Origin of the sequence: Palleronia salina, assembly GCF_900141995.1 — a bacterium.
GTDB lineage: Bacteria > Pseudomonadota > Alphaproteobacteria > Rhodobacterales > Rhodobacteraceae > Palleronia > Palleronia salina.
Window position 1 is genome coordinate 1 of the sequence record NZ_FQZA01000005.1, and the last position, 107,462, is coordinate 107,462.

The 107,462-nt window shown below is 65.0% G+C and carries 123 protein-coding genes and 2 pseudogenes (1 of these 125 running past the window's edge); 78 read left to right on the forward strand and 47 right to left on the reverse strand.

What is annotated here, in order from left to right; genetic code table 11:
* The 5 genes from tuf to BUB76_RS08695 all read left to right on the forward strand — a co-directional run.
* Nucleotides 1-1,176, forward strand: a 1,176-nt coding sequence (gene tuf / locus BUB76_RS08675) for an elongation factor Tu (RefSeq protein ID WP_073127489.1), incomplete at its 5' end; no start/stop codon positions are given.
* Nucleotides 1,177-1,331: 155 nt separating this feature from the next.
* Nucleotides 1,332-1,652, forward strand: a complete 321-nt coding sequence (gene rpsJ, locus BUB76_RS08680) for a 30S ribosomal protein S10 (protein WP_036175718.1) — start codon at nucleotides 1,332-1,334, stop codon at nucleotides 1,650-1,652.
* A gap of 1 nt (nucleotide 1,653) precedes the next feature.
* On the forward strand, nucleotides 1,654-2,535 hold the full coding sequence (gene rplC, locus BUB76_RS08685) for a 50S ribosomal protein L3 (protein ID WP_073128385.1): 882 nt from the start codon (nucleotides 1,654-1,656) through the stop codon (nucleotides 2,533-2,535).
* Nucleotides 2,525-3,145, forward strand: coding sequence for a 50S ribosomal protein L4 (gene rplD / locus BUB76_RS08690; protein WP_073128386.1), 621 nt, complete (start codon nucleotides 2,525-2,527; stop codon nucleotides 3,143-3,145). Before rplC ends, rplD begins: the two co-directional genes overlap by 11 nt.
* On the forward strand, nucleotides 3,142-3,438 hold the full coding sequence (locus tag BUB76_RS08695; RefSeq protein WP_073128387.1) for a 50S ribosomal protein L23: 297 nt from the start codon (nucleotides 3,142-3,144) through the stop codon (nucleotides 3,436-3,438). Before rplD ends, BUB76_RS08695 begins: the two co-directional genes overlap by 4 nt.
* 69 nt (nucleotides 3,439-3,507) lie before the next feature.
* Here the strand turns inward: BUB76_RS08695 and BUB76_RS08700 are convergent, their stop codons facing one another.
* On the reverse strand, nucleotides 3,508-4,344 hold the full coding sequence (locus BUB76_RS08700) for a universal stress protein (protein ID WP_073128388.1): 837 nt from the start codon (nucleotides 4,342-4,344) through the stop codon (nucleotides 3,508-3,510).
* A gap of 226 nt (nucleotides 4,345-4,570) precedes the next feature.
* Between BUB76_RS08700 and BUB76_RS08705 the strand changes: the two genes are divergently transcribed.
* From BUB76_RS08705 to rplP, 9 genes are all read left to right on the forward strand, one after another.
* Nucleotides 4,571-5,698 (forward strand): ABC transporter permease, encoded by a 1,128-nt coding sequence (locus tag BUB76_RS08705; RefSeq protein WP_073128389.1) that lies wholly within the window; start codon nucleotides 4,571-4,573, stop codon nucleotides 5,696-5,698.
* Nucleotides 5,698-6,477: an ABC transporter ATP-binding protein gene (locus tag BUB76_RS08710; protein ID WP_073128390.1), complete on the forward strand. Its 780-nt coding sequence runs from the start codon at nucleotides 5,698-5,700 to the stop codon at nucleotides 6,475-6,477. The genes BUB76_RS08705 and BUB76_RS08710 overlap by 1 nt, the downstream gene beginning before the upstream one ends.
* Nucleotides 6,477-8,192 carry an MlaD family protein gene (locus tag BUB76_RS08715; protein WP_073128391.1) on the forward strand — a complete coding sequence of 572 codons (1,716 nt, stop codon included), beginning with the start codon at nucleotides 6,477-6,479 and terminating at the stop codon, nucleotides 8,190-8,192. The genes BUB76_RS08710 and BUB76_RS08715 overlap by 1 nt, the downstream gene beginning before the upstream one ends.
* A 4-nt stretch (nucleotides 8,193-8,196) precedes the next feature.
* On the forward strand, nucleotides 8,197-8,811 hold the full coding sequence (locus BUB76_RS08720; RefSeq protein ID WP_073128392.1) for an ABC-type transport auxiliary lipoprotein family protein: 615 nt from the start codon (nucleotides 8,197-8,199) through the stop codon (nucleotides 8,809-8,811).
* A 289-nt stretch (nucleotides 8,812-9,100) separates the two neighbouring features.
* A complete protein-coding gene (gene rplB, locus BUB76_RS08725; RefSeq protein ID WP_073128393.1) occupies nucleotides 9,101-9,943 on the forward strand; it encodes a 50S ribosomal protein L2 in 843 nt (280 codons plus the stop codon).
* Between the two features lie 3 nt (nucleotides 9,944-9,946).
* Entirely contained in the window at nucleotides 9,947-10,225 is a 279-nt protein-coding gene (gene rpsS / locus BUB76_RS08730) for a 30S ribosomal protein S19 (RefSeq protein WP_073128394.1), read from the forward strand.
* Nucleotides 10,222-10,602: a 50S ribosomal protein L22 gene (rplV, locus tag BUB76_RS08735; protein ID WP_073128395.1), complete on the forward strand. Its 381-nt coding sequence runs from the start codon at nucleotides 10,222-10,224 to the stop codon at nucleotides 10,600-10,602. Before rpsS ends, rplV begins: the two co-directional genes overlap by 4 nt.
* Nucleotides 10,602-11,309, forward strand: coding sequence for a 30S ribosomal protein S3 (gene rpsC / locus BUB76_RS08740; RefSeq protein ID WP_073128396.1), 708 nt, complete (start codon nucleotides 10,602-10,604; stop codon nucleotides 11,307-11,309). Before rplV ends, rpsC begins: the two co-directional genes overlap by 1 nt.
* A gap of 12 nt (nucleotides 11,310-11,321) precedes the next feature.
* Nucleotides 11,322-11,735, forward strand: coding sequence for a 50S ribosomal protein L16 (rplP, locus tag BUB76_RS08745; protein WP_073128397.1), 414 nt, complete (start codon nucleotides 11,322-11,324; stop codon nucleotides 11,733-11,735).
* Nucleotides 11,736-11,817: 82 nt separating this feature from the next.
* On the opposite strand, the gene BUB76_RS08750 is transcribed toward rplP, so the two are convergent.
* Nucleotides 11,818-12,207 (reverse strand): DUF4149 domain-containing protein, encoded by a 390-nt coding sequence (locus BUB76_RS08750; protein WP_073128398.1) that lies wholly within the window; start codon nucleotides 12,205-12,207, stop codon nucleotides 11,818-11,820.
* A gap of 90 nt (nucleotides 12,208-12,297) precedes the next feature.
* Between BUB76_RS08750 and BUB76_RS08755 the strand changes: the two genes are divergently transcribed.
* The 12 genes from BUB76_RS08755 (at nucleotide 12,298) to rpmD (ending at nucleotide 17,432) form a co-directional block, all read left to right on the forward strand.
* The gene (locus BUB76_RS08755; RefSeq protein WP_073128399.1) at nucleotides 12,298-12,918 is read left to right on the forward strand and encodes a TIGR02466 family protein; all 621 of its coding nucleotides are present in this window, start codon (nucleotides 12,298-12,300) and stop codon (nucleotides 12,916-12,918) included.
* Nucleotides 12,919-13,104: 186 nt separating this feature from the next.
* Nucleotides 13,105-13,320: a 50S ribosomal protein L29 gene (gene rpmC, locus BUB76_RS08760; RefSeq protein ID WP_073128400.1), complete on the forward strand. Its 216-nt coding sequence runs from the start codon at nucleotides 13,105-13,107 to the stop codon at nucleotides 13,318-13,320.
* A 3-nt stretch (nucleotides 13,321-13,323) separates the two neighbouring features.
* Nucleotides 13,324-13,554, forward strand: coding sequence for a 30S ribosomal protein S17 (gene rpsQ, locus BUB76_RS08765; protein ID WP_073128401.1), 231 nt, complete (start codon nucleotides 13,324-13,326; stop codon nucleotides 13,552-13,554).
* A 74-nt stretch (nucleotides 13,555-13,628) separates the two neighbouring features.
* The gene (rplN, locus tag BUB76_RS08770; RefSeq protein WP_005621870.1) at nucleotides 13,629-13,997 is read left to right on the forward strand and encodes a 50S ribosomal protein L14; all 369 of its coding nucleotides are present in this window, start codon (nucleotides 13,629-13,631) and stop codon (nucleotides 13,995-13,997) included.
* Entirely contained in the window at nucleotides 13,997-14,302 is a 306-nt protein-coding gene (rplX, locus tag BUB76_RS08775) for a 50S ribosomal protein L24 (protein ID WP_073128402.1), read from the forward strand. The genes rplN and rplX overlap by 1 nt, the downstream gene beginning before the upstream one ends.
* Nucleotides 14,302-14,865, forward strand: coding sequence for a 50S ribosomal protein L5 (gene rplE, locus BUB76_RS08780; RefSeq protein WP_073128403.1), 564 nt, complete (start codon nucleotides 14,302-14,304; stop codon nucleotides 14,863-14,865). The genes rplX and rplE overlap by 1 nt, the downstream gene beginning before the upstream one ends.
* 14 nt (nucleotides 14,866-14,879) lie before the next feature.
* Nucleotides 14,880-15,185: a 30S ribosomal protein S14 gene (gene rpsN, locus BUB76_RS08785; RefSeq protein ID WP_073128404.1), complete on the forward strand. Its 306-nt coding sequence runs from the start codon at nucleotides 14,880-14,882 to the stop codon at nucleotides 15,183-15,185.
* A 14-nt stretch (nucleotides 15,186-15,199) separates the two neighbouring features.
* Nucleotides 15,200-15,592 carry a 30S ribosomal protein S8 gene (rpsH, locus tag BUB76_RS08790; RefSeq protein WP_073128405.1) on the forward strand — a complete coding sequence of 131 codons (393 nt, stop codon included), beginning with the start codon at nucleotides 15,200-15,202 and terminating at the stop codon, nucleotides 15,590-15,592.
* A 12-nt stretch (nucleotides 15,593-15,604) separates the two neighbouring features.
* A complete protein-coding gene (rplF, locus tag BUB76_RS08795; RefSeq protein ID WP_073128406.1) occupies nucleotides 15,605-16,138 on the forward strand; it encodes a 50S ribosomal protein L6 in 534 nt (177 codons plus the stop codon).
* Nucleotides 16,139-16,149: 11 nt separating this feature from the next.
* Nucleotides 16,150-16,509, forward strand: a complete 360-nt coding sequence (gene rplR, locus BUB76_RS08800) for a 50S ribosomal protein L18 (protein WP_073128407.1) — start codon at nucleotides 16,150-16,152, stop codon at nucleotides 16,507-16,509.
* Between the two features lie 152 nt (nucleotides 16,510-16,661).
* A complete protein-coding gene (gene rpsE / locus BUB76_RS08805) occupies nucleotides 16,662-17,240 on the forward strand; it encodes a 30S ribosomal protein S5 (protein ID WP_073128408.1) in 579 nt (192 codons plus the stop codon).
* 3 nt (nucleotides 17,241-17,243) lie between these two features.
* Nucleotides 17,244-17,432 carry a 50S ribosomal protein L30 gene (rpmD, locus tag BUB76_RS08810; RefSeq protein WP_073128409.1) on the forward strand — a complete coding sequence of 63 codons (189 nt, stop codon included), beginning with the start codon at nucleotides 17,244-17,246 and terminating at the stop codon, nucleotides 17,430-17,432.
* 113 nt (nucleotides 17,433-17,545) lie between these two features.
* Here rpmD and BUB76_RS08815 read toward each other — a convergent pair whose 3' ends face one another.
* Nucleotides 17,546-18,553, reverse strand: coding sequence for a zinc-dependent alcohol dehydrogenase family protein (locus tag BUB76_RS08815; protein ID WP_073128410.1), 1,008 nt, complete (start codon nucleotides 18,551-18,553; stop codon nucleotides 17,546-17,548).
* 213 nt (nucleotides 18,554-18,766) lie between these two features.
* Nucleotides 18,767-19,621: a DUF4394 domain-containing protein gene (locus BUB76_RS08820; RefSeq protein ID WP_073128411.1), complete on the reverse strand. Its 855-nt coding sequence runs from the start codon at nucleotides 19,619-19,621 to the stop codon at nucleotides 18,767-18,769.
* A 251-nt stretch (nucleotides 19,622-19,872) separates the two neighbouring features.
* On the opposite strand from BUB76_RS08820, the gene rplO reads away from it, so the two are divergent.
* From rplO to BUB76_RS08915, 20 genes are all read left to right on the forward strand, one after another.
* Nucleotides 19,873-20,349: a 50S ribosomal protein L15 gene (rplO, locus tag BUB76_RS08825; RefSeq protein WP_073128412.1), complete on the forward strand. Its 477-nt coding sequence runs from the start codon at nucleotides 19,873-19,875 to the stop codon at nucleotides 20,347-20,349.
* Between the two features lie 110 nt (nucleotides 20,350-20,459).
* A complete protein-coding gene (gene secY / locus BUB76_RS08830) occupies nucleotides 20,460-21,827 on the forward strand; it encodes a preprotein translocase subunit SecY (protein WP_073128413.1) in 1,368 nt (455 codons plus the stop codon).
* The gene (locus BUB76_RS08835; protein WP_073128414.1) at nucleotides 21,824-22,465 is read left to right on the forward strand and encodes an adenylate kinase; all 642 of its coding nucleotides are present in this window, start codon (nucleotides 21,824-21,826) and stop codon (nucleotides 22,463-22,465) included. The genes secY and BUB76_RS08835 overlap by 4 nt, the downstream gene beginning before the upstream one ends.
* A 267-nt stretch (nucleotides 22,466-22,732) precedes the next feature.
* The gene (locus tag BUB76_RS18260) at nucleotides 22,733-22,867 is read left to right on the forward strand and encodes a hypothetical protein (RefSeq protein ID WP_269085820.1); all 135 of its coding nucleotides are present in this window, start codon (nucleotides 22,733-22,735) and stop codon (nucleotides 22,865-22,867) included.
* Nucleotides 22,868-23,121: 254 nt separating this feature from the next.
* A complete protein-coding gene (gene rpsM, locus BUB76_RS08840) occupies nucleotides 23,122-23,490 on the forward strand; it encodes a 30S ribosomal protein S13 (RefSeq protein WP_073128415.1) in 369 nt (122 codons plus the stop codon).
* A 12-nt stretch (nucleotides 23,491-23,502) separates the two neighbouring features.
* Nucleotides 23,503-23,889, forward strand: a complete 387-nt coding sequence (gene rpsK / locus BUB76_RS08845) for a 30S ribosomal protein S11 (protein ID WP_073128416.1) — start codon at nucleotides 23,503-23,505, stop codon at nucleotides 23,887-23,889.
* A 114-nt stretch (nucleotides 23,890-24,003) separates the two neighbouring features.
* A complete protein-coding gene (locus BUB76_RS08850) occupies nucleotides 24,004-25,020 on the forward strand; it encodes a DNA-directed RNA polymerase subunit alpha (RefSeq protein ID WP_073128417.1) in 1,017 nt (338 codons plus the stop codon).
* A gap of 144 nt (nucleotides 25,021-25,164) precedes the next feature.
* On the forward strand, nucleotides 25,165-25,578 hold the full coding sequence (gene rplQ, locus BUB76_RS08855; protein WP_073128418.1) for a 50S ribosomal protein L17: 414 nt from the start codon (nucleotides 25,165-25,167) through the stop codon (nucleotides 25,576-25,578).
* A gap of 138 nt (nucleotides 25,579-25,716) precedes the next feature.
* Entirely contained in the window at nucleotides 25,717-26,328 is a 612-nt protein-coding gene (locus BUB76_RS08860) for an autoinducer binding domain-containing protein (protein ID WP_073128419.1), read from the forward strand.
* A 96-nt stretch (nucleotides 26,329-26,424) separates the two neighbouring features.
* Nucleotides 26,425-27,015, forward strand: coding sequence for an acyl-homoserine-lactone synthase (locus tag BUB76_RS08865; RefSeq protein ID WP_073128420.1), 591 nt, complete (start codon nucleotides 26,425-26,427; stop codon nucleotides 27,013-27,015).
* Between the two features lie 91 nt (nucleotides 27,016-27,106).
* Nucleotides 27,107-28,435 carry a replication-associated recombination protein A gene (locus BUB76_RS08870; protein WP_073128421.1) on the forward strand — a complete coding sequence of 443 codons (1,329 nt, stop codon included), beginning with the start codon at nucleotides 27,107-27,109 and terminating at the stop codon, nucleotides 28,433-28,435.
* Between the two features lie 32 nt (nucleotides 28,436-28,467).
* Nucleotides 28,468-28,845, forward strand: coding sequence for a fluoride efflux transporter CrcB (gene crcB / locus BUB76_RS08875; protein WP_073128422.1), 378 nt, complete (start codon nucleotides 28,468-28,470; stop codon nucleotides 28,843-28,845).
* Nucleotides 28,842-29,888, forward strand: a complete 1,047-nt coding sequence (locus tag BUB76_RS08880) for an RluA family pseudouridine synthase (protein ID WP_073128423.1) — start codon at nucleotides 28,842-28,844, stop codon at nucleotides 29,886-29,888. Before crcB ends, BUB76_RS08880 begins: the two co-directional genes overlap by 4 nt.
* Nucleotides 29,885-30,562 (forward strand): HAD-IA family hydrolase, encoded by a 678-nt coding sequence (locus BUB76_RS08885; protein WP_073128424.1) that lies wholly within the window; start codon nucleotides 29,885-29,887, stop codon nucleotides 30,560-30,562. Before BUB76_RS08880 ends, BUB76_RS08885 begins: the two co-directional genes overlap by 4 nt.
* Nucleotides 30,559-31,272 (forward strand): ATP12 family chaperone protein, encoded by a 714-nt coding sequence (locus BUB76_RS08890; RefSeq protein ID WP_073128425.1) that lies wholly within the window; start codon nucleotides 30,559-30,561, stop codon nucleotides 31,270-31,272. Before BUB76_RS08885 ends, BUB76_RS08890 begins: the two co-directional genes overlap by 4 nt.
* Nucleotides 31,273-31,483: 211 nt before the next feature.
* The gene (locus BUB76_RS08895) at nucleotides 31,484-32,503 is read left to right on the forward strand and encodes an amino acid ABC transporter substrate-binding protein (RefSeq protein ID WP_073128426.1); all 1,020 of its coding nucleotides are present in this window, start codon (nucleotides 31,484-31,486) and stop codon (nucleotides 32,501-32,503) included.
* A 135-nt stretch (nucleotides 32,504-32,638) separates the two neighbouring features.
* On the forward strand, nucleotides 32,639-33,871 hold the full coding sequence (locus tag BUB76_RS08900; protein ID WP_073128427.1) for an amino acid ABC transporter permease: 1,233 nt from the start codon (nucleotides 32,639-32,641) through the stop codon (nucleotides 33,869-33,871).
* A 1-nt stretch (nucleotide 33,872) separates the two neighbouring features.
* Nucleotides 33,873-35,171 carry an amino acid ABC transporter permease gene (locus BUB76_RS08905; protein ID WP_073128428.1) on the forward strand — a complete coding sequence of 433 codons (1,299 nt, stop codon included), beginning with the start codon at nucleotides 33,873-33,875 and terminating at the stop codon, nucleotides 35,169-35,171.
* A 14-nt stretch (nucleotides 35,172-35,185) separates the two neighbouring features.
* Nucleotides 35,186-35,974 carry an amino acid ABC transporter ATP-binding protein gene (locus tag BUB76_RS08910; protein ID WP_308417672.1) on the forward strand — a complete coding sequence of 263 codons (789 nt, stop codon included), beginning with the start codon at nucleotides 35,186-35,188 and terminating at the stop codon, nucleotides 35,972-35,974.
* A gap of 59 nt (nucleotides 35,975-36,033) precedes the next feature.
* A complete protein-coding gene (locus BUB76_RS08915) occupies nucleotides 36,034-36,672 on the forward strand; it encodes an HhH-GDP family DNA glycosylase (RefSeq protein ID WP_073128429.1) in 639 nt (212 codons plus the stop codon).
* Here the strand turns inward: BUB76_RS08915 and BUB76_RS08920 are convergent.
* The 8 genes and pseudogenes from BUB76_RS08920 to BUB76_RS08955 form a co-directional block, all read right to left on the reverse strand.
* Nucleotides 36,669-37,172: a SixA phosphatase family protein gene (locus BUB76_RS08920; protein ID WP_073128430.1), complete on the reverse strand. Its 504-nt coding sequence runs from the start codon at nucleotides 37,170-37,172 to the stop codon at nucleotides 36,669-36,671. The genes BUB76_RS08915 and BUB76_RS08920 overlap by 4 nt on opposite strands.
* Entirely contained in the window at nucleotides 37,169-38,041 is an 873-nt protein-coding gene (argB, locus tag BUB76_RS08925; RefSeq protein WP_073128431.1) for an acetylglutamate kinase, read from the reverse strand. The genes BUB76_RS08920 and argB overlap by 4 nt, the downstream gene beginning before the upstream one ends.
* A gap of 86 nt (nucleotides 38,042-38,127) precedes the next feature.
* A complete protein-coding gene (gene yihA / locus BUB76_RS08930; protein WP_073128432.1) occupies nucleotides 38,128-38,772 on the reverse strand; it encodes a ribosome biogenesis GTP-binding protein YihA/YsxC in 645 nt (214 codons plus the stop codon).
* Between the two features lie 99 nt (nucleotides 38,773-38,871).
* Nucleotides 38,872-40,617, reverse strand: a complete 1,746-nt coding sequence (locus BUB76_RS08935) for a c-type cytochrome (RefSeq protein WP_175550288.1) — start codon at nucleotides 40,615-40,617, stop codon at nucleotides 38,872-38,874.
* 163 nt (nucleotides 40,618-40,780) lie between these two features.
* Nucleotides 40,781-42,604: a membrane protein insertase YidC gene (yidC, locus tag BUB76_RS08940; protein WP_073128434.1), complete on the reverse strand. Its 1,824-nt coding sequence runs from the start codon at nucleotides 42,602-42,604 to the stop codon at nucleotides 40,781-40,783.
* A gap of 88 nt (nucleotides 42,605-42,692) precedes the next feature.
* Nucleotides 42,693-43,733 carry an EAL domain-containing protein gene (locus BUB76_RS08945; RefSeq protein WP_139250825.1) on the reverse strand — a complete coding sequence of 347 codons (1,041 nt, stop codon included), beginning with the start codon at nucleotides 43,731-43,733 and terminating at the stop codon, nucleotides 42,693-42,695.
* A 570-nt stretch (nucleotides 43,734-44,303) separates the two neighbouring features.
* Nucleotides 44,304-44,975 (reverse strand): annotated as a pseudogene (gene ttcA, locus BUB76_RS08950) (tRNA 2-thiocytidine(32) synthetase TtcA); the annotation flags it as partial.
* Nucleotides 44,976-45,256: 281 nt separating this feature from the next.
* Nucleotides 45,257-45,526 (reverse strand): helix-turn-helix domain-containing protein, encoded by a 270-nt coding sequence (locus BUB76_RS08955; RefSeq protein ID WP_073128436.1) that lies wholly within the window; start codon nucleotides 45,524-45,526, stop codon nucleotides 45,257-45,259.
* Nucleotides 45,527-46,383: 857 nt separating this feature from the next.
* Between BUB76_RS08955 and BUB76_RS18335 the strand changes: the two genes are divergently transcribed.
* Nucleotides 46,384-46,656 carry an antitoxin Xre/MbcA/ParS toxin-binding domain-containing protein gene (locus BUB76_RS18335; protein ID WP_073128438.1) on the forward strand — a complete coding sequence of 91 codons (273 nt, stop codon included), beginning with the start codon at nucleotides 46,384-46,386 and terminating at the stop codon, nucleotides 46,654-46,656.
* A gap of 646 nt (nucleotides 46,657-47,302) precedes the next feature.
* Here the strand turns inward: BUB76_RS18335 and BUB76_RS08970 are convergent.
* From BUB76_RS08970 to BUB76_RS09010, 10 genes are all read right to left on the reverse strand, one after another.
* Nucleotides 47,303-49,894 carry a GIY-YIG nuclease family protein gene (locus tag BUB76_RS08970; RefSeq protein WP_073128439.1) on the reverse strand — a complete coding sequence of 864 codons (2,592 nt, stop codon included), beginning with the start codon at nucleotides 49,892-49,894 and terminating at the stop codon, nucleotides 47,303-47,305.
* Nucleotides 49,895-49,906: 12 nt separating this feature from the next.
* A complete protein-coding gene (locus BUB76_RS08975) occupies nucleotides 49,907-51,460 on the reverse strand; it encodes an Eco57I restriction-modification methylase domain-containing protein (RefSeq protein WP_073128440.1) in 1,554 nt (517 codons plus the stop codon).
* On the reverse strand, nucleotides 51,457-52,074 hold the full coding sequence (locus BUB76_RS08980) for a class I SAM-dependent methyltransferase (protein ID WP_073128441.1): 618 nt from the start codon (nucleotides 52,072-52,074) through the stop codon (nucleotides 51,457-51,459). Before BUB76_RS08980 ends, BUB76_RS08975 begins: the two co-directional genes overlap by 4 nt.
* Before the next feature lie 74 nt (nucleotides 52,075-52,148).
* On the reverse strand, nucleotides 52,149-52,592 hold the full coding sequence (locus BUB76_RS08985; protein WP_073128442.1) for a type II toxin-antitoxin system VapC family toxin: 444 nt from the start codon (nucleotides 52,590-52,592) through the stop codon (nucleotides 52,149-52,151).
* Entirely contained in the window at nucleotides 52,589-52,831 is a 243-nt protein-coding gene (locus BUB76_RS08990) for a FitA-like ribbon-helix-helix domain-containing protein (RefSeq protein WP_073128443.1), read from the reverse strand. Before BUB76_RS08990 ends, BUB76_RS08985 begins: the two co-directional genes overlap by 4 nt.
* Before the next feature lie 82 nt (nucleotides 52,832-52,913).
* Nucleotides 52,914-53,120: a hypothetical protein gene (locus BUB76_RS08995; protein WP_073128444.1), complete on the reverse strand. Its 207-nt coding sequence runs from the start codon at nucleotides 53,118-53,120 to the stop codon at nucleotides 52,914-52,916.
* Complete coding sequence (locus BUB76_RS09000; RefSeq protein ID WP_073128445.1) at nucleotides 53,117-53,656, reverse strand: 3'-5' exonuclease; 540 nt, start codon at nucleotides 53,654-53,656, stop codon at nucleotides 53,117-53,119. The genes BUB76_RS08995 and BUB76_RS09000 overlap by 4 nt, the downstream gene beginning before the upstream one ends.
* Nucleotides 53,657-53,660: 4 nt before the next feature.
* Entirely contained in the window at nucleotides 53,661-54,050 is a 390-nt protein-coding gene (locus tag BUB76_RS17625) for a hypothetical protein (protein ID WP_139250826.1), read from the reverse strand.
* 95 nt (nucleotides 54,051-54,145) lie between these two features.
* Nucleotides 54,146-54,316 carry a type II toxin-antitoxin system PrlF family antitoxin gene (locus tag BUB76_RS09005; RefSeq protein WP_084140605.1) on the reverse strand — a complete coding sequence of 57 codons (171 nt, stop codon included), beginning with the start codon at nucleotides 54,314-54,316 and terminating at the stop codon, nucleotides 54,146-54,148.
* 73 nt (nucleotides 54,317-54,389) lie between these two features.
* Nucleotides 54,390-54,692 carry a helix-turn-helix domain-containing protein gene (locus BUB76_RS09010; RefSeq protein WP_073128446.1) on the reverse strand — a complete coding sequence of 101 codons (303 nt, stop codon included), beginning with the start codon at nucleotides 54,690-54,692 and terminating at the stop codon, nucleotides 54,390-54,392.
* Between the two features lie 260 nt (nucleotides 54,693-54,952).
* On the opposite strand from BUB76_RS09010, the gene BUB76_RS09015 reads away from it, so the two are divergent.
* Nucleotides 54,953-55,405, forward strand: coding sequence for a hypothetical protein (locus BUB76_RS09015; protein ID WP_073128447.1), 453 nt, complete (start codon nucleotides 54,953-54,955; stop codon nucleotides 55,403-55,405).
* A gap of 10 nt (nucleotides 55,406-55,415) precedes the next feature.
* Here BUB76_RS09015 and BUB76_RS09020 read toward each other — a convergent pair whose 3' ends face one another.
* From BUB76_RS09020 to ttcA (BUB76_RS09030), 3 genes are all read right to left on the reverse strand, one after another.
* Nucleotides 55,416-55,898 (reverse strand): hypothetical protein, encoded by a 483-nt coding sequence (locus BUB76_RS09020; protein WP_073128448.1) that lies wholly within the window; start codon nucleotides 55,896-55,898, stop codon nucleotides 55,416-55,418.
* Nucleotides 55,898-56,812 carry a hypothetical protein gene (locus BUB76_RS09025; RefSeq protein ID WP_139250827.1) on the reverse strand — a complete coding sequence of 305 codons (915 nt, stop codon included), beginning with the start codon at nucleotides 56,810-56,812 and terminating at the stop codon, nucleotides 55,898-55,900. Before BUB76_RS09025 ends, BUB76_RS09020 begins: the two co-directional genes overlap by 1 nt.
* 622 nt (nucleotides 56,813-57,434) lie before the next feature.
* Nucleotides 57,435-58,361 (reverse strand): tRNA 2-thiocytidine(32) synthetase TtcA, encoded by a 927-nt coding sequence (gene ttcA, locus BUB76_RS09030; protein WP_175550289.1) that lies wholly within the window; start codon nucleotides 58,359-58,361, stop codon nucleotides 57,435-57,437.
* A gap of 220 nt (nucleotides 58,362-58,581) precedes the next feature.
* On the opposite strand from ttcA (BUB76_RS09030), the gene BUB76_RS09035 reads away from it, so the two are divergent.
* Nucleotides 58,582-59,598 carry a hypothetical protein gene (locus BUB76_RS09035; RefSeq protein WP_073128450.1) on the forward strand — a complete coding sequence of 339 codons (1,017 nt, stop codon included), beginning with the start codon at nucleotides 58,582-58,584 and terminating at the stop codon, nucleotides 59,596-59,598.
* A 12-nt stretch (nucleotides 59,599-59,610) separates the two neighbouring features.
* The gene (locus BUB76_RS17630) at nucleotides 59,611-60,333 is read left to right on the forward strand and encodes a hypothetical protein (protein WP_139250828.1); all 723 of its coding nucleotides are present in this window, start codon (nucleotides 59,611-59,613) and stop codon (nucleotides 60,331-60,333) included.
* Nucleotides 60,334-60,480: 147 nt separating this feature from the next.
* Here the strand turns inward: BUB76_RS17630 and BUB76_RS09045 are convergent, their stop codons facing one another.
* The 7 genes and pseudogenes from BUB76_RS09045 to BUB76_RS09075 form a co-directional block, all read right to left on the reverse strand.
* Nucleotides 60,481-62,427, reverse strand: coding sequence for an AAA family ATPase (locus BUB76_RS09045; RefSeq protein WP_073128452.1), 1,947 nt, complete (start codon nucleotides 62,425-62,427; stop codon nucleotides 60,481-60,483).
* Nucleotides 62,424-63,074, reverse strand: coding sequence for a hypothetical protein (locus tag BUB76_RS17635; RefSeq protein WP_139250829.1), 651 nt, complete (start codon nucleotides 63,072-63,074; stop codon nucleotides 62,424-62,426). The genes BUB76_RS09045 and BUB76_RS17635 overlap by 4 nt, the downstream gene beginning before the upstream one ends.
* A 1-nt stretch (nucleotide 63,075) precedes the next feature.
* On the reverse strand, nucleotides 63,076-63,495 hold the full coding sequence (locus tag BUB76_RS09050) for a hypothetical protein (RefSeq protein ID WP_073128453.1): 420 nt from the start codon (nucleotides 63,493-63,495) through the stop codon (nucleotides 63,076-63,078).
* Nucleotides 63,488-65,695, reverse strand: a complete 2,208-nt coding sequence (locus BUB76_RS17640; protein WP_139250830.1) for a hypothetical protein — start codon at nucleotides 65,693-65,695, stop codon at nucleotides 63,488-63,490. The genes BUB76_RS09050 and BUB76_RS17640 overlap by 8 nt, the downstream gene beginning before the upstream one ends.
* On the reverse strand, nucleotides 65,692-67,284 hold the full coding sequence (locus BUB76_RS17645; protein WP_139250831.1) for a site-specific integrase: 1,593 nt from the start codon (nucleotides 67,282-67,284) through the stop codon (nucleotides 65,692-65,694). The genes BUB76_RS17640 and BUB76_RS17645 overlap by 4 nt, the downstream gene beginning before the upstream one ends.
* The gene (locus BUB76_RS09070) at nucleotides 67,285-68,613 is read right to left on the reverse strand and encodes a tyrosine-type recombinase/integrase (RefSeq protein ID WP_139250832.1); all 1,329 of its coding nucleotides are present in this window, start codon (nucleotides 68,611-68,613) and stop codon (nucleotides 67,285-67,287) included.
* 136 nt (nucleotides 68,614-68,749) lie between these two features.
* Nucleotides 68,750-68,923: pseudogene (locus BUB76_RS09075) on the reverse strand (tRNA 2-thiocytidine(32) synthetase TtcA); the annotation flags it as partial.
* Nucleotides 68,924-68,970: 47 nt separating this feature from the next.
* Between BUB76_RS09075 and BUB76_RS09080 the strand changes: the two are divergent.
* The gene (locus tag BUB76_RS09080) at nucleotides 68,971-69,525 is read left to right on the forward strand and encodes a DUF1353 domain-containing protein (RefSeq protein ID WP_073128459.1); all 555 of its coding nucleotides are present in this window, start codon (nucleotides 68,971-68,973) and stop codon (nucleotides 69,523-69,525) included.
* Between the two features lie 6 nt (nucleotides 69,526-69,531).
* On the opposite strand, the gene yidD is transcribed toward BUB76_RS09080, so the two are convergent.
* The 3 genes from yidD to rpmH are packed head-to-tail and all read right to left on the reverse strand — an operon-like array spanning nucleotide 69,532 to nucleotide 70,288.
* Entirely contained in the window at nucleotides 69,532-69,750 is a 219-nt protein-coding gene (gene yidD / locus BUB76_RS09085; RefSeq protein ID WP_073128460.1) for a membrane protein insertion efficiency factor YidD, read from the reverse strand.
* The gene (gene rnpA, locus BUB76_RS09090) at nucleotides 69,747-70,142 is read right to left on the reverse strand and encodes a ribonuclease P protein component (protein WP_084140607.1); all 396 of its coding nucleotides are present in this window, start codon (nucleotides 70,140-70,142) and stop codon (nucleotides 69,747-69,749) included. The genes yidD and rnpA overlap by 4 nt, the downstream gene beginning before the upstream one ends.
* 11 nt (nucleotides 70,143-70,153) lie before the next feature.
* Entirely contained in the window at nucleotides 70,154-70,288 is a 135-nt protein-coding gene (rpmH, locus tag BUB76_RS09095; protein WP_073128462.1) for a 50S ribosomal protein L34, read from the reverse strand.
* A gap of 248 nt (nucleotides 70,289-70,536) precedes the next feature.
* Here rpmH and BUB76_RS09100 point away from each other — a divergent pair, with 248 nt between their 5' ends.
* The 5 genes from BUB76_RS09100 to BUB76_RS09120 all read left to right on the forward strand — a co-directional run bounded on the left by BUB76_RS09100 (nucleotide 70,537) and on the right by BUB76_RS09120 (nucleotide 76,285).
* Nucleotides 70,537-71,271, forward strand: a complete 735-nt coding sequence (locus BUB76_RS09100; protein ID WP_073128464.1) for a TVP38/TMEM64 family protein — start codon at nucleotides 70,537-70,539, stop codon at nucleotides 71,269-71,271.
* Nucleotides 71,272-71,274: 3 nt separating this feature from the next.
* Nucleotides 71,275-72,693: a dihydrolipoyl dehydrogenase family protein gene (locus tag BUB76_RS09105; RefSeq protein WP_073128465.1), complete on the forward strand. Its 1,419-nt coding sequence runs from the start codon at nucleotides 71,275-71,277 to the stop codon at nucleotides 72,691-72,693.
* 21 nt (nucleotides 72,694-72,714) lie between these two features.
* Entirely contained in the window at nucleotides 72,715-74,115 is a 1,401-nt protein-coding gene (locus BUB76_RS09110; protein WP_073128467.1) for a sensor histidine kinase, read from the forward strand.
* A gap of 81 nt (nucleotides 74,116-74,196) precedes the next feature.
* Complete coding sequence (locus tag BUB76_RS09115; protein WP_073128468.1) at nucleotides 74,197-75,429, forward strand: urate hydroxylase PuuD; 1,233 nt, start codon at nucleotides 74,197-74,199, stop codon at nucleotides 75,427-75,429.
* Nucleotides 75,430-75,433: 4 nt separating this feature from the next.
* Complete coding sequence (locus BUB76_RS09120) at nucleotides 75,434-76,285, forward strand: bifunctional allantoicase/(S)-ureidoglycine aminohydrolase (protein WP_073128470.1); 852 nt, start codon at nucleotides 75,434-75,436, stop codon at nucleotides 76,283-76,285.
* 225 nt (nucleotides 76,286-76,510) lie between these two features.
* Here BUB76_RS09120 and BUB76_RS09125 read toward each other — a convergent pair whose 3' ends face one another.
* On the reverse strand, nucleotides 76,511-76,996 hold the full coding sequence (locus tag BUB76_RS09125) for an ureidoglycolate lyase (protein ID WP_073128471.1): 486 nt from the start codon (nucleotides 76,994-76,996) through the stop codon (nucleotides 76,511-76,513).
* Between the two features lie 31 nt (nucleotides 76,997-77,027).
* Nucleotides 77,028-78,437, reverse strand: coding sequence for an allantoinase PuuE (puuE, locus tag BUB76_RS09130; RefSeq protein WP_073128472.1), 1,410 nt, complete (start codon nucleotides 78,435-78,437; stop codon nucleotides 77,028-77,030).
* Nucleotides 78,438-78,510: 73 nt separating this feature from the next.
* Here puuE and uraH point away from each other — a divergent pair, with 73 nt between their 5' ends.
* From uraH to BUB76_RS09210, 16 genes are all read left to right on the forward strand, one after another.
* Nucleotides 78,511-78,843 (forward strand): hydroxyisourate hydrolase, encoded by a 333-nt coding sequence (gene uraH, locus BUB76_RS09135; protein WP_073128473.1) that lies wholly within the window; start codon nucleotides 78,511-78,513, stop codon nucleotides 78,841-78,843.
* Nucleotides 78,844-79,677: an inositol monophosphatase family protein gene (locus BUB76_RS09140; protein WP_073128474.1), complete on the forward strand. Its 834-nt coding sequence runs from the start codon at nucleotides 78,844-78,846 to the stop codon at nucleotides 79,675-79,677.
* Between the two features lie 130 nt (nucleotides 79,678-79,807).
* Nucleotides 79,808-80,857 (forward strand): C4-dicarboxylate TRAP transporter substrate-binding protein, encoded by a 1,050-nt coding sequence (locus BUB76_RS09145; RefSeq protein WP_073128475.1) that lies wholly within the window; start codon nucleotides 79,808-79,810, stop codon nucleotides 80,855-80,857.
* A 124-nt stretch (nucleotides 80,858-80,981) separates the two neighbouring features.
* The gene (locus BUB76_RS09150) at nucleotides 80,982-81,497 is read left to right on the forward strand and encodes a TRAP transporter small permease (protein WP_073128476.1); all 516 of its coding nucleotides are present in this window, start codon (nucleotides 80,982-80,984) and stop codon (nucleotides 81,495-81,497) included.
* A gap of 3 nt (nucleotides 81,498-81,500) precedes the next feature.
* Complete coding sequence (locus BUB76_RS09155) at nucleotides 81,501-82,838, forward strand: TRAP transporter large permease (RefSeq protein ID WP_073128477.1); 1,338 nt, start codon at nucleotides 81,501-81,503, stop codon at nucleotides 82,836-82,838.
* Nucleotides 82,838-83,644 (forward strand): IclR family transcriptional regulator, encoded by an 807-nt coding sequence (locus BUB76_RS09160; protein ID WP_073128478.1) that lies wholly within the window; start codon nucleotides 82,838-82,840, stop codon nucleotides 83,642-83,644. Before BUB76_RS09155 ends, BUB76_RS09160 begins: the two co-directional genes overlap by 1 nt.
* A gap of 34 nt (nucleotides 83,645-83,678) precedes the next feature.
* Nucleotides 83,679-85,772, forward strand: a complete 2,094-nt coding sequence (locus BUB76_RS09165; protein WP_073128479.1) for a 3-hydroxyacyl-CoA dehydrogenase NAD-binding domain-containing protein — start codon at nucleotides 83,679-83,681, stop codon at nucleotides 85,770-85,772.
* The gene (locus BUB76_RS09170) at nucleotides 85,765-86,940 is read left to right on the forward strand and encodes an acetyl-CoA C-acyltransferase (protein ID WP_073128480.1); all 1,176 of its coding nucleotides are present in this window, start codon (nucleotides 85,765-85,767) and stop codon (nucleotides 86,938-86,940) included. The genes BUB76_RS09165 and BUB76_RS09170 overlap by 8 nt, the downstream gene beginning before the upstream one ends.
* 15 nt (nucleotides 86,941-86,955) lie before the next feature.
* Nucleotides 86,956-88,152: an acyl-CoA dehydrogenase family protein gene (locus BUB76_RS09175; RefSeq protein ID WP_073128481.1), complete on the forward strand. Its 1,197-nt coding sequence runs from the start codon at nucleotides 86,956-86,958 to the stop codon at nucleotides 88,150-88,152.
* 3 nt (nucleotides 88,153-88,155) lie between these two features.
* Nucleotides 88,156-89,280 (forward strand): acyl-CoA dehydrogenase family protein, encoded by a 1,125-nt coding sequence (locus BUB76_RS09180; protein WP_073128482.1) that lies wholly within the window; start codon nucleotides 88,156-88,158, stop codon nucleotides 89,278-89,280.
* Nucleotides 89,277-89,693 carry a PaaI family thioesterase gene (locus tag BUB76_RS09185; RefSeq protein WP_073128483.1) on the forward strand — a complete coding sequence of 139 codons (417 nt, stop codon included), beginning with the start codon at nucleotides 89,277-89,279 and terminating at the stop codon, nucleotides 89,691-89,693. The genes BUB76_RS09180 and BUB76_RS09185 overlap by 4 nt, the downstream gene beginning before the upstream one ends.
* On the forward strand, nucleotides 89,690-90,472 hold the full coding sequence (locus BUB76_RS09190; RefSeq protein ID WP_073128484.1) for an oxepin-CoA hydrolase, alternative type: 783 nt from the start codon (nucleotides 89,690-89,692) through the stop codon (nucleotides 90,470-90,472). Before BUB76_RS09185 ends, BUB76_RS09190 begins: the two co-directional genes overlap by 4 nt.
* The gene (locus tag BUB76_RS09195) at nucleotides 90,469-91,461 is read left to right on the forward strand and encodes an NAD(P)H-dependent flavin oxidoreductase (protein WP_073128485.1); all 993 of its coding nucleotides are present in this window, start codon (nucleotides 90,469-90,471) and stop codon (nucleotides 91,459-91,461) included. The genes BUB76_RS09190 and BUB76_RS09195 overlap by 4 nt, the downstream gene beginning before the upstream one ends.
* Nucleotides 91,458-92,957, forward strand: coding sequence for a class I adenylate-forming enzyme family protein (locus tag BUB76_RS09200; protein ID WP_073128486.1), 1,500 nt, complete (start codon nucleotides 91,458-91,460; stop codon nucleotides 92,955-92,957). The genes BUB76_RS09195 and BUB76_RS09200 overlap by 4 nt, the downstream gene beginning before the upstream one ends.
* Nucleotides 92,958-92,960: 3 nt before the next feature.
* Nucleotides 92,961-94,172 (forward strand): acyl-CoA dehydrogenase, encoded by a 1,212-nt coding sequence (locus BUB76_RS09205; protein WP_073128487.1) that lies wholly within the window; start codon nucleotides 92,961-92,963, stop codon nucleotides 94,170-94,172.
* Between the two features lie 4 nt (nucleotides 94,173-94,176).
* Nucleotides 94,177-94,611, forward strand: coding sequence for an acyl-CoA thioesterase (locus BUB76_RS09210; protein WP_073128488.1), 435 nt, complete (start codon nucleotides 94,177-94,179; stop codon nucleotides 94,609-94,611).
* A 70-nt stretch (nucleotides 94,612-94,681) separates the two neighbouring features.
* Here the strand turns inward: BUB76_RS09210 and BUB76_RS09215 are convergent, their stop codons facing one another.
* Together BUB76_RS09215 and BUB76_RS09220 are read right to left on the reverse strand one after the other, a co-directional pair.
* A complete protein-coding gene (locus BUB76_RS09215) occupies nucleotides 94,682-95,941 on the reverse strand; it encodes a DEAD/DEAH box helicase (protein ID WP_073128489.1) in 1,260 nt (419 codons plus the stop codon).
* A 260-nt stretch (nucleotides 95,942-96,201) separates the two neighbouring features.
* Entirely contained in the window at nucleotides 96,202-97,392 is a 1,191-nt protein-coding gene (locus tag BUB76_RS09220; protein WP_073128490.1) for a MalY/PatB family protein, read from the reverse strand.
* Nucleotides 97,393-97,510: 118 nt separating this feature from the next.
* Here BUB76_RS09220 and def (BUB76_RS09225) point away from each other — a divergent pair, with 118 nt between their 5' ends.
* The 3 genes from def (BUB76_RS09225) to fmt are packed head-to-tail and all read left to right on the forward strand — an operon-like array spanning nucleotide 97,511 to nucleotide 99,435.
* Nucleotides 97,511-98,029, forward strand: coding sequence for a peptide deformylase (gene def, locus BUB76_RS09225; RefSeq protein WP_373280049.1), 519 nt, complete (start codon nucleotides 97,511-97,513; stop codon nucleotides 98,027-98,029).
* Nucleotides 98,030-98,054: 25 nt separating this feature from the next.
* Nucleotides 98,055-98,531, forward strand: coding sequence for a peptide deformylase (gene def / locus BUB76_RS09230; protein WP_073128492.1), 477 nt, complete (start codon nucleotides 98,055-98,057; stop codon nucleotides 98,529-98,531).
* Between the two features lie 4 nt (nucleotides 98,532-98,535).
* Complete coding sequence (gene fmt / locus BUB76_RS09235) at nucleotides 98,536-99,435, forward strand: methionyl-tRNA formyltransferase (protein WP_073128493.1); 900 nt, start codon at nucleotides 98,536-98,538, stop codon at nucleotides 99,433-99,435.
* A 9-nt stretch (nucleotides 99,436-99,444) separates the two neighbouring features.
* Here fmt and BUB76_RS09240 read toward each other — a convergent pair whose 3' ends face one another.
* From BUB76_RS09240 to BUB76_RS09275, 8 genes are all read right to left on the reverse strand, one after another.
* Nucleotides 99,445-100,068, reverse strand: coding sequence for a trimeric intracellular cation channel family protein (locus tag BUB76_RS09240; RefSeq protein WP_073128494.1), 624 nt, complete (start codon nucleotides 100,066-100,068; stop codon nucleotides 99,445-99,447).
* The gene (rnhA, locus tag BUB76_RS09245; protein ID WP_073128495.1) at nucleotides 100,065-100,523 is read right to left on the reverse strand and encodes a ribonuclease HI; all 459 of its coding nucleotides are present in this window, start codon (nucleotides 100,521-100,523) and stop codon (nucleotides 100,065-100,067) included. Before rnhA ends, BUB76_RS09240 begins: the two co-directional genes overlap by 4 nt.
* A gap of 68 nt (nucleotides 100,524-100,591) precedes the next feature.
* Nucleotides 100,592-101,191: a class I SAM-dependent methyltransferase gene (locus tag BUB76_RS09250; protein ID WP_073128496.1), complete on the reverse strand. Its 600-nt coding sequence runs from the start codon at nucleotides 101,189-101,191 to the stop codon at nucleotides 100,592-100,594.
* On the reverse strand, nucleotides 101,188-101,634 hold the full coding sequence (locus BUB76_RS09255; RefSeq protein WP_073128497.1) for a DUF3429 domain-containing protein: 447 nt from the start codon (nucleotides 101,632-101,634) through the stop codon (nucleotides 101,188-101,190). Before BUB76_RS09255 ends, BUB76_RS09250 begins: the two co-directional genes overlap by 4 nt.
* A complete protein-coding gene (locus BUB76_RS09260; RefSeq protein ID WP_073128498.1) occupies nucleotides 101,631-102,242 on the reverse strand; it encodes a LysE family translocator in 612 nt (203 codons plus the stop codon). Before BUB76_RS09260 ends, BUB76_RS09255 begins: the two co-directional genes overlap by 4 nt.
* A 72-nt stretch (nucleotides 102,243-102,314) precedes the next feature.
* Nucleotides 102,315-103,265: a 4-hydroxy-3-methylbut-2-enyl diphosphate reductase gene (gene ispH, locus BUB76_RS09265; RefSeq protein WP_073128499.1), complete on the reverse strand. Its 951-nt coding sequence runs from the start codon at nucleotides 103,263-103,265 to the stop codon at nucleotides 102,315-102,317.
* 80 nt (nucleotides 103,266-103,345) lie between these two features.
* Complete coding sequence (locus BUB76_RS09270; protein WP_073128500.1) at nucleotides 103,346-104,083, reverse strand: helix-turn-helix transcriptional regulator; 738 nt, start codon at nucleotides 104,081-104,083, stop codon at nucleotides 103,346-103,348.
* Nucleotides 104,084-104,310: 227 nt separating this feature from the next.
* Nucleotides 104,311-104,865 (reverse strand): LabA-like NYN domain-containing protein, encoded by a 555-nt coding sequence (locus BUB76_RS09275; RefSeq protein ID WP_073128501.1) that lies wholly within the window; start codon nucleotides 104,863-104,865, stop codon nucleotides 104,311-104,313.
* A 57-nt stretch (nucleotides 104,866-104,922) separates the two neighbouring features.
* On the opposite strand from BUB76_RS09275, the gene folK reads away from it, so the two are divergent.
* From folK to BUB76_RS09290, 3 genes are all read left to right on the forward strand, one after another.
* The gene (gene folK, locus BUB76_RS09280; protein WP_236737890.1) at nucleotides 104,923-105,570 is read left to right on the forward strand and encodes a 2-amino-4-hydroxy-6-hydroxymethyldihydropteridine diphosphokinase; all 648 of its coding nucleotides are present in this window, start codon (nucleotides 104,923-104,925) and stop codon (nucleotides 105,568-105,570) included.
* 95 nt (nucleotides 105,571-105,665) lie between these two features.
* Nucleotides 105,666-106,022: a DNA-directed RNA polymerase subunit omega gene (gene rpoZ / locus BUB76_RS09285; RefSeq protein ID WP_073128503.1), complete on the forward strand. Its 357-nt coding sequence runs from the start codon at nucleotides 105,666-105,668 to the stop codon at nucleotides 106,020-106,022.
* A gap of 24 nt (nucleotides 106,023-106,046) precedes the next feature.
* Nucleotides 106,047-107,462 carry the 5' portion of a RelA/SpoT family protein gene (locus BUB76_RS09290; RefSeq protein WP_073128504.1) on the forward strand. It continues 705 nt past the right edge of the window, so 1,416 of the gene's 2,121 nt are visible here — the first part of the coding sequence; the start codon lies at nucleotides 106,047-106,049; the stop codon falls past the right edge of the window.

Consider the following 107,462-nt stretch of genomic DNA (forward strand, 5'->3'; position numbering starts at 1 on the left):
ATGGCGAAGGCAAAGTTCGAACGCAACAAACCGCACGTGAACATCGGGACCATCGGTCACGTTGACCACGGCAAGACGACGCTGACCGCGGCGATCACCAAGTATTTCGGCGACTTCCGCGCTTACGACCAGATCGACGGCGCGCCCGAGGAGAAGGCCCGCGGCATCACGATCTCGACCGCGCACGTGGAGTACGAGACCGAGGCCCGCCACTATGCCCACGTGGACTGCCCCGGCCACGCCGACTACGTGAAGAACATGATCACCGGCGCCGCGCAGATGGACGGCGCGATCCTGGTGGTGAACGCCGCCGACGGCCCCATGCCGCAGACGCGCGAGCACATCCTGCTGGGCCGCCAGGTCGGCATCCCCGCGATCGTGGTCTACATGAACAAGGTCGACCAGGTGGATGACGAGGAGCTGCTGGAGCTCGTCGAGATGGAAATCCGCGAGCTGCTGTCGTCCTACGAGTATCCCGGCGACGACATCCCGGTCATCCCGGGCTCGGCTCTGGCCGCGATGAACGGCGAGAACCCCGAGATCGGCGAAGAGTCGATCAAGAAGCTCATGGCCGCCGTGGACGAGTACATCCCGACGCCCGAGCGCGCCGTGGACCAGCCGTTCCTGATGCCGGTCGAGGACGTGTTCTCGATCTCGGGCCGCGGCACCGTGGTCACCGGCCGTGTGGAGCGTGGCGTGATCAACGTGGGCGACGAGATCGAGATCGTCGGCATCCGCGACACCAAGAAGACGACCTGCACCGGTGTCGAGATGTTCCGCAAGCTGCTGGACCGCGGCGAAGCCGGCGACAACATCGGCGCGCTGCTGCGCGGCGTGGACCGTGACGGCGTCGAGCGTGGCCAGGTGCTGTGCAAGCCCGGCTCGGTGAAGCCGCACACGAAGTTCGAGGCCGAGGCCTACATCCTGACCAAGGAAGAGGGCGGCCGCCACACGCCGTTCTTCGCGAACTACCGCCCGCAGTTCTACTTCCGCACGACGGACGTGACCGGCACGGTGCAGCTGAACGAAGGCACCGAGATGGTCATGCCGGGCGACAACGTGCAGTTCGGCGTCGAGCTGATCGCGCCGATCGCCATGGAAGAGAAACTGCGCTTCGCCATCCGCGAAGGCGGCCGCACCGTCGGCGCCGGCGTGGTGTCGAAGATCATCGAGTAATCGGAACGCATCCCGGCGCACCCCGCCGGGATGGCCGCTCCGTCGCGCCCCGGACCCGGTCCGGGGCGTGTGCTCAGGATACCGGTCCGATGTGGCGCGAGGGATGAGCCTCGCCCCACCTCTCGACTGAAACCCGTCAAGGGAAAGAGAAGAAAATGGCCGCCAGCCAGAACATTCGTATTCGCCTGAAGGCGTTCGATTACCGGGTGCTCGACTCCAGCACCCAGGAAATCGTCTCGACCGCCAAGCGCACCGGCGCGTCCGTCCGCGGGCCGATCCCGATGCCCAACAAGATCGAGAAATTCACCGTCCTTCGTGGCCCCCACGTGGACAAGAAATCCCGCGATCAGTTCGAAATCCGCACCCACAAGCGGATGCTCGACATCGTCGACCCGACCCCGCAGACCGTGGACGCGCTGATGAAGCTCGACCTGGCCGCCGGCGTGGCCGTCGACATCAAGGTTATGGGAGGCTGACATGCTGCGCTCTGGCGTTATCGCAAAGAAGGTGGGCATGACGCGCATCTTCCAGGAGGATGGTCGGCAGGTGCCGGTCACCGTCCTGCAACTCGACAAGCTGCAGGTGGTCGCACAGCGCACCCCCGAGCAGCACGGCTATGCCGCCGTGCAGCTGGGTGCCGGGACCGCCAAGCCCAAGAACACCTCGAAGGCCCTGCGCGGTCACTTCGCGGTGGCCAAGGTGGAACCCAAGCGCAAGATCGCCGAGTTCCGCGTGGCCCCCGAGAACATGATCGACGTGGGCGAGGAAATCATCGCCTCGCACTACTTCGAAGGTCAGTTCGTGGACGTGAGCGGCACCTCGATCGGTAAGGGCTTCGCCGGTGCCATGAAGCGGCACAACTTCGGCGGCCTGCGCGCCTCGCACGGCGTGTCGATCAGCCACCGTTCGCACGGCTCCACCGGCCAGTGCCAGGACCCCGGCAAGGTGTTCAAGGGCAAGAAGATGGCCGGCCACATGGGCGCCGCCCGCGTGACCACGCAGAACCTGCAGGTCATCAAGACCGACAGCGCCCGCGGCCTCATCATGGTCAAGGGTGCGGTTCCGGGCTCGAAAGGCGGCTGGGTCACCATCAAGGACGCGGTCAAGAAGGTCACGCCCGAGGGTGTCATCTATCCCGCCGCGCTGAAGTCCGCCGCGGACGAGGCCGAGCGTCTTGCCCAGCAGGCTGCCGAGGAAGCCGCCGCCGCCGAGGCCGCGGAAGCCGAGCGCCTGGCCAAGGAGCAGGCCGAGCAGGAAGCCGCCGCGCTGGCCGAAGCTGAGGCGCAGATCGAGTCCGAGAGCTCGGATGCCGACAACAGCGACGCCACCGAGAAGAAAGAGGGCGACGATGAAAACTGATGCCATCACACTGGACGGCGGCAAGGCCGGTTCGGTCGACCTGGACGAGGCCATCTTCGGCCTCGAGCCCCGGGTGGACATCCTGCACCGCGTGGTCCGCTGGCAGCGCAACAACGCGCAGCAGGGCACCCACAAGGTCAAGACCCGGTCCGAGACCAGCTACTCGACCAAGAAGATCTATCGCCAGAAGGGCACCGGCGGCGCACGCCACGGTGACCGCAACGCGCCGATCTTCCGCAAGGGCGGTATCTACAAGGGTCCCGTTCCGCGCAGCCACGGTCACGACCTGACCAAGAAGTTCCGCAAGCTGGGCCTGCGCCACGCGCTGAGCTCGAAGGCGCAAGCGGGCAACCTGGTCGTTCTGGACACGGCCGACCTGGGCGAAGCCAAGACCAAGACCCTGGCCAAGCAGGTCAAGGATCTGGGCTGGAAGCGCGCGCTGGTGATCGACGGGGCCGAGGTGAACCAGAACTTCGCCCGCGCCGCCGCCAACATCGACGGTCTGGACGTGCTGCCCTCGATGGGCGCCAACGTCTACGACATCCTGAAGCGCGATACCCTGGTCATCACCAAGGCCGGTATCGAAGCCCTGGAGGCCCGTTTGAAATGAGCACGAAGCCCGAGCACTACGACGTGATCCGCAAGCCGATCATCACCGAGAAGGCCACCATGGCGTCCGAGAACGGCGCGGTTGTCTTCGAAGTGTCCATGGATGCGGCGAAGCCGGCCATCAAGGAAGCGGTCGAGACCCTGTTCAATGTCAAGGTGAAGGCGGTCAACACCTCCATCACCAAGGGCAAGGTCAAGCGTTTCCGCGGTCAGCCCGGCCGCCGGCGCGACGTCAAGAAGGCCTATGTGACCCTGGAAGAGGGCAACACGATCGACGTGACCACCGGTCTCTGATCGTCGGACCTTCCGCGAGGACCAAAGAACCCCCGCCAGACCGGCGGGGGTTTTTCTTTTGGCGGCACGTCAGCGCGAGAACAGCACGGGCAACTGGCTGACCCGCAGCAGGTCGCGGGTGGCCGCGCCGATGACGAAGTCATAGGCGCGGGAATGGCCGAACGCGCCGATGGCGATCATGTCCGCGCCGGCTTGGAAGGCCTCGGCGTTCAGGGCCGCTGCCACGCCTTCGGCCTGCCAGTTCTTCTGGGTCACGGTGGCCTTGATCCCCTGCCGGTCGAACGCGGCGGCGAGGTCGGACGAGGTCGGGTCGCGGTCGTCGGTATCGTGCCCGTCGTTGACCCGCAGGATATGCGCCGCGTCCCCGTCGCCCAGCAGGGCCATGGCGTCGTGGGCGGCGCGCGCCGCCTCGCGCGAGCCGTTCCAGCCCACCAGGGCCGAATGGCCCAGGCTGTCACCGCTCCAGTCCCGCGGAACGACCAGCACCGGTCGGCCGGCGTTCCGGATCACCGTTTCGAGAACGGTGCCCTGGGTGCCGAAATCGTCCTCGGGCGCGGCGGGCATGACGACGAGGTCCGCGACGCGGCCGCTTTCGATGATCCGCTCCGACGCGGGTTCGGTCTTGCAATGCAGAAGCCGCCACTCGGCCACGAAATCCTCGGGCGCGGTCGCGGTCTCGAAGGTCTCCCTGATCGCCTCGGACACGTCGATCTGCGACTTTCCGTAGCGTTCGTAGACGGTGTCCGGGATGTGCATGGCGATGCCCGGATAGACCACCAGCGACTCGACCACGTGCAGGCCGATCAGGTGGGCGTTGTAGCGTCGCGCCAGCAGGCAGGCGGCGGCGGTGGTCGCCTTGGCGCTGTCACGATCGGTCAGGCAGACTAGGATGGTTTTCGGGGTCATGGTTCTGGCTCCTCTCCCGGAAGGACCGGGCGCACCCGGCCGACTGACGGATAGGATAAAGACGGTCGTGCGGGACCGCCTTGATCGGGATCAAGGTGTTGCGACAGGGCCGCTTTAGGGTCGGGCGAAAGAGATGCGCCCCCGGCGATGCGGCGATCGTCTTGCCATGCCATCACAGGATGCCGATGACTTGTCCTGAACCCCTCTTGCCGACCGGTCCACGCACGTGAGCGACACGCCCCCCGTTTCCGATCGCCCTTGCGACGTCATCCTCGACGGCGACCGGCTGCGGCTGGCCGGGCACCTGACCATCGATGCCTTGCAGACATTCGATCGGGCTGCTGCCGCGGAACTGGCCCGTCGCGCCGTTGTCATCGACATCACCGAAACCGACGCTGTCGATACCGCGGGGGCCTGGCTTCTGGTCGCGCTTGCGGGGCAGGGACAGGGGGGACGCGCCGATATCCACGGGGCCTCGTCCCACCAGTCGCAACTGATTGACACCGTGCGAGCCAACATGCCGCCGCCCGAGGCCGGTTCGGAGACGACGGGCGGCATGAACGACCGGCTGGCCCGGCTGGGTGGCCGCATCCACGGCGGCGCCGGCGCGGCGGTCGAGCTGGTGTCGTTCCTGGGGCAGGTGGTCGCCACAATCGGCGGGATCATCCTGCACCCGCGACGGCTGCGGCTGACCTCGGTGGTGCATCACTGCCAGGAGGTTGGATGGAACGCGGTGCCCATCGTCACGCTGATGTCGTTCCTGATCGGCGTCGTCCTGGCCTTCCAGGGGGCCGCGCAACTGAGCCAGTTCGGCGCCGAGGTCTTCGTGGTCGACCTGATCGCCATCTCGATCCTGCGCGAGCTGGGCATCCTGCTGACGGCGATCATCGTGGCGGGCCGGTCCGGCTCGGCCTTCACCGCCGCCATCGGCTCCATGAAGATGCGCGAGGAAATCGACGCCATGCGCACGCTGGGCCTCGATCCTGTCACCATCCTCGTGGTGCCGCGCGTGCTGGCGCTGATCGTGATGCTTCCGGCGCTGGGGCTGATCGCGGACGTGGCGGGCCTGCTGGGCGGGGCGGTGATGGCGTGGGTCGACCTGGGCGTGTCGCCCGCGGCCTTCCAGGCGCGGTTGGTCGGCAATACCGACCTGTGGCATTTCGGCGTCGGCATGATCAAGGCGCCGTTCTTCGCGCTGATCATCGGCATCATCGGCTGCTACGAAGGGATGAAAGTGGGTGGCAACGCCGAAAGCCTGGGGCGCCTGACCTCGACCTCGGTGGTGCTTTCGATCTTCATGGTGATCGTGATGGACGCGATGTTTTCGATCTTCTTCGCCGTGGTGGGGGTGTGATGGCCGACGCCCCCGTGATTCGCGTGCGCGGGCTGGTGACCCGCTTCGGTCGGCACGTCGTGCATGACGGGCTGGACCTGGACGTGCGTCGGGGCGAGGTGCTGGGCGTGGTCGGCGGCTCGGGCACTGGCAAGTCGGTCCTGCTGCGCGCCATCGTCGGACTCCTGCGCCCGGCCGAGGGGCAGATCGAGGTGCTGGGCCAGAGCGTGCGCGACACCCCGCCGGACGCCTACCGCCGCCTGCGCCGCCGCTGGGGGGTTATGTTCCAGGACGGCGCGCTGTTCTCGTCGCTGACCGTGCGCCAGAATGTCGAGGCGCCCATGCGCGAACAGCTGGATCTGCCGCCGGACGTGATGCGCACGCTGGCGGGGATCAAGGTGCGCATGGTGGGCCTGCCCGAGGACGCGCAGGGCAAGTACCCGTCCGAGCTGTCGGGCGGCATGCGCAAGCGCGCGGGGTTCGCCCGGGCCATTGCGCTGGACCCCGAGATCGTGTTCCTCGACGAACCCACCGCCGGGCTGGACCCGATCGGTGCGGCGGCGTTCGACCGGCTGATCCGGCAGTTGCGCGATGCGCTGGGGCTGACGGTATTCCTGGTGACCCACGACCTCGACAGCCTGCACGCAGTGTGCGACCGGGTCGCGGTGCTGGCCGACCGGCGCGTGCTGGCCATCGGCAGCATCGCCGACATGCTGGACGTCGATCACCCCTGGGTGCGCGAGTATTTCCACGGGCCGCGCGCCCGCGCCGCCAAGATCATGCCGCCGGAGCCCGCCTGATGGAGACCCGTGCGAATTTCATCCTGATCGGCGCCTTCACGCTGGCGGCCATCCTGGGGACGCTGGGCTTTTTCATCTGGCTGGCCTCGTTCCAGATCGACAGGCAATACCAGACCTACGGCATTTTGTTCGAGGATGTCTCGGGGCTCGATTCCTCGGGCGACGTCCTGTTCAACGGCATCCGCGTGGGCCGGGTCATCGATTTGCAGATCTACGACGAGGACCCCTCGCGCGTCTTCGCCACGGTGGAGGTCGACGCCGAGACGCCGGTGCGCGAGAACACGGTGGCCCGGCTCCAGTCGCAGGGGGTGACGGGGGTCTCCTACATCTCGCTCTCGGGTGGCACGCCGGGGGCCGAGATGCTGAGGCCCGACGGCGACGGCCTGCCGATCATCCCGTCGCAACGGTCCACCGTGCAAAGCCTGGTCGAGGATGCACCGGGGCTGGTCGTGTCGGCGGGCGAGCTTCTGGCGCAGCTGCGCGAGCTCGTGGGGCCCGAAAACCGCGCGCTGGTGAACAACATCCTGCGCAACCTCGATTCGGCCTCGGCGCAGATGGACCAGGCGCTGGCCGATTTCTCGGACGTGACGGGGTCGGTCAGCGACGCGACCCTTCAGATCGCGCGCTTCACCGACCGGCTGGACAGCATCGGCACCGCCGTCGAACAGACCCTGGCCCGGGCCGACACCGCGCTGGCCGCGGCCGAGCGGACCTTCGGCCGCGCGGACACCGCGCTCGACGCCTCGGTGCCCGCGCTCGAACGGGCCGAGGGCGCCTTCGCCGCGGCGGAAACGGTTTTGGCCGAGGACGTGCCCGCGCTGCTGGCCCAGCTGTCGCAGGCCGCCGAACAGGTGCAGACCGCCATCGCCGATCTGCAGGACCGGTCCGGGCGCACCATCGACGGCTTCGGGCAGACGGCGGTCCTGATGAACCTGCGGCTGGTCGAGCTCGAGCGTGCGATGCTGGGGGCGAACACGGCCTTCACCGCCGTGACCGAGGCCGCGGACAGCTTCGACATTCTGGTGGATGGCGACGGCACGCTGCTGGTGGCCGAGGCGCGCGACGTGCTGGCCGACGCCAAGCGGGCGCTGACGGTGATCGAGGACGTGGTCCTGACCGACGTGCCCCCGGTGGTCGCCGACATCCGCGAGGCCGTGGCCACGGCGAGCCGGGCCGTCGACCGGGTGGCGCAGGACATCACCGGTGCGACCGCGCGGCTGACACCCTTGGCCGATGATGCGTCCGACACCCTGCGCGCGGCCAGTGACACCTTCGCGCGGGCGGGCGGCACGCTCGCCGCGCTGGACCGGACGCTGGCCGGGGCGGATACGGCGCTGGGATCGGCGGCGGACGCCTTCGACACCGCGACCGGGCTGATGGAGACCGACATCGCCCCGGTGCTGGACGATATCCGCACCGCCTCAGGGCGGATCAGCGCGGCGGTCGAGGACGTGACCCGGGACGTGCCGGCCATCGCCGCCGACCTGCGGGCCCTGATCGCGCGGGCCGACAGCGTCGTCGGGCAGGTTCAGGGCGCGGTCGCCGGCACCGCGCCCGGCCTGACCGAGTTCGCGGACCGGGGCCTGCCCGCGCTGACCCGTCTGGGCGACGAGGCGCGGGCGCTGGTCAACACGTTGAACGGGCTGGCGCGGCGGATCGAGCGGGATCCGGGCCGCTTCCTGCTTGACAATCGCGTGCCGGAATACCGCAGATGACGCCATGAAATCCCTGGACCTGACCCGCCGCGCGACCCTTCTGGGGGGCATGGCCGCATTGGGCGGCTGCGGCGCCCTGGGCGCGCTGAACACCGCCGCGACGCCCTTGCCGATCTACGACCTGAGCGCGCGCAGCGGCGCCAGCGCGGGCCGCCGGACGAACCGCACGCTGGTGGTGGCCCGACCCGAAGCGCCCGCCACGCTGGACACCGACCGGATCATGGTCCGCCCCGACGCCGTGTCGGTCGCCTACATCCCCGCCGCGCGCTGGGGCGACGACCTGCCCGAGGTGGTGCAGTCGCTGCTGGTGCGCAGCCTGTCGGGCACCGGGCGCATCGGCTATGTTGGTCGCGCCGAGGGCGGGCCGGTGCCGGACCGCGCCCTTCTGACCCGCATCGACGCGTTCGAGGTCGTGGACACAGGCGAGAGCCTGACCGCGCGGGTGGCGATGTCGCTGACACTCATCGCCGACCGAAGCCAGCGGGTGATCGCCTCGCGCGAATTCGCGGGCCAGGCGGTGGCCGGGGACGAAACGCCGCGCGCGGTCGTGCAGGCGTTCCAGACCGTGCTGGACGCGGAACTGCCCGCCATGGCCGACTGGGTCGCCTCGCGCGCCTGAAGGCTGGTTCCGCGGCCCACGGCCTATTGGTCCGAAAGCCGACAGCGGGGCCTTGACCGTTCCGGCGACCTTTCCTACAAGCCCGCATCGGCGTAGCCCCGGATTCGTCCGGGGCTTGGCTTTTGGGCGGCATGCCGCCCGTCCCGGACATCGCTTCGGGGCCTCGATGGGCCAACGCGCCGCAGGGTTTTCCCCGGGCGCGGCGGACCGAACCAACCGGGGACCTGCCCAGCAGGGCCCTTAAACCGCGGAGCCGCAAGGCTTCGCCACACAACGGAAGACAGAAAGCATGGCACTCAAGTCGTACAAGCCGACGACGCCGGGCCAGCGCGGGCTGGTGCTGATCGACCGTTCGGAGCTGTGGAAAGGCCGTCCGGTCAAGTCCCTCACCGAAGGGTTGACCAAGAACGGTGGCCGCAACAACACCGGACGTATCACGATGCGCCGCAAGGGCGGTGGCGCGAAGCGTCTCTATCGCATCGTGGATTTCAAGCGCACCAAGCACGACATGGAAGCCGTCGTCGTTCGGATCGAATATGACCCGAACCGCACCGCCTTCATCGCGCTGATCCAGTACAACGACGGCGAACAGCGTTACATCCTCGCCCCCCAGCGCCTGGGCGTTGGCGACAAGATCGTTTCGGGCGACAAGGTCGACGTGAAGCCCGGCAACGCGATGCCGTTCCAGGGCATGCCCATCGGCACGATCGTCCACAACATCGAGCTGAAGCCCGGCAAGGGCGGCCAGATCGCGCGCGCCGCGGGCACCTATGCCCAGTTCGTCGGTCGCGACGGCGGCTACGCCCAGATCCGCCTCAGCTCGGGCGAGCTGCGGCTGGTGCGCCAGGAATGCATGGCCACCGTGGGCGCGGTGTCGAACCCCGACAACAGCAACCAGAACTTCGGTAAAGCGGGCCGCAACCGTCACAAGGGCATCCGTCCCAGCGTGCGCGGTGTCGTCATGAACCCGGTCGACCACCCGCATGGCGGTGGTGAAGGCCGGACGAGCGGAGGCCGCCACCCCGTGACCCCGTGGGGCAAGCCCACCAAGGGCGCGCGCACCCGTAACACGAACAAGGCTTCGCAACAGCTGATCATCCGCTCGCGCCACGCCAAGAAGAAAGGACGCTGATAGATGTCGCGTTCCGTCTGGAAGGGCCCTTTTGTCGACGCTTACGTCCTCAAGAAGGCCGAAAAATCCCGCGAGAGCGGTCGCAACGAGGTCATCAAGATCTGGTCGCGCCGTTCCACCATCCTGCCCCAGTTCGTGGGCCTCACCTTCGGCGTCTACAATGGCAAGAAGCATATCCCGGTCAGCGTGTCCGAGGAGATGATCGGCCAGAAGTTCGGTGAATACAGCCCGACCCGTACCTATTACGGTCACGCCGCCGACAAGAAGGCGAAGCGCAAATGAGCAAGGTAAAGAACCCCCGCCGCGTGGCCGATAACGAAGCCATGGCGAAGACCCGCATGCTGCGCACTAGCCCGCAGAAGCTGAACCTGGTCGCCGCCATGATCCGTGGCAAGAAGGTCGAAAAGGCCCTGCAGGACCTGACCTTCTCGAAGAAGCGCATCTCGGACGACGTCCGCAAGTGCCTTCAGTCGGCCATCGCCAACGCCGAGAACAACCACAACCTGGACGTCGACGAGCTGATCGTCGCCGAGGCCTATGTGGGCAAGAACCTGACGATGAAGCGTGGCCGTCCGCGGGCACGTGGCCGGTTCGGCCGCATCATCAAGCCGTTCTCGGAGATCACCATCAAGGTCCGCCAGGTCGAGGAGCAAGCCTAATGGGTAACAAGGTCAACCCCGTCGGAATGCGCCTGCAGGTCAACCGGACCTGGGACAGCCGCTGGTACGCCGACACCAAGGATTACGGTGATCTTCTGCTGGAAGACATCAAGATCCGCGAGTTCATCAAGGAAGAGTGCAAGGCCGCCGGCATCAGCCGTGTGATCATCGAACGTCCGCACAAGAAGTGCCGCGTCACGATCCACACCGCCCGCCCCGGCGTCATCATCGGCAAGAAGGGCGCGGACATCGAAACCCTGCGCCGCAAGCTTGCGTCGATGACCGACAGCGAACTGCACCTGAACGTGGTCGAAGTGCGCAAGCCCGAGCTCGACGCCGCGCTGGTGGGTGAATCCATCGCCCAGCAGCTCGAGCGCCGGGTCAGCTTCCGCCGCGCCATGAAGCGCGCGGTGCAGAACGCCATGCGCATGGGTGCGCTCGGCATCCGCGTGAACCTCGCCGGCCGCCTCGGCGGCGCCGAGATCGCCCGGACCGAATGGTATCGCGAAGGCCGCGTGCCGCTTCACACCCTGCGTGCGGATATCGATTTCGCCCGCGTGGAAGCCAAGACCGCCTACGGCGTGATCGGCATCCAGGTGTGGATCTTCAAGGGTGAGATCCTCGAGCACGATCCGGCTGCCCGTGATCGCCGTGCCCAGGAACTTCAGGATGGTCCCACGCCGCGCGGCGCTGGCGGCCGTCGTTAAGGAGGCATCGATATGCTGCAACCGAAGCGCACAAAATTCCGCAAGATGCACAAGGGCCGCATCCGCGGCGAAGCCAAGGGCGGATCGAACCTGAACTTCGGCACCTTCGGCCTGAAGGCGATGGAGCCCGAGCGGGTCACCGCGCGTCAGATCGAGGCCGCCCGTCGTGCCATGACGCGTCACATGAAGCGTCAGGGCCGCGTCTGGATCCGGATCTTCCCCGACACCCCCGTCACCTCGAAGCCTGTCGAAGTGCGTATGGGTAAGGGCAAGGGCTCGGTCGATTTCTGGGCCGCCAAGGTCAAGCCCGGCCGCGTCATGTTCGAGATCGACGGCGTCGGCGAAGACGTCGCGCGCGAGGCCCTGCGCCTGGCCGCCATGAAGCTGCCCTGCAAGTCGCGCACCGTGATGCGCGAAGACTGGTAATCCGGTCGTCTTCTCATCGAGAAGGCCATGCCAGACAGAAAAGCCCCCGCCGTCGCGGGGGCTTTTTCATTTGCGGGGCCTCTCACGCCAACCGCACCAGCGCCCAGCCCGCCACCGCGATCTGACCCAATTGCAGGACCACCGACGCGCCGTGCAGCCGCCCGAAGCCCCGCCGGTCGCCCCGGTCGGTCGCGGCGTTGATCTGCCCCATCAGCACCTGCCGCGCGTAGATCGTCGTGACGCAGATCGCCGCCAGCAACAGCGCGGCCTGCGCATCCACCAGCGTCGCGGCCATGGCGGCCAGCAGCGACAGGAAGATCACCGACAAATAGTAGTAGGGAAACGTCCCGCGCAGCAGCGGCCTGGCACGGTCCTCGGGCAGTTGCGCGAACAGCACCGGGGCGAACCCCGCGCTGAAGAAGGTCATGCCGCCGAACAGCAGCGCGCTCAGCAGCAGGGCAGGGATGGTCATGGCGTCCTCCGGATCCGTGTTTTGGGATGACCTAACGCGATGGGCCAGCCCGACCTTGCGCGGATCGCCGCAGCGCCGTAACGCTGGGCCATGTCCAGAACCACGCCCCTTTTCGTCACGCCGCTCTACCGCGCGCGTCTTGCCGACCACGCCCCTGCCGTCGATGCCGACGAGCTTGCCGCGTCCTGCTTCTCGATCGCCGAGGATGACGAGGCGGGCCAGCAATGGTGCGAGGATAACGACTTTCCCGGCTACACCTCCTACGCCTCGCTGACCGATCTGCCGTGGCGGTTCTCGATCTTCGCCGACGTGGTCAAGGCGCTCGACGCCCACGTCGCCGCCTTCGCCGAGGACCTGGCCTTCGACCTGGGCGACAAGAAGTTGCGGCTCGAGGATATCTGGATCAACATCCTGCCCGAGGGCGGCATCCACACGAGCCACCTGCACCCCCATTCGGTGATCTCGGGCACGACCTATGTGGCGATGCCGGCGGATACGTCGGCCATCCGCTTCGAGGATCCGCGCCTGCCGATGATGATGGCCGCGCCCGGCCGCCTGAAGGACGCGCCCGACTCCTTGCGCAACTTCGTCTACGCCAAACCGCAGGTGGGCGACGTGCTGCTGTGGGAATCATGGCTGCGCCACGAGGTGCCCATGAACATGAGCGAGGACGAGCGGGTCAGCGTGAGCTTCAACTACGCGTGGGGCTAGGCCGCCCGGGGGGATTGACCCGGGTGAAGCCGGCAGGGCCCTTCTGAACGGTGCGCTTTGCCCGACTCGAAGGAAGGGTGTTGCCAAGCACCCGCAACACTCCTATACGGCCCCCTCATCCACCTCCACCGGGAATCAGGGTGACGTGCTCGCACGGCCTTCCGGTGATGTTGCAAGGAGCATACCATGGCGCTTGACGCCCAAGACCTTCGGGGCAAGACCCCCGACGAGCTGCGCGACCAGCTGGCCGCCCTGAAGAAAGAAGCCTTCAACCTGCGCTTCCAGGCCGCCACCAACCAGCTTGAGAACACCGCACGCATGCGCACCGTCCGCCGCGACGTGGCCCGCGTGAAGACCATCCTGAACCAGAAAGCCGCCGAAGCGGCCAACGCGGAGGCCTGATCCATGCCCAAACGCATCCTGCAAGGCACCGTGACCTCGAACCAGAACGAGCAGACCGTCACCGTTTCGGTCGAGCGTCGTTTCACGCACCCGGTTCTGAAGAAGACCATCCGTAAGTCCAAGAAGTACCGGGCTCACGATGAGAACAACCAGTTCAACGTCGGCGACTCGGTCCGTATCCAGGAATGTGCGCCGAAGTCGAAGACCAAACGCTGGGAGGTGATCGCCCAGTAACGGGCGTCGCCACCCATAATCGAAACCCTGGGGAGTAACGGGCAGAGCCCACCCCAAAGGTCGGGAGTAACCTCATGATCCAGATGCAGACCAATCTGGATGTCGCTGACAACTCCGGCGCACGCCGGGTTCAGTGCATCAAGGTCCTCGGCGGCTCGAAGCGGAAATACGCGTCCGTGGGCGACATCATCGTGGTGTCGGTCAAGGAAGCCATTCCGCGCGGCCGTGTGAAGAAGGGCGACGTCCGCAAGGCCGTCGTCGTGCGCACCGCCAAGGAAGTCCGCCGCGAAGACGGCACCGCGATCCGCTTCGATCGCAACGCCGCCGTCATCCTCAACAACAACAACGAGCCGGTCGGCACCCGTATCTTCGGGCCGGTGGTTCGCGAGCTGCGCGCGAAGAACTTCATGAAGATCATCTCGCTCGCTCCGGAGGTGCTGTGATGGCTGCCAAACTGAAAAAGGGTGACAAGGTCGTCGTCCTGGCCGGCAAGGACAAGGGCAAGCAGGGCGAGATCACGTCCGTGAACCCCAGCGCCGGCAAGGCCGTGGTCGACGGCATCAACATCGCCATCCGCCACGTGAAGCAGAGCCAGACCAGCCAGGGCGGCCGCACGCCGCAGCCGATGCCCATCGACCTGTCGAACCTCGCGCTGCTGGACAAGAACGGCAAGGCGACCCGCGTCGGTTTCAAGATGGAAGACGGCAAGAAGGTCCGCTTTGCCAAGACGACCGGAGACGTGATCTGATGCTCGATAACGCCAACTACACCCCGCGTCTTGAGCAGCTGTACGTGGACGAGATCCGCGGCAAGCTGAAAGAAGACTTCGGCTTCACCAACCCGATGCAGATCCCGCGCCTGGACAAGATCGTCCTGAACATCGGCGCCGGCGCCGAGGCGGTGAAGGACAGCAAGAAGGCCAAGTCGGCCGCCGACGACCTGACCGCCATCGCCGGTCAGAAGGCTGTCGTCACCAAGGCGAAGAAGTCGATCGCCGGCTTCCGCGTCCGTGAAGACATGCCGCTGGGGGCCAAGGTCACCCTGCGTGGCGACCGGATGTACGAATTCCTCGACCGCCTGATCACCATCGCGCTGCCCCGTGTCCGCGACTTCCGCGGCCTGAACGGCAAATCCTTCGATGGCCGCGGCAACTATGCCATGGGCATCAAGGAGCACATCGTGTTCCCCGAGATCAACTTCGACAAGGTCGATGAGGTCTGGGGCCTGGATGTCGTGATCTGCACCACCGCGTCCGACGACGCCCAAGCCAAAGCGCTGTTGAAGCATTTCAACATGCCCTTCAACAGCTGAGAGGATCTGAACTCATGGCGAAGAAAGCAATGATCGAGCGCGAGAAGAAGCGTCAGGCCCTGGTCGAGCGTTATGCCGCCAAGCGTGCCGAGCTGAAGGAAATCGCGCGTGACGAAAGCAAGCCCATGGAAGAGCGGTTCAAGGCCCAGCTGAAGCTGGCCAAGCTGCCGCGCAATTCCTCGGCCACCCGTCTGCACAACCGCTGCCAGCTGACCGGGCGTCCCCACGCCTATTATCGCAAGCTGAAAATGTCGCGTATCGCGCTGCGTGATCTTGGCTCCGACGGCCAGATCCCCGGCATGGTCAAGTCGAGCTGGTAAGGAGGGTTTGAAAAATGAACGATCCTATCGGTGATATGCTGACCCGGATCCGCAACGCCCAGCTGCGCGGCAAGACGACGGTCATCACGCCCGCGTCGAAGATCCGCGGCTGGATCCTGGATGTGCTGGCCGACGAAGGCTACATCCGCGGCCACGAGAACATCACGGGTCCTGACGGCCACCCGGCCATCGAGATCAGCCTGAAGTACTACGAAGGCGCCCCCGTGATCAAAGAGCTCAAGCGCGTCTCGACCCCCGGTCGCCGCGTGTATGCCGGCGTCAACGACATCCCGTCGGTGCGCCAGGGCCTGGGCGTCTCCATCGTCTCCACCCCCAAGGGCGTCATGACCGACGCTTCGGCCCGCTCGGCCAACGTGGGTGGGGAAGTGCTCTGCACGGTATTCTAAGGAGGGATTGGTATGTCTCGTATCGGTAAACGACCCGTTGAGCTGCCCTCCGGCGTGGAGGCCACGGTCAGCGGCCAGAAAGTCGAAGTGAAGGGCCCCAAGGGCACCCGCAGCTTCACGGCCACGGATGACGTCACGGTCGCGATGGAAGACGGTGCGATCACCGTCACCCCGCGCGGCAAGTCCAAGCGGGCGCGCCAGCAGTGGGGCATGAGCCGCACCATGGTGCAGAACCTGGTGACCGGCGTGACCACCGGCTTCAAGAAAGAGCTCGAGATCCAGGGCGTGGGTTACCGCGCGCAGATGCAGGGCAACGTCCTGAAGCTGAACCTGGGCCTCAGCCACGACGTGGATTTCGAAGTGCCCCAGGGCGTGACCGTCACGACCCCCAAGCAGACCGAGATCGCCGTCGAAGGCATCGACGAGCAGGTGGTGGGGCAAGTGGCCTCGAACATTCGCGACTGGCGTCGTCCCGAGCCCTACAAGGGCAAGGGCATCCGCTATAAGGGCGAGTTCATCTTCCGCAAGGAAGGCAAGAAGAAGTAAGGAACGCAAAGATGGCAAACAGCAAGAGAGATCTGTTTCTGAAGCGCCGCCTGCGCGTTCGGAACAAGCTTCGCAAGGTCAACGCCGGGCGCCCGCGCCTGAGCGTGCACCGCTCGAACAAGAACATCAGCGTGCAGCTGATCGACGACGTGCAGGGCGTGACGCTGGCTTCGGCCTCGTCGCTGGAAAAGGACCTGGGCATCGTCGGCAAGAACAACAAGGACGCGGCGGCCAAGGTCGGCGCGGCGATCGCCGAGCGCGCCAAGAAGGCGGGCGTGGAAGAAGCCTATTTCGACCGCGGCGGTTTCCTGTTCCACGGCAAGGTGAAGGCCCTGGCCGACGCCGCGCGTGAAGCCGGGCTGAAGCTGTAATCGGTGCGGGCGGGGTGATCCCGCCCGTTTCCTTCCGGGTGATGCTTTCCACCCCTTTGCAGGCGGCGCCGCCGCCTCGATGACCGGGGCCTTCGGGCACTGCGGTTGGACCAAGAGACGCCCGGCACACGGGCGAAAAGACAGGAGCCATCATGGCCAGAGACGACAATCGCGGCGGACGCCGCAACCAGCGGGACGAAACGCCCGAATTCGCCGATCGCCTTGTGGCGATCAACCGTGTGTCGAAGACCGTGAAAGGCGGCAAGCGCTTCGGCTTCGCCGCGCTCGTGGTCGTCGGCGACCAGCGCGGCCGCGTCGGCTTCGGCAAGGGCAAGGCCAAGGAGGTCCCCGAGGCCATCCGCAAGGCCACCGAGTCCGCCAAGCGCAACATGATCCGCGTGCCCCTGCGCGACGGCCGCACCCTGCACCACGACGTGCACGGCCGCCACGGCGCCGGCAAGGTCATCATGCGTACCGCCCCGCAGGGTACCGGCATCATCGCCGGCGGCCCGATGCGTGCGGTGTTCGAGATGCTGGGTGTGCAGGACGTGGTCGCCAAGTCGAACGGCAGCCAGAACCCCTACGCCATGATCCGCGCCACGCTGAACGGCCTGATCAACGAATCGTCGCCCCGTTCGGTCGCGCAGCGTCGCGGCAAGAAGGTCGCCGACATCCTGCCCAAGCGTGACGAGGCGCCCGAGGCGTCCGCGCAAGTCTCCGAGGAGGCCTGATCCATGGCCAAGACCATCGTCGTCAAGCAGACCGGCAGCCCCATCCGTCGCCCCGCCATCCAGCGCGCGACCCTGAAGGGCCTGGGCCTGAACAAAATGCACCGCGTGCGCGAGCTGGAGGACACCCCCTCCATCCGCGGCATGATCGCCAAGATCCCGCACCTGGTGGAAATCGTCGAAGAGCGCGGCTGACGCGCCCCGGAGATTTCACCTCCGAACAATGAAAAAGGCGGTCCCTCAGGGCCGCCTTTTTTGTTTGAGCATCTTGGGCGGAAGGGGCCGGACCAAGCGTCCGGCCCGAAAGGTCAGATCGACAGGGTGATCTTGCCGAAATGCGCGCCGTCGGCCTCGTGCTGGAACGCGTCGGCGATCCGGTCCAAGGGGAAGCTTCGGTCGATCACCGGCTTGATCCCGGTGGTCTCCAGCGCACGCACGAAATCGCGTTGGTGGGCGTGGCTGCCGACGATCAGCCCCTGAAGCTTCTGATGCTTGGCCATCATCTTCGCGGTCGCGACCTCGCCCGACCGGCCGGTCAGAACGCCGATCAGTGCCATGTGGCCGCCGATCCGGCATGCATCGATCGAGTTGCTGAGCGTCGCGGGGCCGCCGACCTCGACCACGTGGTCCACGCCGCGCCCGCCGGTCATTTCGGCGATCGTCGCGCCCCAGTTCTCGTCGGTCTTGTAGTTCACGACGCCGGCCGCGCCCATCTCGGTCAGCCGCGCGAGCTTCTCGTCCGACGACGACGTGGCGAAGACGCGGGCCCCCATGGCACGGGCGATCTGGAGCGCGTAGATCGACACGCCGCCGGTGCCCAGGACCAGCACGTCGTCCCCGGCCTTCAGCCCCCCGTCGACCACCAGGGCGCGCCAGGCGGTCAGGCCCGCGGTGGTGATCGTCGCCGCCTCCTCGTGGCTCCAGCCGTCGGGCGCCTTGGTGAAGGCGCTGGCCGCGGCGAGCACCGCCTCGCGGGCGTAGCCGTCGATGCCGTCGCCGGGCGTGCCGGAGAAATCCGCAACCGGCGGCGGGCCGTCCTGCCATTGCGGAAAGAACACCGATACGACGTGATCGCCGGTGGCGAACGCGGTCACGCCGTCGCCCACCGCCTCGACCACGCCGGCGCCGTCGGACATGGGAATCCGGCCGTCTTCGGTGGGCATGTTGCCTGACACGACGCCGAAATCGTGGAAGTTCAGGGAGCTGGCTTTCAGCCGCACCTTGATCTGGCCGGGGCCGGGCGTGCCCGGCGCGTCGATATCCACCAGCGTCAGCTTGTCCAGCCCGCCGGGCTTGGCCACTCGAATGGCTTTCATGGGGTTTCCTTTTCGATGCGAGGGCAGGGATAGCCCTGCGGTTGCCCCACAGGTAGGCCCGTGCCCGGGCGGTCAAGGATCCCGGCCTCCGCCGCTGGCGACCAGCGCGATGCCATTCGCGTTCGGACAAACGAAAAAGGGCGCCCGGATCCCACCCGATCCGGACGCCCGATGCCTTGCGACGGCGCCGGGACAAGCCCGCGCCGGCCCGGATTACATCCCGGGGGACACGGCGAAGCCCGAGAAGCCGCCCATGCCCAGATCGCTCAGCATCGTCGCGGTGCCGTCGTCCAGGTTGATGGCGTAGAGACCGGCGGTCTCGGCGCCTTCCATCTGAAGCACGGCGTAGGCCTGGTTCTCGCCCTCGCTGGGCGACAGGATGTCGAAGCCGCCCATGGCCGACAGGTCGACCGCTTCGCCATCGACCATGATCGGCGCCACGATCTCGAGCGTGCCGTCGTTGTTGGCGACGCTGACCAGCGCGTCGGTTTCGGCGTCCAGCGCGTATTGGAACGTGCTGCCGGCCGTCTCGCCCGCGATGGCGTTGGTATAGGCGTTGGCGAAAACCATCGGGGTGGTGCCCGCGTTGTCGTCGCCCTCGGCATAGGCCAGGTCGGTCACGCGGATCACGCTGTTGGCGCGGTCGTCGCCGTCGCCGAAGCCCTCGGGGAAATAGACCAGGTTGTCGCCGGCCGAGGTGATGGCGCGCACCGCGTCGATGGCGTTGTTGAAATCGAACGCCACGACCGAGCCGTCGGCCACCTGCGCGCCGTCGTTGAAGGTCGCGCCCACGTCGGTCAGCGTGCCGTCGGCGGTGTTGATCGTGTAGATCGCATCGTTGGTGTAGCCCAGCAGGTCACCGGTGACGGGGCGGAACGCGATGGCGTCCAGCGCGGTGTCCAGCTCGAAGGTCTGCGCCTCGCCCGGGGCGGCGATGTCGGCCATGGTCACGAGGGTCGCGCCGTCATCGGCAAGGGCATAGCCCATGGTGCCGGCGTGGCCTGCGGCGTGGGCCTGGGTGGCGAGAAGGGCGGCGGCAGCGGCGCTGCTCAGAATTGCGGTCTTCATGTCGTGTCTCCCGTTGATGGACAGAACAGCCGCCTTCGGTGGCGGCGATACGGGAGGCACGGCAGGTCACGGGGGGAAGTTTCGGGGCGCGCGCGAAATTTTCACGGGGCGCCCCGTGGCGGGTCCGAAAGGCTTGCGGAAAATCCGGCGATCTTCTATCAGGCGGCCTTCCCGCAAGGGATCACGCAACGCCGTGTCCGCACCGCTCCCGTCGCTGGGGGTGCGCGTCCGGCAAGGAAAGGAAGCGACACATGGTTAAACTGAACGAACTGCGCGACAACGCGGGTGCCGCCAAGAAGCGGATGCGCGTCGGCCGTGGCCCGGGCTCGGGCAAGGGCAAGACCGCCGGCCGCGGCATCAAGGGCCAGAAGTCCCGCTCGGGTGTGGCCATCAACGGCTACGAAGGCGGCCAGATGCCGCTCTACCAGCGTCTGCCCAAGCGCGGTTTCAACAACATCAATGCCAAGCATTACGCCGTCGTGAACCTGGGCCTGATCCAGAAGTTCATCGACGCCGGCAAGCTGGGCCAGGAGATCACCGAGACCGAGCTTCTCGATTCGGGCCTGGTGCGCCGCAAGAAGGACGGCATCCGCGTCCTGTCGAAGGGCGAGATCACGTCGAAGGTCACGATCACCGTCACCGGTGCGTCGAAATCGGCCATCGAGGCCGTGGAAAAGGCCGGCGGCACCCTGACCGTCACCGGCCGCGCGGCCAGCGCGGCCGAGTAATTGGTTGTGAGCGCCCGACGGGGCGCTTACATACCCATTCAGGTTTTCATCACGCCGCGCGAGCCCCGAAAACCGGGTCGCGCGGCGTTTCCGTTTGAAAGAGACCCGACATGGCATCAGCAGCCGAACAAATGGCCGCGAACATGAGCTGGGGGGCCTTTGGAAAGGCCACCGAGCTCAGGTCGCGGATCCTATTCACCCTGGGCCTGCTCTGCGTCTATCGCCTTGGCACCTACATCCCGGTGCCGGGCATCGACGGCGGCGCACTGCGCGACTTCATGGAGCAGGCGGCCACCGGCATCGGCGGCATCCTGAACATGTTCACCGGCGGCGCGATCAGCCGCATGGGCATCTTCGCCCTGGGGATCATGCCCTATATCAGCGCGTCGATCATCGTGCAGCTGATGACGGCGATGGTTCCGCAGCTGGAGCAGCTGAAGAAAGAGGGTGAGCAGGGGCGCAAGAAGATCAACCAATACACCCGCTACGGCACGGTGTTGCTGGCGACCTTCCAGGCCTACGGTCTTGCCGTGTCGCTGGAGGCGGGCGACCTGGTCACCGACCCCGGCCTGTTCTTCCGCGCGGCCTGCGTCATCACGCTTGTGGGCGGCACGATGTTCCTGATGTGGCTGGGTGAGCAGATCACCCAGCGCGGTATCGGCAACGGCATCTCGCTGATCATCTTCGTCGGCATCATCGCCGAGGTCCCCGCGGCGCTGGCGCAGTTCTTCGCAAGCGGCCGGTCGGGCGCCATCAGCCCCGCCGTCATCATCGGCGTGATCCTGATGGTCGTGGCCGTGATCGCCTTCGTGGTGTTCATGGAGCGCTCGCTGCGCAAGATCCACATCCAGTATCCCCGCCGCCAGGTGGGCATGAAGGTCTATGACGGCGGGTCGTCGCATCTGCCGATCAAGGTGAACCCGGCGGGCGTCATCCCCGCGATCTTCGCCTCGTCGCTGCTGCTTCTGCCGACCACGCTGGCCACGTTCAGCGGCGGCCAGAGCGGCCCGGTCATGTCGACGATCCTGGCGTATTTCGGACCCGGACAGCCGCTCTACCTGCTGTTCTTCGGGGGCATGATCGTCTTCTTCACGTATTTCTACACCGCGAACGTGGCGTTCAAATCCGAGGACGTGGCCGAGAACCTGAAGAACCAGAACGGCTTCATCCCGGGCATCCGTCCCGGCAAGCGGACCGAGGAATACCTGGACTACGTGGTCGCGCGGATCCTTGTCCTGGGCTCGGCCTACCTGACCGCCGTGTGCCTGCTGCCCGAGATCGTGCGCGCCCAGTTCGCCATCCCGTTCTACTTCGGCGGCACATCGGTCCTGATTGTCGTTTCGGTGACGATGGACACGATCCAGCAGGTGCAAAGCCACATGCTGGCCCATCAATACGAAGGACTTATCGAAAAATCGCAGTTGCGTGGTAAGAAGCGCGGTGGGAAGAAACCCGCGCGGGGAGGAAATCGTCGATGAACATCATACTTCTTGGACCTCCGGGGGCCGGCAAGGGCACGCAAGCCCGCCGCCTGGTGGATGAGCACAACATGATCCAGCTCAGCACCGGGGACATGCTGCGGGACGCCCGCAGCTCGGGCACCGAGATGGGCCAGAAGGTGGCCGCGATCATGGACCGCGGCGAATTGGTGACCGACGATATCGTCATCGGCCTGATCGAGGAGAAGCTCGAAGGCGACAAGGGCGGGGGGCTGATCTTCGACGGCTTCCCGCGTACTCTGGGCCAGGCCGATGCCCTGGGGGACCTGCTGAAGCGCCACGGCGAGGACCTGGGCGCCGTGATCGAGATGCAGGTCAACGACGAGGCCCTGATCGAGCGCATCACCGCCCGGTCCACCTGCGCCTCGTGCGGCGAGGTCTACAACGACATCTCGCGGCCGATCCCCGAGGACGGCAAATGCGCCAACTGCGGCGGGACCGAGTTCAAGCGCCGGGCCGACGACAACGAGGAAAGCCTCAAGCAGCGGCTCATGGAATACTACAAGAAGACCTCGCCGCTGATCGGCTACTACTACGCCAAGGGCGACCTGAAGCGCGTGGACGGCCTTGCCGACATCGAGCAGGTGGGCCAGGCGATCGAACAGATCATCGACTGAACCGCGCCTCGGCGACGGAATGACGGAAGGGCGGCGACCGGGACACGGTCGCCGCCTTTTTCGATCCGTATCCGCCGGACGCCCGCTTTTTTCCTTCCCCTACATTCTGCGGTGACCCGCGGGGCCAAGGCACCTTCTAGTCCGCCCGTCGCGCGGGTGGCGCAGAAGCGCCCATTTACGGTTTCGTGACCGGCGCATGGTTTGGTGCGGCGCAAGCGCACTGCTAGATTTGGCGGACAACAACAAAAGACGACACGAGGCAGAGCAATGAATGATATCGTGACGATCATCGTCGCCATAAGCGGCGTGGGGTTCGCCTTCGGGCTGTGCGGCCTGGGCATCCTCAGCGTGGTTCAGCGGATGGACCGGCGGGACGCCGGCAGCGGGGCAGAAGGCGGCTGAGCCGACCCCGAAACGCTTGTTTTTCGCGTCGCGCGCGCCCGGCCACGGTCCGGGCGCGCGTGTTCGTGCGCGGGGCTTGACCACCGGGCGATTCGGCACTATTGCGCACCATCCCAAAGGGAATCGTCAAGTTGTGGGGTCGCACCCCGCCTCGACTCATCGGAATTCGACTGCGGCCCGTGGGGATACCCTCGGGCTTCCGTTGTGAAAAAAGGGCCTGGAACCACGGGCCCGCAACGAAAGGAAAGTACGCTTTGGCACGTATTGCAGGGGTCAACCTCCCCACCGCCAAACGGGTCCCCGTGGCCCTGACCTACATCACCGGCATCGGCCCCAGCTCGGCCGCGACCATCTGCGATGCCGTCGGCATCGACAAGACCGCGCGCCTGAACGAGCTGAGCGACACCGACGTCGTGAAGATCCGCGAATACATCGACGAGAACTTCACCGTCGAGGGTGACCTGCGCCGCGAAACGCAGATGAACATCAAGCGCCTGATGGACCTGGGCTGCTACCGTGGCCTGCGCCACCGCCGCAACCTGCCGGTCCGCGGCCAGCGCACCCACACCAACGCCCGCACCCGCAAAGGCCCCGCGAAGGCCATTGCCGGCAAGAAGAAATAAGGAGACTGACCAATGGCACGTGATCGTCGCGTCAAGAAGAAGGTTTCCAAGAACATCGCCGCCGGCGTTGCGCATGTGAACTCTTCGTTCAACAACACCAAGATCCTGATCTCGGACGTGCAGGGGAACGCCATCTCGTGGTCGTCCGCCGGCACGATGGGCTTCAAGGGCTCGCGTAAATCCACCCCCTACGCCGCGCAGATGGCCGCCGAAGATGCCGGCCGCAAGGCGCAGGAGCACGGTGTGCGCACCCTCGAGGTCGAGGTGCAGGGCCCCGGCTCGGGCCGCGAATCCGCGCTGCGCGCCCTGGCCGCCGCGGGCTTCAACATCACGTCGATCCGCGACGTGACGCCCATGGCCCACAACGGCTGCCGGCCGCCCAAGCGCCGCCGCGTCTGATCGGACTTCTTTGCTAGAGCGGGGTCGCGCATGCGCGCGGCCTCGTGCCGTCATTTTCAACCTCGGGGGTCGGCCGCATTGCATGAGCGGGCTGGCAAGAATTGAGGAGACACCATGCTTCATAAAAACTGGCAGGAGCTGATCAAGCCCACGCAGCTTGAGGTCAAGCCCGGCAACGACCGCACGCGCCAGGCCACCGTCGTGGCCGAGCCGCTCGAGCGTGGCTTCGGCCTGACGCTGGGCAACGCGCTGCGCCGCGTTCTGATGTCATCGCTGCAGGGCGCCGCCATCACCAGCGTCCAGATCGACAACGTCCTGCACGAGTTCAGCTCGATCGCGGGTGTCCGCGAAGATGTGACCGACGTGGTCCTGAACCTCAAGGGCGTCGCGATCAAGATGGAAGTCGAAGGCCCCAAACGGGTGTCGATCTCGGCCAAGGGCCCCATGGTCGTGACCGCCGGCGACATCTCGGTCAGCCAGGGCATCACCGTCCTGAACAAGGACCACGTGATCTGCCACCTGGACGACGGTGCCGACCTGTTCATGGAACTGACCGTGAGCACCGGCAAGGGCTATGTCAGCGCCGACAAGAACCGCCCCGAGGATGCACCGATCGGCCTGATGCCCATCGACGCGATCTACTCGCCGGTGCGCAAGGTCAGCTACGACGTGCAGCCCACCCGCGAGGGTCAGGTGTTGGACTATGACAAGCTGACCATGAAGGTCGAGACCGACGGTTCGGTCGCGCCCGACGATGCCGTGGCCTTCGCCGCCCGCATCCTGCAGGACCAGCTGTCGATCTTCGTCAACTTCGACGAGCCGGAATCGGCCAACCGCCAGGACGATGACGACGGGCTCGAGTTCAACCCGCTTCTCCTGAAGAAGGTGGACGAGCTGGAACTGTCGGTGCGTTCGGCGAACTGCCTGAAGAACGACAACATCGTCTATATCGGCGACCTGATCCAGAAGACCGAAGCCGAGATGCTGCGCACCCCGAACTTCGGCCGCAAGTCCTTGAACGAAATCAAGGAAGTGCTGTCGGGCATGGGCCTGCACCTGGGCATGGATGTCGAGGAATGGCCCCCCGAGAACATCGAGGACCTGGCCAAGAAGTTCGAAGACAACTTCTGAGCCGAAACGGCGCGCCCCGCCAGACGGACGGGGCGGCCGACGACCGGTGACGCCGCGGATCCCTCCGCGGCCGACCCCAAGGAGAGCCGGTGAAACGCAACACCGGCCTGACAAAGCAAAACACGTATCGAAGGAAACCAAACCATGCGTCACGCCCGCGGATACCGCCGCCTGAACCGTACCCATGAACACCGCAAGGCCATGTTCGCCAACATGGCGGGATCGCTGATCGAGCACGAGCAGATCAAGACGACCCTGCCCAAGGCGAAAGAGCTGAAGCGCATCATCGACAAGCTGGTCACGCTCGGCAAGCGCGGCGACCTGCACGCCCGCCGCCAGGCCGCCAGCCGCCTGAAGCAGGACAGCCACGTCGCCAAGCTGTTCGACGTGCTGGGCCCCCGCTACGCCGAGCGCCAGGGCGGCTATGTCCGCGTCCTGAAAGCCGGCTTCCGCTACGGCGACATGGCCCCGATGGCGATCATCGAGTTCGTCGATCGCGACCGCGACGCCAAGGGCGCCGCCGACCGCGCCCGGCTTGAAGCTGAAGACGCCGAATAAACCTTTGCGGCGCCAATATGGCACAGTGAACCGCCGTCCCGTCCGGGGCGGCGGTTTCACGTTGACCAAACGTCACCTTGCGGTCCCAATCGCCCTGAAGTTGTTGCCGGAAACAATGGAATAGGCGAATATAATTTCATGTTTGACCGTACCAGTTTCGATGGCGAGCTCAGTCGGCTCGATCCCTACGCAGAGAAGGGCTACTTCGCCGCTCTGCACATCCGCTTCACGTCCCCGCTCATGCTGTTCACGACCTACTCGCCCGAGTGGACGGAGCACTACACGCAGCAGGGCTACGTTCTGCGTGACCCCATGACCGCCTGGTCCTTCGCGTCGACCGGCGCGACCCGGTGGTCCAATCCGAAGATCCCGGACCCCTTCCATGTCTTCGACGAGGCCCGGAAGTTCGGATTGAATTACGGCGTCACCGTCTCGGCCGGACCGATTACGTCGCGCACCGTTATCAGTGTCGCGCGTGGCGACCGGGAATTGCGGGACGAGGAGATGATCGCAATCGAGGAGATCGCGAAGAATCTGCACGGCATGGCCGACCCGAATATCCGCCTCACGCGCGCGCAGCTCGAGGCGTTGAAATGCGTCGCCGACGGCCATCGCCATTCGGCGGCTGCGGCCATGCTCGGCGTGTCGGAAAGCGCTTTGAAGCTGCGCCTGACCGGTGTTCGCGAAAAGCTCATGGCGCGAACAACGGCCGAGGCGATTCAGCGCGCGAAAGACTACAATCTGATTTAATTTCGGTAACTGTGTAAGAAGGCTCGCATATTTCTCTCCTTCAGATAACTTTCAGATTGGGGGAATCCCCCAATAATTGTATCAAGGAGTCTTCTGATGCAGACGACAACGCTTTCTTTCGAAAACATGCACCAGCACGGCGAGCTCTTTGCGAACATGCTCCGGGCCCGTCACGAATGGTTCATCCGGCATAACCACTGGGACCTGCCCCAGGCCATGGGCATGGAGTACGATCAGTACGACAACCCGGCCAGCCGCTGGGTCGTCGTCCACGACGAGAACGGTCGTGTGCTGGCCGGCAATCGCCTGACGCCCACCACGGCGAAGTGCGGGATCTACACCTACATGATTCGCGACGCACAGCGGGGCCTGCTGGATACCATCCCCGCCGACCTGCTGTACGACGAGGCGCCCGTCGCGGCCGATGTCTGGGAAAGCTCGCGCCTGTTCGTGTCGCATCACGTCCCCGCGGCCGAGCGTCGCCGTGTCCACGCGCAACTGGTCATGCAACTCGGGACCGCCGCCCGGGCCGTGGGCGCCACGTCCTGCCTGACGCTTCTGGCCGCGAACTGGCCGCGTTGGGCCAAGCGGGTGAAGGTCGACATGACCGCCATGGGGCCCGTGATGGAGATCGAGGGTGTCATGAACCAGGTCGTGTCGATGAACTTTGAAAGTGCCATGCAGTAAAAGCGGCCCGCAGGATCCAATCGCTGCCTTGATCGGATCCTGATGCCCGCCTGCTGGTGCCACGCCGCGCGCCATCCTACATAGACAGGCGATGGCAGACCTATTCGATTCCGGCCCGCAGAATGCGGCCTCTCCGACACCGACTGATACCGGGCACCGACCGTTGGCCGACAGGCTACGGCCGCGTTCGCTCGCACAGGTGGTGGGACAAACCGACGTCCTGGGCCCGGATGGCCCCCTGGGCGTCATGCTGGCCTCGGGGGCGTTGTCGTCGCTGGTGTTCTGGGGCCCGCCCGGCGTGGGCAAGACCACCATCGCCCGGTTGCTGGCGCAGGAAACCGACCTCCATTTCGTCCAGATCAGCGCGATCTTCACCGGGGTGCCGGACCTGCGGAAAGTGTTCGACGCGGCCCGTCACCGCCGGGCCAACGGGCAGGGCACGCTGCTGTTCGTCGACGAGATCCACCGCTTCAACAAGGCGCAGCAGGATGGCTTCCTGCCCCACATGGAGGACGGCACGATCCTTCTCGTCGGTGCGACCACCGAGAATCCCAGCTTCGAGCTCAACGCGGCCCTTCTGAGCCGGGCACAGGTCCTGGTGCTGTCGCGCCTCGACGCCGATGACCTGGGCCGCCTGATCGACCGGGCCGAGGACGAGCTGGGCCGCACGCTGCCCCTGACCGACGCGGCCCGGGCCAGCCTGGTCGAAATGGCCGACGGTGACGGGCGCGCCATGCTGAACCTGGTCGAGCAGGTGGCGTCTTGGCGCGTGACCGACCCGCTGGGTCCCGACGCGCTGGTCACCCGGCTGATGCGGCGGGCGGCGCAATACGACAAGTCGGGCGACGCCCATTACAACCTGATTTCGGCGCTGCACAAATCGGTGCGCGGCAGCGATCCCGATGCCGCGCTCTACTGGCTGGCCCGGATGCTCGAAGGGGGCGAGGACCCGCGATACCTCGCCCGGCGGATCACCCGCATGGCGATCGAGGATATCGGGCTGGCCGATCCGCAGGCGCAGCGCGTATGCCTCGATGCCTGGGAAACCTTCGAGCGGTTGGGCAGCCCCGAGGGGGAACTGGCGCTGGCGCAGTCGGTGATCTACCTGGCGCTCGCCCCGAAATCCAACGCGGGATACGTGGCCTACAAGGCGTCGCGGAAATCGGCCAGGAAGACGGGGTCGAACCCGCCGCCCAAGCATATCCTGAACGCGCCGACATCACTGATGAAGGACCAGGGTTACGGCGACGGCTATGCCTACGACCACGACGCCGAGGACGGCTTCTCGGGGCAGAACTATTTCCCCGACGGGATGGCGCGACCGGAGTTCTACGCGCCGCCGGAACGCGGGTTCGAGCGGGACCTGAAGAAGCGGCTCGACTATTTCGGCCGGCTGCGCGCCAAGCGGTCGGGCGATTGACAAGCCTGACCGCGCGGGGGAAAGGGGCGATCATGCTGGCAACTCTTCTACAGGTGATGGCGGGCGGCGCCCTGGGCGCCGGCCTGCGCTGGGGCTGGGGCCTCGGGATCAGCCGGATGGTCGGTCCCGGCTTTCCGTTGCCGATCCTGACCGCGAACGTCTTCGGCTCGTTCCTCATGGGGCTGTTTGTCGTGATGGCCGCCAACCGCGGCCTTGGGCACTTCGGGCCGTTCGTCCAGGTGGGGCTGCTGGGCGGGTTCACGACCTTCTCCAGCTTCTCGCTCGAGGCCGTCACGCTGATGGAGCGGGGCGAGGCGGGGCAGGCCGCGGCCTATATCCTGTTGTCGGTGGGTGCATCCATCGGCGGGTTGTTCCTGGGCCTGACGCTGGGACGGGGGATCTTCGCATGAGCGGCGTACAGACAGTGACCGTGGCCGAGGATGAGGGCGATCAGCGGCTGGACCGGTGGTTCCGCAAGCGGTTTCCGCACATCCCGCAGGGCCGCATCGACAAGATGTGCCGCAAGGGCGAGATCCGCGTCGATGGCGGCCGGGTCAAGGGCAACACGCGGGTCGAGGCCGGCCAGGAGGTTCGCGTGCCGCCGCTGCCCGACAGCGAAGCGCCCGCCCCGCGCGACAGCGTGACCCGGATTAGCGACGCGGACGCGAAGATGATCCAGTCTGCCGTCCTTTACCGCGACGACCACGTAATCGCGCTGAACAAGCCGGCGGCCCTGGCCACCCAGGGCGGCAGCAAGACCGCGCGCCACGTGGACCAGCTGAGCGAGGCGCTGCGCTTCGGGCTCGAGGATCGGCCCAAGCTGGTGCACCGGCTGGACAAGGACACATCGGGCGTCCTGCTGCTGGCGCGCACGCGGCAGGCGGCCAGGGGCCTGTCCGAGGCGATGCGCCACAAGTACACGCGCAAGATCTACTGGGCCGCCGTCGCGGGCGTGCCGCAGCCCAAGCACGGTGTCATCAAGTTCGGCCTGATGAAGGCGCCCGGCCACGGCGCGCGGGGGCAGGGCGAAAAGATGATCTGCCTGCACCCCGACGACGTGGCCGGGACCGAGGGCGCCAAGCGCGCCGAGACGCGGTTCTCGACCCTGTCGGGGCTGGGCAGCCGCGTGAGCTGGTGCGCGCTGGAGCCCGTGACGGGCCGCACCCACCAGCTGCGCGCGCATATGGCCGAGCTGGGGCACCCCATCGTCGGTGACGGCAAGTACGGCGGGTCGAGCCAGGAGAACATGGGCGACGGCTGGGGCGCGGGACTGGGGGCCGAGATCGGGCGCAAGCTGCACCTGCACGCGCGGTCGATGACGCTGCGCCATCCCGTGACGGGGGCCGACCTGCATATCGTGGCGCCCCTGCCGCCGCACATGCGCCATACCTGGGATTTCCTGGGATGGGAGCGGGACGAGGCGCCGGACGACCCCTTCGAGGACATGGTTTGACCGACCTGCGCTGCGTGATCTTCGATGTCGACGGCACGCTGGTCGACAGCCAGGCCGATATCGTCGCTTCCATGAACGCGGCCTTTGCGGCGGTGGACCTTCCCGCGCCGCCCCGGGCCGATATCCTGTCGCATGTGGGCCTGTCGTTGGGCCTGATCTTCCCCCGCATGGTGCCCGATCTCGACGCGACCGCGCACCGCGCGATGGAAGCGGCCTACAAGGATCGCTATGCCGCGCTGCGGGCCGCCGGCGGCGCCAGCGGCGGCGCGCCGCTTTACCCCGGCGCGGCCGAGGCATTGTCGCGGCTGTCCGCGCAGCCCGAAACCCTGCTGGCTTTGGCCACCGGCAAGTCGAACCGCGGGCTTGACCACCTGATCGAGGCGCATGGCTGGCACGGGCTTTTCGTGTCGCGCCAGTCCGCCGACGATCATCCGTCGAAGCCCCATCCGTCGATGATCGCGCAGGTCTTGCGTGACACCGGCGTCGACGCGCGACGGGCTGTGATGGTGGGCGACACCAGCTACGACATGGACATGGCGCGGGCCGCCGGCATCCGCGCGGTCGGTGTCGCGTGGGGTTATCACCCGGCCCATAACCTGCAGGCCGACGCTCGGGTCGAAAGCTTCGACGCGCTTCCCGCGGCCATCGACGATTTGCTGGAGGACGCCGCATGAGCGAATGGAGCCCCAAACGGTTCTGGAAGGACACGCGCGTGGCCGACGAGGGCGGCCGTTTCACCGTGCTTCTGGACGACAAGCCGATCCGCACGCCCGCCAAGGCCGCGCTGCACATGCCGACCCGCGCCATGGCCGAGGCCGTCGCCGCCGAGTGGGAAGCCCAGGGCGAGCGGATCGTGCCGGACAGCATGCCGGTGACGCGCAGCGCCAATTCGGCGATCGACAAGGTGATGGTGCAGAAGCCCGAGGTCGTGGCGATGCTGGCCGAGTACGGCGGCACCGACCTGCTCAGCTATCGCGCCGACGGCCCCGAGGAACTGGTCCAGCGCCAGGCCGCGGCCTGGGATCCCTATCTCGACTGGGCCGCCGACCGCTTCGACGCGCGGCTGGCGGTCACGGGCGGCGTGATGCCCGTGGCGCAGGACAACGCGGCGCTGGAACGGCTGGCGGCGCCGCTTGGTGAACTCGACGCGTTCGAGTTGACGGCTGCCCATGACCTGATCGCCATGTCGGGGTCTCTGGTGCTGGGCCTCGCGGTCATCGAGGGCCGCGCCGCCGCCGCCCCGATCTGGGATATCAGCCGCGTGGACGAGCTGTGGCAGGCTGAAGTGTGGGGCCGCGACGAGGAAGCGGAAGAGACCGCCGCCCGCAAACGCGGTGATTTCCTGCACGCCGAAAGGTTCCTTCAGCTCGCGCGGAACGCGTGAGCAAAACGCGTTGTTTGCCGTCGAAGTGGTAAAAAACCCGTAAACCTGCACAGTTTTTCATCACGGCCCGTGCTGATCGCCTTGACCTGCGGTGATGAATACATCCAAACTTGCGGGCGATTGGAACAATGCGTTCCATGCCACCAACCGGCCACAGGGCTGGATCGCAAAACCGCCCGACACGGGGCGGGCAACTCAGGAAGAGGTAAACATGAAGAAGACCGTATTTCTCGGCGCTCTTGCCGCTACCGGCCTTATGGCCGGCGCCGCTGCTGCACAGACGCTGGAAGACGTGCAGTCGCGCGGCACCCTTAACTGTGGTGTGACCACCGGCCTGGTGGGCTTCGCCGCGCCGAACGCGAACGGTGAATGGGAAGGGTTCGACGTCGCGCTCTGCCGTGCCGTCGCCGCCGCCGTTCTGGGCGACCCCACCGCCGTCGAATTCGTCCCCACCACGGGCAAGACGCGCTTCACCGCGCTGGCCTCGGGCGAGATCGACATGCTGGCCCGCAACACCACCTGGACCTTCAGCCGTGACAACGACCTGAAGTTCGAATTCACCGGCATCAACTACTACGACGGCCAGGGCTTCATGGTCCCCAAGGGCCTGGGCGTGACCTCGGCCAAGGACCTGGACGGCGCGACCGTCTGCGTGCAGACCGGCACCACCACCGAGCTGAACCTCGCGGACTTCTTCCGCAAGAACAACATCAGCTACGAGCCGGTCCCGATCGAAACCAACGCCGAGGCGCAGCAGCAGTACCTTGCCGGTGCCTGTGACGCTTACACCACCGACGCGTCGGGCCTGGCCGCGACCCGCGCCACCTTCGAGGCGCCCGCCGATCACGTGATCCTGCCGGAAATCATCTCGAAAGAGCCGCTGGGCCCGCTGGTCCGCCACGGCGACAACGAGTGGGGCGACATCGTTCGCTGGACGCTGAACGCCCTGATCGCCGCCGAAGAGCTGGGCGTGAGCTCGGCCAACGTGTCCGACATGGCCTCGGCCGCTGGCGACAGCCCCGAGATCAACCGCCTGCTGGGCACCGAGGGCAACCTGGGCGAGATGATCGGCCTCGAGTCCGACTGGGCCGTGCAGGCCATCTCGGCCGGCGGCAACTACGGCGAACTGTTCGAGAAGAACATCGGCGAAAACACCCCGATCGGCCTGGCGCGCGGCCTGAACGCGCAGTGGACCGAGGGTGGGCTGCTGTACTCGCCGCCCTTCCGCTAAGTTCATAAAATGGGAAGGGCGCGGTCAATCCGCGCCCTTCTCGTATCCGGACCTCACACGACACGACCGCGCGGCACGCACCGCGGGCCGAATGGCCCCGGCTACGCTTCGCCGTTACAGGATGGGACCCAGGTGATGGCCAGTATTTCGGATCCGCAGAGCCAGCAGGACAGCTTCCGCCTATCGATGCTGTTGAACGACACCCGCTATCGCGGGCTCACGTTCCAGTTCATCGCGCTGATCCTTATCATCTTCGTCATGGCCTATCTGGGCATGAACCTCGTCAGCAACCTGGCGACCGCCGGCCTGACATTCTCCTACGATTTCCTCGGCGATCCCGCCGGGTACGACATCAACCAGGCACTGATCTCCTACACGAGCCAGTCCACGCACCTGCGGGCGGCCTTCGTCGGCGTCATCAACACGCTTCTCGTCGCGCTGTTCGGCTGCATCACGGCAACGATCATCGGCGTGACGGCGGGCGTGCTGCGCCTGTCCAAGAACTGGCTGGTGGCCAAGCTGATGGCCGTCTATGTCGAGGCCTTCCGCAACGTGCCGGTGCTGATCTGGATCCTGATCATCGGCACCATCGTCACGATCTCGGGCGCCAACCCCCGCGCCTTCCTGACCCGCGGTGGCAGCGTCGAGCCCGAAAGCGAGATGCTGTTCGGCGCCTTCGCCTTCACCAACCGCGGCTTCTACAGCCCGGCGGTGAACTTCGGCCCGGGCTGGATCATCGTGCTGCTGGCGCTGATCGCGGGGATCGTCGGCGCGTTCCTCTGGCGCCGCCACATGCGCAAGACGCTCTATGCCTCGGGCAAGCTGCTGCCGGGCTGGCCCACCTGGATCATCCTGATCGCCCCCGTGGTGATCGCCCAGCTGGTGTTGGGCTCGCTGTCGCTGTCCATGCCCGATGTCGAAAGCAACAACTTCAATATCCAGGGCGGCACGGTGATCGGCAAACCGTTCATCGCGCTGTGGCTGGCGCTGTCGGTCTATACCGGTGCCTTCATCGCCGAGAACGTGCGCGCCGGCATCATGGCCGTCAGCAAGGGTCAGACCGAGGCGGCCGCCGCGCTGGGCCTGCGCCCGCGCCGGGTGATGAACCTGGTGATCCTGCCGCAGGCGCTGCGCGTCATCATCCCGCCGCTGATCTCGCAATACCTGAACCTGACCAAGAACAGCTCGCTCGCCATCGCGGTGGGCTATGCCGACATCACCGCGACGCTGGGGGGCATCACGCTGAACCAGACCGGCAAGGCGCTGGAATGCGTGCTGCTGCTGATGCTGTTCTACCTGGTCATCAGCCTGGCGATCTCGGCGATCATGAACGTCTACAACGCCTCGGTCGCGTTGAAGGAGCGGTGATATGAGCGATACCCACGCCGAATCCGTCGCCTACGTGCGCGAAACCTTCGTCGGAGAGCAGCCGCCCCCCGCCCAGGAAACCGGCGCGCTGATCTGGCTGCGCAAGAACCTGTTCTCGAACTGGTTCTACAGCATCCTGACGCTGCTGGCGCTTTACGTGATCTACGTCCTTCTGTCGGGCTTCCTGCCATGGCTGCTGGGCGGCGTGTGGGAGGCATCCAGTATCCGCGAATGCCGCGAGATCGCGGGCGAAGGCGCGGCGGGCGGCTGTTTCGCCGTGCTGAGCGAACGCTGGAACCAGCTTCTCTTCGGGTTCTCCTACCCGTCCGAGGCCTACTGGCGCCCGACCCTGGCCCTGGTCCTGCTGGCCGTTGCCGCGGCGCCGGTGCTGTTTCCCAAGGTCCCGCGCGCGCTGTTGATCGTCACGCTGATCTATCCTTTCGCCGCCTACTACCTGATCTGGGGCGGCACGATCCTGATCGCGGTGATGGCGCTTCTGGGCGTGATCGTGGGCTACATCGTCTATTCCAGGCTGGTCGATCGCGGCTTCGCGCTGGGGTTCTTCGCGGGCGTCGCCGCGGCGATCATCGTCTGGCAGATCGGCGGCTTCATCACCGCGGCCGCGCCGAACGTCCTCGCCCTGACGGAGATCCAGTCCCGCGACATGGGCGGCTTCATGTTGAACCTGATCCTGGGCGTGGTCTGCGTGTCGCTGTCGCTGCCCATCGGGATCGTGCTGGCGCTGGGCCGCCAGTCCAGCCTGCCGATCATCAAGTGGATCTGCGTGGTCTTCATCGAGTTCATCCGCGGCGTGCCGCTGATCACGCTGCTCTTCGTGGCGAACGTGGTGCTGGCCTACTTCCTGCCGCCGGGCACCAATTTCGACCTGATCCTGCGCGTGATCATCATGATCACCATGTTCGCCTCGGCCTATATCGCCGAGGTCATCCGGGGCGGCCTGGCGGCCTTGCCGCGCGGGCAGTACGAGGGCGCCGAGAGCCTGGGGCTGGATTACGCGCAATCCATGCGGCTGATCATCCTGCCGCAGGCGCTGAAGATCTCGATCCCGGGGATCGTCAACGTGGCCGTGGGGCTCTTCAAGGACACCACGCTGGTCTCGATCATCTCGATGTTCGACCTGGTGGGGATGATCCGCGGCCCGATCCTGGCCTCGCAGGACTGGAACGGCGTCTACTGGGAGCTTTACGGCTTCGCCGCCTTCCTGTTCTTCATCGTCTGCTACGGCATCTCGCAATATTCCCAGTGGCTCGAGCGTCAGCTGGCCACCGATCACCGCTAACAGGGGGCGCTTCCATGTCCATGACCGAAGAAATGCAGGTCGACACCTCGAAGATGAAGATCAGCGACGAGGTCGCGATCCGGATCGAGGGGATGAACAAGTGGTACGGCCAGTTCCACGTGCTGCGCGACATCGACCTGACCGTCTATCGCGGCGAACGGATCGTCATCTGCGGGCCTTCGGGGTCGGGCAAGTCGACGCTGATCCGCTGCATCAACGCGCTGGAAGAACACCAGAAGGGCAAGATCGAGGTCGATGGCACGGTCCTGTCGTCGGACCTGAAGCAGATCGACAAGATTCGGTCCGAGGTCGGGATGTGCTTCCAGCACTTCAACCTGTTCCCGCACCTGACCATTCTCGAGAACTGCACGCTGGCCCCGATCTGGGTGCGCAAGACCCCCAAGCGCGACGCCGAAAAGACCGCGATGCACTTCCTCGAAAAGGTGAAGATCCCGGACCAGGCCCACAAGTACCCGGGTCAGTTGTCGGGCGGCCAGCAACAGCGCGTGGCCATCGCCCGCAGCCTGTGCATGCGCCCGCGGATCATGCTGTTCGACGAACCGACCTCGGCGCTCGACCCCGAGATGATCAAGGAAGTGCTCGACACCATGATCGAGCTCGCAGAAGAGGGCATGACCATGCTCTGCGTCACCCACGAGATGGGCTTTGCCCGGCAGGTGGCGAACCGCGTGATCTTCATGGACCAGGGCCAGATCGTCGAGCAGAACGAGCCCGAGGAGTTCTTCAAGAACCCGAAATCCGAGCGGACCAAGCTGTTCCTCAGCCAGATCCTGGGACACTAGGCCGCGGACCCGCACGGGGCGGCACGGCATTGCCTCTCGAATGACCGAGAAGATCTACCATGTCGCAGCAAGATAGTGTCGACGCCCTGATCCGCGATCAGGGCGTTCTTTTTTCGGAAGGGATGGGCGCGACCATCGCGCGCAATACCCCGCAGGAGCTGTTTCACTGGCTCTGCGGCAGCGTCCTCCTGGCCGCCCGGATCTCGTCCGACCTGGCCGTTCAGGCGGCGCAGGGCCTGCGCAGCAAGGGGCTGCACACGGTCGATGCCCTTGTCGCCGCGGACGAGGCCACGATCATGCGATGCCTGGGCGAGAACGGCTACAAGCGCTACGACGGCGTCGGTACCGACTATCTCAAGGCCACGGCCCGCCTGGTGCAGGACCACTATAACAGCGACCTGCGCAACATGCTGGACGACGATCCCGACGCGGTGCTCGGGCGCCTGAAAGAGGCCAAGGGCCTGGGCGATACCGGCGCAGGCATTTTCGCGCGCGAGGCGCAGCTGGTCTGGGATGTCTTCTATCCCCGGCTGGACGGGCCCGCGATCCGCGCCGCCGAGACCCTGAGCCTGACCACCGATCACGGGGCGCTCGTCTCCATGGCGGGCTCGCGCGAACGGTTCGTGCGGTTGGCCGCGGCCCTGACCCGTGCCGACCTTGGCGCGCCCTCTGAAGCCGTCCGACAGACCGTCGTTTAGTCAGTCAGGTCGCGCGGCACCACGAAATCGACGACCCGCGCGCAGGCGGGCCCCAGGGCGGTCCAGTCGTCGCCCGGGATATCCAGGACCAGCGTCGCGCAGGTGGGAAAGCGGTGGAACTCCACACGGTCGGGAGTCTGGGCGACCAGGTATTGCGCCAAAGCCGCCAGTCCGGGGTTGTGGGCGATGACCAGGACATCGCCCGGCGGATGGGCCTCAACGCAGTCGAGGATGGTCTCGGGCGTGGCGTGGTACAGCCGCTCCAGCCGCTGGGGCGCCGCATCGGGAAGGGTCGGGGCGATGCCGTCCCAGGTCTCGGCCACCCGGAGCGCAGTGGACAAAAGCACCGTCGTGGGGCGCACGTTCCGGTCCTGTAGCCAGCCGCCGATGGCCCGGGCCGAGCGGTGGCCGCGCGCGTTCAGCGGCCTGTCGTGATCCGGCAGCCCGGGATCGCCCCAATCCGACTTCGCGTGCCGCATCAGGGTCAGACGCAGGCTCACCTGGGCGTCCGGATCAGGCTACCCGCGCCCTGGGCCGTGTAGAGCTCCAGGATGCAGGCATGGGGCGCGCGCCCGTCGAGGATGACCACCGCGCGCACGCCGCCGTCGATGGCGTCCAGCGCGGTCTGGGTCTTGGGGATCATGCCGCCCTTGATGACGCCGTCGGCGGTCAACTGGCGGATGGCCTCGGGCGTCATCTCGCTGACCACGTCGCCGCTGGCATCCTTCAGCCCCGCGACGTCGGTCAGCAGCAACAGGCGATCGGCCTTCAGCGCGGCGGCGATGGCGCCCGCGGCCGTGTCGCCGTTCACGTTGAAAGTCTCGCCGTTGCGGCCCGCGCCGATCGGGGCGATGACCGGGATCGTCTTGGTGTCGCGCAGCGATTGCAGGAACTGCGGGTTGCATTCGACGGGCGTGCCGACGAAACCCAGCTTGGGGTCTGTCTGCTCGCAGATCATCAGGTTCGCGTCCTTGCCGCTGATCCCGATGGCGCGGCCGCCCTCGGCGTTGATGGCCTGCACGATGCGCTTGCCCACGAAACCGGACAGCACCATCTCGACCACCTCGATGGTGGCGGCGTCGGTGACGCGCTTGCCATCGACGAATTCGCTGACAACGCCCTGTTGTTCCAGCGTGGCGTTGATCATCGGGCCGCCACCATGAACGATCACCGGGTTCACGCCCACGTGGCTCATCAACACGATGTCGCGGGCAAAGCTGCGCATGGCCTCGTCCGAGCCCATGGCGTGGCCGCCCAGCTTGATGACGACGGTGGCGCCGGCATAGCGCTGGAACAGGGGCAGGGCCTGGCTCAGCGTGCGGGCGGTGGCCACCCAGTCGGCATCGGTAGGCGCGGTGTCGGCGGTCATGCGTGTCCTCTCAGGCAGTGCCCTTTGGTAAGCCGGGCAGGCGGGGCGCTCAAGCCGATTGCGCGGGCTGGCGCGGAAGGACGGGGTCAGTCGATGCCGGCGATGATGGCGCGAAGGTTGGCGATCCCCTCGCCTTTCTCGGACGAGGTCAGCACCAGCTCGGGGAAGGCGGCCGGGTGCTGGGCCAGTGTCGCGCGCGTGCGCTCCAGCGCGCGGTCCAGGTCGCCGCGCTTGAGCTTGTCGACCTTGGTCAGCACGGCCTGGAACGGCACCGCGGCCCGGTCGAGCAGACCCATGATCTCGTCGTCCACGGGCTTGGTGCCGTGGCGGGCGTCGATCAGCAGGAACGCCCGGCGCAGGTTGGCGCGTCCCGACAGGTAGTTCTTCATCAGGGCCTGCCAGCGCTCGACCACCGCCACCGGCGCGTTGGCAAAGCCGTAGCCGGGCAGGTCGACGATGTAGAAATCCGCAAGGGTGAAGAAGTTGATTTCTTGCGTGCGGCCCGGCGTGTTCGATGCCCGGGCCAGCCCCTTGCGCCCGGTCAGCGCGTTGATCAGGCTGGATTTCCCGACGTTCGACCGGCCGGCGAAGCAGATCTCGACCCGGTCGTCGGGGGGCAGGCCGTCCATGGCCACGACACCCTTCAGGAAGGTCGTCTCGCCCGCGAAAACGCGCCGCCCGTGTTCGAGCGCGTCGTCGTCCGGGGTCGCTGTGGGAAAGGGAAGCTGCATCGCCGGGTCCTTGCCTTGGCCCCGCGGGGCACCGTCGCAATCACCGGCGGGAGGAAACAGCCCCGCCCGCTTTTGTCAAGCGGGCGGGGCCGGGCCGGGTCACTTGGCGACCGGCTCCTGGCTGGCGAACCAGGCCGCCGCGGCGTTCAGCTGCTCGGTCGTCATCTTCTGCGCGATGTCCCACATCGGGCTGTAGTCGGTGATCTCTTCGTCTTCCGCAGTCTTGAAGTGGTCCAGCCGCGCGGCGAGATAGTTCGCGTTCTGGCCGTGCAGGTTCGGGATTTGCGGCAGGTTCTCGGTGTTTTCGCGCGCGTGGCAGGTCAGGCAGGCCCGCACGTCTTCCGTCGGAAGGCCGCGCCGCACGATCTGTTCACCCAGCGTCAGGTCGGTCGAGACCGGCTCCGCGGGCTGGCGCACCAGCGGCTCCATCCCGTCGAGATAAATGGCCAGCGCGTCGATCTGCTCGTCATCCAGGCGGATCGCGGTCTGGTGCATCCGCGAATTGTCACGACGGTTCGACCGGAAATCGTAGAGCTGCCGCTCGATGTAATCGACGTTCTGAATGGTGAGGTTCGGGGTTTCGCCCGACGGCGCGCCGGCCATGTCCTCCTTGTGGCACTCGCTGCAGACCTGCGTGATCTGGGTCTCGGCGGTCTCGACCTGGGCAGGCGTCGCGGGCGGTGTTTCGTCCTGCTGCGGCGCGGGCTCCATCGGCGACAGCCCGGCAAAGTAGGCGGACACGCCGGCGATGTCGGCATCGGTCAGGTTGTGCGCAACGCCGGTCATGGGCGACCAGATCGACGTGTGACCGCGGCCACCGCTGCGGAACTGCCGCAGCTGGCGCGCCATGTAGACCTGCGATTGACCCGCGAGGCGGGGCACCAGGACGCCGTCCGCGTTGGCCGTGCCATCGCGACCGTGACAGTCAAGGCAGGCCGAGATGCCGTCCTCGGGCCGGCCGACCATGGCCAGCGTTTCGCCCTGTGCGACGACCTCGGCATCGGGCGCTTCGTCCATGACGGTTGCCTTGGTCTCCAGCGTGTCGCCGTAGTAATTGGCCAGCGCGTCGATCTGGCTATCCGACAATTGCGAGGCTACGACCTGCATGTAGCCCGAATGACGGTCGCCCGCCGCGTAGGATTGCAGGGCGGCCGACAGGTAATCGGGGCTTTGGATCGTCAGGTTGGGCGCCTCGCCCGTGGTGGGCGCGCCGTCACCTTCGGCACCGTGGCAGGTCGCGCATTGCGCAACCGGAACGCCGGCCAACGCATAGTCGGCGAACCCGCCGGTGGGCGCGGCATACAGGTGCTCTTCCATGGGATAGCGGGTGAGGTAGAAATCCATCGGCTCCGCCTCGACCAGCGGACCGAACTCCATCTCGGGCGCGTCTGATGCCTCGGGCGAGACCATGTCGACGTAAGTGGCCGCGTCCATGTCGCCCAACTGGCGGATGAAGGCGACGGTGGACCAGATCTCGTCGGCGCGGTCGGGCGCGGGCCAGGCCGGCATGGCCGACATCATCACGCCCTTTTCCAAGATCACGTAAAGCTCGGCATCGGTGAATTGGTCGATGACCGAGGGAAGGTGCTGCGGCGTGGGCTTCATAGCCAGGACCATGGGATTCTGGCCGATCCCGGGCGCGCCGTGGCAGCGCACGCAGTTCTGCGCGAAATGCTGGGCGCCGAGCGCGATGCGACCCTCGTCTTCCAGGTCCTCGGGAGGCTCGATGCCGTATGCCTCGACCGCGACCCAGCGTTTGAAGGTCCCGTGGACGAGATTATAGAACCATTTCGGGTCCGAGGTGTTCGCGGCCAGATTGATGGCGCCTGTGAAAATCAGGGTCATGGCAAGGATGGCGCCCAGAATGCCAAGTGCCGCTGCCGTCAGGATAAATTTGACGATGAAATTGCGATTGAGAATGCCTGAAAGCATCGGCTGTCCCTCCTAGAGTCGTGATCCAACTCAAAGAGAGACAGTCCGTTCCGATAACATCGTGCGTCAGGACGCCTCAGTCGTCTTTCTTGTTCCGTGCAAAGCTCGACCGGATATTGCCGAAGACATCCGGCTTGTAGCCTTGGCTGCGCATGATCGCGTATTGCTGCATGAACGTGATCGTGTTGTTCGCGATCCAGTACAGCACAAGCCCGCTGGCGAAGCTGCCCAGCATGAACATGAACACCCACGGCATCCAGGCGAAGATCATCGCCTGCGTCGGGTCGGTGGGGGCCGGGTTCAGCTTCTGCTGCATCCACATCGAGATGCCCAGCAGGATCGGCAGGATGCCGAGGCTGAAGATGAAGAAGATCGATCCGGCCTCGGGCGTGCCCCAGGGCAGCAGGCCGAAGAGATTCAGTATCGAGCTGGGGTCCGGCGCGCTGAGGTCGCGGATCCAGCCCACCCAGGGCGCGTGGCGCAGCTCGAGCGTGACGAAGATCACCTTGTAGAGCGAGAAGAAGATCGGGATCTGGAGGAGGATCGGCAGGCAGCCCGAGGCCGGGTTCACCTTTTCCTTCTTGTAGAGCTCCATCATCCCCTGCTGGAGCTTCTGGCGGTCGTCGCCGGCCCGCTCTTTCAGCTTCTCCATCTCGGGCTGGAGTTCCTTCATCTTCGCCATCGAGACGTAGGACTTGTAGGCCAGCGGCAGGAGGATCGCCTTGATCAGCAGCGTCAGCGCGATGATCGCCCAGCCCATGTTGCCGATCATCAGGTTCAGCCAGTGCAGAACGGCGAAGATCGGCTTGGTCAGGAAGAAGAACCAGCCCCAGTCGATGCTGTCGATGAAGCCGTCGATGCCGTCGGCCTCGTACTCGCGGATGGTTTCCCACTCCTTGGCGCCCGCGAACATCTGCATCGAGATCTCGACGCTGTCGCCGGCGGCGATCTCGACCGTCGGCAGGCGCACCTCGGTCTGGTAGATATCCGCGTTGTCCACGTATTTCGCGACCGAGGTGAAGGGCGTTCCCGGCGTCGGGATCAGTGTGGTCATCCAGTACTTGTCGGTGAACCCGATCCAGCCGTCCTGCGCCACGTCGATCACGTCGGCCCGGGCGGCTTCACGTTCGACCAGGTCCAGGTCGGGCAGGTCGTCGTAGTCCAGCTCCTGCAGCTCGCCGTCGGACATGCGCACGACGCCCTCGTGCAGGATGAAGAAGTTCGACAGGTCCTGCGGCTCGCCATGCCGGGCGACGGTGCCATAGGGCGCGAGGCGCTGTGCGGTATCGCCATTGTTGGTGACGCGCTGCCGGATGGTGAACATGTAGTCGTCGTCGATCGTGATCTCGCGCTCGAAGACCAGCCCCGCGGGGCTTTCCCATTCCAGGGTCAGCGGCGTCTCGGGCGTCAGGCGCTCGGCCTCGCTGGTGACCTGCCACTCGGTATTCGCGCCCGGCACGTCGTCGTAGTCCAGCGCCGCGCCCGGCGCCCAGCCGAACAGGGCGTAATAGGCATCGGGGCCGCCTACGGGCGACAGCAATTCGACGATCGGGGCGTCGGGGTCGATGGTCTCGCGGTAGCGCTTCATGGCCAGCGCGTCGATCCGTCCGCCCTGGAGCGATATCGACCCCGACAGCGCGGGCGTGTCGATATCGATGCGCGGCGCGTCCTCGGCGGGCGCTTCGGCGGCGGCGGGGGCCTGGGTGCCGTCGGCCGTTACCGAGGGCGGGGCCGACGCGGTGTCGGGCAGCGCCGTGTCGGTGCCATCCTCGGTCGCGGTGACGGCGGGCGCGTTGGGGTCGACCGGCGTCTCCTCGGGCGGGAACAGCACGAACCAAATGAGGATCACGAGGAAGCTCAGAACCGTCGCAAGAATCAGGTTCTTGTTCTGATCGTCCATGAGGGACCTACGCCTGTCGCTGGAAAAAGGGTCAGCGGGCTTTCAACAGGGCAGGGCCAGAAAGGTCAAGCCGTTTTGCGCCATGCGCTCAGTGGCCGCGGGCCGCGCCGGGGGCGCTGCCGAAGCCTGTGGACAGCTGCCGGAGCGAGGCGGGCAGGGGCGTGTGCAGCACCTGGTGACCGTGTCGCAGCAACCAGCCGGGCAGGGCGTCCGCGTTCATGGGCCGGGCGATCCCGTAGCCCTGGACGTGGCCGCAGCCCAGCTCGGCCACGCGGCTGTGTTCGCCGGCGGTCTCGATCCCTTCGGCCATCACCTCGAGCTTCAGCTGGTCGGCCAGGGTCACGATCGCGGCAACCATGGCTTGCCGTTCCGGGTCACGGTCCAGCCCGCGAATGAAGGTGCGGTCGATCTTGATCCGCTTGGCCGAGAAGCGGCGGATGGCGTTGATCGAGGCCTGCCCGGTACCGAAATCGTCCAGGTCGATCCGGCAGCCCATGCGCGCGAGCTGGGTCAGGACACGTGGCACCGTGTCGTCCTGGTCGATCGAGACCACGGTCTCGAGCACCTCGATCCCCAGCCGATTCTCCTCCAGCCCCGCCGCGTCCAATGCCCAGGCGAGCCGCGTCGGCAGTTCGGGGTCGGACAGATCGGCCTGGGGAAAGTTGATCGACACGGTGGGCAGGTCCAGCCCGGCGGCGTCCCAGTCGGACAGGTGCGACAGGACGGCCCCGACCATGTGGTCGGTCAGGCGCGTCATCTGGCCAGCGGCATCGATCGTCGGCATGAATTCGTGGGGCGCCAGTGTGCCGAGGTCGGGGTGGCGCCATCGCGCCAGTGCCTCGGCCCCGCTGACCAGGCCGGTATCCGTCGAGACCTGGGGCTGGAAGAAAGGCTGGATCTGCCCGCTTTCGAAGGCGTGGTCCAGATCGGCGGCAAGGCGCAGTTCGGGCGGCGCCATGTCGTCCCGCGCGCCGCGGGCGATGCGGATTGTGCCGCCCGGCGCGGCATGGGCGGCGGCAAGGGCCCGCTCGGCCCCGACCAGCGCATCGTGATGTCCCGCTTTTTCGGGGCATTCGGGGGCGTGCACACCGATGCGCATGTCCGGGCAGGCCGGCGCATGGGCCAGCACCTGCCGCGCGCGGTGGACCAGAGCCGCGGTGTGCGTCTGCGCGCCGCGGGAAGCGCGACGGCGTGGCGTCGGCAGGGGAGGGTCGACACGATCGCACCCGCTCCGAAAAGACGCTGCAGGGTGCCTTCATCCAAGGCGCCCGGTGCGTGCCTGCCCCGCCGGGGTGGACCGTGGTCGATGAGGAAGAGGGCCGCCGGACCATCGCATTCAACAGTGCCCGGGGCCTTGCGATGGGTAGCAATCGGCCAGTCTGGCACCACGACAGGAGGGTGGTGTGAAGCCGCTTGCCGAAGGGACCATGCCCAGGTGCCGGCAACCGTGCCCATGAGCGCTGCAGCCGCACAGCAGGCCACGATCGCCCCGATGGTAAGGCTGGAGGTCGCCCATGCCGCGAGCCCGGGGACCACGCCGATACAGAGCCCGACGGCAAGACATCGCGGAAGCGGTCTGGCAAGCGACAGGAACGACACCGTGCGACGCATCATGATTGTCCTCAGAGGCTCGAACTTGCCTCACGGTAATCACCGGTCGTGGCCGAAGGGTTAACCGATTGGAAAAATCGTTCTCGGTTTAGTCCAAATTTGATTCGATTTCGAGATTTGCGAAATCGAACAGGTTGGGATCCAGCAGATGCGACGGGCGCGCGTTCATCAGCGCGCGAAACATCACCTGCCGTCGGCCGGGGCTGTTCTTCTCCCATCCATCGAGGATCTGCTTCACCTGCTGGCGCTGAAGCCCGTCCTGGCTGCCGCACAGGTCGCAGGGGATGATGGGATAATTGAGGGCGCGCGCGAACCGGTCGCAATCGGCCTCGGCCACGTGGGCCAGCGGACGCAGGACGAACAAGTCGCCCTCTTCGTTCACCAGCTTCGGGGGCATGGTCGCCAGCCGTCCGCCGTGGAAGAGGTTCATGAAGAATGTCTCGAGGATGTCGTCGCGGTGGTGGCCCAGCACCACGGCGCTGCATCCTTCCTCGCGCGCGATGCGATAGAGGTTGCCGCGCCGCAGCCGCGAGCACAGCGCGCAGAAGGTCCGGCCCTCGGGCACCTTGTCCATGACGATGGAATAGGTGTCCTGGTACTCGATCCGGTGCGGCACGCCCATCCGCTCGAGGAACTCGGGCAGGACCGTCGCCGGGAAGCCGGGCTGTCCCTGGTCGAGGTTGCAGGCCAGGATCTCGACCGGCAGCAGCCCGCGCCACTGCAACTCGGTCAGCACGGCCAGCAGGGTGTAGCGCGTCTTATGCTGAGTCTGCATCTTTGTGACTGAACGAAAGGGAGCAAAATCAGACCATTACAATTGATTTTCGTGCATGTATTTTTGATGCATGCTGCATCGTGCGCGAAAATGGTCAACTTCACCAGGAACTCGTGCACATATTCACTATTCTTCCAAGCTGCGGCCCTGTGGATTTGCTGCCGTCTGTAACCTGCTTGCCAGCGCGATGGCAGGCTGTGCGTGGCTCGCTTGCTTTCGCTGGTTCTGCTCATAGGCTTGCTTGTGGCGGTGGGTAAGGCGGCCAGTTATCCCTCCCCCTGAATCTTGTGATCTTGCGGTGTCGCCGCATCGACTACGCTTAGGAGGTCGACCGCCGAAACGCCTAACAAGCGAGAGATGACGACAAGCTCCACCACGTCAACTCGACGTAACCCCTTCTCAAGTTTCGCAATGAAGGACTGCCTGAGACCGGTGTTGCGTGCCAACTCGCGCTGAGACCAACCCCTCGTCGTCCGGTACTCAACGAGCGCATTGCCGAGAGCAAGTAGGCCCGAACTTCGTATGGATTTAGTCATGTTGCCCGCCTGAGGTTGCTTGACAACGGCGTAGCGGCAAGATGAATTGAACCTAAATTGGGTTCAGGAGAGTGGTGCGAACATGAACAGTGGCGATACGATTGAGATGCTGATCCGGACTGATCGGTCCGTTCACGAAGCGAAGCGAGCAGTGTTGCGAGAGTTTATCACGGATGCCGTAGGGCGGCGGTTGATCAGGCGCTTGCTTGATAGCCCAGCCGTCCGACCTCTCATGGAACTCAAGTTGAATGGGTGCACTTCCTATCGGGCTGCGAGGTATCTTGCCGCAGAGGAACTGGTGAGAATTGAGGAGTTTAAGGCTCGTCCTGCTCCATTTAGGAGGCGTGAGTGCGAGGCAATTGAAATCTCTTCGCTTGGAGAGGTTCTCTTGGCGGAAGAGCAAGAGGGACTTGACGAAAATCGGTGGATGTCGATCTTGCGAAGCTCGATTGTTGCCTATTCCTGCATTGACGACGGAACTGGAGTTTGTGGAACCCGTGCATTCATCGAGACATCTCTCGAACTTCCTGATCCAGACATATTGAAGCGCTTGGTTAGGGTGTGGGGCGGAGATCGACAGTTTCCGGAAGCGGCCACTATCAGCCACAAAATCGACGATGAGCAAAGAGCCGGCGCCGCCCATTGGTGGTCCGATGTGCCCAAGTTGAAAAGAAGCGGGCGAATAGTAGAGCTATGCTATCCGGATTAAACAGCGTGCCCATCACGATGCAGCCGACCATTGCAAGCATCAGCGACAGGTAGATGGAGCCTCCGGAGAGCGACAGGAGAGAGCCCGCGAACTTCAGCGCAAGTTTAGAGTCCGCATCCGCCGCGAGAAAGTTGGGTAGCATGTTCCCATGACAGAAGCTGACGACGCATACCACCTACCTAAGGACGTAGCGACACGGATATCTGGGCTCGGCATCACCGGCGTGGCCCACCGGGAGACAGTCAAGATTTTGTATGCGGTGCGGACGTGGACCGGAGACACAGACGCGGCGTTCGAGTGGTTCTCTGAACGGCCTCTGCCGTCGTTTGGCGGCCGGACCGCGGCCGACCTCGCGCGGGAGGGACGCACGAATGCAGTGAAAGCCTATGTCGAACGTGTCGGAGCGGGAGGGTTCGCATGACCGATATCGCTGATGACGTGATGGCGGCGAGGAACTGAGCGTGGCTTGTGATGAGGGAGACGATCACGATAGCCGGCGGAACGTCGATGCTGAAGGCGTGCTCGGAAACCGGAAAAAGCTGATCCCGTCGAAAGTTTGAGATTTCGATCTTCGTGACTTCAGAAAAACCACGCAATCTGTAACGCCCGGCTTTTCGTGGAGATCATAGGCGATGTGCCTTGATTGGTCGCGCCACTCTTCGGCATTGTCAGGATAATCTCTTGCCAAATGGAAGGCTACCACAAGAACGCGACTTTCGATCTGCGCTCGCGAAGATAAGGTATTGCCTTTTTCTGTTCGCCACCGCTCCGCCAACGCCGAAGTCGACGTGCGATCCCCTCCAATGAACCTGGGTTTTGGTTGAGGAGAGTGATTAAGATGTCAAAGCGATGGCGGTCAGAGCATGTCCTCGAGACGCGCGAGGGCGCCTCTCAGGAGGCGCCGCGCAGACCGTTTTTTTCGTGTGTGGAAAGCTGCTTACAGGATGACCCGTGAGGGCTTTGAGTAGCCCTATGCAGGTCTCAGGGGAGTTGAGGTGACCGAATCAGCTCATCCAACGCTTATCGGATGACAGCGTTTCGTTGCGTTTGGGGCTGGTCAGGCACCCCTACGATATTGTTTCTGTCACTTCGTGAAGCTCCGTTCGGCCGATGATGGCATCGAAGCCGCCTACTCTCTCTGGGAGATCCTGTCCTCCAGCATAGATCAAACTTGCTTCCTCAAATCGCTTGAAAGCGAAGATGGCTGCATTCATCACTTGGCTGTTGAAGACGCCGATCTCGCACAGGGTGCGGAAGTCCTTGACCTGGAGTCCTGTCACCCGCGTGAAGAGCTGGGGTTCGATGTTCTGGATGACATCGACAAGAGTCGCTTCCCGATGATCCGTGAGATACATGAAGACGGGAACGCGCGTCACAAACTTCAGCAGCTTCTCCCTTAGTTCCTTTTTGAACCCTCTGTTCTTCTTGTCCTCGTCCTTCGTCTCCTTCGTGTCGAGCTTGCCCTTTTCCTTCTTCACCTGGTTCAGGGCTTTCTCGGACGAAATCACCTTGGTAAGATCCTTCCCGAGGGACCGGAAGGCTTCGATCCTCTCCAAGGACGCCAGCAGGGTAGCGTTGTTCAGGATGCGCTCGAGAGCATCGTTGTCTACGTTGACCATCCTTGCAGACTGCCAGCGCTTTGCCAGCATCGTCGAGGCAATACCCGAAACTGCGTAGTCCAGAAGCTGCTCCGCGTTCAGCGGATGCATGTGAAACCCGTCGTAGCAGAGCACGGGGAGGAAGTGGATGAAGTCCGAAACCTTCTTTTCCACGCTCGCTTCCGTTGAGCCGATGTCGATGCGGCTGTTGTATTCCGCGATCAGGTTCAGGGCCCGCGACGGCGCGAAATCGAAGATGTAGCACTTGTGCTTGAGGATCTCTTTCCGCTTCGGGTCCAGCCCATCTCGGTTAGTAAGGGACCAAGGCGTCTGGACGCGGAACGCCGCTTGGAAATAGCTCTCCGGACTGGAGGTACTTCTGAGCATAAAAATACCAGACCATGGCGCCACAGAGACGCCCGTCGTCAGCTTGCCGCAGCTCAGCGTGATCGTCTTCGTGTCGACACCCTTCCCGATTGCGTCTCTTACGGGCTTGATCGCCTCGAGGCCCATTCCGGCATCCGATCCGGCGGCGACGATCACTCTGTAGTCATGGAAGAACACATTCTGCTCCTGCCCGAGAAGGAGCTTCATGGCCCGGCAGGACGCAACTGAGGGCATGAACCAGAAGGTGTGGGTCAGATGTCGCTGGAGGCGAACATCCTCGAACGGCACCGGCGGCTTCACATGGTCTTCGCCTGCGACGAGGTTCGCAGGCATGTATTTGCCGCGAATGAGGTGCAGCCAGTCCTGCACGGCATTCTCATGGATGAACCGGTATGTCTCGATTCCATCCTCAGCCTCTTCGGCGGGAACCTTCTCGGCACGGAAGAATTCGTTGAGATCGAATTCGTTCTGTTCTCCCTTCAACGCGACTTCGCGGATCGCGTCAGGCATCTGGTAGGTCATGAGAACCATCTGCGGGAGCTCGGCGTAGGGGTTCGGGCCGCGCTTGTTCTCGTCCCAGGCCTCCTTCGCGCGCTGCTCATCGGCGTAGGTCCAGTTGTAGATCTGATCCTCAAGAAACTCCCCGGACCCGAGAGCCCGGAAAGGTGTGCCCGACAGATAGAGGAAGTGCGCGACCGAGAGGGGAAAGGTCTCCTCGGAAAACGCCTGGGCGGCATCTTCGTCCTTTTTCGCTGCGTCGGATTCCAAGTCGCTTTCCGCCAGATCGGCGTCGTAAAGATCCTTTGCTGCGTCGCGCCATGCTCCGAAGTGGTATTCGTCAAGTATGACACAATCCCAGTCGATCAGGTGCGCTGCCTCGAACCTCGGCTTGATCTTGCCGTCGGCAGTGCGCCCGAGAATGTCCTGGAAAGATGCGAACCAGACAATCGGCCGGTTATCGTCCATGTCCTCATAGTTCTCATCTCGGCTCAGAAACTGCCATCCATCGAAGTCGACGTGGCTCTCCAGATCTTCCCGCCAGGCGTCTGCAACGGCCGGCTTGTAGGTGAGCACCAGGACCCGCTTCCATCCCATCTCCTTGGCGAGCTGGTAGGATGTGAAAGTCTTGCCGAACCGCATCTTGGCGTTCCAGAGGAAATGAGAAGCACGCCGATCGCCGGCGCCGTTCTTGCTCTCGCTCTGTGCCCTGAAGTATCGAGCCGTAGCTGAGACGGCAGCTCTTTGCTCGGGTCGCATGTCGAAATCTTGATGCCGCCCTGACGTGGTTGTCCGCTGGCCAGTCTTGATCTCGATCAGTGCCTCCTTGACGTCCTCTACGGTGCACTCGAACCACTCACCATTGACGCGCCGGACGCCCTTCTTCTCGAGCAGCTTGTGAACAGATCCGTCGCGAAAGAAGCCTCGATCATCCGTGACTGCTTGGTCTTCAAGGAGGATGGTAAACGGTTGCTTCTCAGGGGTTGCAGTTGGGAACTGCTGCCAAATTCGATCGACGACCTCCTTTTCGGTGTAGCCGACCTTCAACAGGCCAGTCCCCTCTCGAGATCCTGTCCATGGTGTGTCGCTGTAGTGCGGCGTCGTATAGGCGTAAATCTTCGGCACGCCGATCCGGCCGAAGTACCTGCTCTCCTCCACCCTGGAATCTCCGTCCATCACCTTTACCCCTTAACTGACTTGTGCCGTGACCGGCTCGCGTGGCGGCATCTCGTGCACGGTATACTCGATGAAGGCGATCTCCTCCTCGTTCAGTCCGTAGCGTTCATATAGGTCTTCGTCCGTCCAGGATCGGTCGAGCGGAACCATTGGGATGAACGCATACACATCTTTCGATGCGTGCTGCGCCGGTTTCCGTAGAGAGACAAGGAAGCGCGCGAAGCGCGTTCTCAGAAGGCTTGCGCAGTTCTCTGCAGTTTCTCGGTCGGGAAAGACCCCGGCCACGATGTATGTCTCACTGCAGGCTTCCCCGGGCCCAGAGATTATCGGATTGCTTAGAAACTTTGTCTCGATGGCCGCGCTCGTCCCTTGAACGGCCGACATCAAGACCTTCCACTGATCGATCGCGGGTCGATTTTGCGTGATTTCGTCTCGCTCAACCCAGGTGGTCCGCTTTGAGCCATAGAAGCGGACAGGGTCGTTGAGGCCGTCTGCTTTCGCTTTACCATGGAAGTTCGTTCTCAAGCCGAACGGTTTCGAGCTCAGAACCATGGTATCGAACGTGCCTTCGGCTTCTCCCCCGACACGATAGGCCTTAACTTTCTCCAGAACTGATACGGCTTCGTTGCGCCGTATCAGGACATCATACTGATCGAGATAGCGGGACCGGGCATCGCCGACCTGCTCTCCGTCCCAGAGGGTCCGCACGGTGCATGCCCCATCATACTCGCGGTCCCACAGGAAATAGCACACACCACCCCTGATCTTCACTCCCGGGAAGGCGTCGAAAAGCTTCGGCATGTCGACAAGTTCGCGCATCCGGTGATCCTTCAGCATGGACGCACGGAAGCCGTCGAGGCCCTTCCCACCGGAATACCAGCGTGCGGGGATGATCATCGACAAATATCGGGGTTTGAGGGCCTTCGCACGTTCAACGAAAAGGTGGTAGATCGGCGACGCGCTCGCTCCGTATCCATCATCCTTGAGCTGATAGGGCGGGTTGCCGATCACGACGTCGAATTTCATTGCTTTCACCTTTTTCAGCGGGAGGTGGATGAATTGGTAGGCGTGGTTTTCGAGGTGCTCACCTCGGTCAAGACTTCCTTCCGGCGCTCCGCAGTGAATGCACCGGCCGGATCTGTATTCGTGGGTTCCCCGTTGAAACTGAATGTTTCCTTGAGGATTATTGAAGGGGACGATCGACCACTCAGTTGTAGCGTCCTTCGTATAGTAGACGCTTCGCCTCGAGATCATCGCGGTGAGCTCTGTGATGGCAATGCCGAACAACATGTTTCGAAAGACATGTTCGCGTCGAGCGTCTTCGTCTGGTATTGCCTCGGAAAGGCCGGCCATCAAGCGCTTGGCAGCTTCGCGAAGGAACACCCCCGACTTCGAGCAGGGGTCAAGGATCTTGATCTCCGGATTACTCCAGAGCGAGTCTGGAAGCAGATCCAAAACTTGGTTTGCCAGAGCAGGCGGCGTAAAAACTTCGTCCGAGCTCAGGTTGGCGATGCAATCCAGAATATCGGGTTGACGCAAGGGCGCCAAGATACCGTCTGCTATCATCTACCCAGCTCCCAGTAATTTTTCATAGGAGTTTCTTCGATCGATGGAGGACCCCGCCAATCGAATCTCTCCGATTCCATCATGTCCGACAGCCTGAAGGTGCGCTGCTGGAACTTATTGATCTTCGGAGATGAGAACTCCACGAAGGTTATGGAATCTGCACCGTTAAGCATATCGCCGACGCAAATGTTGCGCTGCAGAATATATTCGATCGCATTACCGAAGCCCTCGGTCTGCCGCGCAGTATTCAGGTGCGTGGAGTAGAAATCGACCATGACCATCTTCATGCGCTCTCGGGCGTCTCGTATGTTATGGCCATCGATATCTACGCCGTAAATCGATGAAAGTGCCTTGAGACTATTGAATTCGAACGGCTTAGTCTTTTTGTGACGACGAAATACGGTTCTCAGTTTTCTCTGCAAAATGGCAACAAGGAAGTTTCCGTTGCCGCAGCTGGGCTCAAAGAATCTGGCCTCGATACTCGAGGCACTATCAGCCACCAGATCAAGCATGGCCTCGACCTCACGCTCTGCAGTGAAGACCTCTGCGAGGTCTCGAACGCGGTCCCGTCCTCGGGTCTCGAGAACGGGCAGGTGGGCAAACTCGTCGTTCATTTATTTTCTTCTCGTCTTGTGCGCGGGCGTCTTACGAGAAGATTGGTCCTTCTCGATGATCCCGAAGAAACTTTTCACGTGGTTGGATGCCCGCCAAGGTGGCTGAGGTCGATCACTCGTTGGGCATAAGGGGTCTTGGAAAGGATGTTAAGGAACCGACGGTCTGCGGTGACGAGCTGGCGATCCATGCGCTCGGCAAGCGCAAGGTAGACGCAATCGTAGATCGGGTGATCGATCTCCAAGGCGAGTTCCAGGGCACGTCGCTCCAGAAGCTCGTCGGCGTCGATGATCGTCACCGGTGCCGTCTGCAGAAACAGGAAGAGATCGATCGCGCGCTCGTCCGGCGGGATTTGCTTCGCGGCGAGGGTTCGAAGGACGTTGCCGGCCTCGATCCGGAAGAGGGCGGGCGCGACCATGTCAGCCCCCTGGAGGAGTTCTGCCTTGTCGCTTCCCTCTTCGTCCACGATCCACTTGATTGCGACGGAGGTGTCGACAACGAAGCTCTCACCCGCTGTCATGACGCTTCGTCGCGATCACGATCCGCGCGGAGGATCTCCGTCGTGGTCGGAGCCCCTGGGGCCAGCTTCACGCGTCTGGCGCGCGCCTCGGCGAAGAAGTCGGCCCTGTGGCCGGGGCGGAGGGCTTCCTCGAGGATCCTGCGATGCTCCGCCTCTGCGGATCGCCCCGCTTTCGCCGCCCGCTCCTTCAGGGCCGCGGCGATCGCATCGTCGACATTTCGAACGGTGAGTTGTGCCATGACGCATCCTGATTGCGAAATGATGGCACTATGAAGGCAAGCCGCGGATCTGACAAGCTTCGTTATGACGGCCGGTTTGCCATCATTGGTTCGGACATGCGCCTTCAACCTTGATCCCGGTGCCCTCAAGAAGATGGTAGGGGGCATTCCGGACCACGGCTTCAATATCGACCTTTGGTCGATCATCCTTTGGTTCTCGCATCATGAGGAAGCCCATGATCGTCACCAGCAGACTGTTCCCGACGATGGTGCCGGTGAGAATGACTTCGGTGCTGAATATCTCGGTCATGCGATCTTGTTTTCCGTTTGGAGGGATGCCTGATGCTCGGCCGCCCTCAGCCAGCCGCGAGCGAGACGCGCTGTGTCCAGGCCCGCGCGATGAGGGGCAGGGCGTCGCTCAACAGTCTCGTAGAGCATATCAAGGGCGTAGCCCGAGAACACAGCGAACGAGACAGCGTCGAAATCCTCGATCAAAGGGATCTCCACGCGGCCGGGAGCTTGCAGCAAGCGCGAGAGCCAGCGCACCTCGAACTCAGGGGCATCGGAGGCAAGTCTGCGGCGCCCGACGACATCAAAAAAGACTTCCGCCACTTCCGCGGCAGGAGGTGCATCCTCGAGTTCTGAAAGAGGGATGCCGTGGACCTCGGCGCTTTGTGGGGACCAGTCGTCGAGATCCCATGCTGGATCCGGGCGGATGAGGGATGACCAAGTCTGCACATGACCGTTCTCAATCCAGCTGAGCCCGACCTCGATCGGCCAACTCTCCTGGGAGAGGCTGGACGCCTCGAAGTCGAGGATGGCGAAATTCTCTATGGCCGCATCCATGCTCTCACCCTTGGCGGGCCGTTGCAGGACAATGGCTGGATATCGTGGTGCCCGCCTGCTTCACCGCTCGACGAACGCGGGCGATATCTGCCAGGCGGGCATGGGCGGATTGCGCTTGAGACGGGCGATGGAAGGTTGAGCGGACATCGCGCCCTTCTGGCTTGATGGACCATCCGAGTGCTGTGAGCGCCTTTTCCGCGGCATCGCGGGCTTCATGCCGCCGGGGGCGATCCGTCACCCGTGGTTCAACATGGGCTATCTCGTTGTCCTCACAGCCATGGTGTCGCTGCACCTCCATGCTGAGGACCAGCCCCGGGAATTCTGCATCAAGCCAGCACACGACGGCGCGTGCATCATCATCAAGCCGCCGTGCGGCCTCGCGGGTCCGCTTCATCGCCAGCAGGTCCTCAGACGACCTCTGGACCGGCGATATCATAGCTGCTTCGCTGTCGCCCGGCATGATCGGATCTCCGGTTAGTTCACCTCTGTTCAGTCTTCTTCCAGTGGTGCGTGAAGGTCGATTTCAACGCCATCAACCAAGTCGGCGGCGCGCTGGACGATGTGCCCGCCGAAAGGCTGCAGGCGTTGCGGGTCGGACGGGGCTTCCTGCTCGAGAAAGACCAGGAAGGCCTGGGCCTCTGGATCTATTGCCGATGTCATCCTCCTGACCTCCTCCGGTTTCGAGGCCTCTGTCGGCGGACCTCATGATGGCGGGCGGCTTTCTGACCCCAGCTCAGATGATGGCCTCGATGCCTTTCCTATCGATGACATCGAGCAGCCTCGCCGAGGAACCGCCCGGGGATTTCTTGCCCTGTTCCCACTGAGCCACCGTCGTCGCGCCGACATTGAGAAATTGGGCAAAAACGGGCTGGCTCATACGGCTCTTGGCCCTGATCTTCTTGATCCTGGCTGGCGTGAAGGAGGGTTTCTCCGGAACGCAGATCCGATCCATGACGCGCATGGTGATGTCGTTCATGGCGCCGACCTCGTGTAGGTCCTTCGCCATGTCGTGGGCCATATCCAGAATGTCACTCATGCCACAAGATGCCCCTGCGCTCGCTTGATATAGATCATAAGCCTATCACGTAGTGATAGGGCGGGTCTATTACATAACGGCTTACCAGATCGGCGCAGACATCCGTTGCTGCCGAGCCAGCGGTTCTGCGTGTTATCCATGCGAGGAAGATCACGCCCCGCCGCGAGCTCCGCTCCCTGAAATCACTCTTTTTACTCTTTTTACTTGATATAAAGCGTTAAGAGGGATAAGAGTTTTTCATCTCAGGTCAGGAGCACATCATGAAAACACGCGCCATCGACATCGACATCGACGTCCACAAGGCCATAGAGGCGGCGAGGAAGGATTTCTCGGAGCCGGACAACTCAGTCCTTCGGCGGTTGCTCGGCATCGACGCTACGCCGCAGGCGCAGTTGCGGAGCGTCGGAAAAGGGCGTCCTTGGATCGGGAAGGGCCACTCCACCGGTCTCAACCTGCCGCATGGGACCCAGCTGCGCCTCCATTACAACACGACTAACCTCGATGGCATCGTCGATGACGGTCGTCTGGTTTTCGGAGGTCAGGCGTATGGAACGCCGTCAGCGGCCGCGAATGAACTGTGCCTGACGAAGAAGGGCACGAAGACCCAGCTGAACGGGAAGACCGTGATGCACGGCCGGCTTCCCGGAGAAACCGATTGGGTGCTGCTTGCTGACCTGCAGAAACGTATGCTGAAGGAGGCAAAGGCAGCCTGACCTGGCGAGGTCAGGATCTCTTGTTGCGGCGGGCGTCGATCTCTTGGCGGAGGCGCTCGATTTGGATGTTCTTGATCTCGAATGGCAACCACACCGACAAGATGAAGGCCACGAGGGACAGGTATCCGAAGATGTCATGGACGAAATACCACGCCTCGAGCCCTTTCGCCTCGATCACTTCGCTGGCGACGAGAAGAGCCAGCACGATCAAGTATAGGATGAAGAGGTAAGTCAGTCGCATCAGGCGCAGCTGAACGTCCTTCGCCTGCTCCCACGACGCGCGCCATGTGCCCGGGAGCAGCATGCCAGGATCGCCCACGATCGAGACGATTGCGAACAGCGAAGCGGCGAGAATGGAATAGACCACTCCGATATATTCGGCGGGCTTTTCCGAAACCCTTAGCGCCTCCCCAAGCCCCAGATACGCAGGGATCAATGGCAACCCAAAGGTCAGCAGCAGACCGACCGCCTTGTATGGGTTGAAACGACGCATCAGCGTTCAAAAATCCCGAGTTCGTCGAAGTGATCGAAGGCGTCCGATAGCGCGGTCCGAACCTGGACAGTATCGATCACGCGGCGGTTGCCGTCGACGCGGAAATCGTCGCGCACCCGAACTGAGTCCCGCGTGATCCTCACCCCTGACTTGGTCACAATGGCAAAGCCCTCGTCATGTCCTTCGTCCAGGACCTCCTCTGCCATTTCCAGCATGAGCTCCCGGACTTGAGGTTGATCCCACGCCCTGCCTGGACGGAGCGTGAGGCGCCCCATGATACGCTCTGCCGCTTCGAGTTCTTCGGGTGTCGCATCGTCTGACACCAAGCTCTTCAGCATCGAGAAAAGTCCGGCATTAGGGATCTGCCCTTGGTTCGAGAGATACTCGAGGGTTGACCGATAGCCTCCCACGTCGAGGTCGATCTCCTCGATGCCGTCCTGCATCATCGCCCGGTAACGCCGTTCATCCAGCGTGGCGGTGAGAAGATACGTCGCCTCGTCGGGGCAGAAGGCTTCCAGGAGCTTGTTGAGCAGAACGCTGATCGAGCTGTCGCGGACAGGGGAATTGTGGGTTGTGAAGACAACATCGTCACCTCGGCACACCAAGTATACCTGTGATTGGATGAATTGCTTCTCACGAGGCGCGGGTTCTTCTGCCACTCCGGCACGACGGATCGTCTGGATTACTGCCGCGCCAGCACCTTCCTCGAACGTCACGAGGTGCAGGTAGTCTCGCCCTTGACGATCCCGATCATGGGACGCGACAATGGCGTCAACGCCATTCTTGAAGGGGAACACCGGGTATGCTTCGGCCGGGTATTGATCGCGGCAGAGGTCGAGAGCGTTCTGCAGCGCAGCCCCCTCTCCAATCGATTGGCTGGCTCGGCGATAGTGCGCCGTTTTCTTGAAACTCAAACCGTCCCCCAGAAGATAATTTCCGGCACCGTAGCCAGAATGGCGCCTTGAGATAAAGAAAAAAGCCCTCTCCGAGGATGGGGCAGTTCAACAGGTCACCCGGGTTGCCGGCCTGGCCGGGATCTTGTTTATCCACGAAGGGCCGTCAGCTCTCCCAGCGCTGTCATGAGCTTCTCACCGGGATCCGGCAGTCTGCCGCCAGCGTCCATTATCGCATCACGGACGTAGTCAGGAAAATCGCATACCGTGCCAGCGGAGGATATATGGCAGTTCATCCCGAAAGACCGTTTCTCGGATACCTGCGACGACAGCCCGATGCCACAGCGTGGCAAAAATTCATTGCTCCGGATGGGTTCGGTCACGGGCGCGAACCGAAGACGGGCGACCTACTCAAGCTCAGGGTCGGCGGGCGTCCCATGCGCAGATCGCTGCGCGATCTGTCCCGGCGACAGGGCTACGGATCGAGCCGCGGGTCTCGATCCGCTATACGCCCTGCCGCCGCGCCTGTGAGCCTCTCTCCCGCCTTGACGGCGTCGAGACCGGCTCGGCCTGCGGCCGACGTCGCCGGGTCTGCGACCCGCCGACATCGTCAGCATCCGCCGGTCCCGTCGCCGTCAACCCATCACTGCCAATCGATTTGTGCTTCAGGGCCGCTCGAGGGCCCTTTCTCTACAGCGACGTCTCTTTCTCTGAGGATAGGCGCCCCCGCCGATGCCCCGTCCATCTTCAGCGCCAGCCCCGCAAAGTCCCAAAGCTTCGGATCGAGAAGATGCGACGGCCGCGCGTTCATCAGCGCGCGGAACATCACCTGGCGGCGCCCGGGGGAGTTCTTCTCCCACTGATCGAGGATCTGCTTGACCTGCTGGCGTTGCAGCCCGTCCTGGCTGCCGCAGAGATCGCAGGGGATGATGGGGTAATTCATGGCCTTGGCGAACTTTTCGCAATCGGCTTCGGCCACGTGGGCCAGAGGGCGGTAGAGAAATAGGTCGCCTTCCTCGTTCACCAGCTTTGGCGGCATGGTCGCAAGGCGCCCACCATGAAAGAGGTTCATGAAAAAGGTTTCGAGGATGTCGTCGCGGTGATGACCCAGCACGACGGCGTTGCAGCCTTCCTCGCGCGCAATGCGGTAGAGGTTGCCGCGCCGCAGCCGCGAGCAGAGTGCGCAGTAGGTCCGCCCCTGCGGGACCTTGTCTACGACGATGGAATAGGTGTCCTGGTACTCGATTCGGTGCGGCACGCCCATCCGTTCGAGGAACTTGGGCAGCACCGTCGCCGGGAAGCCGGGCTGCCCCTGGTCGAGGTTGCAGGCGAGAAGGTCTACCGGCAAAAGGCCACGCCACTTCAACTCGATAAGGATCGCCAAAAGCGTGTAACTGTCTTTTCCGCCAGACAAGCAAACAAGCCAGCGCGCACTGCTGCCTTCCACCATGCTGTATTGTTGAACTGCTTCGCGAACGTTGCGAACTATCCGCTTGCGCAGCTTTCGGAACTCCGTCGTCTGCGGAGCACCCTGGAAGATGGGATGTATGTCATCGAGATCATCGGTCATAACCAGCGGTATACGGCAGAGTCTCTTCCGGCGGAAACCCCTTCTCGCCGACAGATGCTGTCCGAGCAATAACACCGACTGTGAGGAGGTGACCGCCCTTCTGCGTGGATGATCGGGATTTGGAACCAGCGGGGGGTATTCGCAGCCCGAGGAGTTGTAAGTCGACCTCGACGTTCTCGTTGGCATGGCGCCGCGCCGGGAAGCGGAATAACGTGAACTTATGTTGAGATTCCTTGCGCATACGCTCGAGCAACTTGATCTGGCCCTTGAGCACGTTCTGAAGGGCGATGCCAACAGCGCGCGCTTTGCGGTGATGCTGACGGACAATGCCTTAGAACTCGTGCTGCATCAGCTTGCCAAGGATGAGCGACGTGAGAGATCTGCATCGTGGAAGCGCGATAAGGTCTATAAAGATGCCTCAGCTTTGGAGGCCGCCCTTGGACGGCATTTCGATGCCAAGCTGCGTTTTGCCAAACCCAGACTGCCCATCTCCGATGAGGAAGCCGGGACTATTTCAATCTGTCATGATCTGCGCAATGACGTCTATCACATTGGACTGCAGCATGAGGCTGTGCTGCCTGCCATTGCAGCACTGTATTTCGATTGCGCGGTCGGAGTTCTTGCGCGCTACAAGCCCAATTTCCTGAGTTATAGCCCGGACATGATGCTCCCCGAGCGCTCAAGAAAATACTTCGGACAACAACCGTACGGTTTCCGGGCGCGCGAAGACTTCCAAGAGGGATGCCGTGCTCTGGCAGCGCAGGCGGACTTTGACGCCGGGCCTTTCGTAGATGCGCTGGCGGATCATCTCGCCCAGCTCGTTGAAGAGCAGGACGGCGTCATCGATATTATAGCAACCGGCGGACCGCACCAGATGAGTCGGGATCAGGCCGTAATCGAAACCGAAGCCTGGCACATCATGTTTGATCCGAAAGCTGCCCGTGAGGCTAAGAAACGTCTCAATGGCAAGGCCGCCTTGCCGGGGAAATCTATCGCGGAAATCCAGAGCTGGCTGGTTGCAAACGGGGCCTTGCGTTACTCAAGGGATCCAGTGCCCGGCTGGCGGAAGCGGGAGGCATCCCTGAGACGGGAAAAGAATCCACACAAGGCTTTGAAGAAATACCGTGATTTCATCCTTCAGACTGCCGATATCCGGGAGCTCTTACTCGAGGCCTGCGGTCAGGTTGAGCAGTGGATTGACGGGCAAATCGAGCAAATGCGTTTGGAAAATAAGTGAGCAACTTAGACCATGGGAAATCCGCAGCACTATTCTATTGAACTGCCAAGCCGTTGCCTTGATCTCATCAATGGCCTCTGGTCAGCAGCTTCCAACCTGTATGGTGGCGCGCATCCCGATCTCGGCCCGCTAACATCGACCTTTTTGGTTTCCATGTCCATGCCAATCCTAAACATACCGTTGGAGCGCATCGAGCGTCAGATTGACAAGAACGACGGTGAAGCCTACGCCGATGACAGGCATCTAAACCCTGAAGCCGTCGAGGCGTTTATGAAGGTAATTCGTAAGGGCAAGCTTGGCGATGCCCCTTTCTACAAGGACGGGACTTGGCGCTTTCATCCTCTTCGCGATGGGCCATTTCCAAATATTTCTGATGGCCTGCCAGATAGCTTGGCTGAGGCGCTCGAAAGCGAAGATGCAATAAAGGCGGCGCGTGTTATGCCCGCATCGCAATGGGTCAGCCTCCTTCGCAATGCGATGGCTCATGGAGGTATCGCCTATCTTGACGAGAATGGCCGCAGCAGGCACGGCACACCAGTGAAGATGTTTGCTTTCGTCAGCGGCAAATACGGCAAACCGAAGTGCGAGTTTGCGGACGCGGCTTGCAGGTTTGGCATGGGTAAGCTGGACGGCCTTAACTTCCTGCGTATCAGCGAGGACGACTACAGGAGTTTCCTGGGAGATTGGGTGGCCTGGCTTGTGGCCTCGAAGATTGCAAAACAGGCGGCCGCCTGACCACGAGCTCGCAGGTTATTAGGGCTTGAGTGTTCTACGTTTAGCTCCGCCCCGGGGCACTGCTCGAACTTTGACTCTCTGGCAAGACTCGTATGGAGTAGAGTCTTGCGTGGCGACACATTGGGGTCACCCTGCGAACCCTTACGATTAAAGTTGGGCGGCGATCCGGTTGTCTCGCTGGCCATTGTCTGACTTGGCGCGCGTGAGTGTAAGCCAGTCTCCGAAGCCAACCTCGCGTCGCTCGGCCGCTGGCGGACGGCGCACTGCGACGTCAAGTGCCCGCCGGTCGCCAAGGAAAATCACCTGTTCCTGGGCGCGCGTCAAAGCTGTGTAAATCATTGAGCGGTCGAGAATTCGACTCGCGAACACTGGCACGATCACCCGCTGCCATTGTGAGCCTTGGGCCTTATGGACGGACACCGCATAGGCGAGCTGAAGGAAAGAGCCATCTATCGGCGCGAGTTCATGCACGTTTCCGTCGAGATTTGCCGTGATGCTGTCGGACCTGACGCGTAGAATTCGACCCATAGAACCGTTCGTCAGTCCGCGATCAGCATCGTTTCTTGTCCAAATAACTGGTTCGCCCTCGGCCACGTGGGCCGTCCTTGGCCATGCGACCGGTCGACGTTGCATCGCAAGACGGTGGAAATAGCCGTTTATTGCCGCGATGTCGCGGTTCGTCGGCGCGATAATCTGGACATCGTCACGCCCCATCCCGGATTCGGCAAGAACTCGGCCAATAGCGTGGATCGCGGCGGTCAGCTTGTTCTTTTCACAAGGCGTAAAGGTGACGCCGCTTTGCGCTCCCTCGAAGGTGGAGAGAGTTTTCAGTGTGCCATTGCGTACGCCTTCGGCGAGCGCCGGGATGCCGGTGGTCTCGTCTTGGCGGTGCACGCGATCAAGGATCACACGGGCTACTTCATGGTCGGTTGCGAGTTGATGGAACACGATGCCTGGGGTGACAGGGGGCAGCTGCGCGGGGTCGCCGCACAGGAGGAGCGAAGCGTCTCCGATACGCCGTAGGATGCGCCAGAGTTCCACGAGACCCAGCATCGACGCCTCGTCTGCTATCAGTGCCGTGTTCGCGCTGAGTGGGCGGTCAGCCTCAAGCAGGAATCGCGTGACCGTGATCGCTCTCCGGGATGTCGCCTCAGCAGCACGCTTAGCGGCACGTCCAGATAGGGTCACAATGAGGGGCCTGCGCCCAACTGCCTCCATAGTTTCGCAGACTCCACGCAACACGGTCGTCTTGCCGGATCCGGCGTAGCCCGCCAGAACCATAAGCCGGTGTCGGTGGGACATCCGAACTGCCTCGCGCTGCGCTTTTGTCAATGGGAACGGCTGGCCCGCTTCATAGGCTGCAAGCAAGGTGTTTAACGTGGCGGACGGCGTGACACCCAAAACCGGCCGAGCCGATGAGAGGCGCGTGAGCTTGAGGGCGCATTCGGCTTCCATATGTGCCGTCCCTGGGGGTTGAAGCGTGTCAGCAAACCGAGCAGCCCCGCCTGAAGCCACGGCCGCCTGGGCCGCTCCGGCCGCGGCTGGGCGACCCAACAGGTGCGCTGCGGCGCAGAGAACTCGTTGCACGGTCAAGCGTGTTGAGCCCACACCAAGACACGCATCGCCTGTTAGCACAGCCTCTACGGCTGCCGCGTCTCGGCGCGTGTCACTGTCATCTATTCCGAGCGAACGCGCTATCGCGTCGACGGCCTTCCAACTGGTCACCGACAGCAGGAGGTAGGGATTCTGACGCACCGCTTCGATTCCCTGCGGTCCCCACGCCCGGGCGAGCCGGATTGCATTGGCGGTGGGTATTTGGGCGCCAATATCGTCAAGCCAAGAAAGGAGAGCAACTTCAGATTGTCGCGCTTCCATTGCCGCTGCCGCTTCTATGGCAGGTTCTTCGCCGACGATCTCTATTACGCGCTTGTCGAGTGCGAGGATTGCTGCCTGTAGGTCGTCCCCTAAAGCTTCGGCGAGAGCAGCGGCACGCCGGGGCCCGATGCCCCGGAAGGTCCGGTCGCTTGCTATATACGTTGCGAGCAGGCTGGTCTCGCTGGGCAGGCCCGTCGCAACCAAGTCAACTTGCTTCATGAGCGACCCTTTGGAGAAACTCTGGCGCCCATGGCGATCAGCTCGGCAACCTCGTCGCCACGCATCAATTGCGCTCGCAGTTTTGCGTTCTCTGCGCGCAGCTCGGCCAAGCGACGCTCGGCTTTCGACAGCCGAAGTTGCGCTTCACGCAGCCGCGAAGCTGGAACCATTTCCGTCGGATCAGGTGACGACGGCGTTATGTCCTCTTCGAGTGCCACTGTGCCGGCGCTCCCCATCGCCACTCCATGCTTTTCGGCATAGGAAGAGAGGACGGCCCGCACGTCCTTTCGAGCCATCTCAGTGTAGTGGAGGCCTGCAAGATCCGCGATCTCGCGCAGAACCAGGGCGCCCTCGAGCACGGGAAGTGGGTCTCCAGCGGAACGACGCTCGGCGATAAGCGCGGAGACGCGCTCAGCCGGCGTTAATTTGCCGTCGCCCCAGGTAGCATCGAGGCGTGCTGCAAGAGCTTTTAGACCCGGGTTGGTTTGCCAAGCGGACCGCGAAAAGTCGAGACGCTCCGCCACAAGACTCCTATTGAGAGCGCCTGCACGCACAAATTCATCCGTGCGGCCAGATTCCTCGATTTCGGCGGCCCAGTTCTCAGCTCTGCGTGCAGTTTCACGACCCTTTTCGATGTTCGATGTCATTTCAAATCTTCTTTGGGGGTTTTAGGGGGCGGTTGATTTCGCCGAGCTCGATGTTCTCGCGTCGACACCGTTGCGTCAGGAACGCGAGTTCAAGATTCCTCTGCTGAAGTTCCGCCTCAAGCTCCGTGATGCGACGCTGATTTTTTTCCACCAACTCCATGAGATCGCTCTCCGAGCGTGGGAGGCCAACTCGAGCCCTTCGCTCGGCGTGGACTGCGCGCCGAATTCGGACAGTTTCCAGTTTTTCGTCATAGGCCGCCTTGATCCGCTTTTGATTCTGCAAGGCGCGTTTCTGGAAGGGCAGGCCAGCTTCCTTCACCCTATCGGTGATGGCGTCCCATGTCGGCTTCTTGCGGAAAGACTTGATGATGCCGATAACCGTATCGATGTCATCCTTCTGAATCGTGCGGCGCTCAGCCATTTTTAATTGGCCCTTTCAACTCTGGGATCTCACCTTGCTCTGTAGCGAAAAGCCTGATGCGATCAGTGAAGCCCGCCTTGATAGCGCCACGCTTATTCTTTCTGGCGATTATCGTGCCATCCTCGATATGTGGGTCGTTCAGGGCCATCAGCATGTCCTCTGCGCCGGCAATCTGGGCCTCGAGGTGCGGCAGGACTTTGTCGTTCTTGATGCGTTTCCCGCCTCCCTCGACGTGGCTGCGGAGCAGATCACGCTGATTCTTGAGCTTGCGAATCTTGTCCTCAAAGAGCGTCTTTGCCTTAGCCGCGCCCTTGCAGACAACGAGGCGGGCACAGCTAAGGCAGTTCATCGCGTGCGGACACGGCTCGGATTTAAGGTCCCCGACGCAGAACCCAAACTGCGTAATTGAGATCATCAGGCGGCGGTTCAAATCGCGCACAGACGCTTCCAAGTCCGATAGAATCTCGATGGAAGGTAGGGCTATGTTGCCTTGAAAAGCTTGGCCGACCTGTCGTGTCAGCAAATCGTCCACTTGCGCCTCGTCGTAGTCGGAGACGTGGTAGCCGTGCGCTCGAAGACGCTCGGCGTCGGTCCTGTGATCATAGACGGAGTTCTGAGCTATGCTGCGTCGTCCACTCCACATGGCGATTATCGGCTCGGGTATACCAGCACGCTGCGCCATGGTGTTCAGGAAATGCCGCAGGTCGTGAGTTTGAATCGATGGACAGCTGCCATCTGGAAGGCAGATATCAAGACGTTCAAATAGCGTTTCTTGAGAGGAATTTTTCACAAGCAGCTTATGAATATTTTTGTCTGTTGGTGTAACTAAAAATAGCTTGTTTCGATAATTGAACCTCGGATCAATTTGCCCCTCGAATATTATCAGCAGTGCGCGGTCAGCCTCAAGCTTGTAAGTTTCACTATTTACTGCATATGGCCAATCTGCGCCGAACGTATTTTTCCACTTTTCTTGAAAGAGATGCCACCACTCTGCCTCCAATGTTCGGAAGCAATAGTGATTCTCGCGTTTGCTTTCACCTCCGCGCCCACTCTGCCGACGAGTCGCCATTGTAAGTGGAAAGTTGGTCCACCATTGTTTGTGTGTGCTGATGTGCTTGTCGTCGGGTAGGCCGAAGAGGTCTTTCAACTCCTCCGAGGAAATAATACCCGTATCACGGCAAATGCGAAGGTGCGCAACTTCTTCTGCAATTGGCATCGACCCGGGGTTATCCATGATCCAGCGCGCAATCTCTCGAGCCTCTTTGCCGTACTCGTATAAAATGTCAATGCAATCCCGCGCGACCTCCTGCATAGCCAACGGAATGGGCTTAACGATTGGTCGCCCCCCCTTGACAGGATGCCACACGAGCCCGAGTTTGAAGTCGAGATCTTGGGCGCTGTCTTCAGGAATGCTATCTCCAAGTTGTTCAAGAGGATTCGTTAAAACAACGATATCGGCTGCTGTGCGCCACAACTCTGAGATCCGGGATGGTGCGCAAACGAGCAGCGAGGCGAGCATCGTGTAATAACGGAGGTAGTCGAAATCGTTGCGCTTCGCGTCCGGGCTCTCGTTTGATCTGAGCCTCTGGTAGGCGCAGCCAAGCGCGACGATTTCATTCCAGGATGACGCCTGAACATTGCTTGGCCCATTTTTTTTCTTGCGACTTCCCTTGACATTTATACTGGAAAACTGCGGGGCCACGCCGCGTGCGACCAGACGGGCAATAATCCCCTTAGCAGTGTAAATTGCGCCGGTGTTGGCGTCCTCCATGAGCCCGGTCAGATAACTTTCGACCACGACTGGGGAGGCCTCTGTGATGTCCGCCGCTGACCCCTCGGCGATTAGATAGTCGATGAGGCGACGCGCACCTTTAATTAAATCTACAAGAGTGCCGGATTTCCATTTCTCTCCGATCTCATGCTTCTCTTCGAGAAGCCACACGATCAGCATGCATAGTAAATCTGCCCAGGCGTCCTCGTAGCGCTCTTTGGAGCCAAGAGGCGCAATAGTGGCGATCGGCTTCGTATCCGCTGGGCTGGTCCGTTCCGTCAGATCCGTGAAATTCCACTGAAGTTCGTACCAAGCGATTTTCGCGTTCGTGAGGATCGACGAGGCCTTGGCCTCCTCGATCCTTGCTGCCAACGTGGCTTGGGCGCTGTAGATCTCTGTCGATGTCGCAAGCTGGATTGGGCGGGTCAACAGACCTCTCCTTGCGCAACTGCGTTACGCTCCGCCTCGACCTCCTGTCGTCGCCTCTCGGCGCCGATGAGCAGGGCTTCGTATCGATCGAATTGCGCACGGATGTCCGGGTCGAAACGGGTGTTCCAGCTACCGTCCTCATTTTGCATATAGATTTGTCTTTCTTGGAGGACGTCCCATAGGGGCTGCAGGTCGGCATCCTCGTAGAGCTGGAATTTGGGGCAACTAAGGCAGGGCCACGGCTCGCCAGTTGTGGCGTCGCCCGCAAACATACAGTTTCCGCACGCCCCGCCTCCAATCAAGGCAACTTTTGCTTCCGTCGTCGCCTCGAGCGAGATGATTGGCGTGAGGTCTTTTTCAATTTCCGCATGAGAGACGACGGGATTCGTGAATACTGAACCTACGTCGTCCATCATATGTAAGAACTTAGAATTGCGCATCTGCATGGCCATGCGTGCGAGATCGACATAGGCTGCGCAGCTTTCGGAGCTCTTGTGGCCAAGACGCAAGGCGATCTGAGGGGCCGAGTAACCTTTTAGAGCGAGGCGTGTTCCAACCGTATGGCGCTCCCGGTATGGGTTGAAGGTCATGGGTTCGGGCTTGCCGCTGCGGTGCGTCAGAAGACCGAGAGACGTCATGGTGTTTGTAAAGCGTGCTGCCACGCGGGCACTCATCGGGTGCCCCTCATACCCAGGCTCCCGATTGGGTTTCGGCTGTTTTGACCCTCGCCAGACGCCCGGAAGACCCTCCGGCGTGAAGAGGGGCAGCCTCTCTTGTTCGCTCAGTGGGATGCCATCAAGGCGCAAATCAAGGTAGGCTTCCAACGCTGGCAGCAGTGCGCCGCCGAGTGGCCACCACGGTGCCTGCGCAGCCGAAAGGTCATTCTTGGCGAATGGCCATCGAATCTCGGCTTTCGCATGGCCTGTATGGCGACACCGTACATCCGCTATCTTCATGTTCGCGACTTGCTCGGGGCGTATGCCGTAGAAACGAAAGAGTTGAACCAGAACGTATTTTTCTACGTGCCATGCTCCACTCGTGTAGGCTTGCTCGATAGCACGATCTTGATCCAGCACCTCGCGCTCGAGCCATGGCCCCTTTTTCGGGTCGAGCGATAAGATGTGCTGGACCTCCTTTTGCGGCCTCTTCAGCGTCCTCATCACCTTGTTCGTCACGTTTGGGAAGGCTTTCGGATCGCGGGCACGGACAGCGATGATGAGCGACTTTAGTGTGTACGGATAGCCGCGTCCTGACGCTTCGTCGCGCCATTCCGATATCATTGCGCTGCTTAGAGCATTCACCTTCACGCCTGTCCCGCGGAAAGAAAAATGAATGCAGTCTTTGAGTGCTATAAAAAAGGCTTGAAAGGACGAATCTGCATGCTGACGAGTCTGCATCACGGTCGCGAACTGATGCTTGATTTCTTTCAGAAAGCCTTCTGTAACCGCGTCGGCAAGAAGTCCATAATCGATCTGCCGTCCGCGCAACTCCCAAATGTCCGATTCAACTTGATTAACGTATCCTGATTGTGATTGCACAGTTGTCGGACGGGCGACGATCTCAAAGAAACTCTTCTTATTCGCGACCATTTACATCTCTTCGCAAAATCGTGCGTCTGTGAGCATATCCGCGTAAATCGCAGCATGGTCTTCGTTGGCAGTGTAGTAGGATGGCATGTTGCTGGTCGTGGACCAACGAAAGAATTCGCGCATGCCCTTCTCGATGGCATCCGCGGGTTCATTTCTTTGACGTTGGCGGCGGACATATCTCATAGCTGATAGGTGACGGAGCGCATGTGAAGTGAGTTCGCCCTTAGCGATTCCGCAGCTCAAGCAAAGCTTCTGACTGGCGGCATTGAATCCGGAGAGGCTAAGGGGGGATCCAAATAGGTCAGGGCGTCGCATCGTTGTAGTTACGAAGACGAATGTATGGTCCATGTTACTCTCGACGCCGATCTCCTCGGCGAGGTCGTAGATATCGTCCCAAGCCTCTCGCCATGCCTCATCAAGCTGACGAAAGACCTCGTTCGGAACTGTAACTACGCCGGAGCCGGTCTTTGCCTCTGGCTTGCGCTTTCTGGGGTCTTCAGGATCGTTACGGCGGGCGGCGACACTAATCTCCGGAGGATAGTTTGTGCCACGGCCAGGCTTGATGTCCTCCCATTTTAGCGCAAGCACCTCTGAGCGCCTCAAGCCACCATAGAATTGCAGAGCGAACATTGTGGAGTTCCGGAGCGCTGTTAGGCCATCTTTCCAAATGGCCCTCGGATCATAGGTTCCCATGTGCTCTTCAAGCCTGCTGAGTGCGTATCCCGAAAAAGCATTGCGCTTGGTCCGCCCTGGCTTCGTCGGTTTCGTAATGCACTGCCTGATTGACTCGAAAGCTTGACGACGCAACCGGATGTCGCTGTCGGGCACAACGTATCGACTCAGAACGCCATCGCCTGTTCTCATCAACCACTCAAGATAGTCGATGACATAAGTGGCCCGGAGGTGGTGCGTCGTGGCTGCGGCGGGTTTGAGTTTGGAAAGGGCGAGCTCCAGATTTATGAAGTCAATTCCTTTTTTCTTCTCTTCCACAAGGTCGCTCAGAACTGCATGAGTGTGCCGGATCAGCAGGTCGATCGCGCGGAGTTCTGGCTCGGTTAGGCCTGTTTCGTAGCTGAGGCGGTGCTCAGGCCGTTGGATGTCGCCCACGATTGCTGCCAACCGTAAAATAGCCAGCGACTGAAACCGCGCATCGCGAGTGTTCACTGGTTCCTCGTGATGGGCGGCCAAGTATGCTGTCCCGAAAAGGTCTGCCTTGTAATCAGGGGTAATTGGTATTTTGACCGTATTCCCTCCCGACTGAATTTTCCTGAGTTGGAGAGGTTCCAGAGAGGGCGTCCCGTTCGGCGTCACTTGTGCATCATTGTCCATGACTGCCAATAATAAGTTTCAAACACGACGATGTCGAGAACTTTCATTCGGCATAAAATGTCGCTATGGGATTATTTTATATTTTAATAATAATGACTTATCTTATTTTTCCGTGCGCAACAGTCTGAGAGTGCACATAACTGTCCTTGCCGCCCGACAGGCAGACCAGCCACCGCTCGCCCTTGCGCGCCATGCCGTATTGCTCGACCGCCTCGCGGGTCTGGCGCACGATGCGCTTGCGCAGCTTGCGGAACTCGGTGCTGTCGGGGGCACCGTGGAACAGCGGGTGAATGTCGTTATGGTCGAGCATGGGCGCCGATTATCCCATTTCTGTCCGCCCGCCCAGAGGAGATCGCCATGCAGCTTCGTGCCGCCCCGCCGCGTCCCGTCGATCCGTATCCGGCCGATTGGCACCGCGTCAGCGATTTCGAGTACCTGTCGCCGCTGAGCCTGATCCGGCCCGTCGCGAACCTGATCGACCGGCTGGGCGAGGATGGCGACTACGTGCTGCAGCATGATTTCGACTGCGCCGTCCGCGTGGATGGCCGGCGCCACGTGATGACCGCGCCGCACGGGCTGGTGACCGACCTGACATCGGTGCCGCCGGGGTTGCGTTGGCTGGTGGGCCGAGTGGGGCCGTGGCTGGAGGCGGCGATCATCCACGACTACCTTTATGTCGCCTGGTCCTTCTTGCCGGGACGCGTGCCGCAAGAGCGCGACAGGCTGTTCGCGGACGAGGTCATGCGCCTGGCGATGGAGGCGGCGCGGGTGCGCGCCTGGCGGCGCTGGGCGATCTACCTGGGGCTCAGGGCGTTCGGCGCGCGCGCCTATGCCCGGGCGGATCCGGACCGGGCCTTCGCCGACCTTGGCGATCACGCGTTGCGGACGCCGCTGGTCGTGCCGGACCGCTGAGCCCTTCTAGGGCACGTTGTCGATGCCTGAGCCGCCAAACGGGTGGCACCGGGCGATGCGCCGCAGCGCCAGCCAGCCGCCGCGAAGGCCGCCGTGCTTTTCCAGCGCCTCGAGCGCGTAGGCCGAGCAGGTCGGGTGATAGCGGCAGTTGAAGCCGACCCAGGACGAGAATGTCGCGCGATAGGCCAGCACCGGCCAGGAGAGCACGCGCGCCAGCGGGGTCATCGGTGCAGCTTGTCCATCGCGCGGGCGAGGTCGCTGCGCATCCGGTCGAAATCGGCCCCGGCGGTGACGTCGCGCCGACCGATCAGGACGTAATCCCAGCCCGGCCGGCCGTGGTCCGGCAGGGTGAGGCGCGCGATCTCGCGCAGGCGCCGCTTGGCCCGGTTGCGGGCCACGGCGTTGCCGACCTTCTTGGAGCAGGTGAACCCGACGCGAATCGCCGCGTCGCCGTCATCGCGCCGCCGGGCTTGGAGCATGAAGGCCGGGAGCCGCACCACCTGCGCCCGCGCGGCGCGCAGGAAATCGGCGCGGGTCTTCAGGCGGGTGATCTCGGGTGTGTCCAAAGCATCCAACCCGCCTGCGGAGGGATCCGAGGCGGGCGGAAAGGCTGTCACGGCGAAAGAGCTCAGGCGCTGAGCGACTTGCGGCCCTTGGCGCGGCGCGCGTTCAGGATCTTGCGGCCGGCCTTGGTGGCCATGCGCGCACGGAAACCGTGGCGGTGCTTGCGAACCAGGTTCGAAGGCTGGAAGGTGCGTTTCATCGCGTCTCTCCATCAGGTGCGGTGCGGCAGGATTCTGCGCGCGAACATCTCGAAGCCCGCCGTTTAAGCGCCGTCCCACCGCCTGTCAACCGGCGGGCATGTTACAATCCGCCACTCCAATGTTTCAGAACGCGGTCCCGCCCGAGGCTTTCGGACACGGGTGTGTCAATCCGGCGTGACGGGGCTGGCGCGGAGCCATGACCGCCGCAGATAAGGGACGCGAGCGCCCCAGCCCGAGAGGACAGACCATGGCCAGCCAGACCGAAGACGACAGCCGATCGAAATGGGTGCGGCGCCTTCCGATCATCGCGATCGCGGTCGTGGCCCTGGTTGGCGCCTTCACCCTGCGCGACTACCTGAGCTTCGAGACGCTGTCCGAGAATCGCGAGGCGCTGATCGCTTTCCGCGACGCGAATTACCTGGCGACCGTGCTGGTTTTCATCGCGGCCTACGTGGCCATTGTCGCCTTCTCGCTGCCCGGGGCGACCATCGCGACGCTGACGGGCGGGTTCCTGTTCTCGACCTTCCCCGGCGCGCTGTTCAATGTCACAGGCGCCACGCTGGGCGCGATCTGCATCTTCCTGGCGGCGCGCTGGGGGCTGGGCGACCGGCTGGCGGCGCGGATGGATGCCTCGGACGGGATGGTGTCGCGCATCAAGCAGGGCATCGACGAGAACGAGTGGTCGATCCTGTTCCTGATCCGGCTGGTCCCGGCCGTCCCGTTCTTCGTGGCGAACCTCGTGCCCGCCTTCGTGGGGGTCGCGCTGTGGAAATTCGCGGTGACGACCTTCTTCGGCATCATCCCGGGGGCGGTGGTCTACACCTCGGTCGGCGCGGGCCTGGGCGAGGTTTTCGCCCGGGGCGAGACGCCGAACCTTGGCATCATCTTCGAGCCGCATATCCTGCTGCCGATCCTGGGCCTGTGCCTTCTGGCCGCGCTGCCCATCATTCTGAAAGCCGTGCGCGGCAAGAAAGGAATTTGAGCGATGGAAAAGATCACGTGCGACATCTGCGTCATCGGCGCCGGCTCGGGCGGGCTGTCGGTGGCGGCGGGGGCCAGCCAGATGGGCGCTGACGTCGTCCTGATCGAGGGCCACAAGATGGGCGGCGACTGCCTGAACTACGGCTGCGTGCCGTCGAAATCGCTGCTGGCCGCGGCCAAGCAGGCCCATGCCATGGGGCAGGGCGCGGGCCTTGGTGTCGCGCCGGTGACGCCGCAGGTGGATTACGCGGCGGCCAAGGACCATGTGGCCAGCGTGATCGACACCATCGCGCCCGTCGACAGCCAGGAGCGGTTCGAGGGCTTCGGCGTGCGGGTCATCCGTGACTGGGCAAGCTTCAAGGACAAGCGCACGGTTGTGGCGGGCGAGCGCGAGATCACCGCGCGCCGCTTCGTCATCGCTACGGGGTCGGGGCCGTTCGTGCCGCCCATCGACGGGATCGAGGACGTGCCGTATTTCACGAACGAGACGATCTTCGACCTGCGGGAACGGCCCGACCACCTGCTGATCATAGGCGGCGGCCCCATCGGCATGGAGATGGCGCAGGCGCACGCACGCCTCGGCAGCAAGGTCACGGTGATCGAGGGGGCCAAGGCGCTGGGCAACGACGACCGCGAACTGGCCGAGGTTGTCATCGGACAGCTGCAATCCGAAGGCGTCCAGATCGTCGAGGGCCAGCAGGCCAAGCGCATCACCGGCGGCGACGGCAGCGTGACCGTCGAGACCGAGGGCGGCAGTCACACCGGAAGCCACCTGCTGGTCGCGGTGGGGCGCAAGGTCAATCTCGACCGGCTGAACCTGGACGCGGCGGGCGTGAAACACGACCGCGCCGTGGTGGTGGGCGACGACCTGCGGTCGAAGACCAACAAGCGGGTCTATGTCGTCGGCGACGCCGCGGGCCGGATGCAGTTCACCCATGTCGCGGGCTACCACGCGGGCATCGTCGTGCGCTCGGCCGTGCTGGGCATGAGCTGGGCCAAGGCCCGGCAGGACCATATCCCGTGGGTCACCTACACCGCGCCCGAGCTGGCGCATGTGGGCCTGACCGAGGCGCAGGCGCGCGAGAAATTCGGTGGCAGCCTGCAGGTCGTGCGCTTCAACTACGACGAGATCGACCGCGCCGTGGCCGAAGGCAAGACGAAGGGGTTCGTCAAGGTGCTGGTGGCCCATGGCAAGCCCAAGGGCGCCAGCATCGTGGGAGACCAGGCGGGCGAGCTGATCGCCATGTGGGCCATGGCCATCGCCAACGGCCAGAAGATGAGCGCCATCGCCAACACCGTTCTGCCGTATCCCACGCTGAACGAGATCAACAAGCGGGTCGCCGGAACCTATTTCTCGCCCAAACTGTTTGATAGTGCATCGGTCAAAACCGCCGTAGGATTGATCCAGAAGTACCTGCCCTGACGCCCCGAGGACGCGCCAAGAATGATGAGCACCCTTTCAGGACGGTTCCTGATCCTGACCGTGGTGTTCGTGATGCTGGCCGAGGTCTTCATCTTCGTGCCCTCGGTGGCGCGGTTCCGGGCCGATTACCTGGATGCCCGGCTGGAACGCGCGCAGATCGCCTCGCTCGCCCTGCTGGCCGACGACATGATCGACCCCGCGCTCGAGGCCGAGCTGTTGCAGAACGCGGGCGTCTTCAACGTGGTGCTGCGGCGCGACCAGATCCGGCAGCTGATGCTCAGCTCGGACATTCCCAGCCCCATCGTCGCCACCTACGACCTGCGCGATCCCGGTCCCTGGACGCTGATCCGCGATGCCATGATGACGCTGGTTCGCCCGGGCGACAGCATCGTGCGGGTGATCGGCGACCCGGTCCGTGAAGGGGGCGAGCTGATCGAGGTCACGATGGCCACTGCGCCGCTGAGACAGGCGATGATCGAGTACGGGCTGCGGGTGCTGGTGCTGTCGGCGGTGATCTCGATCGTGACCGCGCTGCTGCTGTTCCTCGCCGTGCGCCGGTTCCTGGTGGTGCCGATCCAGGGCGTGGTGGCGGCCATGCAGAGCTATAGCCAGGCCCCCGAGGATGCCCGCCGGATCATCGAACCCTCCGCCGGCGTGCGCGAGCTGCGCGCCGCTGAGGAGGCGCTGCAATCGTTACAGACCCAGCTGACCGGCGCCCTGCGGCAGAAGGAACGGCTGGCGCAGCTGGGCAGCGGTGTCGCCAAGGTGAGCCACGACCTGCGCAACGTGCTGACCACGTCCCAGCTGTTCGCCGACCGGATCGAGATGTCCAAGGACCCCACCGTCGCGCGGATGGTGCCGAAGCTGCTGAACTCGATCCGCCGGGCGGTGTCGATCTGCGAGGGTGTGCTGGCCTTCGGCCGCGCCGACGAGCCGCCCCCGGCGCTGAGCCTCGTGCCGCTGTCGGGCGTGGTCGCAGATGTCATCGACGGCGAACGGCTGGCGGCGGGCGACGCCGCCATCTCGTTCGCCGAGGACGTGTCACCGGCCATGGTGGTGCGGGCCGATCCCGAACAGCTGTTCCGCGTCATCGCGAACCTGGTCCGCAACGCCCGCCAGGCCCTGCAGGCCAGCGGCAAGGGCGGCGAGATCTGCGTTGCCGGCCGGGACGAGGACGCGGCCTGGGTCATCCACGTGCGCGACACGGGGCCGGGCCTGCCCGCCCGCGCGCAGGAGAACCTGTTCCGCCCCTTCCAGGGCGGCGTGACCAAGGGCGGATCCGGGCTGGGCCTGGTGATCGCCGCCGAACTGGTGCGTGGGCATGGCGGCACGCTGGGCCTGCTCGACACCGGCCCCGAGGGCACGACATTCGAGATCCGGCTGCCCAAGCAACTGGTCATCTCCGAGGGGGGCCTGGGATAGCCGCGTGGCCAGGGCGCGGCCATTGACCGGCCCGCCGAAATCTCTCAAAACCGGGCGACGCCGTTTTTCCGGGATTTCGCGATGTATGACTTTGCCGTCATGTGGGACTGGCTGGCCTTTGCCGTGCGCTGGCTGCACGTCATCACGGCCATCGCCTGGATCGGCTCGTCCTTCTACTTCATCGCGCTGGACCTGGGCCTGCGCAAGGCGCCCGACCTGCCGCCCGGCGCCCATGGCGAGGAATGGCAGGTGCATGGCGGCGGCTTCTACCACATCCGCAAGTACCTGGTCGCGCCCGAGGCGATGCCCGAGCACCTGACCTGGTTCAAATGGGAAAGCTACTCGACCTGGCTGTCGGGCGCCGCGCTGCTGGCCGTGCTCTACTGGGCCGGTGCCGAGCTTTACATGATCGATCCCGGCAAGGCGGACCTCGCGACCTGGCAGGCCATCGCGCTGTCGGTCGCGTTCATCGCGGTGGGCTGGATCGGTTACGACGCGCTCTGCCGCTCGCCGCTGAAATCGCGGCCCACGCTGGTGATGCTGGTGCTCTTCGCCGGGATCGTGGTGGCGTCGTGGCTGCTGAACCAGGTGTTCACCGGGCGCGCCGCGCTGCTGCACCTGGGCGCCATGACCGCGACGATCATGACGGCCAATGTCGCCATGGTCATCATGCCGAACCAGCGGATCGTGGTCGCCGACCTCAAGGCCGGGCGCACGCCGGACCCGAAATACGGGCAGATCGCCAAGCTGCGCTCGACCCACAACAACTACCTGACGCTGCCGGTCATCTTCCTGATGCTGTCGAACCACTATCCGCTGGCCTTCGCGACCGAGAACGCGTGGATCATCGCGGCGCTGGTGTTCCTGATCGGGGTGTCGATCCGGCACTATTTTAATTCGCGCCACGCGGGGACCGGCAACCCGACCTGGACCTGGGCGGTCACGGTCGTGCTGTTCATCATCCTGGCCTGGCTTTCGACCGCGCCGCTATACCGGGACGACGCGCCCGAAGACCAGGCGATGACCGCCATGGCCCGCCAATTCGCCGCGGCCGACGGGTTTGGCACCGTGCACCAGACCGTGGTCGGCCGCTGCTCCATGTGCCACGCGCGCGAGCCTGTCTGGCCAGGCATCCGCTGGGCCCCCAAGGGCGTCGTGCTGGAGACCGAGGCCGACGTCGCGGGCGAGGCGCGGCGCATCTTCCTGCAATCGGGCGTCACCCACGCGATGCCGCCCGGAAACATCACCAACCTGGACGAGGACGGGCGCCGCGCCATCCGCGACTGGTATCGCGGCGCGACCGGAGGCGCGTGAGACAATGAGCGACGGAATCAAACGCAAGTACTTCACGCCCGCGGGCGGCCACCTGGGCCAGGAGAAGAAGGTCATCGACCGGTCGGTGTTCACCACCGCCTATGCCGTCATCCCCCACGGCGTCCTGCAGGACATCACCACGTCGCGGCTGCCGTTCTGGCGCGATACGCAGCTCTGGGTGATCGCGCGCCCGATGACCGGCTTTTCCGAGACGTTCTCGCATTACCTCATGCGGGTCTCGCCGGGCGGAGGCTCCGATCGCCCCGAGGACGAGCCGCAGGCCGAGGCGGTGCTGTTCTTCACCTCGGGCACCGGGCGGCTGACCGTCGAGGGGCAAAGCCACACCATGCGCGAAGGCTCGTATGTCTACATCGCGCCGGGGACCAGGTGGTCGCTTTTCGCGGGCGATCGCGAGGCGCTGCGCTTTCACTGGATCCGCAAGCTCTACCAGCCGGTCGAGGGGCTCGATCAGCCGGAAAGCTTCGTCACCCACGAGGATCGCGTGAAGCCGCTGGCCATGCCCAAGACCGACGGGCACTGGAGCACGACGCGCTTTGCCGACCCAGATGACCTGCGCCACGACATGCACGTGAACATCGTCAGCTTCGACCCGGGCGCGATGATACCCTTCATGGAAACCCACGTGATGGAGCACGGGCTTTACGTCCTGGAGGGCAAGGCCGTCTATCGACTGAACGAGGACTGGATCGAGGTCGAGGCCGGCGACTACCTCTGGCTGCGCGCCTTCTGCCCGCAGGCCTGTTATGCCCAGGGGCCGGGCATGTTCCGCTACCTGCTCTACAAGGACGTGAACCGCCACGCCGAGCTGCGGCTGCTCTCGGGTGCACAGAGGTAGGGGGCGGAAGGCGACGCAGCCGACGCGGGACGATTGGACCACGATCTTTGCGTTGGCGAGTGCCTCGGCATCGTCCGGATCCCGTTCAGGCACCGCTTCTTCGATGAGACCTCAACGCTCGCTGCTCCGCACGCCAACGGCGCGATAGCCCCTCGCTTCATCTTTCCTAAAATACCTTATCCAACGTCATCCGAGGGCGCGAAGCCGGCATGGCGCGCCCCGCACCTAGCCCGCCACGATGCGCACCGGCTGGGCCAGCGGGTGCTCTTCCAGGTTCGCGCCCGATCCGATGCGGTCGACCACGGCAAAAAGCCCCGGCGCGTGCAGCGGCGTCAGAACCCCGTGCCACGTGCCGCGCAGCAGGTTGATGGCTTGTCCCGGCGCGGTGAGAAAGGCATGGACCGTGCCGGGGCGGTCGCCCGCATCCTCGGCGACGATCACCAGGAACGGCTGGTGCGACATCGGGATGAAGGCCTGCGAGCCCTCTGGATGCCGTTCGAGCAGGTCGAGCTTGTAGGGCAGGCTGCGCGGCTCGGCGTTGAACAGGCTGATCCCTGCGCGGCCGTCGCCGAAATCCAGCCGGGCGCGGTCGTGGTAGCGCCCGCAAAGCCCCTGGTTGATGATCTTGTCGGGATCGTCCGCGCAGTCCAGCACGTCGCCGAACGAAGCGAAGGCCGCGGCGGTCAGGGCGCGCGCGATCACCTCGGTCATGGCCGGCGCCCCGCGACGGCTCTTGCGGCCCTCATGTCAGCGCCTCGCGCAGCCGCAGTTCGGCGATGCGCTCCACCTGGCGGCAGGCTTCGGCGAACTCGGTCCCGGTGTCATTCTCGACCCGCCGCTCGAAGGCGGCGAGGATGCCCGCCTTGTCGTGGTCGCGCACGGCGATGATGAACGGGAAGCCGTGCTTGGCGGTGTAGGCGTCGTTCAGTTCGGTGAAGCGCGCCCGCTCGGCATCCGTCAGCGCGTCGAGCCCTGCGCTGGCCTGCTCGGACGTGCTGTCGGCGGTCAGGCGTTTCGCCGCGGCCAGCTTGCCGGCGAGATCGGGGTGAGCGCGCAGCACGCCCAGCCGTTCGTCGTGCGACGCGGCGCGGAACGCGCGGGCCAGCGCGCTGGCCAGCCCCGCCGCGCTGTCGTGGGCGGCCCCGAGCTCCAGCCGCCAGGCGCGTCGGGCGACCCAGTCCGAATGCTCGAAGATGCCGCCGAAGGTCGCGACGAAATCCTCCTCGGACATCAGGCTGGGCCGCTTCCGCGCCGTGTGCGGATGCGTCTTCGCCCAATGTTCGGCGATCTGCTGGCGCGTGGCGAACCAGACGCCGTCATGGGCCTGCGCGTGCTCCAGGAACCGCTTCAGCGCCATGACCCGCCCCGGTCGCCCGATCAGGCGGCAATGCAGGCCCACCGACATCATCTTCGGCGCGCCGGATTCGCCCTCGGCGTAAAGACAGTCGAAGCTGTCGCGCAGGTAGGCTTCGAACTGGTCGCCGGAATTGAACCCTTGCGGCGTGGCGAAGCGCATGTCGTTGGCGTCGAGCGTGTAGGGCACCACCAGCTGGGCGCGACCGTCGAACTCGACCCAGTAGGGCAGGTCGTCGGCATAGCTGTCGGCCACGTAGTCGAACGACCCGGTGCGCGCGGCAAGCGCCACGGTCTGCATGGAACAGCGCCCGGTATACCAGCCGCGCGGGGGGCTGCCCGTCACCTCGGTATGCAGGCGGATCGCCTCGGCCATCTCGGCGGCCTCGGCCTCCGGCGTGTGGTCCTTGTACTCGATCCATTTCAGACCGTGGCTGGCGATCTCCCAGCCCGCGTCCTTCATGGCTGCCACCTGTTCGGGACTGCGGGCCAGCGCCGACGCGACACCGTAGGCGGTGATCGGCAGATCCCCCATCAAGCGATGCAGCCGCCAGAACCCGGCGCGCGCGCCGTACTCATAGATCGACTCCATGTTCCAGTGCCGCTGCCCCGGCCAGGCCGCGGCGCCCACGATCTCGGACAGGAAAGCCTCGGATGCGGCGTCGCCGTGCAGGATGTTGTTCTCGCCGCCTTCCTCGTAGTTCAGCACGATCTGGACCGCGATCTTCGCGCCGCCGGGCCATTGCGGATCCGGCGGATTGGGCCCGTGGCCGCGCATGTCGCGGGGATATCTTGTCATGGTGGCGTTCGTCCCTTGTGCCCGGCCGGTCCGCCCCTAAACAGGTGGGGCGTTTCCACTGCAGGAGAGACAGATGCCGGGCTATTTGACAACACATGTGCTGGACACGGCGAAGGGTCGCCCGGCGGCGGGCCTGGAAATCGTGCTGTATCGCCTCGAAAACGGCGCGCGCGCGGAAATCGCTCGCAAGGTCACGAATGAAGACGGCCGCACCGACGGGCCGATCCTGCCCGAGGCCGATTTCGCCACCGGGGCTTACGAGCTGGTGTTCCGCGCGGGCGGCTACCTGGACGATACCGGTTTCCTGGGCGACGTGCCGGTGCGGTTCACCATGTCCGAGGCCGCGCACTACCACGTGCCGCTGCTGCTGTCGCCCTACGGCTACTCGACCTACCGGGGCAGCTGAATGATCGACGCCCGCACCCAGACCGCCCTGATCGACGCGCTGCGCGAGGCCGCGCGCGACCAGGTCCTGCCGCGTTTCCGCAACCTGGGCGCGGGCGAGGTCGATACCAAGACCGGCCCCGAGGACCTGGTCACCGTGGCCGACCGCGCCGCCGAGGATCAGCTGACCCGCGCGGTGGGGCAGATCCTGCCCGGCGCCCACGTGGTCGGCGAAGAAGCGGTGTCGGACGATGCCGGGGTCCTCGACCGCCTGTCGGCGCCGGGGCTCAGCGTCATCATCGACCCGATCGACGGCACGGCGAACTACGCCCATGGCAACGCCAGTTTCGGGATGATTCTCGCCGTGGCGGTGGATGGGCGGACCGAGTTCGGCGTCCTGTACGACCCGGTCTGCGACGACTGGGTCGCGGCAAGGCGGGGCGGCGGCGCGTGGTTCCAGCGCGGGGACCAGCGGCGCACGCTGCGTGTCCGCTCCGAGCGGGACATCACCGCGCAGACCGGGTACCTGCCGATCTACAACTTCCCGGCGGACCGGCACCCGAAACTGGCCGCGCTGTGGCCGCAGGTGGGCCGGATGAGCAACCTGCGCTGTTCGTGCCACGAATACCGTATCCTTCTGACCGGACACGCGGATTTCATGGTCGCCGCGCAGTCCAAGCCCTGGGATCACGCCGCCGGGATGCTGGCGCTGGCCGAGGCGGGCGGGGACGGCGGCGCGCTCTCCGGCGCGCCCTACGAGCTGACGGACCCGGGCGCCGTGCTGGTCGCCGGCACCGGCCCCGACACGCGCAAGACCATCGCCCACATGCTGAGCGAGGCGCTGGCGGACAGCTGACGGCTGTCCGCCCCGCCTTCGGCCCGTTCCCGCTGTCGTGATCGGAAGCGGGTTGCGTTCCTGCGCGTCGCGCTGCTAGTTTTGCTATGCAAAATATAATTCTGCATAGTGAAACTAGGGAGGTTCACAAATGTCCAAGATGCTCCGCACCGCTGCGGTTGCCGCCACGCTGGCCGCCACGACCGGCCTGGCCCAGGCGCAGACCACGCTGTTCTACGGCGAAGCCGGCCCGAATCGCGGCGCCCGCGCCGAGGCCACCAACTGGTTCGCCGAGCAGGTGGCCGAGACCACCGGGGGCGATCTGCAGTTCGACATCCAGTGGGGTGGCGCGCTGTTCAAGGCCGGCGCCGCGCTGAGCGGGATCGCCGATGGCGTGGCCGACGCGGGCACGATCATCGCGGTGTACTTCCCCCAGGAAATGGTCGCCTACGGCATCGCCGACCTGCCCATCAACAACCCCGACGCCTGGGTCGGCATGCGCGCCACGGACGAGCTGATGCGCAGCTCGGACGCCATCCAGCAGAACCTGGCCGACATGAACCTGGTCTATATCGGCACCTACACGACCTCGGCCGTCCACATCGGCTGCAAGGACGCGGCCATCCGCACGGCCGACGACATCGAGGGCCTGAAGGTCCGCGGTGTCGGCGCCTACGGCAAGACCTTCGCCGATTACGGCGCGAACCTCGTCAGCATGTCGATCTACGACGCTTACCAGGGTCTCGATACGGGCCTGATCGACTGCTCGCAGGGCTACAGCTATGCCATTGCCGCGCTGAAGCAGCAGGAGGTCATGGACAGCTACACCCTGCTGAACTGGGGGCAGGTCGGTGCGCTGGGCATCTTCATGAACAAGGACATGTACGACAGCCTGTCCGCCGAGCACCAGGACGCCCTGGCCGAAGCCGGCATGGGCATGGCCGACACGCTGGGCGAGCTGATCAATGCCGACAACGAAGCGGCCGTCGAGACCATGCGCGAAGCGGGGGTCGAGATCATCGAACTGCCCGAGGAAGAGCGTGCCAAGCTGGTCGAGAAGGGCAGCACCTATATCGACGAGTGGGTCGAGCAGGCCAATGCCGCCGGCCTGGATGGCTCGGCGCTGCTGACCGAGTATCGCGGGCTGATCGACAAGTACACGGCCGAGCGCGACGAGCAGGGCTATCCCTGGGAGCGCTGAGGCGTGACATCCGGGGCCCGGCGGTGACGCGGGGCCCCGAACCTGGCCGGGCGCGGGATCACGACCCGGTGGCCCCGCGCCGCCACACCCACCTTCAACCTTTCGACCGCACGGAGCGCAGCCCATGCTGACCCGCATCGAAAAGCTGTTCCTGGACCTGGCCGCCATCGCCGTGGTGGGGCTGGGCGCACTGATCACGATCAGCGTCTGCCTGCGGGTGTTCGCCAATTCCGGCATCCCCGACACCGTCGTCATGGTGCGCGAGCTGATGGTGGCCGCCATCGTCCTGCCGCTGGCCGCCGTGGTCACCGCCCGCGCAAATATCGTGGTCGAGGTGCTGACCCAGCACTTCCCGCGCCGCGCGCAGGATTGGCTGGTGGTGTTCGGCTCGATCGTCGGGCTCTTTGCGCTGCTGCCTCTGATGTGGGCGGGCTGGCACGAACTGGCCGGCAACTGGTCGTCGGGGTCGTTCTTCTTCGGCCAGCTTTCACTGCCGAAATGGCCGGGCCGGGCGCTGTTCTTCCTGGGTGTCGCGGTCTGCTGGGTGCGGCTGGCCATCACCGTCTGGCGCGACATCGCCACCATCCGCGCGGGAGGCCATATCGATGGCGGCCCCGCCCATGTCGAAGACGAGGCCTGATCCATGGACGGAACCCTGATCGGCATCGTCGCCTTCGCCAGCGTCATCGGCCTGCTGGCCATTCGCGTGCCCATCGCCTTCGCGCTGGCGGGTGTCGCGACCGTCGGCACCTTCGTCATTTTCGCGTTCCGCACCGGTGCCTTCGCGCCCGAACGAGCGTATCGCCCGACCTCGTCGCTGGTCTTCTCGAACTCGTTCGACCTGATCCACAGCTACGATCTGTCGATGATCCCGCTCTTCGTCGCGCTGGGCCACATCGCCTATCGCGCCGAGATCACGACCGCGATCTACCATGCCGCGCGCGTCTGGCTGGCCAAGGTGCCCGGCGGCGTCGCCATGGCCAGCGTCGTGGGCTGCGGCGGCTTCTCGGCCATCACCGGGTCGTCCATCGCCTGCGCCTCGACCATGGGGCGGATCTGTTCGCCCGAAATGCTGTCGATGGGCTACGACAAGCGGCTGGCGACGGCCTCGGTCGCGGCGGGCGGCACGCTGGGCAGCCTGATCCCGCCATCGGTGCTGTTCATCATCTATGGCATTTTCACCGAGACCTCGATCAGCGCGCTGTTCCTCGCCGGTGTCCTGCCGGGGCTGCTGAGCCTGGCGGGCTTCCTCCTGGTCATCTGGATCTGGGTGAAGCAGAAGCCCGGCGATGCGCCCGCCTATACCGGCGAGATCACGGCCTCCGAGCGGCGCAGCGCCGCGATCGCCGCCTGGCCCGCCGTGGCCCTGTTCGTCATCATCGTCGGCGGCATCTACGGCGGGTTCTTCACCGCGACCGAGGCTGCCGCGATCTCGGTCTCGCTGGCCGTCGCGATCGGTTTCATCCAGCGCAAGCTGACGCTGCGTGGGCTGTGGGAGGCGCTGCGCGAGACCTGCATCCAGACGACATCGATCTTCCTGATCGCGGCGGGCGCCAAGATCTTCGTGGCCTTCATCGCGCTGACCGGCGTGGCGCCCGACATCGTGCAGGCGGTGACCGATGCCGAGCTCAGCCCCGTGGTGCTGATGGCCGCAATCGCCGGGATTTACCTGTTGCTGGGCATGTTCCTCGACCCGATCGGGATCATGGTGCTGACCCTGCCGCTGATGATCCCGCTGATCGAGACCTACGGCTTCGACCTGATCTGGTTCGGTGTCGTGGTCATCAAGCTGCTGGAAATCGGCCTGATCACCCCGCCCGTGGGCCTGAACGTCTTCGTCATCTCGTCCGTCGTGGGGCCGTCCGTGCCCATCGACCGAATCTTCTCGGGCATCCTGCGGTTCCTGAGCATAGACGTGATTGTCCTGATCATCATCATGGCGGTGCCGTGGCTGAGCCTGGCCATTCCGGGGAGCATGTGATGACCGACCAATCGTCCCACGCCGATCGCCGTTTCGCCACGACGCTGGCCCGTGGCCTGAGCGTCCTGCGCGCCTTCCGCCCCTCGGATGACGGGCTGAGCAACGCCGAGATCGCCGAGCGGACGGGCCTGCCCAAGTCCACCGTGTCGCGGCTGACCTTCACGCTGCAATCGCTGGGCTACCTGACCCACGGCCGGCTGCGCGACCGGTACCGCCCCGGTCCCGCGCTGCTGGCGCTGGGCAACGTGGCGGGCGCATCTATCAGCTTCATCGACATCTGCGCGCCCATCATGCAGCGGCTGGCGGACGAGACGGGCACCCTCGCGCTGCTGGCCATGCGTGACACGAACAAGGTTCTGCTGGCCAAGACCTTTCGCCCCGTCGACCGGTCGTCGATCTGGCTCGAGGTCGGCCACCGCCTGCCGTTCCGGGGCACGTCCTCGGGGCATTGTCTGATCGGTGCCACGTCCGAGGACGCGCTGCCCGAGCTGGTGTCCGAGGTCGACGGCGACCGGGGCTTGGACCTGGCCATCGCGCGCGAGATCCGCGCCGACTCCCGCGACCAGATGTTCGCCCGCGGCTTCGTCATCACCGAACCGGCGCAGTATTTCAGCGGCAACATCCACGCCGTGTCGACCCCGTTCCAGCCGCGCGACATCGGCGGGCCGGTGGTCTTCACCTGCGGTGCGCTGCCCGTGGACCTGCCGGTGGAGCGGATGGAGACCGAGGTGGGCCCGGCCCTGCGGGTCGCCGTGAAGGAACTGGAACAACGACTGGGCATGCCGCCCTCGCCCCTGCCGGGCTGAGCGCGCGCCGTCCCACGACCGAACAGGAGGAACCATGAGCACACCCGTCACCTACGACCTGGACGACGAGATCGCGGTCATCACCGTGGACAACCCGCCGGTGAACGCGCTGGGCCATACCACCCGTGCCGCGCTGAAGGACTGCGTCGACCGGTTCGCCGCCGATGAGACCGCGCGTATCGCCGTGATCTGCGGCGCCGGGCGGCTGTTCTTGGGCGGCGCGGACGTGAGCGAGTTCGGCAAGCCGCCGCAGGACCCGTGGCTGCCCGAGATCTGCACGCTGATCGAGGACTGTCCCAAGCCCGTGGTCGCGTCGATCCACGGCGCCGCGCTGGGCGGCGGGCTCGAAGTCGCGCTGGGCTGCCACTATCGCCTCGCGCTGCCCGGCACCAAGCTGGGCCTGCCCGAGGTTTCGCTGGGCATCCTGCCCGGCGCGGGCGGCACCCAGCGTGCGCCGCGCGTGGTCGGGACCGACGCCGCGCTCGAGATGATCACCTCGGGCAAGCCAGTGGCGCCCGAGGCGGCGCGCGAGAGCGGGCTGATCGACCGCGTGGGCGAGGGCAAGGGCGCCGAGGCCGCGCGGGCCGAGGGCGTGGCCTATGCCCGCGAGCTGCTGGCCGAAGGCGCCGCGCCGCGCCCCGTCTCGGGCCTGCCGCGTCCGGCCGCGCCCGCCGATGGCTGGGACACGTGGGAGCAGAACTTGCGTCGCAAGTTCCCGGGCCAGGTGGCGCAGATGCAGGCGACGAAGGCCGTGAAGGCCGCCACCGAGATGGACCTGCCCGACGGGCTGGCCGAGGAACGGCGCCTGTTCAACGAGCTGATCGACACCCCCCAGCGCGAGGGCCTGATCCACGCCTTCTTCATCGAGCGCAAGGTCGCCCGCGTGCCCGGCCTGAAGGACGCCACCCCGCGTGACGTGCAGGCCATCGGCGTCGTCGGCGGCGGCACCATGGGCTCGGGCATCGCCACCGCGGCGCTGCTGGCCGGATTGCCCGTCACGCTGGTCGAGATGAAGCCCGAGGCCGCCGACAAGGCCCGCGCCACGATCGAGTCGAACCTCGCGGGCGCGGTCAAACGCGGCAAGATGAGCGACGCCAAGCGCGACGCGGCGCTGGCGACCGTCACCACCACGACCGATTACGGCGAGCTGAAGGACGCCGATGTCATCATCGAAGCCGTGTTCGAGTCGCTGGACGTCAAGAAAGACGTGTTCACCCAACTCGATGCGGTCGCCAAGCCGGGCGCGGTGCTGGCGACCAACACGTCCTATCTGGACATCAACGAGATCGCGCAGGCCACGTCGCGGCCCGCCGACGTGATCGGCCTGCATTTCTTCAGCCCCGCCCACGTGATGAAACTGCTGGAAGTCGTGGTGGCCGACGTGACCGGCACCGACGTGACCGCCACGGCGTTTGCCCTGGGCAAGCGGCTGGGCAAGGTCAGCGTGCGCGCGGGTGTCTGCGACGGGTTCATCGGCAACCGGATGCTCAGCCACTATCGCAGCGCGGCCGACTGGATGATCCTGCACGGGGCATCGCCCTACCAGATCGACCGCGCGCTCGAGCAGTTCGGCTTCGCCATGGGGCCGATGAAGGTGGCCGACCTGGCGGGGATCGACATCGGTTACATGACGCGCCAGCGGAAGGGCAAACAGACCGGCGTGGTCTACCCGCAATGGGCCGACGACCTTTACGGAATGGACCGTCTCGGCCGCAAGACTGGGCGTGGTTTCTATATCTACGACGACGAAAGCCCAAAGGGCCGCGAGGATCCCGAGGTGCTGGATCTGATCGCCAAGGAGCGCGCCGCGCAGGGCGTCATCCCGCGTGATTTCACCGATGACGAGATCGTCGAGCGCTACATGGCCGCGATGGTGAACGAGGGCGCGCGCATCCTGGAAGACGGCATCGCGCTGCGGCCGCTGGACATCGATGTGGTGAAGCTCATGGGCTACGGCTTCCCGCGCTATCGCGGCGGGCCGATGAAATACGCCGACATGACCGGGATCGCCACGATCCGCGACCGGCTGAACGCCTACGAGGATGGCAGCGGCTTCTGGTCGCCCGCCGCCCTGATCGACACCCTGGCCGCCGAGGGCCGCAATTTCGAAAGTATGAACAATGACTGACGCCGTAATCGTCTCCGTCGCGCGCACCCCCATCGGCAAGGCCCACCGGGGCGCGTTCAACATCACCCACGGCGTCGACCTGGCCGGTCACGCGACCCACCACGCCGTCACGCGCGCGGGCATCGATCCCGCGCTGATCGAGGACAGCATCTGGGGTTGCGGCTATCCCCAAGGGGTCACGGGCCGCAACATCGCCCGCCAGGCGGTGATCCGGGCGGGCCTGCCGGTGTCGGTCGCGGGCACGACCGTGAACCGCTTTTGCGCGTCGGGTCTTCAGGCCATCGCCATGGGGGGCCACATGATCGGGGCCGAGGGCGCCAAGGCCGTCCTGGTCGGCGGGGTCGAGTCGATCTCGGGCGTGCAGCCGCCCCCCGACGAGGCGCCGAACGACTGGATCATGGAGCACAAGCCCGACCTCTACCTGCCGATGATCGACACCGCCGACATCGTGGCCGACCGCTATGACATCAGCCGCGATGCTCAGGACGAGCTGGGCTACCAGTCCCAGATGCGCACCGCCGAGGCCCAGAAGGCGGGCCGCTTCGACGCCGAGCTGGCGGGCATCAAGACGACGAAGGCCGTGAAGAACAAGGAAACCGGCGAGGTGACCCACGAAGAGGTCACGCTGGAGATGGACGAATGCAACCGCCCCTCCACGACGCTAGAGGCCCTGAAGGGCCTGCAACCCGTGCGCGGCGAGGGGAAATACATCACCGCCGGCAACGCCAGCCAGCTGTCGGACGGCGCTGCCGCGCTGGTCATGATGGATCGCAAGGAGGCCGAGCGCGCGGGGCTCGAGCCCTTGGGCGCCTTCCGCGGCTTCGCCGTCGCGGGGTGCGAGCCGGACGAGATGGGCATCGGGCCGGTCTATGCCGTGCCGCGCCTTCTGGAACGCCAGGGCCTGTCGGTCGAAGACATCGACCTGTGGGAGCTGAACGAGGCCTTCGCCTCGCAGCTTCTGTACTGCCGCGACACGCTGGGCATCGACAACGATATCCTGAACGTCAACGGCGGCTCGATCTCGGTCGGCCACCCGTTCGGCATGACCGGCGCGCGCATGGCGGGACACATCCTGCACGAGGGCCGGCGCCGGGGCGCCAAGCTGGGCGTTGTCACCATGTGCATCGGCGGCGGCCAGGGCGCCGCGGGCCTGTTCGAGATTTATTGAGAAAGGAACATCGCGATGGACCTGAGCTATACCGATGAGCAGAACGCCTTCCGCGCCGAGGTGCGGGCGTTCCTGGACGAGAAGCTTCCCGAGCGGCTGTCGGACAAGGTGCGCCTGCGCCACGAGCTGACGAAGGAAGACCACGAGGAATGGCACGCGATCCTGAACGAGCGTGGCTGGCTGGCCGGCAACTGGCCGAAGAAATACGGCGGCACCGGTTGGGACGCCGTGCAGCGCCATATCTTCGAGGAAGAGACGACAGCCGCCCATGCCCCCCGGATCGTGCCCTTCGGGATCAACATGCTGGGCCCCGTGCTGCAGCAGTTCGGCAGCGAGGACCAGAAGGACTACTGGCTGCCGCGCATCCTCAACGGCGATGACTGGTGGTGCCAGGGCTATTCCGAGCCGGGCGCCGGATCGGACCTGGCCAGCCTGAAATGCGAAGCCAAGCGCGACGGCGACCACTACGTCGTCAACGGCCAGAAGACGTGGACCACGCTGGGCCAGCACGCCAACATGATCTTCTGCCTCGTGCGGACCTCGAAAGAGGGCAAGCCGCAGGAGGGGATCAGCTTCCTGCTGATCGACATGAACGACCCGGGCGTCGAGGTTCGGCCGATCGTGCTGATCGACGGCGGGGCCGAGGTGAACGAGGTCTGGTTCAAGGACGTGCGCGTGCCGGTCGAGAACCTGGTGGGCGAAGAGAACAAGGGCTGGACCTACGCCAAGTACCTGCTGACCCACGAGCGGACGAATATCGCGGGCGTCGGCTTTGCCAATGCCGCGCTGGAGAACCTCAAGCGTATCGCCCGGCTGGAACACAGCCACGGCCGCCCGCTGATCGAGGATCCGCTGTTCGCCGCGAAGGTGGCCGAGGTCGAGATCGCGCTGATGGCGATGGCCACGACCAACCTTCGCGTGGTCTCGGCCGCCGCCGAGGGCCAGGCCCCGGGCGCGGAGTCGTCCATGCTGAAGATCAAAGGCACCGTCATCCGGCAGGAGATCAACGCGCTGACGCGCGAGGCCGTGGGCCCCTACGCCATGCCGTTCGTCTCCGAGGCGCTGGAGCCGGGCAGCAATGTCGAGCCCGTGGGCCCCGACTACGCGCTGCCGGCCGCCGCGACCTATTTCAACAACCGCAAGCTGTCGATCTACGGCGGCTCGAACGAGGTGCAGAAGACCATCATCTCGAAAGCCATCCTGGAGCTCTGAGCCATGAAATTCGACCTGACAGAAGAACGCCAGATGCTGCAGGACGGCCTGCGCCGTTTCCTGGCCGATACGCTGGACAAGAAGGCGCGCGAGGCGGTGGCCGAGGGCGACACCGGCTATTCGCAAGAGGCCTGGGACGGGCTGGCCCAGATGGGCGTCATCGGTGCCCTGTTCACCGAGGATGACGGCGGTTTCGGCGGCGCGGGCTTCGACCTGAGCGTCGTCTTCGAGGAACTGGGCCGCGCCGGTGCGACCGAGCCGCTGCTGGAGATCGTTCCCGCGGGCGGGCTGATCGCGCGCCGCGGCAGCGACGCGCAGAAGGCGTTGATCGAGGACGTGATCGCGGGGTCCACGATGCTGGCCTTCGCCCATGGCGAGCCCGGCAGCCGCTACGACCTCAGCCGCGTCGCGACCGAGGCCAAGCGCGACGGGGACAGCTACACCCTGACCGGGCGCAAGGCGGTCGTGCCCGCGGCCGGGCAGGCGGGCAAGATCGTCGTGTCGGCCCGCACCAGTGGTGACGTCGCCGACGAGGACGGGCTGTCGCTGTTCCTCGTGGACGCGGATGCCGAGGGTCTCGATATCCGCGATTACCGCACCATGGCGGGCGGGCACGCGGCCGAGCTGGCCCTGGACGGCGTGACGGCCGAGCTGCTGGGCGGCGAGGGCGATGCCTACGCCGATATCGAATGGGCGACCGCGCGCGCCACGGCGGCCCTGTCGGCCGAGGCGCTGGGCCTGATGGAGGCCTGCCGCAAGCTGACCGCCGACTACCTCAAGCAGCGCACGCAGTTCGGCCGCCCCATCGGCAAGTTCCAGGCGCTACAGTTCCGCATGGCCGACATGCTGGTCGAGATCGAGCAGGCCCGCTCGGCCGTCATCAACCTGTGCGGCCACCTCGAATCCGACCGCGACACGCGCGAGCTGCACGTGTCGGCCACGAAACAGCTGATCGGCAAGGTCGCCAAGCTGGTGGTCGAGGAATCGATCCAGATGCATGGCGGCATCGGCATGACCCAGGAATACGACCTGGCGCATATCGCCCGGCGCCTGACCATGGCCGATCACCGCTTCGGCGACAGCACCTATCACCTGGGCCGCTTCGCCCGGATGCGCGCGGCGGCATGAGCACGCCCGGCATCATCACCGACGAGACCGGGACCCAGCGCACTATCGGCTACGTGCTGGACGTCTCGGGGGGCGACGGGTGCGCCCGCTGCCGCCTGACGCTGGACGCCCGGCATACCAACCGGCACGGCGCGTTCCACGGTGGGCTCGCGGCGGTGATGCTGGACAACGCCATGGGCGCGGCGGGATCTCTGACGGTGGACGACAGCGGCCTGCACCCGATGGTCACGATCTCGATGACCACGAATTTCATCGCCTCGGCGCAGGTCGGCGACACGCTGACCGCGACGGGGCGCGTGGTGGGCGGTGGCCGGTCGGTGAAGTTCATCGAGGGCGAGCTGCGCCGCGATGACGGCACGCTGATCGCCACCGGGTCGGGCGCCTTCAAGGTCATGAAGAAGGCGCAGGGATGACCGCACGGATCGAACAGCGCGGGGACGTCCTGATCGCCTGGAACGCCAACGCGTCCCGGCGCAACGCGCTGACGCCCGACTACTACGCGACGCTGCGCGAGGCCTGCCAGTGGGCGGCCGAGCCGGGCATCGCCGCGCTGGTGCTGGCGGGCGAGGGAGATTTCTTCTGCGCGGGGGGTGACCTGAACACGTTGCGCACCCGCCGCGACCTGTCCGCGCCCGAGCGGCGCGAGAAGATCGAGACCCTGCACAACGTCATCCGCGACCTGCGGGCCTGCCCGGCGCCCGTGATCGCCGCGGTCGAGGGCGGCGCGGCGGGGGCCGGTGTCTCGATCGCCTTTGCCTGCGACATGCTGGTGGCGGCGCGGGGCGCGAAGTTCACCATGGCCTACGTGAAGGCCGGTCTGGTGCCCGATGGCGGCCTGACCCACAGCGCGGCGGCCGTGATCCCGCCGCCGCTGCTGGCGCGGCTGATGCTGCTGGGCGAGCATTTGGAGGCCGAACGGCTGGAGGCGATCGGCGCCCTCACCGCCATGAGCGAGGCGGGCGAAGCGCTGGAAACAGCGTTGGGCCTTGCCGCGCGCCTGTCCGACGGGCCGCAGGACACCCAGCGCGCGATCAAGCGGCTGCTGACGGATGGCCGCGCCGCGACGCTCGACGCGCAGTTGGACCGCGAACGCGACGCCATGGCCTACGCGCAGGGCTCGCCCGAGGCGGGCGAGGGGATCGCGGCCTTCCTCGAAAAACGGCGCCCCGATTACCGGAAGCTGCGCGCATGACCGATCCCGTCTTCGACACCGCCGCCACCCGCGCCTTCGGAACGCGCCTGCCGATCGTGGCGGGCGGGCTCATGTGGCTGGGCGACGCGGCCTATGTCAGCGCCTGCGCGCGCGCCGGGATCATGGGGTTCATCACCGCCGCAAGTTTCCCCGACACGCTGGACGCCGAGATCGCCAAGTGCCGCGACATGGCCGAGGGGAACCCCTTCGGCGTGAACGTCTCGATGCTGCCCAAGCTGGTGCCGGGCGAGAAGACGGCGGATGTCTTCCGGCAGATCGCGGATGCGGGCGTGCGTGTGGTCGAAACCTCCGGCCGCAACCCCGAGCCTTACATCCCGCAGCTGAAGGACGCCGGCATCACCGTTTTGCACAAAGTGCCGTCGGTCCGCTTCGCCGTGAAGGCGCAGTCCGTCGGCGTGGACATGGTGACCATCGTCGGCGCCGAATGCGGCGGCCACCCGGGCATGGACCTGGTGGGGTCCATGGTGAACATGGCGCTGGCCGAGGAACGGCTGGACATCCCCTTCCTCATCGGCGGCGGCATCGGCGCGGGCAGCCAGATCGTCGCCGCGCTGGCCGCCGGCGCGTCGGGCGTGACCATCGGGACCCGCTTCCTGGTCTGCGAGGAACTGACGGCGCATCCCGGCTACAAGCAGGCCATGGTCGATGCGTCCGAGCGCGACACCGACCTGACCATGCAGACGGTGCGCAACACGATCCGCACCCTGAAGAACGAGACGACGAAAGAGGTCGCGCGGCTGGAGCGCGAGAACCCCGAGGGGGGGATCGACCAGCTGATGCCGCTGGTGAAGGGCACGATCGGGCGGCAGGCCTATGCCAGCGGCGACGTGTCCTGGGGGATGCTGTCGGCGGGGCAGGCGCTGGGCCTGACCGATGCCATCAAGCCGCTGGCCGAGATCGTCGCCGAACTGGAACACGAGGCCGAGGTCGCGCTGGCGCGACTGCGGCCCGAACGGAGAACCGCATGACGCGCTTGCACGAGATCATCGACGCCCACGCCAAGGCCAGCCCGCAGGCGCCCGCGCTGCGCGACACGCTGGGCTATCGCTTCGATTTCGCCGGTTACGCCGCCGCCAGCCGCGAGGCGGCCGAGCTGTTGTCGGCGCGCGGCGTGGGGGCCGGGGACCGCGTGATGATCGTGGCCGAGAACTGCGCGGTGATCCCGGCGCTGATCTTCGGGGCGTCGCGCCTCGGGGCCTGGGCCGTGCCGGTCAACGCGCGGATGACGGCGTCCGAGATCGGCCGGATCGCGGCGCACTGCACCCCCCGGGTGACCGCCTACACGACCGAGGCCAGCGATGCCGCGCGCGGTCATGCCGAAACGGCGGGCGCGACGGAGGTCGAGACATCCTTCGGCGGCGTCGCCTTCGGGCCCACGGACGACGGGGCCAAGGCCGAAACGGACGGGGACGTCGCCATCCTGCTTTATACCACGGGCACCACGGGCGACCCCAAGGGCGTGATGCTGACCCATGACAACCTCGTTTACGCGGGCACCGCCTCGCGCGATCTGCGCGACATGGTGCCGTCCGACCGGATCTACGGCGCCCTGCCGCTGACCCACGTGTTCGGCATCGCGTCGATGCTGACGGCGGGGGCGATCACCGGGGCAGAGGTGCAGCTGGAAACCCGCTTCACCCCCGCGGCCCTGCTGGATGCGCTGCGCGACGGGGCCACCGTGCTGCCCGCCGTGCCGCAGATGCACGCGCTTCTGATGAAGCACACCGCCGAGCTGGGCATCGACAGCCTCAAGGACGCCAAGCTGCGCTATGTCTCGTCCGGGGCCGCGCCGCTGGACCCGGCATGGAAGCGCAAGGCCGAGGCGTTCTATGGCCTGCCGCTGCAGAACGGCTACGGCATGACCGAATCTACCGCTGGCGTGTGCGGCACGCGCAACCCCATCGGTACGGCAGATATCAGCGTCGGCCCGCCGTTTCCAGGTCTGGAGATCGCCATCGACACGCCCGACGCGAACGGCGTGGGCGAGATCCTGACCCGCGGGCCGCACGTGATGAAGGGCTATTACCGCGCGCCGGACCTGACGGCACAGACCATCGACGCCGATGGCTGGCTGAAGACCGGCGACCTGGGCCGGATCGACGAAAGCGGCAACCTGCACGTGGTCGGCCGGGTGAAAGAGCTGATCATCCGCTCGGGCTTCAACGTCTACCCGCCCGAGGTCGAAGCGGCGCTGAACGACCATCCCGCCGTGGTGCAGTCGGCCGTGGTCGGCCGGGCACGCGATGGCAACGAGGACGTGCTGGCCTTCGTCGAAACAACGGCGGACGACGCGGTAACCCCGGACGCGCTGCGGGATTTCGTCGCGGACAGTCTGTCGAACTACAAGCGGCCATCTGCTATATTCATCGTGAAGAAGCTGCCTGCCGCCGCCACCGGAAAGATACTGAAACACAGGCTTCTGGACGCTTTCGCGGACCGGATAGCGGAGCTGGACAAGGAGTAAGACATGCCCAAGGACACCCAAGGCCACGGCCCCGAACTGTCGTCCTTCGAATGGGACGACCCGATGCTGATGGAAACCCAGCTGACCGAGGATGAGCGGATGCTGCGCGACGCGGCACGGCAATTCGCGCAGAACACCCTTCAGCCGCGGGTGATCGACGCGTACCGCGAAGAGACCGTGGCGCCCGAGCTGTTCCCGATGATGGGCGAGGCCGGCCTGCTGGGCGTGACCATCCCCGAGGAATACGGCGGGCTGGGCATGAACTACGTCACCTACGGCCTTGTCGCGCGCGAGGTCGAGCGCGTGGACTCCGGCTACCGCTCGATGATGTCGGTGCAATCCAGTCTCGTGATGTACCCGATCCACGCCTATGGCAGCGAGGAACAGCGCAAGAAATACCTGCCGAAGCTCGCCAGCGGCGAGTTCATCGGCTGCTTCGGCCTGACCGAGCCCGACGCGGGATCCGACCCCGGCGGGATGAAGACGGTCGCCAAGAAAACCGACAGCGGCTACGTGCTGAACGGCTCCAAGATGTGGATCTCGAATTCGCCCTTCGCCGATGTCTTCGTGGTCTGGGCCAAGTCCGAGGCGCATGGCGGCAAGATCCGCGGCTTCGTGCTGGAAAAGGGCATGGAGGGCCTGAGCGCGCCCAAGATCGGCGGCAAGCTGAGCCTGCGCGCGTCCACCACCGGCGAGATCGTCATGAAGGACGTGGAAGTGGGCGAGGACGCGCTCCTGCCCAATGTCGAGGGTCTGAAGGGGCCGTTCGGCTGCCTCAACCGCGCCCGCTATGGCATCTCGTGGGGCGTTATGGGCGCGGCCGAGTTCTGCTGGCACGGGGCGCGGCAATACGGGCTGGACCGCAAGCAGTTCGGCCGCCCGCTGGCGCAGACCCAGCTGTTCCAGAAGAAGCTCGCCGACATGCAGACCGAGATCACGCTGGGCCTGCAGGGCTCTCTGCGGCTGGGCCGGATGATCGACGACGGCACCGCGGCGCCCGAGCTCATCAGCCTGATGAAGCGCAACAACTGCGGCAAGGCGCTTGAGATCGCGCGCATCGCCCGCGACATGCATGGCGGCAACGGCATCTCCGAAGAATTCCAGGTGATGCGCCACATGATCAACCTCGAGACGGTGAACACCTACGAGGGCACCCATGACGTGCACGCGCTGATCCTGGGCCGCGCCCAGACCGGCCTGCAGGCCTTCGTGTGACGCGATGACCGCGACGCCGGGTCGCCGGTCGGATTACATCGCCTTCCGCACGATGCCGACGCGGTGGTTCGACAACGACGTGTACGGGCATATGAACAATGCCCTGCACTACCAGTTCTTCGACACGGCGGTGAACGCGCCGCTGGTCGAACGGGGGCTTCTGGACCCGGCCACCAGCCCGACGATCTTCCTGGTGGTCGAATCCGGCTGCCGGTACTTCGCGCCGCTGGCCTTTCCGCAGGACATCACGGCCGGGCTTCGGGTGGCCAAGCTCGGCCGCAGTGCGGTGACATACGAGCTGGGTCTTTTCGGGGGTGACGCCGAGGTCGCGGCGGCCGAGGGGCATTTCGTCCATGTGAACGTGGACCGGGCGACGGATCGCCCGGCGCCGATCCCGGATCAATTGCGCGCCTACCTCGAGGATCTGCGCTTGGTCTGACGGCGGGACCGCCGCCAGACCAAATCATCGCCGATGATTTGCCGGAGATTATCGCGGATAATCTCGCCGCTCAGGCGGCCCGCCGGCGCCCGCCCGACTTGCTACGCCGACGCCCGGACTTGGCCGCACCGCCACCGGGCTTGCCGCCGCCGCCGCCCGGCTTGCGGCCGCGACCGCCCTGCTTCGGCGGGGGCGTGTCCTCGGCCCAGGGTGCGCCCGAGGCCACGCGGACCCGGCCCTTCAGCACCTTCTCGATGTCGCGTAGATAGCTCATCTCGTCCGGCGCGCAGAAGGCCACGGCCTGCCCGTCACGCCCGGCCCGCGCGGTGCGGCCGATCCGGTGGACGTAGTTCTCGGGCACGTTCGGCAGCTCGAAATTGTAGACGTATTCCACGCCCGGGATGTCGATGCCGCGGGCTGCCACGTCGGTGGCGACCAGCACCTTCACCGTGCCGTCCTTGAACCCCTGGATCGCGCGGTCGCGCTGGTTCTGGGACTTGTTGCCGTGGATCGACGCCGCCTTGTAGCCGTCGCGGTCGAGCTGCTTCATCAGCCGCTCGCAGCCGTGCTTGGTGCGGCCGAAGACCAGCGCCCGATCCTCGGGGTGGCGGTCGAGACATTCGCGCAGCAGGTCGGGCTTGCCGTCCTTCGAGACGAAATGGACCTCCTGCTCGACCTTGTCGGCGGCCTGTCCGGGGCGCGCGACCTCGACCCGGATCGGGTTGGTGAGATAGCTGTCGGCGATCTCGGACATGAGTTTCGGCATGGTGGCCGAGAACAGCATGGTCTGCCGGTCGGCGGCCAGAAGCGGGGCGATCTTCCGCAGAGCGTGGATGAAGCCCATGTCGAGCATCTGGTCGGCCTCGTCGAGCACCAGGAACCGGGTCTGGTCCAGCCGCACGGCCTTGCGGTCCAGCAGGTCGATCAGGCGGCCGGGCGTCGCGACCAGCAGGTCGGCGCCGCGCTCCAGCCGGCCGATCTGGCGGTTGATGCTGACACCGCCCACCACGACGGCGATGGACAGGTGCGTGCCCCCGGCGAACCCGCGCAGGGAGTCGGAGATCTGGTTGGCCAGCTCGCGCGTCGGCGCGAGGATCAGACCGCGCACGGTCTTCGGCTCGGGCTTCGTGCCCTCGGTCGACAGGGCGTTGATCAGCGGCAGGCCGAAGGCGGCGGTCTTGCCGGTGCCGGTCTGCGCCAGGCCCATCACGTCACGGCCGTTCATGGCGTGGGGGATGGCCTGTTTCTGGATCGGGGTCGGTTCGGAGATGCCCAGCTCGGCCAGGCGGGAAATCATCTTGGGCGGAAGGCCCAGCATGTCGAAATCCATGGAATGGATCCTTTCGGAAAATGGGAATGTCGGGTCCCCGCGCGCAGGCGGGCCCGTGAGCGTTCAGAGGAACGCCAGAAAACTGACCGGGGCCGGATTGCCCTGGGGCGGCCGCAACTGGCGCGTGCCTCCCCGCGTGATCTGGGAAACGGTGCGACGATCCTCGGTGGGGCGGCTCGCGCCCGGTCTGCTCACGCGGCAGGGATCATCGTCTTGGACGCCATATCGGGGGGATGTCCCGCCATGTCAAGCGGTTCGCCCTATTGCAGGTCGGCGAAGGCGTCACGCAGGCGGTCAACGGCCTCTTCCACGCGGGCGCGGGGGGTGGCGATGTTGAATCGCAGGCACCGCTCGCCGCCCTTGCCGAAGGTGGGGCCATGGTTCACGGCGATCTTCGCGCGCTCCTCGACCCGCTGCAGGTATTCCCGGCTGTCCATGCCGGTGCCGTCGAAATCGACCCAGGACAGGTACGTCGCCTCGAGCGGCATGGAGCGCAGGCCCGGAATCGACGCGATCCCCTCGTCGAAGAGGCGGCGGTTGCCGTCGAGATACTGCATCAGGTCGTCCACCCATTCGGCGCCCTCGGGCGAATAGGCGGCGGTGACCATGTGCATCCCGAAGGCGTTCGGCGACGTGCCCATGGCGGCCATGCGGGTGGCGAAACGCTGGCGCAGCGCGTCATCGGCGATGATGACGTTGCCCACGTGGGCCCCCGCGATGTTGAAGGTCTTGGTCGCCGCGGACATCATCACCAGCCGGTCGGCGATGCCGTCGATCTGCACCATCGGCGTATGGCTCTGGCCGGGATAGACCAGGTCGTGATGGATCTCGTCCGACACGATGACCAGGTCGTGGCGGCGCGCGAAGTCGGCGACGCCCCGAAGCTCGTCCCGGGTCCAGACCCGACCGCCGGGATTGTGGGGCGAGCACAGGATCAGCATCCGCTCACGTCCGGTCATCTGCGCGTCGTAGGCATCGAAGTCGAGCGTGTAGCGCCCGTCGTCCAGCGCCATCTCGCATTCCACGATCTCGCGCCCCGCGGATTTCAGCACCCGCGCGAAGGCATGGTAGACCGGCGTGAACAGGACCACGCCGTCGCCCGGCGCGGTGAAGGCGTCGACGCACATGGCGGTGCCGTTCACCAGCCCGTTGGTGGTGAAGATGTGGCCGGGATCGACCTGCCATCCGTGGCGGTGGTCCATCCACCAGCAGATCGCGGACTTGTAGGCGTCGTCATCGCCGAAATAGCCGTAGACGCCGTGGTCGTGCATCCGGCCCACCGCGTCCTGCACGGCCTGGGGCGGACGGAAATCCATGTCCGCCACCCACATGGCCAGCCCGTCGTCCTTCGGCACGCCGTAGACCGGCTCCATCATGTCCCACTTGGAACAGTGGGTGCCCCTGCGGTCGATGATCTCGTCGAAGGATCGTTTGGCTCCGTCGAATGACATGGCGTGCTCCCGGTGTCTGGCTGGGCTGTAACCTGTCACATCCGTCGCCGAGGTCCAGCCCCGCGGGCCCCACGCGCGTTTTGTTGCATCCCCGCCGCGCCACGCCTAAATGGACGGCATGATCCGCCCCATCCTCATCCATCCAGACCCGCGTCTGAAAAAGCCGGCCGATCCGGTGGTCACGGTCGACGACGACCTGCGGACGCTGGCCGCCGACATGCTGGAAACCATGTACGACGCGCCGGGCATCGGGCTGGCCGCGCCGCAGATCGGCGTGATGCAGCGCGTGCTGGTCATGGACTGCGTGAAGGAAGAGGGCGCCGAGCCGCGGCCGATGGTGTTGATCAACCCCGAGGTCACCTGGACCTCCGACGAGGTGTCCGTCTACGAGGAAGGCTGCCTGTCCATCCCCGAGCAATATGCCGACGTGGAACGCCCGGCCGAGGTGAAGGTCGCGTGGACCGACCTCGACGGCGCCGCGCGGTCCGAGCATTTCACCGGGCTGTGGGCGACCTGCGTGCAGCACGAGATCGACCACCTGGATGGCAAGCTGTTCATCGACTACCTGAAACCGCTGAAGCGCCAGATGATCACCCGCAAGATGCAGAAGCTGAAGCGCGAAAGGGCGCGGGCCTGACACCGTGCCGACGCGGCCTTTCGTCATGTGGCCCGACCGGCGGTTGAGCCAGCCCGCCCGACCCGTCGAGGCGATCACGGACGAGATCCGCGCGATCTGGGACGACATGATCGACACGATGGAAGCCATGCCGGGCGTGGGTCTTGCCACGCCGCAGATTGGCGTGCCGCTGGCGCTGGCCGTTGTGGATGCGTCCGAGGATCGCGGTCAGGCCGTGCGCATGGCCAACCCCGAGATCCTGCACGCCAGCGTCGAGCCGCGCGATTTCGAGGAGGCATCGCCAAACCTGCCCGGCGTCTCGGCCCGGATCACTCGGCCCCGCGCGGTCACGGTGCGGTTCCTGAATGCCGATGGCGTGGTCGAGGAGCGTGATTTCATCCAGCTCTGGGCCACGTCGGTGCAGCACCAGGTCGACCACCTGGCGGGGCGCATGTATTTCGACCGGCTGAGCCGCACCAAGCGCCAGATGCTGCTGAAGCGCGCGGCCAAGCGAAGGGACTGAGCCGATGCGCGTGATCTTCATGGGGACGCCCGATTTCTCGGTTCCGGCGCTTCAGGCGCTGGTCGACGCGGGGCACGAGATCGCCTGCGTCTACACCCAGCCGCCGCGCCCGGCGGGCCGGGGCAAGAAGCTGCGGCCCGGTCCCGTCCATGCCCGCGCACTGGAGTTGGGCCTGCCGGTTCGCCACCCCGCCAGCCTGAAGGGCGCCGAGGCACAGGATGAGTTTGCCGCGCTGGGGGCCGATATCGCGGTCGTCGTGGCCTTTGGCCTGTTGCTGCCGCAGCCGGTTCTGGACGCGCCGCGCCATGGGTGCCTGAACATCCATGCCTCGCTGCTGCCGCGCTGGCGCGGGGCGGCCCCCATCCATCGCGCTGTCATGGCCCGCGACGCCGAGACCGGCATCTGCGTCATGCAGATGGAGGCGGGATTGGACACCGGGCCGGTTCTGCTGCGCGAGGCCACGCCGATCGGCGAGACCGAGACCACGGGCGACCTGCACGACAGGCTGAGCGCCATGGGCGGTCGGCTGATCGTCGAGGCGCTGGGCCGTCTCGACCAGCTTACGCCCGAGCCGCAGCCCGGGGACGGCGTCACATATGCAAGCAAGATCGACAAGGCCGAGGCGCGCGTGGACTGGTCCCGTCCGGCCACCGAAATCGACGCGCTGATCCGGGGGCTTTCGCCGTTTCCCGGTGCCTGGTGCGAGGTGGCGGGCGAGCGTGTGAAGCTTCTGCGCTCGCGGCTGGTGCCGGGGCAGGGGGCGCCGGGACAATTGCTGGACGGCTTCACCGTGGCTTGTGGCGACGGCGCGGTCGAGGTGCTGGAGCTTCAGCGCGCCGGGCGGCGGGCCATGGGCGCCGCCGAGGCGCTGCGCGCGATGGACCTGCCCGACCGGCTGGACTGACGGTCCGTCTCAGAAATTGCGGGGCGGACGCGACTTGTAGACCGGCAGGTGCCAGCCGAACCACAGCGATCCCGCGCGCAGGATCAGCGTGACGGCACCGCAGACCGCGACGGCCACGCGCATGTCATCGCTCACGGCGAATGCGATCAGCGCGGCCCCCCCGCCCGCGAAGGCCGCTGTGACGTAAAGCTCGCCCTTGGCCAGCACGACCGGCACGTCGTTCACGACCACGTCGCGCAACAGGCCGCCGAAGGTGCCGGTAAGGATCCCCATGAGGATCACGATGGGCCACGGCTGGAAGAAAGCCTGCGCCGCCACGACGCCCGCGGGCACCGCGACGGCCAGCGCGAAGGCGTCCAGCCACACCAGCCAGATCAGCCTGTTGTCGGCCAGGTGCGCCGTCCAGAACACCACGACCGCCGCGCTGGCGGCCACGGCCAGGTAGCTCGGGTCGACCATCCAGAAGATCGCCCGGTCCAGCAGCAGGTCACGCGTGGTTCCGCCGCCCAGCGCCGTGAGGCTGGCGAGGAAGATGAAGCCCACGAGGTCAAGCTGCGCCCGGCTCGCCGCGAAGGCGCCGCTGAGCGCGAAGACGAACACCGCGCAATAGTCGAGGATCGCCAGCGCCGTCATGCGCCCGGTTTGAACGGGGCCATGCCCGCCCGGGCCAGCTCGTCCGCGCGCTCGTTCTCGGGGTGTCCGGCGTGGCCCTTCACCCATTCCCAGGTCACGTCGTGGCGCGCCTGCGCGGCGTCCAGCCGTTTCCACAGGTCGTCGTTCTTGACCGGTTTCTTGGCCGAGGTCTTCCAACCGTTGCGCTTCCAGCCGTGGATCCAGCTGGTTACCCCGTTCTTCACGTACTGGCTGTCGGTCACCATGGTGATGCGGCTGGGGCGGCTGAGGCTTTCCAGCGCGCTGATGGCGGCCAGAAGCTCCATCCTGTTGTTGGTGGTATTGGCCTCGCCTCCCTTCAGGTCGCGCGACTTCACGACCGCATCGCCATCCCGCGCGATCAGGAGCGCGCCCCAGCCGCCCGGCCCCGGATTGCCGGAGCAGGCGCCGTCGGTATAGGCGAAGAGATCGGTCATGGTGCTGGTCCTCGGCGCGTTCGGATCGGCCCGGGCTTGCCCCAAAGCGGCGCCCGTCGCAAGCGGGCTCAGTCCGGCTTGCGGCTCAGGTGGATGACGAAGGGTTCGATCCGTCCATCCAGCCCGCTGCCCTCGCCCAGCCGCGTGGCGAAAGGCTCCAGCCCCGAGCCGCGCGTCATGGCGTCCAGGCCGGCAGGCTCCCAGTAGCTGAAGAACCGGCCGATGGGGTCGCGCGAGGTGCCGCTGCCCCGTTTCAGGCCCAGGTGAAGAACGCCGCCGCGCAGCAGGGCCCTGGCGGCCAGGTCGATCATCTCCGGCATCCACTCCGGCGTGACGTGCAGGAGCGAGAAATTGGCCCAGATCCCGCGGTATTTCGGGATCGGCGCAAGCTCTTCGAACGGCTCGACCAGCACCTCGACGCCAAGGCCCGTCGCGATCTCGGCCATTTCGTGCGACGCATCGGTGGCCTCGACCGTGATGCCGCGGGCCATCATCATGGCGGCCGAGTTGCCCGGGCCGCAGCCCCAGTCAAGCACCGGCGCGCCCGTGGCGGGCAAGGCGTCCATGAAGGCCAGAAGGTCGGCGTCGGGGCCAGCGCGGCTGATCGTGTCCGCGTATTCCTGGGCGCGCCGGGCGTAGCAGGCCAGCGTATCGGGGTCGGCGGTCACAGCAGGATCGGCAGAAGCGAGACGACCACCAGCCCGGTCAGCAGGAACCGCAGGTGCATCCACCACGGCGGTGCCAGCCCCTGGCGCCAGAACAGCCAGTCGAGGCCAAGGATGCCGACGAAACCCAACGCCAGGTAGACCGCCGCCGAGACCGGCCCGCCGCCCACGAAGAAGAACGCCCAGAGCGCAGGGACCGTCGACAGGGCATAGCCCGACGCCGCGACCTGGCCTTCGGCCTTGGTGGCGAATCCCCAGAGAACCCCGGACATGAAGGACAGTATGACAGTGCCGTAGGCCAGCTGAACGTAGGGGCCGGCGAAGCGCGGGCTGACATTCTGCCCGGTCCAGGTGCCGAGATCGGGCACCAGCATGGTCACCAGGCCCCAGAAGAAGGGCAGAAGGCCGGCCAGGCCCAGCAGCAGGGGCGCCTTGGGGATGGTCATGCCCGCTCGACCGCCAGCCGTCCGGCCAGCCCCGCGAACACCGCCGCGATGCCGCGCGACATCCAGCGCAGCACCCGGTCGTTGCCCAGAACCGCGCGCCGTACCTGCGCCGCCGCCGCGCCGTAGCCCGCGAAGATGACGAAGGTCATCGCCATGAAGACGGCCCCGAGGCCCAGCATCTCGGCCGTGGCGGTCGCGGGGTTGCCCGACAGGAACGGCAGCAGCAGCGCCAGGAAGAAGATCGACAGCTTGGGGTTCAGGATGTTGATCAGCGCCCCGCGACGGGCGACCAGCGGCCCGGGCGTCGGATCGCGCCGGGCAGCCACGTCGAGGCTGCCACCCTCGCGCAGGGCCTGCCACGCGAGGTAAAGCAGGTAGGCCACGCCGGCGAACTTCACGATCTGGAAGGCCAGCGCGCTGGTGTGCAGCAGGGCGGCCAAGCCAAGGGTCGCAGCCAAGAGGTGCGGGACGATGCCGAAGGTGCAGCCGAGCGCGGCCCAGAGCGCCGCTCTGCGCCCGCGTCCCAGCCCCACGGCCAGCGTGTAGAGCACGCCTGTGCCCGGGGCGAGACAGACGACCATCGCGGTCAGAAGGAATTGCCAGGACATCTGGGCGCGCCTTTTGCGGTTCTGCCGGGCGACCTTAGCACGCGGCTCGGGCCTGCCAAGCGGCGGATCCGCTCAGGCCGGCTCGCGCAGGACGCGGGGGACCTTGAACTCAACCCGCTCGACCGCTGTTTCGACCATCTCGATGGTCACGTCGTACCGGTCGCGGAAGGCGTCGATGACCTCTTCGATCAGGATCTCGGGCGCCGAGGCCCCGGCGGTGATCCCCATGGAGGTGATGCCGTCGAGCGCGCGCCAGTCGATATCAGCGGCGCGCTGGACCAGCTGGCTGTAGCTGCAACCGGCCCGCGCGCCGACCTCGACCAGCCGCTTGGAATTGGACGAGTTCGGCGCCCCCACCACCAGCATCGCGTCGCACTTGGGCGCCATGGCCTTCACCGCTTCCTGCCGGTTCGTGGTCGCGTAGCAGATGTCTTCCTTGTGCGGGCCGATGATCGACGGGAAACGGTTCTTCAGGGCGGCGACGATTCCGGCGGTGTCATCGACGCTGAGCGTTGTCTGCGTGATGAAGGCCAGCTTCTCTGGGTCGCGCGGCATCAGGTCGGCCACGTCATCCTCGGTCTCGACCAGCAACACCTCGCCGGGCGGAAGCTGGCCCATGGTGCCCAGCGTCTCGGGGTGTCCCGCGTGGCCGATCATCACCATCTGCAACCCGTTCTCGTGGTGGCGCTCGGCCTCGATATGGACCTTGCTGACCAGGGGACAGGTGGCGTCCACGAAGACCATCTCGCGCGCCTGCGCGGCCTCGGGCACGGATTTCGGCACGCCGTGGGCCGAGAAGATCACCGGCCGGTCGTCGGGCGCCTCGTCCAGCTCCTCGACGAAGACGGCGCCCTTGTCGCGCAGCTCGTCCACGACATAGCGGTTGTGGACGATCTCGTGGCGCACGTAGACCGGCGCGCCCCATTTCTGCAGCGCCATCTCGACGATCTTGATGGCGCGGTCCACGCCCGCGCAGAAGCCACGCGGCGCGGCGAGATAGAGTGTCAGCGGCGGTTTCGACATGGCGGCCTTCCCTTCGGATATCCCAGACCTAAGAGCCTGCCGCGCGGATTGCCAGTGTCGATCCGGTGCCGCGGCGGGCCTCAGATCTCGCCATTGTGGACCATCTGCACCGCCTCGACCCGGTTGCGCACGCCGAGCTTGCGATAGGCGCTCTTGATATAGTCGCTGGCGGTGTTCGGGCTGATCCCGCACAGGCGCGCGACCTCCTTGCGCGACAGGCCGCGGGCCAGGAGATACATCATCTCCTTTTCGCGCGGGCTGAGCTGGTCCAGGTGTTCGTGGTGCGGCGCGATCAGCAGGTCGCGGAACTCCCGGGCGCCGCGCGGCGTGGCGGCGAGTTCTTCCATGCGGCGATGCACGATCAGGCACAGAAAGCGGATCCGCTCGCGCTCGGGCCAGACGTCGCTCAGGAACGCCTCGGGCGACAGGCCGGTGCCCAGGTTGAACCCGCCGTAGCGGTCCGACCCGGTCAGCCGCATGGGCAGGGCCATCCCGGCCCGAAAGCCATGGGTTGCCGCATCCTCGATGAAGGCGCGGGCCGACGGGCCGAGATAGCCATGCTCGTCGAGAAACCCCGCGCCGGTCCGGGTGATCCGGTACGAGCTGCAGCAATGCTTGAGAAAGGGGTCGTTCGTCGGGGCGGACAGGTCGTAGATCGCCTTGAGGTTCGTCATCAACTGCGGCGCACGGCCATCGCGGTCGACGGTCAGGTAGATGACCAGCGGGAGCCCCATGGATTGCAGGGTCTCCAGCGTGGTCTGCCACAGGTCCCCGACATTCTCAGCCGTCTCGATCTTGTCGAATCGGTCCAGCGTCAACGGTCCTATCCCCCTTTATGGGGGGATGTTGGCAATTCTGATCAAAAGTTAAAGAACTTACATTCCACGATCGCACAGGGCATTATTACTGTCCCGCATGCCGCGCGCGACGCAATTTCAGAACAAAGGCGCCGGAGGTGGATCGCAAACCCCCGGCGCCTATACGTCTTGCAAGGTGCTGTCGTCGATCTGACGATGTCTCGGACGTCCCGTGCGGCGTCAGACGCCTACTCGGCGACGGCGCGGATCTCGTCGCGGGGCGGTCGACCGATCGAGTCGCGCAGTTCGTCCAGCTCGATGAAGTTGTCGGCCTGGCGGCGCAGCTCGTCGGCGATCATGGGCGGCTGGCTGCGGATGGTCGACACGACCGACACCCGGACGCCCGCACGCTGCAGCGCCTCGACCAGGGGACGGAAGTCGCCATCGCCCGAGAACAGGACGATGTGATCCACGCGCGGCGCAAGCTCCATCGCGTCGACGGCAAGCTCTATGTCCATGTTGCCCTTGATCTTGCGGCGACCCTGGCTGTCGGTGAACTCCTTCGCGGGCTTCGTGACGATGGTGAAGCCGTTGTAGTTCAGCCAGTCGACCAGCGGGCGGATCGGGGAATAATCTTCGCCTTCAAGCAGCGCGGTGTAGTAGAACGCGCGAAGCAGCTTGCCCCGGCGCATGAATTCCTGCCGCAACAGCTTGTAATCGATGTCGAAGCCGAGCGCTTTGCCGGCGGCGTAGAGGTTCGAGCCGTCTATGAACAGCGCAAGACGCTCATCTCGGTAAAACATTAAGTGTCCTTTGCACTTCGATGGGCATAATCTGCCTTGGCCGCCGGTGCAGCCAGAATGGACAATCTAGGCGTTTGCAACAGCTCCGCAACATCGACTCACGGATATACGACTGCCCGGATGGATATAAATTCACAGACTGCCTTCGTTGCCCTGGGCTCGAACCTTGCAGCGGGGCAAACGACCCCGGCAGAGATGCTGAAAAACGCTTTACAATTGATGGAAGACTACCACGATTCGCCCATTGAAGTAAGCGATTTCGTCTCCAGCCCCGCCTTTCCGCCGAACAGCGGTCCCGACTTCGTGAATGCCGTCGCGTCACTGCGCACCGACTGGCCGGCCGAGCGGTTGCTGGAGCTTCTGCACCAGATCGAAGCCGAGCTGGGCCGCACCCGGCCCGCGCGGTGGGCGCCGCGGGTCGTGGACCTCGATTTGCTCGCGGTGGGCAAGCTTGTCCTGCCCGACGCCGCCACCCATGATCAATGGCGCGCCCTGGCCCCCGATCGACAGCGGTCCGAGGCGCCTGACCGTCTGATCCTGCCCCACCCCCGGTTGCAGGATCGCGCCTTCGTCCTGGTGCCCTGGGCGCAGATCGCACCCGACTGGCGGCATCCGCGCACGGGGATGACGGTGGCCCGGATGCGCGACGCGCTGCCCGCCGCCGATCGCGACGCGGTGCGGCCTTTCGATGGTGGCGGAATATAAAACCGCGTCTTGTCAAGTCCGAATGAATGGTCTAGGTCCCGCCTTTCTAACTGTGCCCCGTTTCGGGGCCTGACCAGATTCCATGAGGTGTCGCCATGGCGCGCGTTACAGTCGAAGATTGCGTCGATAAAGTTCCCAACCGGTTCGAGCTCGTGATGCTGGCCGCGCACCGCGCTCGCGAGATCGCGTCCGGCTCGCAGCCGACGGTCGACCGCGACAACGACAAGAACCCGGTCGTCAGCCTGCGCGAGATCGCCGAGGAAACCCAGCAGTCGGATGACCTGCGCGAGCGCATGATCGAGTCGCACCAGACCCAGATCGAGGTCGACGAGCCCGAGGAAGACGCCATGGCGCTTCTCATGGGCGGCGGCGAGCAGGACAAGCCGGCCGATGATGATATGTCCGAGGAAAAGCTCCTGCGCGCGCTGATGGAAGCGCAAGGGCAACAGTAAGACGCGGGACGGGCGGCGGGCCGAATGGAAGACATCTCCGGCCTGATCGCCCGTATCAAGTCCTACCACCCCAAAAGCGACGGCGACCGCATCCACCGCGCCTATGAGTTCGGCGCGGCGATGCACGAAGGGCAGTTCCGCCACTCGGGCGAGCCCTATATCTGCCATCCGCTCGCCGTGGCCGAGATCCTGGCCGAACAGCGGCTGGACGACGACACGATCGTCACCGCCCTTCTCCACGATACCGTCGAAGACACGCGCGCCTCGTTCGAGGATGTGGCGGACCGCTTCGGGCCCGAGGTCGCGGGCCTGGTCGACGGCGTGACCAAGCTGACCAAGCTGCAGCTGAACTCGAACGAAACCAAGCAGGCCGAGAACTTCCGCAAGCTGTTCATGGCCATGAGCCGGGACATGCGGGTGATCCTGGTGAAGCTGGCCGACCGCCTGCACAACATGCGCACCATCAAGTCGATGAAGCCCGAGGGTCAGCATCGCAAGGCGCGCGAGACCATGGACATCTACGCCCCGCTGGCGGGCCGTATCGGCATGCAGTGGATGCGCGAAGAGCTCGAGGATCTCGCCTTCTCGGTGCTGAACCCCGAGGCGCGCAATTCGATCATCCGGCGGTTCATCACGCTGCAACGGGAAACCGGCGACGTGATCGACAAGATCACCAGCGACATCCGGATCGAACTGAACCGCGTGGGCATCGCCGGCGAGGTGCATGGCCGCGCCAAGCGGCCGTTCTCGATCTGGCGCAAGATGGAGGAAAAGCAGATCGGCTTTTCCCGTCTCAGCGATATCTACGGCTTCCGCGTCATCGTCGAGACGGAAGAGGAGTGCTACCGCGTCCTGGGTGCCATTCACCAGCGCTGGCGCGCGGTTCCGGGCCGGTTCAAGGATTACATCAGCCAGCCCAAGTCGAACGGCTATCGCTCGATCCACACGACCGTGTCGGGCCGCGACGGCAAGCGGGTCGAGGTCCAGATCCGCACCCGCCAGATGCACGAGGTGGCGGAAACGGGCGTCGCCGCGCACTGGTCCTATCGCGATGGCGAGCGGGTGCTGAACCCCTTCGTCGTCGATCCCGCCGGCTGGGTGGCGTCCCTGAACGAGCAGTTCGACAGCGCCGATGACCACGACGAGTTTCTCGAGGCCGTCCGGCTCGAAATGTACCAGGACCAGGTGTTCTGCTTCACGCCGAAGGGCGAGGTGGTGAAGCTGCCGAAGGGCGCCACGCCGCTGGATTTTGCCTACGCGATCCACACCCGCATCGGCGATGCCTGCGTGGGCGCCAAGGTGGACGGGGTGCGTGTGCCGCTGTGGACGCGCCTGCGCAACGGTCAAAGCTGCGAGATCCTGACGGCCGAGGGGCAGCGGCCGCAGTCGACCTGGATGGACATCGCCGTGACCGGACGGGCGAAATCGGCCATTCGCCGG

What these genes read in the sequence shown, in the direction of transcription:
- BUB76_RS09035 (WP_073128450.1), top strand. Translation starts at nt 58,582, where the DNA reads ATGTTGAGATTCCTTGCGCATACGCTCGAGCAACTTGATCTGGCCCTT.
- rpsK (WP_073128416.1), top strand. Translation starts at nt 23,503, where the DNA reads ATGGCACGTGATCGTCGCGTCAAGAAGAAGGTTTCCAAGAACATCGCC.
- BUB76_RS08820 (WP_073128411.1), bottom strand. Translation starts at nt 19,621, where the DNA reads ATGAAGACCGCAATTCTGAGCAGCGCCGCTGCCGCCGCCCTTCTCGCC.
- BUB76_RS08900 (WP_073128427.1), top strand. Translation starts at nt 32,639, where the DNA reads ATGGCCAGTATTTCGGATCCGCAGAGCCAGCAGGACAGCTTCCGCCTA.
- BUB76_RS17635 (WP_139250829.1), bottom strand. Translation starts at nt 63,074, where the DNA reads ATGACATCGAACATCGAAAAGGGTCGTGAAACTGCACGCAGAGCTGAG.
- crcB (WP_073128422.1), top strand. Translation starts at nt 28,468, where the DNA reads ATGCTGGCAACTCTTCTACAGGTGATGGCGGGCGGCGCCCTGGGCGCC.
- BUB76_RS08700 (WP_073128388.1), bottom strand. Translation starts at nt 4,344, where the DNA reads ATGACCCCGAAAACCATCCTAGTCTGCCTGACCGATCGTGACAGCGCC.
- rpsQ (WP_073128401.1), top strand. Translation starts at nt 13,324, where the DNA reads ATGCCCAAACGCATCCTGCAAGGCACCGTGACCTCGAACCAGAACGAG.
- BUB76_RS09160 (WP_073128478.1), top strand. Translation starts at nt 82,838, where the DNA reads ATGACCGACCAATCGTCCCACGCCGATCGCCGTTTCGCCACGACGCTG.
- BUB76_RS17625 (WP_139250826.1), bottom strand. Translation starts at nt 54,050, where the DNA reads ATGAAGCGGACCCGCGAGGCCGCACGGCGGCTTGATGATGATGCACGC.
- rplE (WP_073128403.1), top strand. Translation starts at nt 14,302, where the DNA reads ATGCTCGATAACGCCAACTACACCCCGCGTCTTGAGCAGCTGTACGTG.
- BUB76_RS09200 (WP_073128486.1), top strand. Translation starts at nt 91,458, where the DNA reads ATGACGCGCTTGCACGAGATCATCGACGCCCACGCCAAGGCCAGCCCG.
- rpsJ (WP_036175718.1), top strand. Translation starts at nt 1,332, where the DNA reads ATGGCCGCCAGCCAGAACATTCGTATTCGCCTGAAGGCGTTCGATTAC.
- BUB76_RS08850 (WP_073128417.1), top strand. Translation starts at nt 24,004, where the DNA reads ATGCTTCATAAAAACTGGCAGGAGCTGATCAAGCCCACGCAGCTTGAG.
- BUB76_RS09005 (WP_084140605.1), bottom strand. Translation starts at nt 54,316, where the DNA reads ATGACATCGGCAATAGATCCAGAGGCCCAGGCCTTCCTGGTCTTTCTC.
- rpoZ (WP_073128503.1), top strand. Translation starts at nt 105,666, where the DNA reads ATGGCGCGCGTTACAGTCGAAGATTGCGTCGATAAAGTTCCCAACCGG.
- BUB76_RS09150 (WP_073128476.1), top strand. Translation starts at nt 80,982, where the DNA reads ATGCTGACCCGCATCGAAAAGCTGTTCCTGGACCTGGCCGCCATCGCC.
- BUB76_RS08710 (WP_073128390.1), top strand. Translation starts at nt 5,698, where the DNA reads ATGGCCGACGCCCCCGTGATTCGCGTGCGCGGGCTGGTGACCCGCTTC.
- rpmC (WP_073128400.1), top strand. Translation starts at nt 13,105, where the DNA reads ATGGCGCTTGACGCCCAAGACCTTCGGGGCAAGACCCCCGACGAGCTG.
- BUB76_RS09210 (WP_073128488.1), top strand. Translation starts at nt 94,177, where the DNA reads ATGACCGCGACGCCGGGTCGCCGGTCGGATTACATCGCCTTCCGCACG.
- rplF (WP_073128406.1), top strand. Translation starts at nt 15,605, where the DNA reads ATGTCTCGTATCGGTAAACGACCCGTTGAGCTGCCCTCCGGCGTGGAG.
- rplV (WP_073128395.1), top strand. Translation starts at nt 10,222, where the DNA reads ATGAGCAAGGTAAAGAACCCCCGCCGCGTGGCCGATAACGAAGCCATG.
- BUB76_RS09260 (WP_073128498.1), bottom strand. Translation starts at nt 102,242, where the DNA reads ATGTCCTGGCAATTCCTTCTGACCGCGATGGTCGTCTGTCTCGCCCCG.
- BUB76_RS09155 (WP_073128477.1), top strand. Translation starts at nt 81,501, where the DNA reads ATGGACGGAACCCTGATCGGCATCGTCGCCTTCGCCAGCGTCATCGGC.
- BUB76_RS08870 (WP_073128421.1), top strand. Translation starts at nt 27,107, where the DNA reads ATGGCAGACCTATTCGATTCCGGCCCGCAGAATGCGGCCTCTCCGACA.
- yidC (WP_073128434.1), bottom strand. Translation starts at nt 42,604, where the DNA reads ATGGACGATCAGAACAAGAACCTGATTCTTGCGACGGTTCTGAGCTTC.
- BUB76_RS09165 (WP_073128479.1), top strand. Translation starts at nt 83,679, where the DNA reads ATGAGCACACCCGTCACCTACGACCTGGACGACGAGATCGCGGTCATC.
- BUB76_RS09170 (WP_073128480.1), top strand. Translation starts at nt 85,765, where the DNA reads ATGACTGACGCCGTAATCGTCTCCGTCGCGCGCACCCCCATCGGCAAG.
- rpsE (WP_073128408.1), top strand. Translation starts at nt 16,662, where the DNA reads ATGGCCAGAGACGACAATCGCGGCGGACGCCGCAACCAGCGGGACGAA.
- BUB76_RS09175 (WP_073128481.1), top strand. Translation starts at nt 86,956, where the DNA reads ATGGACCTGAGCTATACCGATGAGCAGAACGCCTTCCGCGCCGAGGTG.
- BUB76_RS09185 (WP_073128483.1), top strand. Translation starts at nt 89,277, where the DNA reads ATGAGCACGCCCGGCATCATCACCGACGAGACCGGGACCCAGCGCACT.
- BUB76_RS09125 (WP_073128471.1), bottom strand. Translation starts at nt 76,996, where the DNA reads ATGACCGAGGTGATCGCGCGCGCCCTGACCGCCGCGGCCTTCGCTTCG.
- BUB76_RS08975 (WP_073128440.1), bottom strand. Translation starts at nt 51,460, where the DNA reads ATGATAGCAGACGGTATCTTGGCGCCCTTGCGTCAACCCGATATTCTG.
- BUB76_RS08955 (WP_073128436.1), bottom strand. Translation starts at nt 45,526, where the DNA reads ATGACTAAATCCATACGAAGTTCGGGCCTACTTGCTCTCGGCAATGCG.
- BUB76_RS08890 (WP_073128425.1), top strand. Translation starts at nt 30,559, where the DNA reads ATGAGCGAATGGAGCCCCAAACGGTTCTGGAAGGACACGCGCGTGGCC.
- BUB76_RS09110 (WP_073128467.1), top strand. Translation starts at nt 72,715, where the DNA reads ATGATGAGCACCCTTTCAGGACGGTTCCTGATCCTGACCGTGGTGTTC.
- secY (WP_073128413.1), top strand. Translation starts at nt 20,460, where the DNA reads ATGGCATCAGCAGCCGAACAAATGGCCGCGAACATGAGCTGGGGGGCC.
- BUB76_RS08995 (WP_073128444.1), bottom strand. Translation starts at nt 53,120, where the DNA reads ATGACCGAGATATTCAGCACCGAAGTCATTCTCACCGGCACCATCGTC.
- BUB76_RS09015 (WP_073128447.1), top strand. Translation starts at nt 54,953, where the DNA reads ATGAAAACACGCGCCATCGACATCGACATCGACGTCCACAAGGCCATA.
- yidD (WP_073128460.1), bottom strand. Translation starts at nt 69,750, where the DNA reads ATGACCCCGCTGGCGCGCGTGCTCTCCTGGCCGGTGCTGGCCTATCGC.
- BUB76_RS09145 (WP_073128475.1), top strand. Translation starts at nt 79,808, where the DNA reads ATGTCCAAGATGCTCCGCACCGCTGCGGTTGCCGCCACGCTGGCCGCC.
- BUB76_RS08910 (WP_308417672.1), top strand. Translation starts at nt 35,186, where the DNA reads ATGTCCATGACCGAAGAAATGCAGGTCGACACCTCGAAGATGAAGATC.
- rpmH (WP_073128462.1), bottom strand. Translation starts at nt 70,288, where the DNA reads ATGAAACGCACCTTCCAGCCTTCGAACCTGGTTCGCAAGCACCGCCAC.
- BUB76_RS08720 (WP_073128392.1), top strand. Translation starts at nt 8,197, where the DNA reads ATGAAATCCCTGGACCTGACCCGCCGCGCGACCCTTCTGGGGGGCATG.
- BUB76_RS09275 (WP_073128501.1), bottom strand. Translation starts at nt 104,865, where the DNA reads ATGTTTTACCGAGATGAGCGTCTTGCGCTGTTCATAGACGGCTCGAAC.
- BUB76_RS09115 (WP_073128468.1), top strand. Translation starts at nt 74,197, where the DNA reads ATGTATGACTTTGCCGTCATGTGGGACTGGCTGGCCTTTGCCGTGCGC.
- rplB (WP_073128393.1), top strand. Translation starts at nt 9,101, where the DNA reads ATGGCACTCAAGTCGTACAAGCCGACGACGCCGGGCCAGCGCGGGCTG.
- BUB76_RS09000 (WP_073128445.1), bottom strand. Translation starts at nt 53,656, where the DNA reads ATGGATGCGGCCATAGAGAATTTCGCCATCCTCGACTTCGAGGCGTCC.
- BUB76_RS08865 (WP_073128420.1), top strand. Translation starts at nt 26,425, where the DNA reads ATGCAGACGACAACGCTTTCTTTCGAAAACATGCACCAGCACGGCGAG.
- BUB76_RS09120 (WP_073128470.1), top strand. Translation starts at nt 75,434, where the DNA reads ATGAGCGACGGAATCAAACGCAAGTACTTCACGCCCGCGGGCGGCCAC.
- BUB76_RS09010 (WP_073128446.1), bottom strand. Translation starts at nt 54,692, where the DNA reads ATGAGTGACATTCTGGATATGGCCCACGACATGGCGAAGGACCTACAC.
- rpsC (WP_073128396.1), top strand. Translation starts at nt 10,602, where the DNA reads ATGGGTAACAAGGTCAACCCCGTCGGAATGCGCCTGCAGGTCAACCGG.
- BUB76_RS09255 (WP_073128497.1), bottom strand. Translation starts at nt 101,634, where the DNA reads ATGACCATCCCCAAGGCGCCCCTGCTGCTGGGCCTGGCCGGCCTTCTG.
- def (WP_073128492.1), top strand. Translation starts at nt 98,055, where the DNA reads ATGTGGCCCGACCGGCGGTTGAGCCAGCCCGCCCGACCCGTCGAGGCG.
- BUB76_RS09100 (WP_073128464.1), top strand. Translation starts at nt 70,537, where the DNA reads ATGGCCAGCCAGACCGAAGACGACAGCCGATCGAAATGGGTGCGGCGC.
- rplD (WP_073128386.1), top strand. Translation starts at nt 2,525, where the DNA reads ATGAAAACTGATGCCATCACACTGGACGGCGGCAAGGCCGGTTCGGTC.
- BUB76_RS17645 (WP_139250831.1), bottom strand. Translation starts at nt 67,284, where the DNA reads ATGGTCGCGAATAAGAAGAGTTTCTTTGAGATCGTCGCCCGTCCGACA.
- BUB76_RS08905 (WP_073128428.1), top strand. Translation starts at nt 33,873, where the DNA reads ATGAGCGATACCCACGCCGAATCCGTCGCCTACGTGCGCGAAACCTTC.
- ttcA (WP_175550289.1), bottom strand. Translation starts at nt 58,361, where the DNA reads ATGACCGATGATCTCGATGACATACATCCCATCTTCCAGGGTGCTCCG.
- def (WP_373280049.1), top strand. Translation starts at nt 97,511, where the DNA reads ATGATCCGCCCCATCCTCATCCATCCAGACCCGCGTCTGAAAAAGCCG.
- rpsH (WP_073128405.1), top strand. Translation starts at nt 15,200, where the DNA reads ATGAACGATCCTATCGGTGATATGCTGACCCGGATCCGCAACGCCCAG.
- BUB76_RS09180 (WP_073128482.1), top strand. Translation starts at nt 88,156, where the DNA reads ATGAAATTCGACCTGACAGAAGAACGCCAGATGCTGCAGGACGGCCTG.
- BUB76_RS08985 (WP_073128442.1), bottom strand. Translation starts at nt 52,592, where the DNA reads ATGACAGCGGGTGAGAGCTTCGTTGTCGACACCTCCGTCGCAATCAAG.
- BUB76_RS18260 (WP_269085820.1), top strand. Translation starts at nt 22,733, where the DNA reads ATGAATGATATCGTGACGATCATCGTCGCCATAAGCGGCGTGGGGTTC.
- BUB76_RS09045 (WP_073128452.1), bottom strand. Translation starts at nt 62,427, where the DNA reads ATGAAGCAAGTTGACTTGGTTGCGACGGGCCTGCCCAGCGAGACCAGC.
- rnhA (WP_073128495.1), bottom strand. Translation starts at nt 100,523, where the DNA reads ATGACCGATCTCTTCGCCTATACCGACGGCGCCTGCTCCGGCAATCCG.
- BUB76_RS09020 (WP_073128448.1), bottom strand. Translation starts at nt 55,898, where the DNA reads ATGCGTCGTTTCAACCCATACAAGGCGGTCGGTCTGCTGCTGACCTTT.
- BUB76_RS08695 (WP_073128387.1), top strand. Translation starts at nt 3,142, where the DNA reads ATGAGCACGAAGCCCGAGCACTACGACGTGATCCGCAAGCCGATCATC.
- BUB76_RS08715 (WP_073128391.1), top strand. Translation starts at nt 6,477, where the DNA reads ATGGAGACCCGTGCGAATTTCATCCTGATCGGCGCCTTCACGCTGGCG.
- BUB76_RS17630 (WP_139250828.1), top strand. Translation starts at nt 59,611, where the DNA reads ATGGGAAATCCGCAGCACTATTCTATTGAACTGCCAAGCCGTTGCCTT.
- BUB76_RS09070 (WP_139250832.1), bottom strand. Translation starts at nt 68,613, where the DNA reads ATGGACAATGATGCACAAGTGACGCCGAACGGGACGCCCTCTCTGGAA.
- rplQ (WP_073128418.1), top strand. Translation starts at nt 25,165, where the DNA reads ATGCGTCACGCCCGCGGATACCGCCGCCTGAACCGTACCCATGAACAC.
- BUB76_RS09220 (WP_073128490.1), bottom strand. Translation starts at nt 97,392, where the DNA reads ATGTCATTCGACGGAGCCAAACGATCCTTCGACGAGATCATCGACCGC.
- rpmD (WP_073128409.1), top strand. Translation starts at nt 17,244, where the DNA reads ATGGCCAAGACCATCGTCGTCAAGCAGACCGGCAGCCCCATCCGTCGC.
- BUB76_RS09215 (WP_073128489.1), bottom strand. Translation starts at nt 95,941, where the DNA reads ATGGATTTCGACATGCTGGGCCTTCCGCCCAAGATGATTTCCCGCCTG.
- argB (WP_073128431.1), bottom strand. Translation starts at nt 38,041, where the DNA reads ATGACCGCCGACACCGCGCCTACCGATGCCGACTGGGTGGCCACCGCC.
- rplR (WP_073128407.1), top strand. Translation starts at nt 16,150, where the DNA reads ATGGCAAACAGCAAGAGAGATCTGTTTCTGAAGCGCCGCCTGCGCGTT.
- BUB76_RS09205 (WP_073128487.1), top strand. Translation starts at nt 92,961, where the DNA reads ATGCCCAAGGACACCCAAGGCCACGGCCCCGAACTGTCGTCCTTCGAA.
- fmt (WP_073128493.1), top strand. Translation starts at nt 98,536, where the DNA reads ATGCGCGTGATCTTCATGGGGACGCCCGATTTCTCGGTTCCGGCGCTT.
- yihA (WP_073128432.1), bottom strand. Translation starts at nt 38,772, where the DNA reads ATGCAGCTTCCCTTTCCCACAGCGACCCCGGACGACGACGCGCTCGAA.
- BUB76_RS09140 (WP_073128474.1), top strand. Translation starts at nt 78,844, where the DNA reads ATGATCGACGCCCGCACCCAGACCGCCCTGATCGACGCGCTGCGCGAG.
- BUB76_RS08970 (WP_073128439.1), bottom strand. Translation starts at nt 49,894, where the DNA reads ATGGACGGAGATTCCAGGGTGGAGGAGAGCAGGTACTTCGGCCGGATC.
- BUB76_RS08815 (WP_073128410.1), bottom strand. Translation starts at nt 18,553, where the DNA reads ATGAAAGCCATTCGAGTGGCCAAGCCCGGCGGGCTGGACAAGCTGACG.
- uraH (WP_073128473.1), top strand. Translation starts at nt 78,511, where the DNA reads ATGCCGGGCTATTTGACAACACATGTGCTGGACACGGCGAAGGGTCGC.
- BUB76_RS08895 (WP_073128426.1), top strand. Translation starts at nt 31,484, where the DNA reads ATGAAGAAGACCGTATTTCTCGGCGCTCTTGCCGCTACCGGCCTTATG.
- ispH (WP_073128499.1), bottom strand. Translation starts at nt 103,265, where the DNA reads ATGTCGAAACCGCCGCTGACACTCTATCTCGCCGCGCCGCGTGGCTTC.
- BUB76_RS18335 (WP_073128438.1), top strand. Translation starts at nt 46,384, where the DNA reads ATGACAGAAGCTGACGACGCATACCACCTACCTAAGGACGTAGCGACA.
- rplC (WP_073128385.1), top strand. Translation starts at nt 1,654, where the DNA reads ATGCTGCGCTCTGGCGTTATCGCAAAGAAGGTGGGCATGACGCGCATC.
- folK (WP_236737890.1), top strand. Translation starts at nt 104,923, where the DNA reads ATGGACAATCTAGGCGTTTGCAACAGCTCCGCAACATCGACTCACGGA.
- BUB76_RS09080 (WP_073128459.1), top strand. Translation starts at nt 68,971, where the DNA reads ATGCAGCTTCGTGCCGCCCCGCCGCGTCCCGTCGATCCGTATCCGGCC.
- BUB76_RS08750 (WP_073128398.1), bottom strand. Translation starts at nt 12,207, where the DNA reads ATGACCATCCCTGCCCTGCTGCTGAGCGCGCTGCTGTTCGGCGGCATG.
- rplP (WP_073128397.1), top strand. Translation starts at nt 11,322, where the DNA reads ATGCTGCAACCGAAGCGCACAAAATTCCGCAAGATGCACAAGGGCCGC.
- rplX (WP_073128402.1), top strand. Translation starts at nt 13,997, where the DNA reads ATGGCTGCCAAACTGAAAAAGGGTGACAAGGTCGTCGTCCTGGCCGGC.
- rplO (WP_073128412.1), top strand. Translation starts at nt 19,873, where the DNA reads ATGGTTAAACTGAACGAACTGCGCGACAACGCGGGTGCCGCCAAGAAG.
- BUB76_RS09190 (WP_073128484.1), top strand. Translation starts at nt 89,690, where the DNA reads ATGACCGCACGGATCGAACAGCGCGGGGACGTCCTGATCGCCTGGAAC.
- BUB76_RS09105 (WP_073128465.1), top strand. Translation starts at nt 71,275, where the DNA reads ATGGAAAAGATCACGTGCGACATCTGCGTCATCGGCGCCGGCTCGGGC.
- BUB76_RS08990 (WP_073128443.1), bottom strand. Translation starts at nt 52,831, where the DNA reads ATGGCACAACTCACCGTTCGAAATGTCGACGATGCGATCGCCGCGGCC.
- BUB76_RS09195 (WP_073128485.1), top strand. Translation starts at nt 90,469, where the DNA reads ATGACCGATCCCGTCTTCGACACCGCCGCCACCCGCGCCTTCGGAACG.
- BUB76_RS08835 (WP_073128414.1), top strand. Translation starts at nt 21,824, where the DNA reads ATGAACATCATACTTCTTGGACCTCCGGGGGCCGGCAAGGGCACGCAA.
- puuE (WP_073128472.1), bottom strand. Translation starts at nt 78,437, where the DNA reads ATGACAAGATATCCCCGCGACATGCGCGGCCACGGGCCCAATCCGCCG.
- BUB76_RS09240 (WP_073128494.1), bottom strand. Translation starts at nt 100,068, where the DNA reads ATGACGGCGCTGGCGATCCTCGACTATTGCGCGGTGTTCGTCTTCGCG.
- rpsN (WP_073128404.1), top strand. Translation starts at nt 14,880, where the DNA reads ATGGCGAAGAAAGCAATGATCGAGCGCGAGAAGAAGCGTCAGGCCCTG.
- BUB76_RS08880 (WP_073128423.1), top strand. Translation starts at nt 28,842, where the DNA reads ATGAGCGGCGTACAGACAGTGACCGTGGCCGAGGATGAGGGCGATCAG.
- BUB76_RS08755 (WP_073128399.1), top strand. Translation starts at nt 12,298, where the DNA reads ATGTCCAGAACCACGCCCCTTTTCGTCACGCCGCTCTACCGCGCGCGT.
- BUB76_RS08980 (WP_073128441.1), bottom strand. Translation starts at nt 52,074, where the DNA reads ATGAACGACGAGTTTGCCCACCTGCCCGTTCTCGAGACCCGAGGACGG.
- rpsS (WP_073128394.1), top strand. Translation starts at nt 9,947, where the DNA reads ATGTCGCGTTCCGTCTGGAAGGGCCCTTTTGTCGACGCTTACGTCCTC.
- BUB76_RS09050 (WP_073128453.1), bottom strand. Translation starts at nt 63,495, where the DNA reads ATGGCTGAGCGCCGCACGATTCAGAAGGATGACATCGATACGGTTATC.
- BUB76_RS08915 (WP_073128429.1), top strand. Translation starts at nt 36,034, where the DNA reads ATGTCGCAGCAAGATAGTGTCGACGCCCTGATCCGCGATCAGGGCGTT.
- rplN (WP_005621870.1), top strand. Translation starts at nt 13,629, where the DNA reads ATGATCCAGATGCAGACCAATCTGGATGTCGCTGACAACTCCGGCGCA.
- BUB76_RS08935 (WP_175550288.1), bottom strand. Translation starts at nt 40,617, where the DNA reads ATGACCCTGATTTTCACAGGCGCCATCAATCTGGCCGCGAACACCTCG.
- BUB76_RS08860 (WP_073128419.1), top strand. Translation starts at nt 25,717, where the DNA reads ATGTTTGACCGTACCAGTTTCGATGGCGAGCTCAGTCGGCTCGATCCC.